We start from the raw sequence: 115,343 nt of genomic DNA on the forward strand, positions 1-115,343 counted from the left end.
ATCGGCGAGGAGATGTTCCTGGCCGAGAAGACCGTGAAGAACTACGTCTCCAGCTTGCTCTCCAAGCTCGGCTTGGAGCGACGAACCCAGGCCGCGATCCTGGCGACGAAGCTACTCGGGCCCGGCGCGTCCAGCGCCTGAAGCCCCGAACTGGCCCCGGGACCGGACTCCGGGCCCGCCGAGGCGGCGAGCTGCGTACCGGGGGCGTGAGCGAGGACGATGGAGGCGCCGACGAGGTAGGACGTCAGGCCAGGACGCAGCCGGTGACGCGGTCGGTGGCGATCCGGATGAAGTGGTCGCGACCGTCGCCGACCCAGGAGCGCAGTGGGAGCTCGGCGATACGCCGACGCTCAGCGGGGTCGGTCACCTCGGCGACGCGTCCCACGACGGTGACGCTCCAGCCGGTCCGGGCGGCCTCGTCGATGCGATCGGCGTGGAACGCGAGGACGGCTCCTTCGGCGACACGAGCGAGTGCGGAGCCGGTCGCCACCCGGATCACCACCGCGTCGCCGTCCAGCCGAAAGTTGACCGGAAGAACGTCGGGCAGTGCCCGGTGGGTGAACACGACCTGCCCGACCGACACACCGGCCAGCAACGTGAGACTCTCGCCGCGGTCGAGCACGACGAGGCTTCGGGGCGGGGAAGGCGTCGAAGACTCTGCCACTCCCCCAGCGTGCAGAGCGCAGCGCGCTTCCCCCAGAGTCGAAGGTCCCGCGCCGCGGGTCTCGGGCCGCGGCGCGGGACGTCGGGGGCGCCCGCTGTCAGAAGCGGGTGAAGACCAGCCGCGCCGGGACGTCGCCCGCGAGCACCTCGTCGAAGGCCGCGTTGACGTCGTCCAGCGCGCGGGCCTGCGTGATCACCCGGGTCCGGCCCAAGGCGTGCAGCCCGAACACCTCGGCCAGGTCCTGCCGCGTGCCGACGATCGATCCGATCACCTGCTTGCCGTGCAGAACGGTGTCGAAGATAGGCAGCTGGATCGCGCCGTCCTTGGGCAGCCCGACCAGCACGAGCCGGCCGCCCGGCCGCAGGGAGGCCAGCGCGGCCTCGGCGGCTGCGGAGCTGGCGGCCAGCACGATCGCCACATCCGCGCCGCCGAGTTCCTGGATCGCCGCGACCGGATCGGTCGTGGCGGCGTTGACCGTGTAGGTGGCGCCGAGGTCCTTGGCCAGCTGCAGCTTGTCCTCCCGGACGTCGACGCCGACAACGGTGCCGCCGACGATCGACGCGTACTGCACGGCCAGGTGCCCCAACCCGCCGACGCCGACGACGCTGACCAACTCGGTCGGCTGGATTCCGGCGACCTTGACCGCCTTGTACGTGGTGACACCGGCGCAGGTCAGCGGGGCGGCGTCGATCGGGTCGACTCCCTCCGGCACCAGCACGGCGTAGGAGGCGTCGGCGATCGCGTACTCGGCGTAACTGCCGTCGATCGAGTAGCCGGTGTTCTGCTGCGCAGCGCAGAGCGTCTCGCGGCCCGAGATGCAGTACCGGCAGTGCCCGCAGGCGTGGCCGAGCCAGGGCAGCGCGACCCTGTCCCCGAGCGCGACCGAGTTCACTCCCGGGCCGACGCCGGTGACCACTCCGACGCCTTCGTGTCCGGGGACGAACGGCGCGGTCGGTGTGACCGGCCAGTCGCCGCGAGCAGCGTGGATGTCGGTGTGGCACAGCCCGGACGCTTCGATCCGGACCAGGATCTGACCGGGGCCGGGCTCGCGAACCGGCAGGTCACGGATCTCCAGCGGGGCACCGAGGGCGGGCACAACGGCGGCGCGCATAGCGGCCTCCTTCTCATCAGGGGGATGGCGCGGGGTTCAGCCCAGCGCTCGGGCGTAGTCGTCCGCGACCGGGTCACGGCGCGGCGGACGGCCGTCGGGAAGAGTTCGGTGGCAGCGCACGGCGATGTCCACAGCCGTCAGACCGTGCTCGTCCACCAGGAGTGGATTGAGGTCGAGTTCGGCGATCTGCGGAGCGATCGCCGTCAGCCGGGCCAGTCGGTCGAGGACGTCGGCGACCGCTGCGCGGTCCAGGGGCGGGCTCCCGCGGTGCCCGCGCAACAGCGGCGCGCACCGGAGTTCGTCCAGCATCGCGAGGGCCGAACCGGCGTCCAGCGGGCAGGTGGACAACACCTTGTCCGCGAGGACTTCCTCGTGGACACCGCCCGCGCCGACCAGGACGACCGGCACGCCGCCCTCCGGCGCGACGAGGCCCGCGGTCAGCTCGAGATGTCCGGTGGCCATCGTCTGCACGAGGAAGGCGTCGGAGCCGGTGTTCCGGCTGATCGTGGCGGCGGCCGCGGCGACGTCCGCCGGCGTGCGTAGCCCGATCGCCACTCCGCCCCGATCGGTCTTGTGAACGAGGCCGGGCGCGGCCGACTTGAGGACGACCGCGGTTCCGAACTCGCCGGCGGCACGGACGGCGTCGTCGGCTCCGATGACCGGCACGGTGCGGCAGGCAGGGATTCCGACCAGGTCGAGCAGCCGGAACGCGGCCTCCGCGTCCAGCCATCCGTCGTCCGATCGTGGCGCGGTGGCCACCAGCTCCGCGACTGCGGCCTCGTCGAAGCCGGGGACCTCAGCGGGTAGGTGGGGCCAGGAACGCCACTCCGCGAGGCTTCCGGCCCGGGCGACGGCGCGGGCCGCGGATTCGCCGAACGGGTACCAGGGCACCGTCCCGCCGCGGGGCGGCTCCGCGCCGAGCAGGACACCCGCCGTCGGGACGTCGGGGTAAGCGCCGGCCGCCCACTGGACGGCGTCGACGACAGCGGTGACGGGCTGCGCGCGGGTCACCGCGTGCAGCACCACGACGGCGTCCACTTCACCGGAGGCCAGCAGCGTGGCCAGCGCGGAGAGATAGGCCGTCGGGGACGCCTCGGCGCCGAGGTCGACCGGATTGGACACAGCGGCGGCACCCGGAACCTCGCGCCGTAGCGCGGCGACGGTCGCTTCGCTCAGCTCCGGCACCCGAGCACCGGCCGCTGCCGCGGCGTCCGCAGCCAGGGCACCGGGGCCGCCTGCGTTGCCGACGACCCCGATTCGTGTTCCAGCGGGTACCGGTTGGGTGGCCAGCAGAGCGGCGACGTCGAGCAACTCCTCGGTGGTCTCCACCGCGAGCACACCGGCGTCGCGGAACAGAGCGGTGGTGGTTGCATCCGGGGTGGCGGCCGCGGCGGTGTGGGAAGCCCCGGCTCGGGCGCCGGCGGCGGAGCGCCCGCTGCGGAGCGCGACGATCGGTTTGTGCTCCGCGATGCGGGCCGCGATCCGTCGGAACCGGCGCGGGTTGCCGATCGACTCCAGGTACAGCGCGATCACCCGCACGCCCGGCGCGTGCTCCCAGTAGAGCAGCGCGTCGTTGCCGCTGACGTCGGCCTTGTTGCCGAGTGAGAGGAACTCCGACACCACGAGACCGCGGCGAGCTGCCGCGTCCAGGACGGCGATGCCCAGCGCTCCGGACTGGGAGGCCAGCCCGATCCCGACGCCGTCCGGCGCCTCGGAGGTGGTGCCCGTCCGCAAGTCGGCGAAGGTGGCGTTCAGCCGGATACTCGGATCCAGGTTGAGTACACCGAGGCAGTTGGGGCCGACCAGCCGCATCCCGTAGCGATGGGCGACGGCGACGAGTTCCTGCTCGGCCGCCCGTCCACCGATCTCGGCGAAGCCGGAGGACAGCACGACGGCTGCGCGCACACCGGTCCGGCCGCACTCGGCCAGCGCGGCGGCGACCTGCCCGGCCGGGACCGCGATGACCGCGAGGTCGATCGGCTCCGGGACGTCCGCGACCGCGGGATAGGCCGGGACCTCTCCGATGGTGCTGCCCGGTGCCACCTTCTGGTTGACCGCTGCGAGCCGGCCGGTGAACCCACCGGCGAGAAGATTGGTCAGGACGGAGCGGCCGACTCCACCCGGCTGCCGTCCGGCGCCGACGACCACGACGGATCGGGGCGCGAGGATCGGGGTGAGGGAGGCAGCGTCCGCACGCCGCTCACGCTCGGCGACCGCGGCGGCCAGCACCGCAGTGCCGGTCAGATCTACGGTGACCTGGACCGTCGAGGCGTCCGGACGTCCGGTCGACACGGTGAAGCCAGCGTCGGCGAACACCGCCATCATCGCTCGGTTCTCGGTGAGGACATCGGCGGTGAAGCGGGTGATCCCGGCGCGCCTGGCCGCCGCGGCCAAGTGCTCGAGCAGCAGAGTGCCGATCCCGGCATGGTGGAGCCGGTCGGTCACCATCAGCGCGACCTCGGCTTCGGGCGGACCGTCCGCCCGACGGCTGTAGGAGTCCGGCGGCTCGGCGGACGCCACCCCGAGGATTTCGTCGTCGCGGACCGCGACGAGCGCCAGATGGCCGTCGTCCGGGTGCGCGAGGTGCTCGGCGTACTGCCTCGCTGCGGTGTCGCCCACCGTGAAGAACCGCATCCGACGGCTGGTGCCGGATGCGTCGACGTGCAGGCGCCGCAGACCGTCGGCGTCCTCCGGGACGACCGCCCGGACGAGCACCACGGTCCCGTCCGCGAGCAGCGCGTCGACCGGCGCCACGTCGAACTCCGGGTGGTGGTCGAGCCCCCAGTCGGTGCTGGTCACCGTGTACCTCCCGCAGTCGGTTGTCTGGCTCCAGTTCATCGCGGCGCGGACGGCGAGGCACGGGCCGGAGGCACTCGGCCGTCGGGCCTTTGGTCCCGGCTACGCCGGACACGTCGCGGGCCCGGCCGATCGGCCGGGCCCGCGTGGAGCGGGTGCGGTCACCCGTTCCGGGAACGGTGGCGGGCGACGAGGAGGTCGAGCTGGGCCACGACCGCGGGTACCAGCGAGGCGGCGAGGACGATGCCGAGCTGACCGCCGGTGAGCGGTTCGGTGCCGAGCAGGGTGTCCAAACCGGGCAGGTAGATCCCGGCGAGCATCAACGCGGCGCTGCTGGCCACGGCGGCGAACAGCAGCGGGTTGGTGCGGAGCGGGACCCGCCAGAACGGCCGGCTGTCCGAGCGGGTGGTCAGCGCGAGGCTGAGCTGCCCTCCGGCGAGGGTGAGGAAGAGCATCGTCTGCCACGGCGCCTCAGCGGCATGTGCCCAGGCCGCCACCGCAAGGGAAGCCGCGGTGATCGCGGTGGCGTACAGCAGCACCTGCGCGGACGTCCGGCGGGTGAGCACGCCCTCGGACGGGGAGTGCGGCGGCCGCCGGAGCAGGTCCGGTTCGGCCTCCTCCGCGCCGAGCGCGACGCCGGGTAGGCCGTGGGTCACCAGGTTGATCCACAGGATCTGCGCGGGCAGCAGCGGTAGCGCCATGCCGAAAAACGGCGCGATCAGCATCACCGCGATCTCGGCGACACCGCCGGAGAGCGCGTACCGGATGAACCGGCGGATGTTGTCGAAGACCCGCCGGCCTTCGGCCACCGCGGCGACGACCGTCGCGAGGCTGTCGTCGGTGAGGATCAGGTCGGCGGCTCCACGCGCCACGTCGGTGCCGCGCCGCCCCATCGCGACGCCGACGTCGGCGGCCCGCAACGCCGGGGCGTCGTTGACGCCGTCACCGGTCATCGCGACCACGTGGCCCTTCTCCCGCCACCGGCCGATCAGGTCGAGCTTGGTCGCCGGGTCGGCGCGGGCATAGACCAGCGGTCCGACGTCGGCGTCGTGCCCGACCCGGTCCGGCGCGTCGAGAACGCCGGTCTGCCGGGCGATCGCGTTCGCGGTGCCGACGTGGTCACCGGTGATCATCACGGTGGTGATGCCCGCTTCGTGCGCGATCCGGACGGCGTCCGGCGCCTCGGGACGGACCGGGTCGGCGAGCGCGACCAGCGCCAGCACGCGCCGGTCGGCGTCCGGCCCGCGCCGGTCGGCGTCCGGCCCGCGGCGGACCACCGCCAGCATCCGGCGGCCGTCACCCGCCCACTCGTCGGCGACCGTCCGCGCCTCGGTTTCCTGCGGGAGCAGGACAACTTCCGGGGCGCCCTTGGTGAGCGTGAACGTGCCGTGCGTGGTGCTCATGTCCCGTCGGTCGGCGTCGAACGGCACGACGCCGGTCCGCGGGTTCGCCGCCCGGACGGCCGCGACGTCCAGCCCCGCGCGCACGGCGCCGTCCACGAGGGCGACCTCGGTCATGTCGCCGCCCGGTTCGCCGGGGATCGCGTCCGAGCAGAGCACCGCCGCTTCCAGCAGCTCGCGCGGCTGATCCGGCAGCGGCGCACCGTCCAATGCGTGCTCGCCGTCACTCGGTGTCCAGACCGCGACCGCCGCCATCTCGCCGGACGTCAGCGTGCCGGTCTTGTCCGACGCCAGCACGGTGACCGACCCGAGCGTCTCGACCGCGGGAAGCGTCCGCACGATCGCGCCCTTCCGCGCCATCCGGCGCGCGGCGGCCGCGAGCGAGAGCGCCACCACCGCGGGCAGCGCCTCCGGAATCGCGGCGACCGCCAGGCTGATGCCGGTGATCACGACCAGCTCCCAGTCCTGGCCACGCAACAGGCCGAGCGCCGCGACCAGCAAGCAGGCGACGACCGCGACGACCGACAGGATGCGGCCGAGCCGGGCGAGCCGCCGCTGCAGCGGCGTCACCGGCGTCTCCGCCTGCTCGAGCAGCACCGAGATGCCGCCGATCGCGCTGCGGACGCCGGTCGCGACGACGACCGCGGCCGCGCTGCCGTGCACCACGAGCGTCCCGCCGTGCGCCATCGAGCTCCGATCGCCCACCGGCGTACCGACGCCGCCGGTCGGCTCGGCGCTGCGCGTGGAGGGCAGCGCCTCGCCGGTCAGCAGCGCCTCGTCCACCGTGAGGTCGTTCGCCTCGACCAGCCGGGCATCCGCGCCGACGATGTCACCCTCGGTGAGGATCAGCACGTCACCCGGCACCAGATCAGTGGCGGCCACCTCGAGGACGTGCGCGTCGCGCCGCACCCGGGCCGACGGTGCCGCCATCGCCCGCAGCGCGGCCACCGCACCGAGCGCGCGGCGCTCCTGAATCACTCCCACAGCCGTGTTCACGACGATGACCAGCAAGATCACCGCCATGTCCGCGAAATCCCCGGTCAGCGCGGTGAGCACGGCGGCGGCGAGCAGAACCAGAATCATCGTCTCGCGCAGCTGGGCCAGCACGGAGGCGAACAGCGAGCGGTCCTGCTCGGTCGCGATCACATTCGGACCGCTCTCGGCCAGCCGCCGCGCAGCCTCACCGGCGGTCAGGCCGGTCACCATGTCCACGCCGAGCGCCGCGGCCACGTCGGCGGCGCGGGCCGCCCAAGGGCTGTCGAGGGGCGTCGTACCGATCACTGTGCTGCGGCTGTCCACCGCGGATACCTCATTTCGGTCGCTGGCTCCTGTTCCGGCACGCTGTGGCCGGGGCGAGGCTTCCACCGGGAACGGTCCTAGCGGTCGGTGTCGATGACGTCGCCCGCGGCGCGGCGGGGCGTTGGTGGCGCGGCCTCATCCGTGGCCGGCACCCCGATGCGCAGCGCGGCCTGCGCGTTGCCGAGGTTGTCCAGCAGGCGGTGCAGCAGAGCCCGGGACGCGGGCACTTCGACGACGTCGGTCATCGGCGAAGCGGCCAGACCGGACGCGGTGGTCTCCAGCAGCACCGCGCTCATCGCCTCACCCGCGGCCAGCCAGTCGGCGGGCGTGTCGTCGGTCGTCCACAGCACCAGGTACCGGGCACCGCCGTCATGGCCGGGGCCGGGCAGCAGGCCCTCGGCGCCGGCCGGGAAGAACGACCGGAGCGGAACCTTTCGCGGCGTGGGCGCCACCGCGGTCGCCGGTGTGACGCCGTCGCGGGTATCCGCCGGGCGGTGCGTCCACTCGGCCAGCTCGGCCTGGTAAGCGGGGTCGTCCGCGTCGAGCTCACCGGCGCGCGCCGCGGTCACCTGGAAGCGCACGAGCGAGTCGGCGTGCAGCTCGGCCAGGTAGACACCGCGCGCCTCGGCGCCGGTACGCAACCGGTCGATGACGTCATCGGGCACCGCGGTCTCGGCGAACGGGCGACGGTCGGTGTGCCGACGCGAGATCGCGTCCCGGAGCCTGACGTCCGCCGGCTCGGTAACCCCGGCCAGCGTGATGCGCGCCAACAGGCCCCGGTCGCTCTCGTCAGGCAGCCGCTCGACGCTCGCTCGACGCCCTTCGGCCGCGAGCGCGACCAGCGCGTGATGGAGCGCTAGGCCGCAGCTGATCGTGAGCATCCGCCCCATCGGGTCGGTCACGGCCAGCTGCCGACTCCGGTCGGTGCGCAACTCGAGTGCGCTGTCCCGGACCTCCCAGCGCCACGGCTGGGTATTGAAGATCGACGGTGCCAGCAGCGCGGTCGCCGCGGCGTCGCGCAAGACCTCTTCGCTGGTGTACATGCTGTTCGACATAGCAGCCGGTCCCCTCGGCTCGTTGGTGTCTTGCACCTTCAGCGTCCGTTGGCGGCGGCCTGTCGGTCAGGGCCGGAAGTCCTGAACCGTCCCGCCGGGAGACCCAATCGGTTAGCTCTCGCGCTCCGGCAGCACCACCTCGTGCACCGGGCGACGCGGAGTGGGACCGTGCGCCAGTCCGTAACCGACCCGCAGGACCATCTGGGGTATGCCGCTGCCGCAGAGCGCGCTCAGCCGGGCACGGACGGGATCCACCTCGATCGGCTGCGAGTACAGCGACGAGGTCAGCCCTGCGGCGGTGGCACGGAGGAGGACGTGCTGCAAGGCCTGCCCGGCGCGGAGTTCGTCGTAGCTTCCGGCGCCGCTACTCGTCAGGACGGCCAGGCACGGATCGCTCTCGTAGCGGCGGGGTGCGGTGCCGCCGAAGTCGCGTCGCCGCAACCGCTCGTCCGGATGCGGTCGTCCCGCGAGGCGATCCTCCCGGATGCCGTCCGCGCCGCCCTCCGGCCCGCGGGTCCAGGCGTGGCGCTCGGCCGCGTACCCGACGCGACGCTCGAGCTCCTCGTCCGCTGCACGGACCAGCTCGATCACCTCACCGGCGGCCCGCGGGTCCAGCACGGTGAGCCGCGCCGCCTCGTCCTCGGCCGCTCGGGCCAGCGCGGTGAGCGTGCTGGCCGGCACCGCCGTATCGAGGTAAGGACGCCGGTTGGTATGCCGTCGCGGGATCGCAGCCGCGAGTTCCCGCTCCGCCGGAGTCGCCGGTTGCTCAACCGCCGGGCGCACCCGCACCAGCAGGTGCTCCTCGTCCGGTTCGGGGAACGACTCCGCCTCGGCGCGCCAGCCGAGCAGCGCGTAGCCCAGACGGACGTTGTACGCGGCCGCGCCGAGCGCGATCCGCAGACCCCAGCCGGACGGGTCGGTGGCCGGCAACGTCCGGTCGGGGTCGACGAAGATCTCCACCGCGTCGCGGTGCCGGCGGAACCGCCACGGCTGGGTGTTGTGCAGCGAGGGCGCTCGCGTGCCGAGCGCGACCAAGTCGGAGAAGCGCTCGGCGTCCAGCAGCGTCACCCCGGAGCCGGTCATGACGACGTCCTCGTGGCGAGCAGCTCCGGGTCGTGCGGGTCGGGCAGCAGCTCCACCCGCGCCGGATGTCCTTCGGCGCACAGCGCAACCAGCGCGTGATCCAACGCCGCGCCACAACTCACGATCAGCATCCGGCCCTCCGGATCGACGGCGGCCAACCGGCGCCGCGCATCGACCCGCAGGTCCAGCGAGCGCGCGTGCACGGTCCACCGCCAGGGCTGGGTATTGAGCACCGAGGGCGCACGCAACGCCGCAGCGGCCGCCTCGTTGAGAACCGCGCTCAGCGGCCGGGTCATCGGACCGCGCGCGGCGAGTGTCTCCCTCATGGCGCTACTCCCTTCGGAGGGTCGGATCGCTCATCTCCAGAGTGCGGCTCGGCAGGCATCTCCGGTCAGGGTCGCTGGGCCGTGACCGGGGGACGTTGGTCCCGCCGGTCGACGGTTCGCCCGACCCGATGAAGCGCGGCGGCGATCGCGTCGGCGGGAGTTCGATCCGTGTGGACTACCGACGCCTCCGGCCACGGCGCGAACTCCGCGGCCAACCGGGCGGCGATCTCCGGGGTCGCATCGGACGGATCGCCGGAGCGGTGCGCGATCCGCTCGGCGGCGACCGCGGCCGGGGCTACGCAGTGCAGCTCGACGAGCGTCGCGCCGGCCCGGGACGCGACGACTCGCGCGGCGTCCCGCTGGACGGCGCCGGCCCAGCTCGCGTCGAGCACCACCGACTCGCCGCGCCGCAGCGCGTCGACCGCTCGGTGGAGCAGCGCGTCGTACGCGGAGGAGGTCCGGCCGGGCTCGTAGAGTCCGGTCCGCCACGGCGCCCGGCCGTCGGCCTCCGGCGCCAGGCCCGCCGCCTCCTTGCGCATGCGGTCGGACCGCAGCAGGACCGCGCCGAGCGCGTCCGCGAGCCCGCCGGCCACCGTGGACTTGCCGACGCCCGGCAGCCCGCCGACCAGGATCAGCCGGGCCTCGGCGGCCCGCAGGTGCGTGAGCCCGATGCCGAGCAGCCGGGTGACGTCCGCGGCCCGGCCGGTGTCCCCCTGCTGCCAGCGCAGGCTCGCGACCTTCGCGCGCATCACCGCCCGGTAGGCCACGTAGTGGTGCTCCAGCGAGGTCACCCGGGGCCCGCCGGTGAACTCGGCGAACCAGCCCAGGAACCGGGCCGCGGCAGCCGGGGCGCCCAGCCGCTCCAGGTCCATCGCGAGGCAGGCCGCGTCGTCGACGCCGTCCACGGCCCGCAGCGCGTCGTCGAACTCCAGGCAGTCCAGGGCGCGGGGCCCGTCGTCCAGGCAGAAGACGTCGTCGGCGAGCAGGTCGCCGTGGCCGTCCCGGACCCGGCCGGACGCCACCCGGTCGGCCAGCAGATCACCGCGCCCGTCGACGTAGCGCAGCGCCCGGTCGGCGATCTCGTCGAGCACCACCGGATCGGCGATCGTGCCTCGGAACGGCTCCAGCCCGGCCAGGTTGTCCGTCCAGCGCGTCCGGAGCGCGGCGGGCGAGCCTTGGGCGTCGATGACCGCCGAGCGTCGCGCGGTGGCGTGGTGGGCGGCGAGCATCCGGGCCAGCGCACGCAGCGGTCCGTCCCCGTCCTCCCCGGCCGCGAGCAGCGCCGAGAGGCGCCGGTCGGTCGGCATACGGCGCATCACCACCAGCCAGTCGCACGGCCGACCGTCCGGCCCGTGCACCTCCGCGACACCGAGGTAGACGTCGCGCGCGAACTGGCGGTTGAGTTCGACTTCCCGGTGACAGGCGTGCCTCCGCGACTCGGGCGTGCGGAAGTCGACGAACCCGAGGTCGAGCGGCTTCTTCAGCTTGTAGGCACGGTCGCCGGTGAAGAAGACGACGCCGGAGTGCGTCTCGGCGACGGCGGCCGGTTGCTGCGGTATCTCAGCCATGTTCACAGTCAACGGGCCACGAAGGCCGGCGGGGGACGGGCGGAGGCCACCCGATGCTGGGACCTTCGTCCCGGTCAGCCGCGCGCCCGAACGCGACCGACCCAGCGGTACAGCTCGTCGGCGCCCCAGACGATCGGTGGGAACGTGCAGAGCAGCGCGAGTGTCCAGCCGTCCAGCGGGGCCGTGCCGAACACGGATTGCAGCGGCGGCAGGTACACCAGCGCGGCGGTGAACACCACCTCGAACACGATCCCGATCAGCAGCAGCCGGTTGGTGAACAGTCCGGCCGTGAACAGCGAGACCCGCTCGGTCCGGGATGCGAACGCGGTCCCGATCTGGCAGGCGACGATCGCCGCGAACGTCGCGGTGGTGGCCTCCAGGTACGCGGAGTGCAGCGGGGAACCGGCTCCGGTCTCCGCCCCCGGCGTCCAGCCGGCGCGCCACAGCACCGAGAAGAACGCGAGGAGGGCCAGAGCCGCGGACACCGGGCCGAGAACCGCCCAGGCACGGATCAGCATGCGCCGGGTGACGACGCCTTCCTTGCGGCGCCGCGGTGGGCGGTCCATCAGGCCCGGCTCGGCCGGTTCGCGGCCCAGCGCGAGCGCGGGCAGCGTCTCGGTGCCCAGGTCGATCGCGAGGATCTGCAGCACGGTCAGCGGCAGCGGAATCGCTCCCCCGGACAGCGCGAACAGCAGGAAGGGAACGATCTCCGGCACCGCGTGGGCGAAGATGTAGAGGATGAACTTCCGGACGTTGTCGTATACCCGGCGTCCGGCCTCCACCGCCCGGACGATCGTCGCGAAGTCGTCGTCGGTGAGCACCATGGTGGCGGCTTCCCTAGCGACGTCGGTGCCCGAGGCACCCATCGCGATGCCGATGTCGGCACGGCGTAGGGCCGGGGCGTCGTTGACGCCGTCACCGGTCATCGCGACCACCTCGCCGCGCCGGGACAGCGCATCGGCGATCCGGAGCTTCTCCTCCGGGGTGGCGCGCGCGAACACGACCTCCCCGTCGGCCTGCAACAGGTCGGCCAGCTCCTCGTCGCTCATCGCGGCGAGCACGTCTCCGGTGACCACCGCAGAATCGTCGTCCCCGATCCCGACGGAGCGAGCGATCGCCGCACCGGTCAGCGGGTTATCGCCGGTCACCACGTGGACGCGGATGCCCGCACCGTGGCAGGTCTCGACGGCGGGCGCCACCGACGGGCGGGCCGGGTCGAGCAGGCCAACCAGGCCGCAGAGGATCAGGTCACGCTCGACCGCGTCGCGATCGGCCGGCACCGTCGCGCCCAGCGGACGGCGCGCCACCGCGAGTACCCGCAGCCCGCGCCCGGCCAGCTGCGCGACGACGCTCTCCGCGGTGGCCCGCTCGGCCGCGGTGAGCCGGCAGAGCGGCAGCACCGACTCCGGCGCCCCCTTGCAGGAGACCTCCCGGCGCTCGGTGCCGCGGTCGATGGTCGACATACGTCGCAGCCGCGGATCGAAGCGGTGGACGGCGATCCGCAGCGCCCCGCGCGCGGGAACGTGCGTGCGCGCGAACCGCAGCAGTGCCAGCTCGGTCGGGTCGCCGGTGCTGTGGTCGCCGTCGAGGGTGGCCTCCGTACACCGGCCCAGCACCTCGGCCAGGGCGGCGACGTGCCCATCGCCGGGTGGGATCTCCGACGCCGTGCGGATGTCCACGTGGGGTGTCCACAGCTGGTGTACCTGCATCCGGTTCGCGGTCAGCGTCCCGGTCTTGTCCGTGCAGATCACCGTCGTCGAGCCGAGCGTCTCCACCGCGGAGAGCCGTTTCACCACGGCGCCCGCCCGCGCGAGGGAGCGGACCCCGACCGCCAGGGCCAGCGTGATCGTCGGCAGCAGCCCTTCGGGCACGTTCGCCACCAGTAGGCCGACCGCGAACACCAGCGCCGCGGAGAGCGACAGACCGGCGAGCAGCCCGAGTGGCAGGAACGCGACGCCCACGCCGATCGCGACGGCTGCGATCAACCATGCGACCTTGCGGACTTGCTGTTCGAGTGGGCTGTCCTTGCGCTCGACGCCTTGGGAGAGCGTCGCGATCCGGCCGATCTCGGTGGCGGATCCGGTCGCGAACACCACGGCCCGGCCGCCGCCGCCCGTGCACTGGGTGCCGCGGAACACCGCGTCCGGCACGTGCAGGAGTTGCGCGTCAGGATCGGACTCCCCAGCGGTACGAACCACCGGCACCGACTCGCCGGTCAACGCGCTCATGTCGACCTCTACCGCACCGTCCAGCAGCCGGGCGTCGGCGGGGATCGTAGCCCCTTCGTCGACCAGGATGACGTCGCCGGGCACGATCTCCACCGCGTCGACCTCGACCCGGTGACCGTCCCGCAAGACGTGAGCCTGCGGCGGCAGGAACGCCGCGAGCGCCTCCACCGACCGTTCCGCCTGCTGCTCCTGCCAGAACGCCAGTGCCGCGTTGAGCAGGACGACGGCGACGATGGCGACCGCGAGCGGCGGAGTACCGGAGAGCCAAGCCAGCACCGCCGCGCCCCACAGCAGCAGCGCCAGCGGGTGGATCAGCTGCCGGACCAATGCGCTGGCCCATCCAGCGCCGCGCTTCTCCGGCAGCGCGTTGGGACCGTACTGGGCGCGGCGCCGCACCGCTTCCTCGACGCTCAAACCACTCGGCCGTGCTCGCAGATCGCGCAGCAGGGCCTGCATGCCTTCGCGCGGATCCCGGACGGGGGCCGACACACCAGGTGCGGCGATCGCCGGAGTGGTGTGGTCCTCGCTGATCTTCACGGTGGATCTCCTCACCTGTCCTCTCCACCGTCAGCCACCGGCGCAGGTATCCGCGAGGGACGAAGGTCCTCAAGCGCCTGGTTCGGCTACCGCGTCGACGGGTCCGTCGAACACCGCGCCCAGGCGCCCGTCCACCGTCACCAGTTGCCCGTCGCGAAGGGTGGTGGTGGCGGTACGCGTCCCGACGATGCCGGGAATGCGCAGCTCCCGGCTGACGACCGCGGCATGGCAGGTCAGGCCGCCACCGTCGGTGACCAGGGCGGCGGCCTTCCGCAGGATCGCCATCCAGTCCGGCGACGTCATCGCGGCGACCAGGATCTCGCCGGCCGCGAACCGGTCGGCGTCGACGGGCGACCGGAGGATCCGCACCACACCGGAGATCCGGCCGGGTGCCGATGCCAGTCCGGAGAGCAGCCGCCGGCCGTGCGGGCCGTCGCTCGGCGCAGCGGTGGCCGCGACGGGCTCGTGCAGCGTGGTGAGGGGCCGGGTCTGGACGAGGTAGGTGCATCCGTTCTCGATCGCCCACTCCATGTCCTGAGCCGATCCGTAGTGCTGTTCGACGCGGATCGCCAGCCGGGCCAGGTCGACGGCCTCGGCGTCGCTGAGCACGCGGCGGGCCGCCTCCGCCGGAGTCAGTTCGACCCGCTGGTCGGCGCCGTCGGGTCCGGTGACGATCTCGTGACTCTGGTAGCCGATCGTCGCCTGCAACAGCGTCGGACCGGTCTTGCGCACGACGTAGGTGTCCGGAATCACCTGGCCGCTGACGACGACCTCGCCGAGCCCGAGGGCGCCCTCGATCACCACGTGCGCGGTGTCGTTCGAGGCCGGGTCCGCGGAGAACATCACGCCGGAGCGCTCGGAGCGGACCATGCGCTGCACGACCACCGCGATCGCCGGCTCCTCGGTCAGACCCTGCGCCGCCCGGTAGGCGATGACCCGCGGGCGGTAGAGGGAGGCCCAGCACTCCCGCAGCTTGCTGAGCAGTTGCTCGTCGCCGCGGACGTTGGTGTAGGTCTCGTTCATCCCGGCGAACGAGATACCGGCCGGGTCCTCGGCGGTCATCGACGAGCGGACCGCGACCGAGACGTCGTCGCCGAGACGGTGGTACGCGGCGAGGATCGCCTGGTTCATCCCCGCCGGCAGCGGCGCCGCCGCGATCTTCTGACCCAGCTCGTCGGCGAGCGCGGCGAGCGCGGACGGGTCCTCGGTCCGCGTCGCGACGACCCGCGCGGCGAGCTCCTCGCGGAGTCCCGCCGCGTCCATCGCCTGCAGGTAGGCCGTGGCGCTGAGGACGAAGCCGGGCGGGACCGGTAGCCCGGCGCGGGTCAGCTCACCGAGGTTCGCGCCCTTTCCGCCGGCGATCGCGGTATCCGCTGCCGACAGGTCGTCGAACCACAGCACGGTGGCGCTGGTGTCGAGCATGGTGTCCACCTCTTCCGTTCTCCGGGCTCCTCCCCACCGTCCGCCCGACGGCGGTCCCGAGGTCAGAGGCGCTGGACGGCGCCGCCCGGGACCAAGGTCCCGGACGGTTCCGGGCGGCCCTCCGAGCACGCGGGACCAACGCCTCTGACCCCCCGAACGCCCCGGAGAGAGCCTGGGGGTGTCGCAAAGAACCCCCCTTCGACCTCATGGACGAGGTGACGTCAGATGGCCACCACCCACGGCCCGGAACGGACCCGCAAGGCCCCCCGCCTCCACATGCCGACGGCATTCCACGGAGTCAACGGCACGGCCGAACCGGCCGCACCGCTCGGCACCGCCACCCGCATCGCGCTGGCCGCCACCCGGATCGTCGTCGGTTGGACGTTCCTCTGGGCGTTCCTCGACAAGGTCTTCGGCCTCGGGTACGCCACCCCGGACGGCAAGGGCTGGATCGACGGCGGCTCGCCCACGAAGGGCTTCCTGTCCGGCGCCGAAGGCCCCTTCGAGGGCATCTACCACGACCTGGCCGGCACTCCGTTCGCCAACTGGGCGTTCATGCTCGGCCTGCTCGGCATCGGTGTCGCGATGATCCTCGGCATCGGCATGCGCATCGCNGCGCGTCCGGAGCGCGGCGGGCGAGCCTTGGGCGTCGATGACCGCCGAGCGTCGCGCGGTGGCGTGGTGGGCGGCGAGCATCCGGGCCAGCGCACGCAGCGGTCCGTCCCCGTCCTCCCCGGCCGCGAGCAGCGCCGAGAGGCGCCGGTCGGTCGGCATACGGCGCATCACCACCAGCCAGTCGCACGGCCGACCGTCCGGCCCGTGCACCTCCGCGACACCGAGGTAGACGTCGCGCGCGAACTGGCGGTTGAGTTCGACTTCCCGGTGACAGGCGTGCCTCCGCGACTCGGGCGTGCGGAAGTCGACGAACCCGAGGTCGAGCGGCTTCTTCAGCTTGTAGGCACGGTCGCCGGTGAAGAAGACGACGCCGGAGTGCGTCTCGGCGACGGCGGCCGGTTGCTGCGGTATCTCAGCCATGTTCACAGTCAACGGGCCACGAAGGCCGGCGGGGGACGGGCGGAGGCCACCCGATGCTGGGACCTTCGTCCCGGTCAGCCGCGCGCCCGAACGCGACCGACCCAGCGGTACAGCTCGTCGGCGCCCCAGACGATCGGTGGGAACGTGCAGAGCAGCGCGAGTGTCCAGCCGTCCAGCGGGGCCGTGCCGAACACGGATTGCAGCGGCGGCAGGTACACCAGCGCGGCGGTGAACACCACCTCGAACACGATCCCGATCAGCAGCAGCCGGTTGGTGAACAGTCCGGCCGTGAACAGCGAGACCCGCTCGGTCCGGGATGCGAACGCGGTCCCGATCTGGCAGGCGACGATCGCCGCGAACGTCGCGGTGGTGGCCTCCAGGTACGCGGAGTGCAGCGGGGAACCGGCTCCGGTCTCCGCCCCCGGCGTCCAGCCGGCGCGCCACAGCACCGAGAAGAACGCGAGGAGGGCCAGAGCCGCGGACACCGGGCCGAGAACCGCCCAGGCACGGATCAGCATGCGCCGGGTGACGACGCCTTCCTTGCGGCGCCGCGGTGGGCGGTCCATCAGGCCCGGCTCGGCCGGTTCGCGGCCCAGCGCGAGCGCGGGCAGCGTCTCGGTGCCCAGGTCGATCGCGAGGATCTGCAGCACGGTCAGCGGCAGCGGAATCGCTCCCCCGGACAGCGCGAACAGCAGGAAGGGAACGATCTCCGGCACCGCGTGGGCGAAGATGTAGAGGATGAACTTCCGGACGTTGTCGTATACCCGGCGTCCGGCCTCCACCGCCCGGACGATCGTCGCGAAGTCGTCGTCGGTGAGCACCATGGTGGCGGCTTCCCTAGCGACGTCGGTGCCCGAGGCACCCATCGCGATGCCGATGTCGGCACGGCGTAGGGCCGGGGCGTCGTTGACGCCGTCACCGGTCATCGCGACCACCTCGCCGCGCCGGGACAGCGCATCGGCGATCCGGAGCTTCTCCTCCGGGGTGGCGCGCGCGAACACGACCTCCCCGTCGGCCTGCAACAGGTCGGCCAGCTCCTCGTCGCTCATCGCGGCGAGCACGTCTCCGGTGACCACCGCAGAATCGTCGTCCCCGATCCCGACGGAGCGAGCGATCGCCGCACCGGTCAGCGGGTTATCGCCGGTCACCACGTGGACGCGGATGCCCGCACCGTGGCAGGTCTCGACGGCGGGCGCCACCGACGGGCGGGCCGGGTCGAGCAGGCCAACCAGGCCGCAGAGGATCAGGTCACGCTCGACCGCGTCGCGATCGGCCGGCACCGTCGCGCCCAGCGGACGGCGCGCCACCGCGAGTACCCGCAGCCCGCGCCCGGCCAGCTGCGCGACGACGCTCTCCGCGGTGGCCCGCTCGGCCGCGGTGAGCCGGCAGAGCGGCAGCACCGACTCCGGCGCCCCCTTGCAGGAGACCTCCCGGCGCTCGGTGCCGCGGTCGATGGTCGACATACGTCGCAGCCGCGGATCGAAGCGGTGGACGGCGATCCGCAGCGCCCCGCGCGCGGGAACGTGCGTGCGCGCGAACCGCAGCAGTGCCAGCTCGGTCGGGTCGCCGGTGCTGTGGTCGCCGTCGAGGGTGGCCTCCGTACACCGGCCCAGCACCTCGGCCAGGGCGGCGACGTGCCCATCGCCGGGTGGGATCTCCGACGCCGTGCGGATGTCCACGTGGGGTGTCCACAGCTGGTGTACCTGCATCCGGTTCGCGGTCAGCGTCCCGGTCTTGTCCGTGCAGATCACCGTCGTCGAGCCGAGCGTCTCCACCGCGGAGAGCCGTTTCACCACGGCGCCCGCCCGCGCGAGGGAGCGGACCCCGACCGCCAGGGCCAGCGTGATCGTCGGCAGCAGCCCTTCGGGCACGTTCGCCACCAGTAGGCCGACCGCGAACACCAGCGCCGCGGAGAGCGACAGACCGGCGAGCAGCCCGAGTGGCAGGAACGCGACGCCCACGCCGATCGCGACGGCTGCGATCAACCATGCGACCTTGCGGACTTGCTGTTCGAGTGGGCTGTCCTTGCGCTCGACGCCTTGGGAGAGCGTCGCGATCCGGCCGATCTCGGTGGCGGATCCGGTCGCGAACACCACGGCCCGGCCGCCGCCGCCCGTGCACTGGGTGCCGCGGAACACCGCGTCCGGCACGTGCAGGAGTTGCGCGTCAGGATCGGACTCCCCAGCGGTACGAACCACCGGCACCGACTCGCCGGTCAACGCGCTCATGTCGACCTCTACCGCACCGTCCAGCAGCCGGGCGTCGGCGGGGATCGTAGCCCCTTCGTCGACCAGGATGACGTCGCCGGGCACGATCTCCACCGCGTCGACCTCGACCCGGTGACCGTCCCGCAAGACGTGAGCCTGCGGCGGCAGGAACGCCGCGAGCGCCTCCACCGACCGTTCCGCCTGCTGCTCCTGCCAGAACGCCAGTGCCGCGTTGAGCAGGACGACGGCGACGATGGCGACCGCGAGCGGCGGAGTACCGGAGAGCCAAGCCAGCACCGCCGCGCCCCACAGCAGCAGCGCCAGCGGGTGGATCAGCTGCCGGACCAATGCGCTGGCCCATCCAGCGCCGCGCTTCTCCGGCAGCGCGTTGGGACCGTACTGGGCGCGGCGCCGCACCGCTTCCTCGACGCTCAAACCACTCGGCCGTGCTCGCAGATCGCGCAGCAGGGCCTGCATGCCTTCGCGCGGATCCCGGACGGGGGCCGACACACCAGGTGCGGCGATCGCCGGAGTGGTGTGGTCCTCGCTGATCTTCACGGTGGATCTCCTCACCTGTCCTCTCCACCGTCAGCCACCGGCGCAGGTATCCGCGAGGGACGAAGGTCCTCAAGCGCCTGGTTCGGCTACCGCGTCGACGGGTCCGTCGAACACCGCGCCCAGGCGCCCGTCCACCGTCACCAGTTGCCCGTCGCGAAGGGTGGTGGTGGCGGTACGCGTCCCGACGATGCCGGGAATGCGCAGCTCCCGGCTGACGACCGCGGCATGGCAGGTCAGGCCGCCACCGTCGGTGACCAGGGCGGCGGCCTTCCGCAGGATCGCCATCCAGTCCGGCGACGTCATCGCGGCGACCAGGATCTCGCCGGCCGCGAACCGGTCGGCGTCGACGGGCGACCGGAGGATCCGCACCACACCGGAGATCCGGCCGGGTGCCGATGCCAGTCCGGAGAGCAGCCGCCGGCCGTGCGGGCCGTCGCTCGGCGCAGCGGTGGCCGCGACGGGCTCGTGCAGCGTGGTGAGGGGCCGGGTCTGGACGAGGTAGGTGCATCCGTTCTCGATCGCCCACTCCATGTCCTGAGCCGATCCGTAGTGCTGTTCGACGCGGATCGCCAGCCGGGCCAGGTCGACGGCCTCGGCGTCGCTGAGCACGCGGCGGGCCGCCTCCGCCGGAGTCAGTTCGACCCGCTGGTCGGCGCCGTCGGGTCCGGTGACGATCTCGTGACTCTGGTAGCCGATCGTCGCCTGCAACAGCGTCGGACCGGTCTTGCGCACGACGTAGGTGTCCGGAATCACCTGGCCGCTGACGACGACCTCGCCGAGCCCGAGGGCGCCCTCGATCACCACGTGCGCGGTGTCGTTCGAGGCCGGGTCCGCGGAGAACATCACGCCGGAGCGCTCGGAGCGGACCATGCGCTGCACGACCACCGCGATCGCCGGCTCCTCGGTCAGACCCTGCGCCGCCCGGTAGGCGATGACCCGCGGGCGGTAGAGGGAGGCCCAGCACTCCCGCAGCTTGCTGAGCAGTTGCTCGTCGCCGCGGACGTTGGTGTAGGTCTCGTTCATCCCGGCGAACGAGATACCGGCCGGGTCCTCGGCGGTCATCGACGAGCGGACCGCGACCGAGACGTCGTCGCCGAGACGGTGGTACGCGGCGAGGATCGCCTGGTTCATCCCCGCCGGCAGCGGCGCCGCCGCGATCTTCTGACCCAGCTCGTCGGCGAGCGCGGCGAGCGCGGACGGGTCCTCGGTCCGCGTCGCGACGACCCGCGCGGCGAGCTCCTCGCGGAGTCCCGCCGCGTCCATCGCCTGCAGGTAGGCCGTGGCGCTGAGGACGAAGCCGGGCGGGACCGGTAGCCCGGCGCGGGTCAGCTCACCGAGGTTCGCGCCCTTTCCGCCGGCGATCGCGGTATCCGCTGCCGACAGGTCGTCGAACCACAGCACGGTGGCGCTGGTGTCGAGCATGGTGTCCACCTCTTCCGTTCTCCGGGCTCCTCCCCACCGTCCGCCCGACGGCGGTCCCGAGGTCAGAGGCGCTGGACGGCGCCGCCCGGGACCAAGGTCCCGGACGGTTCCGGGCGGCCCTCCGAGCACGCGGGACCAACGCCTCTGACCCCCCGAACGCCCCGGAGAGAGCCTGGGGGTGTCGCAAAGAACCCCCCTTCGACCTCATGGACGAGGTGACGTCAGATGGCCACCACCCACGGCCCGGAACGGACCCGCAAGGCCCCCCGCCTCCACATGCCGACGGCATTCCACGGAGTCAACGGCACGGCCGAACCGGCCGCACCGCTCGGCACCGCCACCCGCATCGCGCTGGCCGCCACCCGGATCGTCGTCGGTTGGACGTTCCTCTGGGCGTTCCTCGACAAGGTCTTCGGCCTCGGGTACGCCACCCCGGACGGCAAGGGCTGGATCGACGGCGGCTCGCCCACGAAGGGCTTCCTGTCCGGCGCCGAAGGCCCCTTCGAGGGCATCTACCACGACCTGGCCGGCACTCCGTTCGCCAACTGGGCGTTCATGCTCGGCCTGCTCGGCATCGGTGTCGCGATGATCCTCGGCATCGGCATGCGCATCGCCGGCGTCAGCGGCGCCCTGCTCTACGTTCTCATGTGGACCGTCGCCCTGCCCCCGGCGAACAACCCGATCACCGACGACCACATCCTCGGCGCGCTCATCGTCACCGTCCTGGCCCTGATCGGCGCCGGGAACTACTTCGGCCTCGGCAACTGGTGGCGGCAGACCGCCCTGGTCAAGAGGCTTCCCTGGCTCACCTGAACCCTGCATCCCATCCGCCCCGCGGCCCGGCCCTGAAGGGCCGGGCCGTTCGTCGTGAGGAGACCACAATGCGTGCACTGCGGCTCGTCGGCTGGCAGCGTGACTCCGAGTTCGCGGACGTCGAGGTCCCCGAGCCGGGCCCCGGCCAAGTCCTCGTCCGGATGGGTGGCGCCGGTGTCTGCCATTCCGATCTGCACCTCTTGCACGAGTTTCCGCCAGGTCTACTGGGCTGGCCGGTGCCGTTCACGCTCGGCCACGAGAACGCCGGATGGGTACAGGCGATCGGCGCCGGCGTGACCGGTCTGGACGAGGGCTTGCCGGTCGCGGTCTACGGCCCGTGGGGCTGCGGCACCTGCCGGACCTGCGCGACCGGGGCCGAGAACTACTGCTCGACGCTGCCGGGGAACTCGCCCGTGGCCGGCCTCGGCGTGGACGGTGGGATGGCGGAGTACATGCTGGTCCCGTCGTCGCGCTTCCTCGTCCCGCTCCCGGAGGGCCTCAGCCCGCAGAGCGCGGCTCCGCTCACCGACGCCGCGCTGACCCCGTACCACGCGATCGCGAAGGCCCGGTCGGTGCTGACGCCCGGCGCAGCCGCGGTCGTGATCGGGATCGGCGGTCTCGGGCACCTCGCCGTGCAGATCCTGCGCGCCACCACCGACGTCGAGGTCATCGCCGTCGACACGAAGCCGGAGGCGCTCGCACTGGCCAAGGCGTGCGGTGCCGATCATCTGGTGCACGCGAGCGCCTGCGCCGAGGACGCGATCCGCAACTTCACCCGCGGCGCCGGCGCGGCCGCGGTGATCGATCTGGTCGGATCCGGCGCGACGCTGGAGATCGCGGCGAAGTCGGTCGCGAAGAACGGCCAGATCCTCATCGTCGGCCTCGGCGGTGGAACGCTGCCCGTCTCCCTGCTCGGGCTGCCCTACGGCGTCTCGGTGACCCCGACGTACTGGGGCACCCGTCCGGAGCTGCACGAGGTGCTGCGGCTCGCCGCCCGCGGCGATCTGCGGGCGACCGTCCGGACCTGGCCGTTGAGCCGGGCGACCGACGCGTACGCCGCGGTCGCGGCCGGAACCGTACCGGGCCGCGCGGTGGTGGTCCCGGGATGACCCGGGTCTTTGGTCGGTCCGGAGGGGACTTCTCGGCCCTACTGGCGGACCGGGCCCAACGGCCAGGGTGAAGGTAACGAGTCATTCGAAGGGAGCCGACGATGAACGACCGTTCGCACCGCACGGCGGACGCCCCGGGCGACACCCGGGCCGCGGTCGACCAGCTGGCCGAGGCGACGCTGGCGGCGCTCCGCGCACCGTCCGTCCTCAACACCCAACCCTGGCGCTGGCGCCTCTTCGGTGACACCGCGGAGCTCCTGGTCGACCGTGACCGCCAGCTGCCCGCCCTCGACCCGGACGGACGGCTGCTCCTCCTCAGCTGCGGGATCGCACTGAACCACGCGCTGACCGCGCTGCGGGCGGGTGGCTACGCCGGCGTCGTCGAGCGCCTGCCGGATGATCGGCGGCCGGATCTCGTCGCGCGGCTGCACCGCGGTTCGCGCTGCGCGCCCGACCAGCGGAACTACAACGCGATCTACAGACGACACACGGACCGTCGGCCGTTCGCCGATGTTCTGCCACCGATGGCCGATCTGGACGCTCTGCGCGCCGCCGCAGTGCGGCACGGCGTGCACCTGCGCGTCCTGACCGCGACCGAGCTGCCGTCGTTCGCGGACATCGCCACCGTCGCCGACGTCGTCGAGCACGCCGACCGGTCGCTCGCCGCCGACCTGAAGAGGTGGACCACTCGGACGCCCGAGGACCAGGACGGTTTGCCCGCCCGAACCACGACCCCGCCCACCGAGCGACCGGTGCCGGCGCGGACGTTCAACCGGGCCCAACCGCCCCGGCTAGCCACCGGACCGGGCACCGACCGGGGCACCGCGTACACGGTGCTGCTCACCGACCAGGACGAACCCCGAGCCTGGCTGGCCGCCGGCGAAGCGCTCTCCGACGTCTGGTTGACGCTCACCGCCCGTGGACTGGCGGCCTCGCCGATCAGCGAGGTCGTCGAGGTGGCGTCCGCCCGGCGGGCCCTGCGCAACCTCCTCGGCGAGGACGCGTACCCCGCGATCGGGCTGCGGATCGGCGTGCCCGTGGATCCGGCCGACGCACCGCCGTCCCCCGCCCGGCGCTCGGGCACCGATGTCCTGGGCCTACCCGGGCAGTCCTGACCCTCTCGTCCCCGTAAGGAGCGTCCGATGACCACGTTCGTCTACGACTTCACCGACGGCAACAAGGAGATGAAGGCGCTCCTGGGCGGCAAGGGCGCGAACCTGGCAGAGATGACGAATCTTGGCCTTCCGGTTCCGCCTGGCTTCACCGTCACCACCGAGGCCTGCCAGGAGTACCTCCGGACCGGCCGGGAGCCGGACGAGCTCGCCGAGCAGATCACCGCCCATCTGGAGCGCTTGGAGAAGCAGATGGGGCGCTGGCTCGGCGACCCGGACAACCCGCTGCTGGTGTCGGTGCGGTCCGGTGGGGCGTTCTCGATGCCGGGCATGATGGAGACGATTCTCGACGTCGGCCTCACCGACGTCAGCGTGCACGGCCTCGCCGCGCAGCGCGGGGAGAGCGTGCACTCGGCGTGGGATTCCTACCGGCGTCTGATCGAGATGTTCGGCCGCACGGTCTGCGGCGTCCCGGCGGCCGAGTTCGACCAGGTGAAGCGACACTCCGACGACCCGAAGGAGATGGTCGCCGCCTACCAGAAGATCTTCCGCGAGCACACCGGCCGGGAGTTCCCGCAGGATCCCCGCGAGCAGCTCGACCTGGCGGTGCGGGCCGTGTTCGCGTCCTGGAATTCCGAACGTGCGGTGCTCTACCGCCGCCAGGAGCGCATCCCGGCCGACCTCGGCACCGCGGTCAACGTGATGGCGATGGTCTTCGGCAACCTCGGCCCGGATTCCGGTACCGGCGTCGCGTTCACCCGCGACCCGGCCACCGGCGAGCCCGGCGTCTACGGCGACTACCTGCAGAACGCCCAGGGCGAGGACGTCGTCGCCGGTATCCGCAACACGGTGCCGCTACAGGACCTGGAGCGGCTGGACAAGAAGAGCTACGACGAGCTGCTCGGCCACATGGCCCGGCTGGAGGAGCACTACCGCGACCTCTGCGACATCGAGTTCACGATCGAACACGGCCGGCTCTGGATGCTCCAGACCCGCGTCGGGAAGCGCACCGCGGCCGCCGCGTTCGTGATCGCGTCCCAGCTGGTCGACGACGGCCTCATCGACGCCGATGAGGCGCTCGCCCGGGTCACCGGCGCGCAGCTGGCACAGCTGATGTTCCCGGCGTTCGAGGTCGGCGCGGAGACCCGCCCGCTCGCCCACGGCGTCGGGGCCTCCCCCGGCGCGGCCGTGGGGCCTATCGTCTTCGACTCCGCGCGTGCCACCGCACTCGCCGCCGAAGGCCAGGACGTCATCCTGGTCCGGCGGGAGACCAATCCGGACGACCTGCCCGGGATGATCGCGGCGCAGGGCATCCTCACCAGCCGCGGTGGTAAGACGTCGCACGCGGCGGTGGTCGCGCGCGGGATGGGCAAGACGTGCGTCTGCGGGGCGGAAGCCCTCCAGGTGGACGCCGACCGGCGAGAACTCACCGTCGACGGTCAGGTCCTGCGCGAGGGCGAGGAAATCTCGATCGACGGGACCACCGGCCGGGTCTACCTGGGCGCGATGCCGGTCGCGCCGTCGCCGGTGGTGCGGTACTTCGAGGGCGAACTCGCCCCGAACGCCGACCGGCTGATCGCGGCCGTGCACCGGCTGCTCACGCACGCCGACGCCCGCCGACGGCTGGGCGTGCACACCAACGCCGATACCGGTGCGGACGCCGCCCGCGCCCGGCGGTTCGGCGCGGAGGGCGTGGGTCTCTGCCGCACCGAGCACATGTTCCTCGGCGACCGCCGTCCCCTCGTGGAGCGTCTGATCCTGGCGGCGGACGACCACGAGCGCGACCGCGCGCTCGCCGAGTTGCTGCCCCTGCAGCAAGCGGACTTCGAGGACCTGTTCCGAGCGATGGATGGCGCGCCCGTCACGATCCGCCTGCTCGACCCGCCGCTGCACGAGTTCCTGCCGTCGCTGGAGGAGCTGGCGGTGAAGGTCGGGGTCGCGCAGGCGCTGGGGAAGGACCCCGGCGCGGACCTCGCCCTGCTCACGGCCGTCCGGCGGATGCACGAGGAGAATCCGATGCTCGGCCTGCGCGGCGTCCGCCTCGGTCTCGTGGTGCCCGGGCTGTTCGCGATGCAGATCCGGGCCATCGTGCAGGCCGCAGTCGCGCACCGCGACGCCGGCGGCGACCCGCGTCCGGAGATCATGGTGCCGCTCGTCGGTGCGGTGCAGGAACTGGAGACCGTCCGGGCAGAGGCGGAGCAGATCATCGCCGAGATCGGCGACGGCCTGCCGGTGCGCATCGGCACGATGATCGAGGTGCCGCGCGCCGCACTCACCGCCGGCGAGATCGCTCAGGCCGCGGACTTCTTCTCGTTCGGGACGAACGACCTCACCCAGATGGGCTGGGGCTTCTCCCGGGACGACGTCGAAGGCGCATTCTTCTCCCGGTATCTGGAGCTGGGCATCTTCGGCACGTCGCCGTTCGAGTCGATCGACCGCGCTGGAATCGGCCGAATGATTCGGATCGCGGTCGACGAGGGTCGGGCCGCCCGCCCAGAGCTGCACATCGGCGTCTGCGGCGAGCACGGCGGCGACCCGGACTCGGTGCAGTTCTTCGCCGAGGCCGGCCTCGACTACGTCTCCTGCTCCCCGTACCGGGTGCCGATCGCTCGCCTCGAAGCCGGGCGGGCGGCGATCAGCGGGACGACGTCCGACAGCCGCTGAGACCGGGGCGCCGACCGGCGTCCGATCTCGATCGCGAGAGCGGTCCTGCCCCTGGGCGGTGGGCGGGACCGCTCTCGCACGTGCGTCCGGTGTCGGGAGGGTGCTAGCGGTTCAGCTGCGGGAGGAGGCCGCCGGGTGGTCGGCGCCGGAGGCGGTGCTGCGCAGGCTCCAGACGATCGACACGGCGATCGCCACCACGATCACGCCCAACGTGACGGGGATCGGCAGCTTGCCCACCGGGGTCTCGGACAGGATCAGCTTGACGCCGGCGAAGGCGAGCAGGACGGCCAGGCCGTAGTGCAGATGCACGAAGCGGCGCAGCAGACCAGCAAGGCAGAAGTACAGGCTACGCAGCCCGAGGATCGCGAAGGCGTTGGCGGCCCAGACGATGAGCGTGCTGGTGGTGATCGCCAGGATCGCCGCGACCGAGTCGATCGCGAAGATCAAGTCGGTGGCCTCCACCGCGATCAGCACGACGAACAACAGCGTCGCGACCCGTTCGCCGTTGACCCGGGCGAAGAACTTGTCGCCGTGGTACTTCGCGTCGGTCGGGACGACCCGACGGACCAGACGCACGACCGGATTGCGGTCGGGCGGGGTCTGCTCGCCGTGCCGGAACGCCATCGTGTAACCGGTGTAAATCAGAAAGAGACCGAACACGTACGCGGTCCAGAAGAACGTCTCCAGCAGTTCGGCGCCGACGAAGATGAACACCAGCCGGAAGATCAGCGCGCCGATCACCCCCCAGAACAGCACCTTGTGCTGTACCGACGCGGGCACCGCGAAATAACTGAAGATCAACGCGAAGACGAAGACGTTGTCGATCGACAGCGCTTTCTCGATCAGATAGCCGGCGAAGTAGGTGCCCGCCACCTCGCCGCCCTGCCACGCCCACACGATCACGCCGAACAGCAACCCGGCGGCGATCCAGACACTCGACCAGACCGCAGCCTCGCGGAAACCGATGACGTGATTGTCTCGGTGCAGGAACAGGTCCACCGCGAGCATCGCGGCGACGGCCAGCATCAAACCGGCCCAGGCCCACCAGGGGACAGACATCGGCGAGAGACCCTTTCGTCCGAGCCGGCCCCGGGGCAGAGGCCGGCGTGCTGGACGAAGGTCTCCCCGGCCACCGCGCCGGTGGCTGCGCCGCCGGAACCCGGATAGGCCAGGTCCGTACTGACGACGGCACGTGGTCGTCGGGTACTCCCCTTCGAACTACGATCAACTATTCACGAAGCATGCTTCGTGTGTCAAGGGTCCGCCGAGCGGAAATGCGATGCTGGCTTCGTAGGTCGCAGCAGAGGCCGAGGGAGGGGCGGCGTGAAGGAGTGGACGTTCTTGACCAACCACGCCCACGTGTTGCTGGCCATCGCCCGGGAGCCGACCGCGCGACTGCGTGACGTCGCCGACGCGGTCGGTATCACCGAACGCGCCGCCCAGGCCATCGTCGCCGACCTCGAGAGCGCCGGCTACCTCCAACGACAGCGCGTCGGGCGACGCAACCACTACACCGTCAACCCGGCAGGCCGGTTCCGTCACCCCGCCGAGGCCGACCACCGCATCGGCGACCTACTCGACCTGTTCACCGACTCCCGGGCCACCTGAGCCACGCGAAATCCCTGGTTGTGCCCGATCTTCCGGCACTCAAACCTGCTGACAAGCCGTTTCCATTGGGCGGCCCTGACACAGCGGGCCCGTCCTGCTACAAAGGGTGCACTTCGTGATGAGGCGCCTACCCAGTCACGACCAGAGAAGGTGACGTCGTGCCCTCACCGCCAGCTGACCCGGACGGTCCTGGACTACCGGCTCGCCGACCCCCTGACCCACGAGCCGCCGAGGACGTTTCGCTGACCTTCCCGGATCTGCCGCACCTCGAACTCGACCAACTCCTCGGCCAACTGGTTGAACGCGCCACCGAGGTGATGGGTGCGCAAGGCCGATTGCGTGGACTGCTCCGCGCCAACCAGGCCATCGTCGGGGACCTCGCGCTGCCCACCGTGCTCCGGCACGTCGCCGAGGCGGCCCGAGACCTCCTCGACGCCCGCTACGCCGCGCTGGGCGTGCTATCACCCTCCGGTGGCCTCGCCGAGTTCATCCACGTCGGCATGGCGCCGGACACCGTGGCGCGAATCGGCCACCTGCCGGAGGGTAAGGGCCTGCTCGGTGCGTTGATCGACGATCCGCAGCCGATCCGGCTCGACCGGATCGACACCGCCCCCCGTTCCTCCGGGTTCCCTCCCGGGCACCCGCCAATGGAGAGCTTTCTCGGCGTCCCGATCCGCATCCGCGACGAGGTTTTCGGCAACCTTTACCTGACCGACAGCCTCCGCGGCCACTTCAGCAACGAGGACGAAGAGCTGGCTCGGGCACTGGCCGCCACCGCCGCAGTCGCCATCGACAACGCCCGCCACTTCGAGTCCACCCGGCGGCGGGGCGAGTGGCTGGACGCCACCGCCGCGGTCAGCCAGCGGCTCCTCACCGCGAACACCCGGGACGCGCTGTGGACGATCGTCGAACATGCCCGGCGACTGGCCGACGCGGACGTCGTCGCGCTCTTCCTGCCGGACCCCGATGGGTCGTCGATGCTGCGGGTGGAGGTGGCCGTCGGCACACCGGACGAGGACTCCGCAGCGCGCCTGGTCGGACGCCAGGCTCCTACCGACTCCTCGCTCTGCGGTCACGTCTTCACCACCGGGCAGCCGCTCCGGCTGCGAGATCCGGCCGACCGCCCCGAACTCCCCCAGTCCGCGATCGCCGACGATATCCTCGCCGGTCCGATGCTGGTCGTGCCGCTCGCCGGTTCGACGGAGCCCAACGGCGTGCTGGCGGTCGTTCGCCGCCCGAATCGTGCCACGTTCTCCGGAGAAGATCTCGACATGGCCGCCGGGTTCGCGGCCCAGGCGTCGGTCGGGCTCGAGCTCGCGCAGGCGCGCGCCGAGCAGGAACGCGTCGGCATGCTGGAGGAGCGGCAACGGATCGCGGAGGACCTGCACGACCATGTCATCCAACGGCTGTTCGCGGCGGGGCTCACGCTGCACGGCCTGGCCGCGCGGCTCAACGCACCCGCGGTCTCCCGCGAACTGCTGGGGGTCGTCGACACACTGGACGACACGATCAGTCAGATCCGGACCAGCATCTTCGCGCTCCAGCAGACCGGCTCGGCGGGCGGCGGCGGGTTCCGCGCCGAGGTCCTCGAGGTCGTCGGTGACGCCGCACGCGTCCTGGGATTCTCTCCGGATCTTCGGTTCTCCGGGCCGATCGATGCGCTCCTCGGGTCGGGTGCGTCGCAGAAGTCCTCCGGCGCGGAGATCAGCGTCGCCGAGGACCTGATCGCAGTGCTCCGCGAAGCGTTGAGCAACGTCGCCCGGCACGCGCGGGCCACCCGTGTGGACGTGGACCTCGCCGCCGGCGACGCTATCGGCGGAGCCTCCGAGATCAGGCTCGAAGTGCGGGACAACGGGGTGGGGATGGGCCCGACCGCCCGGCGCAGTGGCCTGGCCAACCTGCGGGCGCGCGCCGAACGGCACCGAGGCACGTTCGTCGTCACCCCGGCCGCCCCCACCGGCACCTGCCTGCGGTGGTCGGTGCCGCTCGACTAGCGGTGCCGGCCGACGGGCGAGCCGCGTCCGGTGGCCGGACGCGGCTCGGGCGCGGTCAGATACGTGCCAACTCGTCGTCTCCGGCCGCCGGGGCGGGCGCCGGGGGCGGCGGCGACGGGCGATCCCCCGGATCGGTGCCACCCAGATCGAGGCGGAACGGCGGGTACTCGTCCCGCATCAGCGCGGCGTAGGCCGCCACCCGCAGCGTCCAGCGCTGCATGCCGAGGATGAAGTCGAACACCGCGGTCGGGTAGCGGCGGGTGACCGCCAGCGTCACGCCGGCCACCAGGGCGAGGATGCCGACCAGACCCAGGTTGTACGCGAGCCGGTCGTCGCCGTTCACCGCCCACCAACTCGTCCCGCCGAACAGCGCGATCACCAGGTAGTGCGGCAACGCCAGCAGCCACCACTTCACCAGGACCAACGGCCGGGACAGTTGCTCGGGGTAGGGAATCGACAGCGTCGCCGGGTAGTCCGGCGCGGCACCGAGGGTGAACGGCGGATACCGGTCGGTGCCCAGCGTCAGGGCGTAGTACGCGACGCGCCAGTGCCAGCGGAGTACGCCGACGTTGAACGCGAAGACCCCGTGCGGATACCGCCCGGTCAGGAGGATGCTGATCCCGGCCACCACGGTGAGCGCACCGAAGGCGAGCCAGAGGAAGGCCAGCACGATCAGGTGCGGGATCACCAAGATCCACTTCACCAGCCAGAGCCAGCGATTCAGCGGCTCCTCCAGCCGGGCGTCGACGCGCACCGGGTACGTCGGCGCAGCCGTTCGCGACCGCCCGAGTCCGGTCGGCGCGCCGGAGGCCGCCACCGGGCTCGACCCTGGTGCTGGGCCGGAGCCCGACGCCGGACCGGGGTCGTGGGTCAGGCCCACCACCGCGCCGGCGAGCAGCAGGGCGGCCACGAGCCCGGTGACCGCAGCCGCGCCCAGGAATCCGGCGCCGACCGGACCGAGCGCGTCGGTGCGGACACCAGCGCGAGCAGCGACGTCGATGCCGGGCGTCGCGTCCGCGTTCATCACCACGAGCGTCCAGTCACCACGCCGCACGTCCCAGGTCATCGTCTGCCGCCCGGCGCCGTCCGCGGACGCCACCCAGAACGGTTGCTCGGCCGGGGTTCCGGCGGGCGCGCCGGCGCCGTCGTGGCGCTGGTAGAGCGGCTGACCACCGGATAGATCGGACACCACGTCGTAGGACGCCGTGCCGAGGTACGCGGTCACGTCCGACGTGCGGGCGATCCCGACGAACACGTTCTTGCCCGTCAAGTCGTCGACGCTGATCCGCACCGTGCCGAGCTGGTCGACCACCCGGTCCCAGCGGCCCCCGTGCACGTCGGCGAAGACCTCGATCCGCTCGGAGGAAACCGCGTAGGTCGGTGTCGCCAGACGCTCGGACTGCAGGGTGTAGTAGCCGGCGTCGTCGCGCTGCGTGCCGTGCGCCCACAGCAACGGGGCACCGATCGCGAGGAGCCCGAGCGTCGCGGCGACCGCGACGATCCCGAGCACCAGAAGTACGGTTTGTCGGGGACGCATGGTTACCCTCCTGACAGTGCGGGGAGGATGGCGAGGAGGTGCGACCCTTCCCCACCGTCCAGCGTCGTCTTACCGGGCGCCGCGCCCCAGGCCGGAAAGACCCTCGGGCCCGGGACCAAGGCCCTGTCCGTCGTTCGGCGCCCGGACGCGGTCGCGGACCACCAGCACCGGGCACGCGATCCGCCCCGCCAACGCGCGCGGCACCGACCCGAGCAGCTGCCCGGGCAGGCTGTCCCGTCCCACCGCACCGATCACCAGCAACGCGGCGCCGGCGGACAGGGCGTCCAGCGCATGGATCGGCCCGTCCTCGACCACCCGCCCGGCGACCTCCACGTCCGGGTAGCGCGGCACGCCCCCGGCGATCGCCGCGTCGAGGAGGGCCCGGGCATCACTCGGCGGATCCCACCGCCCAGCCCTGGCGCCGGGCGCGTGCACCACCATCAGGCGACCACTGCGCGCCCTCGCGGCGGCAAACGCCGCGTCGAGGACCGCGCGGTCGTGAACCGAACCGTCGATCCCGGCCAGGACGTCGCCGGTCCAGTGCGGCGGCCCACCGGTCGGGCTACCGGCCACCACCGCCACGTCGCACGGCGCGTAGCGGAGGACCGACGCCGGGACCGATCCCAGATGAGTGCCGGCCTGACCACCACGGCCGCTCCGTCCGACGACGAGCAGTTCGGCGTCGGCGGCCTCGCGGAGCAGCGCGGTGGCCGGGGAGTCCTGCCGGACCGCGCCGGTCACTAGCTGTGGGAACTCGCGCTGCGCGCACCGAGCCAGCGCCTGGTCGAGTACCGGATGTCCGGGCGAAGGCATGCCGGGCGGCGCGGATTCCGCGACGACCACGTGCAACAGAACGCCGCGTGCTCGCGCCTCCCGCGCGGCCCAGTCGAGCGCGCGGGTGGCGCCCGGTGAACCGTCGACTCCCACGACGACACGGCGCCCGCTCTCGTCCGGCTTCTGCTGCGCACCGTCACCGATCACGGCGGACCTCCTCAGTCGTTCCCCCGTGATCGTCCCGTCCGGCGCCGACCGGCGGCAGAGGCCGAAGTCCCGCTTCGGTCCGGTCGTCGTCCGACTCGGGACGGCCGACCTGCCGATCGGGTACCGATGGCCCTGCCCTGCGGCGGAGCGCGGCGGGACGCTGAGCACGAGAGGCGCTTTCGGTTCGTCGCGGAATCGCCCCGGCCCGAGGGAGGTTCGGTCATGAGGCGTCGCCCCACCACCTCGCGGTGTCGTCGACTCGCCCGGCGGCTCGGTCTCACGCGGAACCCGCTCTGTCGGCGGGCCGACCGTCTCGAAGGCGCTCTGCTGCTCGCGACGCCGGTTGTCGTTCTGCTGGCGCTCGGCTCGGGCGTGCTGTTCGGCGTCGGAGGCTATCAGGACGACGTCGCCTGGGCCGAGGAGGCACGCCGCGGCCGGACGCTGGTGCCGGTGGTGCTGCAAGCCGACACCCCCACGGCGACCGACGCCCGGACCCCACTCGGACCGGGCGTCCGAGCAATGTGGACGCTCCCGGACGGACGCCACCGCACCGGTCGGGTTTACCCGCTCACCGCAGCGAAGGCCGGTCAGACCGTCGAGGTCTGGATGGATTCGTCCGGCTGGCCGCTCGCGCCGCAACACAGCCGGACGGACTTCGTGGTCGGCGGTGTCGTCGACGGCGCGGTGGCAGCACTTGTCCTCGGCTCGGTCGCGGGGGCCGTGCTGCTCAGCATCCGTGAGCACCTGGACCGGGTACGGATCGACTCCTGGAACGCCGAGTGGTCCGTCGTCGAACCGCAGTGGAGCAACCGCCGCTGACCGGCCGTCCGCGCACGCCCGCGGCCGGTTCACCTCGCGGTGAGCCGGCCGCGGCCGTTCGGTCCCGACGCCGCGCGACGTCACGCGTAGACGTAGCGAGTGTCGTCGTTGAGGTAACCGAGCTCGTCCACCACTCGGACAACACCGTCCACGCGTCGGGCCAGCGCGGCGGCGAGCACGGCTTCGCTCCGGCGCTCCAGGTGCCCGCGCAGCGTCACCACTCCCTCGGTGACGTCGACGGTGATCGCCGCCGGCGGCAGGAGGAGCGCGCGCTCCACCACGTCGGTCACGATCTCGTCGCGGATCTGGTGATCCGGGCGGGTGAAGACCTTAACCAGATCTGCCCGGCTGACGATCCCGACCAGCGCGCCGACGACGTCCACGACCGGTAGCCGCTTGACGCCGCCACTTTCGAGCACGGTCGCCGCCTCGACGATCGAGGCGTCCGGTCCGATCGTCGTGGCCGGCGACGTCATCAGGTCGTTGGCCGTGGTGCCGTGGGCCTTCTCCCGGTCGACCCGGTGGCGGCGGAGGAACCGCGGCCACTCGTCGCCGTCCTCCTGATAGGTGATCTTGTGCAGCAGGTCGGTGGCGGTCACCACGCCGGCCACGTGTCCGGCCTCGTCAAGGACGGGGACGCCGCTGATCCGGTGGCGGTCCAGCTGCTCCGCGACGTCCTTGGCCGGCGTGCCGACCCGGACGGTGACGACGTCGGTGGTCATCACGTCGCGAACCGTACGGTGCCTCATCGTCTGCTCCGTTCCCGCCGCGCTCCGCGGCGTCTCCAGGCGGGTGGCTCGCGCCGCGTCGATCGACGCGGGAAGCCCTCGCCTCGATCGTTCCGTCGGTGAGGGACGCGGAGCAGAGGCCGAAGTCCCGTCCTGAGGGACCAGTGGTTGTCCCGGCCCGCTGGGCAACACCCGAACTCACGTAACTTCGATGGTCAGACGGGGAAGGAACAGCGGGCTCGACTGGGGCTGGCCGTTGAACGTGAACGCGTCGCTGCCGTAGGTGAACGCGGCGTCGGCGCTCCCGGTGGTGTTCTCGTTCTTGACCAGCCAGGTCTCGAAGCCTCCGACCAGATCAGTGGGAGGGTTGTTGCGGAGCACGCCAGGCGTGTCGACGCCGTCACCGTTCCAGTCCCCGACGATCTTGTATTCGGGGATCGATCGATTCACCGTGCCGTAGCTGAACGAGAGCTGGGCCGTGCCGCCCTGCGCCCGGGCGTTGGTCAGCAGCCATTGGTTGCCACGGACGACGCCCGCGGTGTCCACACCATCGCCGTCCCAGTCTCCGACCACCACCACGTCGGTCCGGGACAGGCCGTAGACGAAGCTGACCTCTGGTGAGGACGGCGTCATGTCCTGTCGGATCGTCCAGACGAGATGGTCGCCCACCATGAGGACGTAGCCGACCTCGTAGGCGTCGTCGGCGGGATCGAGGTTCCCGGCGATCGGGACACCGCGCAGGAAGTCCGTCGCTCCCGGGACGCCGAAGTCGAACGTGACGTGTGCGGGGCCGCTGCTGTTGGTGTTGCGCAGGAACCAGGTGAACCTGCCCTCAGGAGGGCTCGCGACCGCCCGTGCGATGCCGACGGTTTCGTCTCCGTCGCCGTCCCAGTCGCCAACGATCGGGACGTCCCAGTCGCTCCCGGCGCGGCCGAAGCTGAACGTCAGGTTCGCGCGTCCGCTGGTGGGTGTCGTCCGGATGTGCCAGGACCCGTCCTGGTAGATCACCGGCCCGCTGACGCCGTCCGGCGTCGCCGCGATGACGGGTGAGGACAGGGCGACCAGTGGCAATACCATCAGCACGGTGGCGAGTAGCGCCGCGATGCGCCCGCGCCGTGACGAGGTACGCATGAGTCCTCCTCGGGCTCGATGGGAGTCTCTTCTCCAGGTTCGCGGCCGAAGGGTTTCCGCAATAGAGGAGAAAGACCCGCGAATTCAGGCGGATCAGTCACGCTGCTCCGGGCGCCCCGCTCCGCCGCAGGGCGTCCCAGTCGCGGCGCACCGCGTCGAGGAGGACGTCCGCGTCCGGGACCGCGTCGGTGTCGGTCTGCACCGCGACGACCAAACGACCCGCGTAGGAGAGCGCGAGCACCGACACCGGCACGTTGCCGGCCAGCGATCCGATCGGCACCAGCTCCCGGACCGGCGCGCCGAGCAGACCCATCGGAGCCGATGGGCCGATCAGATCGCTCTCCACGAGGTTCACCACGTGCTGGCGGACGCTGAACCACCGCGCCACCCCGACGCGGGAGAGCGCCGCGAAGAACGTGGTGGCCCCCTCCGACGGCTGTGCGGCCTTGGCCGCGGAGGTCCGTACGCTCACCTGCCGGAGCCGCTCCGCCGCAGCGTGTGCGCCGACCGGGAGATCGACGAGGAACGCGCCGGTCTGGTTACCCGCGTCGGTCGGTGCCCCGGCGGAACGCAGCGACACCGCGACCGACGCGCGGACGACGAGCCGGTCGACGGGTTCCCCCCGCTCCCCCAGCAGCGCCCGCAGACCGCCGGCGGCGAGCCCGAGGATCAGGTCGTTGACGGTTCCGCCGTGTGCATGCGCGACGCGCTTGGCGTCCGCGAGGTCGAGGCGGACGACGCCGACGTGCCGACGCGGCCCGACCGGGCGGTTCAGCGAGGCCGGACGCGGACCGGTCGACCGGGTGGTCAGCGTGCGTACGACACCGCGGACCCCGGCCAGAGTGCCCGGACGGAGTGCGGTGACGACCCGCCGCCCGCCTCCGAGCGTCGTCCCAGCGTGGTCGCGCGCGAGGGCCCACCACGACGGGTGCGCCCCGATCCGCGGATGCTCCGCGTCCGGCGATCGGGGCTGATCGGTATCCGGGCACAGGGGACGGTCGAGCAGTGCGAGTACCAGTCCGATCCCGGCGAGGCCGTCGGCGACGACGTGGTGCAGCACGACGACCAGCCCGACCCGCCCGTCGGGCAGCCCGGTCACGAACCACATCCGCCAGAGCGGCCGCGAGCGATCGAACGGTTCGACCATCAGCCGCGCCGCGAGATCCAGCAGCGCCTGCTCGTCTCCGGGCGCCGGCAGCGCCGCCTCGCGGACGTGTAACCGGATGTCGAACCCGTCGCGGTCGATCCAGAGCGGCGGTCCCGCGAGGACGCCGGGACTGTGCAGCACCTGCCGCAGCCGCGGCGCCGCCGCGAGGCCGTGCTCGATCGTCCGCCGGATCGCGCCCATCCGGAGGTGCCCGTCGGCGTCGACCAGCGTGTCACCGTCCAGCGTCGCCACCGCGGTCATGTGCATCGGCACACCGGGCACCTCTGCCGCGAGGTTGATCACGTCCGCCGCCCGGAGCCGCGCGAATCGGCTGTCGCGCATCGTCGATCACCCGCCTCTCCTCCAGCTCAGCACGATGCCGGGCGGCCCCGTAGATCCGAAGGACAGGGACCTTCGGCCCGGACGGACAGGACTCAAGTGACCTGCGGAGACACCTGCGACGGATGGAGCCTGAGGGTGTCGATCCGTGATCAAAGGAGATCGCAATGACAACCACATCGGTTCGAGGCCAACGTTCATCCGGTCCACGGGCGGCCGCACCGCGCGCCCGGGCGCTCGGGCCGATGTCGGCGACCGCACTGGTCGTCGGCAGCATCGTCGGCACGGGCGTCTTCACGATGCCGGCGGTGATGGCCGGCGCCGGGACCAGTTCCTTACTCGTGCTGGCCGTGATCTCCGCCGGAGCCTTATTACTCGGCGTGCTCTTCGGCCAGCTGACCAAGCGGGTGCCGAACAGCGACGGCGGGGTCTACGCGTACGCCCGCCACGAGTTCGGCGACTTCGCCGGCTACCTGACCGCCTGGTGCTACTGGATCACTGCCTGGGCCGGGAACGCCGCGATCGTCTCCTCCTGGGTGCTTTACGTGGAATCGTTGTTCGGCATCGAGAACCCGAGCGCCTGGACCAACCTCGGCATCGCGCTCGTCGGTCTGTGGATCCCGGCCGTGGTCAACCTGATCGGCGTCAAGCAGACGGCCTGGGTGCAGAACGTCACGGTTGTCTTGAAGTTCGTGCCGCTCATCCTGGTCGGAGTCGTCGGCTGGTTCTTCGTCGAAGCCGCCAACTTCGGACCGTTCAACGCCTCCGGCGGCAGCCTCTACGACGGCATCAGTATCGCCGCCGGTGTCGCGCTGTTCTCGTTCATCGGCGTGGAGTGCGCCGCGATCGCCGCCGGCCGGGTCAAGAACCCGGAGCGCAACGTGGGCCGCGCCTCGGTGCTCGGCACCGCCGCCAGCGCGCTGCTGTACCTGCTCGTCACCGCCGCCGTCATGGGCCTGGTCTCGCACAGTGCGCTGGTCGACAACGGTGCTCCGTTCGTCGACGCGTTCCAGACGATGTTCGGCGACGCCGCCTGGGTCGGCAAGGTGGTCGCCGCCACCGCGGTGATCTCGGGGCTCGGCGCGCTCAACGGCTGGACGCTGGTCACCGCCGAGATGCCCTGGGCCGCCGCGAAGGACGACCTGTTCCCACCCCAGTTCGCCAAGACCAACCACGACGGCGCGCCCTGGTTCGGCATCGTCGTCTCGACCGTGCTCGCCTCGGCGCTGATGGGCTTCGCCTACAGCGGCAACACCGGCCTGACCGTGTTCACCTACCTGGTCAGCCTGTCGGTGGTCACGGTCGCGATCCCGTACTTCTTCGCCGCCTGCGCGCAACTGGCCTACCTGGTCTCGCGTCGCCGCAAGGTCGCCGGCTGGGCTCTGGCCCGGGACCTGACGATCGTCGTCGCGAGCGCGCTGTTCTCGCTCTGGGTCGCCGCTGCGGCCGGTTACGCAGCCGTCTACCAGACGATGATCGCGCTGCTGATCGGCATCCCGATCTACGCGTTCCTCAAGGCCCGCCGCGAGCGCCTCGGCACCATCCCGCAACCCCGCGACGCGGGCGCACCGCTCGAGCCACCCGCCGTCGAGCTGATCGACGATCCCCCGGCGAACGTCCCGGACACCCCGGCCGCGCTCACCGACGACACCTCCGGAGCGACACGATGACCCGCACCCGCTTGGGCGTCCACTCCGAGGTCGGCCGGCTGCGCCAGGCGATCCTGCACCGCCCTGCGCTGGAGCTCGACCGGCTGACCCCGGACAACTGCGACGATCTGCTCTTCGACGACGTGCTGTGGCCGGCCAAGGCCCGCACCGAGCACGACGCATTCGTCCAGGTACTGCGTGACCACGGCGTCACCGTCCATCTGTTCGGCGAGCTGCTCGCCGAGACGCTGCACTCGGCCGAAGCCAAGGCGTTCGTCCTGGAGCGGGTCTGCACCGTGCAGCGCCTCGGGACGGCGCTGGCCGCGTCGGTCCGCGCGCTCGCCGAAGACATGGCACCGGCGACGCTCGCCGAGTTGCTCATCGGCGGCATCACCCGGGCCGACCTCTCGCCGCTGCACGCCGGTGGGCTGCGCTGGCAGACACTCGGGCTGGACGACTTCGTGATCCCGCCCTTACCCAACACGTTGTTCCAGCGGGACAACTCCGCCTGGATCTACGGCGGCGTGACGATCAACCCGATGGCGATGGCTGCGCGTCGGCGGGAGTCCATCCACAGCCGCGCTGTCTACCGGTACCATCCGCTGTTCCGCGAGGCGACGTTCCCGATCTACTACGGTGACGACGACGTCGATCACCAGCCGGCCACCCTGGAGGGCGGTGACATCCACGTCCTCGGCCGCGGCGCGGTCCTGATCGGAATGGGCGAGCGGACCACACCGCAGGGAGTCGAGATCCTGGCCCGGTCGCTGTTCCGCGCCGGGCAGGCCTCCCGGGTGATCGCCGTGGAGCTGCCGAAGTCGCACGCGCTGATGCACCTCGACACCGTGCTGACGATGGTCGACACCGACACGTTCCTCCGCTACCCCGGTCTGGCACCGGAGACGTTGCGGCACTGGTCGATCACCCCGGCGTCCGCCGACGAGATCGTCGAGCAGAACAACGGCGGGCTCGCGGTCGAGCAGCGCGACGACCTGTTCGGCACCATCGCCGACGCGCTCGGCATCGACCGTCCCCGAGTCCTCTGCGTCGACGCGGACGGCCGCGCAGCCGCCCGGGAGCAGTGGGACGACGCCGACAACGTCCTCGCGCTCGAACCCGGCGTCGTCGTCGGCTACGAGCGCAACACCGTCACCAACACGATGCTCGCCGAGAACGGGATCAAGGTCCTGCCGATCCCCAGCGGCGAGCTCGGCCGCGGACGCGGCGGCGCCCGCTGCATGTCCTGCCCCATCGAGCGAGAGGGAATCTGAGATGACCATCGCCGTCCGCGCGCCCGGCTGCCTGATCAAAGAGCTCGACCTGACCAAGGAGGAGTTCCTCGACCTGGTCCGGCTCGCCGCGGAGCTCAAGCGAGAGAAACGACTCGGCACCGAGGGTCGCCGCCTGACCGGGCGCAACATCGCGCTGATCTTCGAGAAGGCATCCACCCGGACTCGGTGCGCGTTCGAGGTCGCCGCCTACGACCAGGGCGCCCACGTCACCTACATCGGCACCGACGGCTCCCACCTCGGACACAAGGAGTCCGTCCGGGACACCGCCCGGGTCCTCGGCCGACTCTACGACGGCATCGAGTACCGCGGCTTCGACCAGTCGGTCGTCGAGGATCTCGCCGAGTTCGCCGGCGTGCCGGTCTGGAACGGCCTGACCGATCAGTGGCACCCGACGCAGATGCTCGCCGACGTTCTCACGATGCTCGAGCACCGCCCAGGGCGGATCGAGGAGATCAGCTGCTGCTACCTCGGCGACGGCCGCAACAACGTCGCCCGATCGCTGCTGGTGACCGGTGCCCTGCTCGGGATGGACGTCCGGATCGCAGCCCCGGCCACGCTCCAGCCACCCGCGGACGTGGTCGCTGCCGCGCGGGCGGCCGCCGCCGGCTCCGGCGCCCGGATCCTGGTGACCGACGACGTCGACGCCGCGGTCCGCGGCGCGGACTTCCTCTACACCGACGTCTGGGTGAGCATGGGTGAGCCGGACGAGGTCTGGGACGCCCGGGTCCCGCAGCTCCTCCCCTACCGGATCACCACCGACCTGCTGGCCGCCACCGGCACGCCGACGACGAAGGTGCTGCACTGCCTCCCGGCGCTGCACGACGCCGAGACGTCGGTCGGTCGCCGGTTGCGAGACCGGTACGGCCTGGTCGGCGCCGAGATCGCCGACGACGTGTTCGCCTCCGACCGCACGATCGTCCTCGACCAGGCGGAGAACCGCATGCACACGATCAAGGCAGTCCTCGTCACCGCGCTGGAGCGTTGAGATGCGTATCGTCGTGGCGCTGGGCGGCAACGCTCTGCTGGAGCGCGGTGAGAAGCCGGACGCCGCAGTCCAGCGCCGACACGTCCGACGGGCCGCCGCCGCACTCGTTCCGCTCGCCGCCGAGCACGAGCTCGTGGTCTGCCACGGCAACGGCCCGCAGGTCGGGTTGCTCGCCCTGGAGAGCGCGGCGGACCCGGCGCTGTCCCGGCCCTACCCGCTGGACGTCCTCGACGCCCAGACCCAGGGCATGATCGGGTACTGGCTGGTCCAGGAGCTGCGCAACGCGGGTCTGCGCCGATCTGCGATCGCGGTGCTGACCCAGACGGTGGTGGACGCCGGGGATCCGGCGTTCGCCACGCCGACCAAGTTCGTCGGCCAGCTCTACGACCGAGCCGAGGCCGAGCGGCTGGCCGCCGAACGAGACTGGCGGATCGCCCCGGACGGTGCGGGCTGGCGCCGCGTGGTTCCGTCGCCTCGGCCACGGCGGATCGTCGAGCGGGACACCGTCGCGGCGTTGCTGGACACCGGTTCGCTGGTCGTCTGCGGAGGCGGCGGGGGCATCCCCGTCGTCGAGGCCGCCGACGGCCGGCTCACCGGCGTCGAGGCGGTCGTGGACAAGGACCTCACCGCCGCGCTGCTCGCGATCGAGCTGCACGCGGACCGACTGATCATCCTCACCGACGTCACCGCAGTGATGCGCGACTTCGGCACCCCCCGGCAGAGTCCGATCGGGGCCCTCGGGGTGGACGAGCTCGCCGGGCTCGGGCTGCCGGCCGGGTCGATGGGGCCGAAACTCGACGCCTGCGGAATCTTCACGGCCGCGACCGGGAACCCGTCGGCGATCGGTGCCGTGGACGACGCCGCGGCGATCCTGCACGGCGAGGCCGGAACGTGGATCCGTCCGGCCCCCGCCCCGGCGGGCGCCGGGCGCTGACACCGAGGAGCCGGTGACACGTCGGTGTCACCGGCTCATGCGCGTCCGCGCTTCGGGTCAGCTCTTCGGTTCGTCCCGGACGATGACGACCGGGCAGCTCGCGTGGTGCACACAGTACTGGCCGACCGAACCGAGCAACGCCTCGGCGAACCCGGTATGTCCCCGGTTGCCGACCACGAGCAGTTGCGCGTCGTCCGCGGCGGCGAGAAGCACCCGCGAGGCCGCGCCTTCGACGACGTGCTCGCGGATCGTCACCGGCCGATCGTCGCCCAGTACCTCACCGAGCGTGTTATGCAGCACTGACCGTGCCGCGCCTTCCACGTCGAAGTCGCCGGGCGGCGGCATGTACCCGAAGACCAGAACCGGGTGCCAGGCGATGACCGCGTCGACGCTGCTCCCGGTGAGTTGCGCCTGTCGGACCGCCCAGCGCAGGGCGCTCTTCGAGGCGTCCGACCCATCGATTCCCACCACGATCCGGCCGGTGTCAGTCATGGTCACCTCATTCCATGTCGGACGATCTGGCTGTGCCCGCCCCGCTGTCCGAGCGCTACCCACGGCCGACGCCGCTCAGACGGCGTTCGGCGATCCGGCAACCGGCGGAGGGGGCGATGGGCCGCCGGGCGGGCTGACTGGGCAGGGCGGGCCCACCCGACAGCGTGCGGTCCGCGGGATCGACCCCCCGCGCAGTCGGTGGGGGTCAGTGGGCCGCGGTGGTTGCACGCACCAGGACGACCGGGCAAGCGGCGTGCCGGATCACGGTCTCACCGACCGAGCCGAGGAGGAGGTCACGGAAGCCTCCGCTTCCCCTCGCGCCCACGACCAACAGCTCGGCTCCGTCCGCAGCGTCCAGCAAGGCTCGGGCGGGACGGTGGTGCGCGATCACGGGCCGCACCTGCACGTCCGGGAACTTCTCGGACCAGCCGGCCAGCGCTTCGCTGAGCACGCGTTGCTGCTCCAGGACGTGATGCGCGGGTAGTGGCGCGTACGCCTCGACGATCGCCGGATCGTCGGTCGGCCAGTACCACGACCGCACCGCGGTCAACGGCACCGACCGCATCGACGCCTCGGTGAACGCGTACTCGATCGCGGCCTGGCACGTCTCGCTGCCATCGACCCCGAGCACGACCCCTGGCCCATCGGCGGCCGGCGGCGTCCCACGCTCCGGCACCACCGCGACCGGGCACTCCGCGTACGTCGCGACCTGGGTCGCGACCGAGCCCAGCAACAGCGCCGGGAAACCACCCAGACCCCGCCGACCGACGACCAGCAACGCGGACTCACTCGCCCGCTCCAGCAGAACAGTCGCCGGCCCACCGTCCACGATCTCGGTCGTCACCGCCGCGGACGGTGCGATCTCCGCCGCGTGCCGGGCCGCGTCCGCCAGCACGTCGCGACCGGCCGACCGACCGTCCTGGCCCTCCGGCGGACCCCACGCCGGCCACATCGCGTACGCGTACGCCGGCCACGTGTTCACGTACACCAGATTCAGTGCACGCCCGCGCCGACTCGCCTGCGCCGCCGCCCACGCGACCGCATGCAGGCTGGCCGCCGAACCGTCCACACCCACCGTCACCGGAGCTCCCGCTGCGTACGTCATGGCGTCGCTCCCCTCAATTCTCTCGTCTTCACTTCCGAGGCTAGGACGTCGGATGACCAGCGGTAATGGGCGAAGGTCCCGACTTGCGGGGCCTCCGCCCCTGGTCCGTTCCCGGGTTCGGGCGACAGGCTGGAGCTGAACTGAGGAGGCCGTCATGCGACTCGTCGAGAACAAGTCAGCGCCCGGCGCGGACGCCGACGTCGCACTGCTCCCGGTAGAGCGACCGACCCGGTGCGGCTCGCGGACGATCGGCGCCTACATCCGGACGAACGGCGAGATCCGCTACGTGCCCGCAGTGGACGTCGAACGGCTGACCCTCGGCGTGGTGGCCGTCGCCGGCGCCGCAGCCGTCCTCGGGAGCGCACTGCACCGGCGACCCGCCGTGGGGCCAGTGACGATGGGACCCGGCGGCTGGGTGAGCGTTCGCGGCGCACGCGGTGCGCTGCCTCGACTGCGTGGTCGCGCGTCCGCGCACCGGCCGTGGTGGGCCCGGATCCTCCGCGCCCACCGCCTCGTAATGCAGCCGTAAAGTGACCTGTGATCACGCGTGAGCCGGGCGGCGCTGCACGCCGCCCGGGGCGAGCGCGGCGAGCAGATCGAGCGCCGTCACCAGACCGAGCGCACGGCCGTCCGCGGAGACGACGGGGGCGGCTCCCTGCCGGTCGGCGAGCAGCTGCCGGATCGCGGCCCGGACCGACGTCGTCGCGGCGATTCTGCTGATCCGGACACCCTCGACCGCGTCGCCCGCGGTGGGCTCGCCGTGCACCGGCGGGCGTACCGGCCAGACCGCCGACACATCGCGCAGGCCGAGCAGGCCGACGGCGTGCGCCGCGGCGTCGACGACGAGCGCGACCTCGCCGCGATCACGGATCCGGCTCCAGGCCACCGTGATCGGCTCGTCGGCCGCTACGACGACGCAGGGCCGCATGACGGTAGTAACCGGCGCGTCGGCCGAATGCCGCGGTGTCGACGCCTCGATCGGATCCTCGTCGGGCCAGAACGTCGCCGAGTCCCACGTAGGGTCGTAACTCATCTCGACTCCCCCTCCGCTACGGCAGCCAGCGCGGTCGCTACCGCCTGGCCGTCCACGGTCTCGTGTTCGATCAGGTCGGCGACGAGGTGGTCGAGCGCCGGACGGTGGGCCCGCAGCAGCGCCGTCGCGCGGGCCTCGGCCTCGCGCAGCAGCCTTGTCACCTCGTCGTCGATCTTCTGCTGAGTGGCTTCGGCGTACGGACGGGTCCAGGGCTCGTCGGCCGCGGACTCCGGTCGGGCACCGGGTGCACAACTGATCGGACCGAGCACCGGCGACAGGCCGAGCTCGCTCACCATCCGCCTGGCCAGTGCGGTGGCAACGGCCAGGTCGTCGGCCGCCCCGCTGGAGGCCTCGTCGAACACCAGCAGCTCCGCGGCCCGTCCGCCCGATCGGACGGCGAGCTGGTCGAGCAGGTAGCCCTCCCGGTAGAGGTGACGCTCGACCTCCGGGAGTTGCTGAGTGACGCCCAGCGAGGCACCGGCAGGCAGGATCGTCACCTTGGTGACCGGATCGGTGCGCCGGCAGAGCGCGGCGACCAGCGCGTGCCCGGATTCGTGCACGGCCACCCAGCGTTGCTCCTCCGGAAGCAGGGCGGTCGAACCGTCGCGGCGACCCAGCAGTACCCGGTCCCGTGCGTCGTCCAGATCGACGGTCGTCACCGTGGTGCGCCCGGCCCGGACTGCCGCGATCGCGGCCTCGTTCAAAAGGTTGGCCAGGTCGGCTCCGGAGAAGCCGGGCGTCGCCCGGGCGACCCGGTCGAGCGCGACATCGGGCGCGATCTTCTTGCCGCGGGCGTGCACCCGAAGAATGGCCTCGCGATCCCGCTGGTTCGGCAGCGGAACCAGCACCTGGCGGTCGAACCGCCCCGGGCGGAGCAGCGCCGCGTCGAGCGCCTCGGGCTGGTTGGTAGCGGCGAGCACTACGACGTCGGTCGTCTTCTCGAACCCGTCCATCGCGGCCAGCAACTGGTTGAGCGTCTGTTCGCGCTCGTCGTTGCCGAACAGCGACGAGCGGCCGCCGCGGCGGCTACCCATCGCGTCGATCTCGTCGATGAAGACGATCGACGGTGCGTTCTTCTTCGCCTCGGCGAACAGGTCCCGGACGCGGGACGCGCCGACACCGACGTACATCTCGACGAACTCGGAGCCGGTGATCGACAGGAACGGCACCTGCGCCTCGCCGGCCACCGCACGCGCCAGGAGGGTCTTACCGGTGCCCGGCGGCCCGACCATCAGCACACCGCGCGGGCCGGTCGCGCCGAGCGCCGCGAACCGCGCGGGCGCGCGGAGATAGTCGACGACCTCGGTGATCTCCTGTTTGACGCCCTGATAGCCGGCGACGTCCGCAAAACGCGTGGTCGGACGCCGGGACAGGATCACAGTGGCCTTCGCGCGGCCGAACTCTGCCGCCCGCCCCGTCGGACCACCCGCGGCGGAACGCCGCCTGAGCCAGACGATCACCCCGATGATCACGGCCGGCAGCAGGAGCAGCGGCAGCGGTCCCCAACCGCTCGACGTGACCGCATCCACCTCGACGTTCTTCGCGAGCAGCTGGGCGTCGAGGTCGGCGACGCCCAGCGCAGTGGGCAGCTGGGTCCGGAACAGGTCCCCATTCGTGTACCGCCCGGTGACGCCACCGTCCTCGCTGATCGTCACCGCGGCGACCTTCCCAGAGCGCACCTGCCCGGCGAACTCGCTGTAGGCCACGGTCGTGGTCTGGTCAGCCCTCGCCGACATCCAGAGCAGCAGACCGGCCAGGGCGAGGACCGCCAGCAACGGGCCCCAGGACTTCCACCAGGGCTTGGAGTCGGGCGCAGCCGGGTCGCCCCGCGGCGGTGGTGCAGGCCAGCGCATGGCGGTCCTCCCCGGTTGGGGTCGAGATCAGAACCGGGCGGCGACGTACTCTGCGAGATCGACGAGCCGGGCGGAGTAACCCCACTCGTTGTCGTACCAGCCGAAGACCTTCACGAGGTTGCCGTCGGCCAGCGTCAGCGGCGCGTCGAAGATGCACGACGCCGGGTCCCCGATGATGTCGCGGGAGACGATCGGCGCGGTGCTGTAGCGCAGGTAGCCGTTGAGCCGACCGGCCGCGGCCTCCGCGAAGGCCTGGTTGACCTCGTCGGCCGTGGCGTTGCGACGCAGCTCGACGGTGAGGTCGGTGAGCGAACCGTCTTCGACCGGAACCCGGACGGCGACGCCGCCGAGCTTCCCGGCAAGCTCCGGGATGACCAGGCCGACCGCCTTCGCCGCACCGGTGCTGGTCGGAATCATGCTCGTCGCCGCCGACCGGGCCCGTCGAAGATCCTTGTGCGGGGCGTCCAGCAGCGACTGGTCGCCGGTGTAGGCGTGGATCGTGGTCATCAGGCCTCGCTCGACGCCGAACGCGTCGTTCAGCACCTTCGCCATCGGGGCGACGCAGTTCGTCGTGCAGGACGCGTTCGAGATGACGTCGTGGCGGGCGGGATCGTAGGTCTCCTCGTTGACGCCGAGCACCAGGGTCGCGTCGACGTTCTTTCCGGGGGCGCTGATCAGCACCTTGCGGGGTCCGGACTTGAGGTGGACCGCTGCATCCTCCCGGGTACGGAACCGCCCGGTGGACTCGATGACGAGGTCGACACCGTGCGCTCCCCAGTCGAGCGCGGCCGGGTCCCGTTCGGCGGTGACCGCGAACCGGTCGTCGCCGACCGTGATCGCACTGCCGTCATCCGTCGTCACCGCTTCGGTGTCGAGCCGGCCGAACGTGGAGTCGTAGGTGAGCAGATGCGCGAGGGTCGCCGTAGCGGTGAGGTCGTTGACCGCGACGACGTTCAGGCCCCGGGAGCGGGCGATGCGGTAGAAGCTGCGACCGACTCGACCGAAGCCGTTGATACCGATGCGGACGGACATCGTTCCTCCTCGAACGGGGTCGGGAGCCGGCATTTGCCGCCCCACTTACCTTTCTAGAGCTCACGGCTGGTGGGCGTGAGGGCCGCCGTCCCCGACCCTTCGGGACCTTCGACCCCCGCCCGCTGTCGACGCGCCCTCACGGGTACGGCCCGCCCGATCGGGAGGGCCGCACCCGTGGGATCAGCAGGACGGGCGCGGACGACGCCCGCCCGATCGCAGAACCCCGAGGACGTCGATGGCCAGGCACACGAACAGCGCAATCCCCCAGCTGTTCCACGTGCCCCAGGCGAGCACCGCCGGCGTACCGAGGATGAGCCACACGATCAACCAGATGACGGTCACGGCTGTCACCTCCTTTCACGGTCAGGTCACAACCAGGCCCCGGTCGGCGAAGGCGCGGCGGGCGGTGGCCAGCTGCTCCTCGGTCGGCTCCGGCGTTCCTTCGAGCCGGTAGGGCAGGCCGAGCGCCTCGTACTTCGGCACCCCGAAGCGGTGGTACGCCACCACGTCGACGCGCTCGACGTTGGGGAGCGTCGCGACGAAGCCCGCCAGGCCCTCGACGTCGTCCTGCGCGTCGGTCAGTCCGGGCACGAGCACGAACCGGATCCAGGTGGGCCGGGCCAGCCGGGCCAGCCGCTCCGCGAAGGCGAGCGTCGGCACGAGCTCGCGCCCGGTGACCCGGCGGTAGGTCGCCGGGTTCCAGGACTTGATGTCCAGCAACACCAGCCCGACGTCGGCGAGCATCTCATCGGTGGCATGACAACCGAGAAAGCCGGACGTGTCCAGCGCGGTATGGATGCCCTCGGCCGCGCAGGCTGCGAGCACCTCCGCGGTGAATTGCGCCTGGAGCAGGGGTTCCCCGCCGGAGATCGTGACGCCGCCGCCGGTGACGTCGAACAGCCGCCGGTAGCGGCGCACCTTCTCCATCACGTCCTCCACCGAGGTGAGGACACCGTTACGCCGATACCAGGTGTCCGGGTTCTCGCAGTACTGGCAGCGCAGCGGACAACCCGCGGTGAACAGCACCAGCCGGGTACCCGGGCCGTCGACGCCGATCGAGAGGTCCCACGAGTGGACCGAGCCGCTGATCATGTCAGACCGCCTGGTGGAAGGTTCGGTTGACCACGTCGCGCTGCTGTTCCCGGGTGAGCCGGACGAAGTTCACCGCGTAGCCGGAGACCCGGATCGTGAGGTTCGGGTACTTCTCCGGGTGGTCCATCGCGTCGAGCAGCGTCTCCCGGTTGAGCACGTTGACGTTGAGGTGGAAGCCGCCGGCGTCGACGTAGCCGTCCAGGACGCCGACGAGGTTCGCCACCCGCTCCTCCGCTGTCCGTCCGAGACCAGCCGGCACGGTGGAGGCGGTCAGCGAGATCCCGTCGCGCGCGTCGTCGTACGCGATCTTGGCGACGCTGAGCGCGGCCGCCATCAGGCCGTGGCCGTCGCGGCCGTTCATCGGGTTGGCGCCCGGCGCGAACGGCTCGCCCGCCCGCCTGCCGTCCGGGGTGTTACCGGTGTGCTTGCCGTAGACGACGTTCGAGGTGATCGTCAGCACCGATTGCGTGTGCAGGGCGTTCCGGTAGGTCGGCTGCCGGCGCAGCTTCTGCATGAACGTGTGCACGAGCTCGGTGGCGATCGTGTCCGCGCGGTCGTCGTCGTTGCCGTAGGTCGGGTAATCACCCTCGGTCACGTAGTCGACGATCAGACCGGACTCGTCGCGGATCGGACGGACGGTCCCGTACCGGATCGCCGACAGCGAGTCGACCGCCACCGACAGCCCGGCGATGCCGCACGCCATCGTGCGCTTGACCGGGTAGTCGTGCAGCGCCATCTCGAGCCGCTCGTAGGCGTACTTGTCGTGCATGTAGTGGATGACGTTGAGCGCGTCGACGTACGTCTCGGCCAGCCAGTCGAGCATCCGGTCGAACCGGGCCGCCACGTCGTCGTAGTCCAGGACGTCGTCGACCGTCGGTGCTGTGGCCGGGCCGATCTGCTCGCCCGACACCTCGTCCCGCCCGCCGTTGAGCGCGTAGAGCAGTGCCTTCGCGACGTTCACCCGCGCGCCGAAGAACTGCATGCTCTTACCGACCTGGGTCGCCGAGACGCAGCACGCGATCGCGGTGTCGTCGCCGTAGCGTGTCCGCAGCAGTTCGTCGCTCTCGTACTGGATCGCGCTGGTGTCGATCGAGGTCTGGGCGCAGAACCGCTTGAACCCCTCGGGCAGATCCGGCGACCAGAGCACGGTGAGGTTCGGTTCGGGCGCCGGCCCCAGGTTGTAGAGCGTCTGCAGGAACCGGAACGACGTCCGGGTGACCAGCGGGCGCCCGTCGCGGGCGATGCCGCCGATCGCCTCGGTGACCCAGGTGGGGTCGCCCGAGAACAGCGCATCGTACTCCGGGGTCCGCAGGAAGCGGATCATCCGCAGCTTGATCACGAGGTCGTCGACCAGTTCCTGGGCCTCCGGCTCGGTCAGTCGGCCTTCGGCGAGGTCACGCTGCAGGTAGACGTCGAGGAACGTCGACGTCCGGCCCAGCGACATCGCGGCACCGTTCTGCTCCTTGGTCGCGGCCAGGTAGGCCAGGTAGAGCCATTGGATCGCCTCTCGGCCGGTCTCCGCCGGGCGGGTGACGTCGTGGCCGTAGGTCGCAGCCATCGCGATCAGCTCGTGCAGCGCACGGACCTGCTCGGCGAGTTCCTCGCGGTCGCGCACCACGTCCGCGCTCGACAACATCGCGTCGAGGCGCGCCCGCTCCACCTCTTTCGCGGCGATCAGCGCGTCGACACCGTAGAGCGCCACCCGGCGGTAGTCGCCGATGATGCGTCCGCGACCGTAGGCGTCCGGCAGCCCGGTGACGATTCCGGCCTTCCGCGCGGCACGGATCCGCGGGGTGTAGGCGTCGAAGACGCCGTCGTTGTGCGTTTTACGATACTTGGTGAAGATCTCTCGAACACGCGGATCCGGCGTGTAGCCGTAGGCTGCGAGGCCGTTCTCGACCAGCCGCAGGCCTCCGTTCGGCATGATCGCCCGCTTGAGCGGCGCGTCGGTCTGCAAGCCGACGATGAGCTCGTCGGCTTCGTCGAGGTATCCCGGCCGGTGACTCGTGATCGTCGACGGCGTAGCAGCATCCACGTCGAGGACCCCGCGCTGCCTCTCCACGGCCATCAGGTCGGAGACGCGGCTCAGCAGTCGAGCGGTGCGCTCGGTGGGGCCGGCCAGGAAATCGCCGTCCCCCTCGTAGGGGGTGACGTTGTCGAGGATGAATTGATGGACGTCGATGCCGTGACGCCACCGATGCCCGGAGAAGCCGCGCCAGGCGTCGAGCCGCTCGGGAGCCGCGGTGGTAGTCATTGGTCCTCCTCGTATCGCACATGCGGGCCTCACCTCGTTCCTATGCGGCACAGCGGCTCCCGGGCAGAGTCCCCGTCCCCGATCGACCGGGACCTTCGCCCCGGAACGAGCCGAAACTCCGTGCCCGACACCGGGACTTCAGGCTCTGCCGCGGGCGAACCGGCCGCGCCAGGCTCGAAGTGCAGGCGCCGGACGCCGACCGCGGCGACGGCGCACACCCGAGAGCGCCCGCGGCGCGGGAACGGAGCGAACCGTGTCACACCACCGAACCCTCCGGGACGTCATGACGACGCCAGTCGCCACCGTTGGTCCGGACACCCCAGCGAAGAAGATCGCTCAGGTCCTGGACGCGCGGCACATTCACGCCCTGCCCGTCCTCGACGAGCAGCGCAACGTCGTCGGTGTCGTCTCCGAAGCGGACCTGCTGCACAAGATCACGTACGCGGACCTCACCGACGCCGACACCGACGGTTGGACCAGGTTGTTCAGCCGTCGTTCCGGGGCGAAGGCCAAGTCGCGGGCGTCGGTCGCGCGTGAGCTGATGACTGTTCCTGCGGTCACGGCACTGCCCGACACGACGGTCGTGGAGGCGGCACAACGGATGGAGCGGTACGGCGTCAAATGCCTGCCGGTCGTCGACGGCGTCGGCGAGTTGCTCGGCATCGTGACCCGCAAGGACATCGTCGGGGTGCTGCTCCGTCCGGACCAGCAGATCCACCACGAGATCCTCCACGACGTCCTCGGCCGGGCGCTCCACCTGGACGCGGCGGACCTGGCCGTCGAGGTGACCGACGGCGTCGTGACCTTGCGCGGTCAACTCGACCGCCTCACTCAAACGACCGTTGCCGTCGGTCTCGCGAAGCGTGTCGACGGAGTGGTCGGAGTGAAGAACGAGCTCACTTACCTCACCGATGACACCGTGTACGCGGGTCTGTGACGAGCGACAACGACGGAGCACCGGTGCGGCCCGGGCCGTACCCGTGCTCCGTCGTCGTCGATTCCGCATCTCTTTCGTGCAGGGAACGAACGGAACCGGCCCTACTTCTTCTTCGGCTGCGCGATCGCCACGGCACGGAAGGCCGGCGGGGCTTCGCTGACCTGCGCGGTTATCTCCAGGATCCCGTTGGTATAGGTCGCGGTGACCGTGTCCTCCTTCGTGCCCTCTGGCAGGTCGATTCGCCGTGCGAACGCCCCGTACCGGAACTCCGACCGGGTACCTTCCGACTTCTCCTCACGGCGCTCGGCCTTGATCGTCAGCGCACCGTTCGCGACCGTGATTTGGACGTCCTCGTCCGGGTTCACTCCGGGCAGTTCGGCCCGGAGGACGTAACGGTCCTTCTCACGACGCTCCTCAAGCCGGATGCCACCACGTGCGTGGCCCAATGCTGGCCAGACACCCAGCGGTGGAATGCCTTCCTCGACCCAGTCGAACAAGTCGACCAGCGTCGGCGGGTGCGGACGCTTCGCCACTGTCGTCACCTCGACGGCCCTCCTTCCTTCGGCGCGGGACGGTTCGTTCGACCATCCCATCTCCATCGCATCTCGCATCGAGGACCTCCAGTAGGGGCGAACGGCCGGCGGAGGCAGGACCTTCGCCGGGCAGAACCCACGTCCGCCTCGTCGGACACATCCGTTTCTCGGCCTGGCGATCAGCGCCTGACCTCCGTCCGGTCCGCTCGGGACTTCCTCCTCTGCTCCCAACGCCGCCCGGAGCGAAGCATGGAAGTGAGCGGAGAACCGCGGCTGTGCCGTGGCCACCGCGACAACCGTGGCACCTCGAAGGGAGCGCGCGATGACACACCGCACCGTGAAGGACGTCATGACGACCGACGTCCGGAGCGTCTACCTCGGGTCGCCGGCCAAACTGATCGCCGAGCAGCTGGACTGCGCCGGGATCAGCGCGGTGCCGGTGCTCAACGACGAGGCCGCTGTGGTCGGCGTCGTGTCCGAGACCGACCTGCTGCACAAGATCACCTACCAGGACGAGGGCGACGACTGGCCGCGTCTCCTGCGGCGACACCGCACGGACCGCGCCAAGGCCGCGGGGCTGGTCGCGCGGGACCTGATGACCGCTCCAGCGATCACGATCACGCCGGACGCCACAGTCGTCGAGGCGGCCCAGCTGATGGAGCGCCGCGGTGTCAAGCGGATGCCGGTCGTGAACGACATCGGCAAGCTCGTCGGCATCGTCAGCCGCGGCGACCTGATCCGGCTGTTCGTCCGCACCGACGCAGCGATCCGTGACGAGGTGCAGGCCGACGTCCTCGACCGCGTGCTGCTCTCCCCCGCCGGGGTGACCGCCGAGGTCACCGACGGGGTCGTGACGCTCGGCGGAACGCTCCCGCGCAGGAGCGACACCGAAATCGCCGTCGAGTTCACCCGCCGGATCGACGGGGTGCTCGACGTGGTGAGTGCCCTCGCCTACGTCGACGACGACACCAGCTACCGCGCGATGCGCCAGCAGGTCAGTTACCCGTCCGGCCCGTTCCTCTGAGGACGGCCCATCAAATCGAGGAGGTCGTAATGAGGTCCCTGGTGGTCGTCGAGTCGATGTTCGGCAACACCCGCGCCGTCGCTGACGCCGTCGCCGATGGGTTGGCCGCGGCCGGGCCGGTCACCGTGGTGACGGTCGGGGACGCCCCGTCCGCTCCCGAGGAGGACGTGGCCCTGCTGGTTGTCGGCGCGCCGACCCACGCGTTCTCCCTCAGCCGCCCGAACACCCGCCGCGCCGCCGAAGAACAAGGCGCGGAGCACAGCACCACCGGGCTCCGGGAATGGCTCGCGACCCTACCGCCGGCCGGCAGTCCCGACCGGTCGGCGGCCACGTTCTCCACTCGGATCCCGAAGAAGTTCGTTCCCGGCTCCGCGGCCAAAGCAGCCGCCCGGCGGCTGAGCCGTCTGCGGTACCGGCTCGCGGCCCCACCAGAGGACTACTTCGTCCTGGACACCGCCGGGCCGTTACGCGCGGGAGAGATCGCCCGTGCCCGGGCGTGGGGACAGCGGCTCGCCGAGGCCGTGAACTGCCGAGCCGAAGCCTCGCGCGGTCGCACAGCGGAAGGAGATGCGTGAACGGCCCCGCGTACGGTGGGTGGATCCGCTCCCCGGTGACCGGTCTCCGGCGAGATCGCCGCGCTGGACGCCGCTGCGGACTGATCCCGCACGTCGAGTGGGAGGCGCTCACCTCAGGGCAGGCGCCTCCCGGTCGGTCTGCTGTTCAGAAGTGGCGTCCGGGTATCGTGCCGGACTCGAACCGCAGCGCCGCTCGTCGCCGTCGTCCGCCGCGTCGGCCCGTCCTTATGAACCCAGCCGACGCGTGTCCGCGCGCTGGGCCGCCGATCCAGTCTCCTTGCCGGGCGCGTCCCGGGAAAGAACCGCCGCCCCGCGCCGTCCTCCCGAAGGCCCCGAGTGCCTCCAGTCGAGTCGGCCCGGCGGACGGTCGTCGTGAGTACAGTGCGGTGCGCGGACGCCGACGGCGGGAGGGCCAGGATGAGGCCGAGTGACCGGCGGCCGGCGGCGATACCCCTGGAATCCCGACCTCCCGGCTACCCGGCGGAGTACGAGCGTCATGCGGACCTGGCCGACGGGCGTTCCGTGCGAATCCGGCCGATCGTGCCGAAGGATGCGATCGCGCTCGGCGAGGCCATCCGGACGGCCGACGCCGACACGCTCTACCGCCGGTTCCTCGGCGCCGCGCCCCATCTGTCCGAGAAGTTGCTCCAGCACCTGACCACCGTCGACTACCGAACCCGATTCGCCCTGATCGCGCTCGACGCCGACGAGGGTCGAGGGGTGGGTATCTGCCGGTACGAGCCGGTGGAACCGGGCGTCGCCGAGTTCGCCGTGGCGGTCGATCGGGGCTGGCGGCGGGTCGGGCTCGCCACCGCGCTGACCGAGTACCTCGTCCGCGCCGCCGCCGAGCGAGGTGTGCACCGGGTGCAGTCAGTCAGCCTCGCGGACAACACCCCGGTCACGAGGTTGGAGTCGCTCGCGGGTCCGGCCGGTCGGCAGGTGATCCGGATCGGCCTGACGGAGTTCAGGCTGACGCTGGACCGGCTGTGTAGCGACGCTGCCGAGAATGGCCGGGACACGTCGGAGGTGGACGCAACAGCGATGGACGCCGAGCCCGCGGACCGCGCCGCGCCGGACGGCCGCCGCCGGCCCACCGGCAAGCGCAAGGCCCCGACCCACTGAAACCCGGTCTGGCCTTCGGACCGGGACAGCCTCCGAACTCGGGATCATCGACTGCCCTGCAAGTACCCGGACGTCAGTGTCCGACCCGCCGGTGCCCGGTCGCGACATTCCGGACGTGACTCGTTCCCGGCCCCAGGCCGTACGACGTGGCCCCGAACAACCGCATCAGGCGCGGTCATCGACGCGGCTGCGTAACGCGTCCACGACCTCCGAAACGCCGTCCACCTGCCGGGCCAGCGCGACCGCCAACTCCGCCTGAGTACGACGCTCCACGTGTCCGCGCAGCGTCACGACGCAGGGAGCTTCGCCGGGAGCCGGCGGACCGGCCGGATCCGGGAAGACCTCCCTCGGCGGGTCTTCGGCTGGTTCGTGCTGACGGTCGGCACGTTCGTCCTCGTTCAGCAGCTCCCAGCCGGTCCACGGGGCTCCGCGTGGCTGCGGATCGTCATCGCCGGAGCCGTAGCCGCCGCATCGGTGGTGATCCTGGCCGCCTGGCGGCACCCTCGGGCCAAGATGGTGTCATGAGTAGCCAGTCTGTCCCTCCGGTCGGCGTCGAGCCCGGCGGCGGATCCGAACTCCGGTCGCGCACCGGTGAGTTCGTCCTCGGCGGGAAGGGCCTACCGCTGCTGAGCCCGACCCGGATCTACACCTGCGGCATCACGCCTTATGACGTCACGCACCTCGGGCACGCGGCCACCTTCGTCTGGGCCGATGTGCTGTCCGCGGTGGTGACGCTCGCCGGCGCGAAGCCCGTGGCGGCCCGGAACGTCACCGACGTCGACGACGTGCTCACGGTCGCCGCCGCGACACGCGGCCGCGACTACGACGAGTTCGCCCTCGTCCAGGAGTTCCTGTTCGACCGGGATATGACGGCCCTGCGGGTGACTCCGCCCGCCCACGCGCCGCGCGCGCGGCACCACGTGCCCGACGTCCAGCGGATGGCGGTCGCATTGCTGGCCAACGGCCGGGCCTACGAACGGGCCGGACACGTGTTCTTCCGCGGCTCCGACGTGCCAGCCCGGTGTGGCATCGACACTGCGACGGCTCGGACCCTCGTGGCGGAGCAGGGCGACGATCCGGACGACCCACTGCGGAACGACCCGTTCGACGTGCCGGTCTGGCGGCCGTCGCGGGAGGAGGAGCCCGGCTGGCCGAGCCCGTGGGGCCGAGGCAGGCCGGGCTGGCACGCGGAGTGCGCGGCGATGGCGCTGGCGGTGCACGGCCCCGTGGTCGACGTGGTGGTCGGAGGTGCCGACCTCGTCTTCCCGCACCACGCCTACCAGGCCGCCATGGCCGAGGCCGCGACCGGCGCCGGACCGTTCGCTCGAGGGTCGCTCCACGTCGGCAGCGTCCACCGGGACGGGCAAAAGATGGCCAAGTCCACCGGCAACCTCACGCTGGTGGCTGATCTCCTGGCCGACCACTCAGCCGCCGCGGTCCGCCTTCTCCTGCTCGACCGGCGGTACGACGCCGACTGGGAGTACCACGAATCCGGGCTGGCCACGGCCGGACACCGCCTCGAGCGGCTCTACGCGGCGGCCGGCCGCCCGTCCCGATCCGCCTCGGCTCGCGCGAAGGTGGGCACGGCGCTCCTCACAGACCTGGACGTGCCGGCCGCGCTCGACGTCGCCGAAGAGTCGGGCGGCGAGGCCGCCCGATGGCTGCTCGCCACGCTCATGCTGGGCTGAGACACCGTTACCGGGTACCAGGGGCCCTACCCGTTCCGCGCCACGGTGACGAGGCTGGCCGCAGGACGAGCTGACGATCCGCTACGACGCATCCGCGGCCGCGGGCGGTCCTCGTGTTGAGCGGCCCGCTGGACGCCCAGCACTGCCGCCTCCTGCGAGAGGCCCTCGACATGGCGCGGCCGATCCGGCCCGGTGAACCCGTGGACATCGACCTCTCCGCGGTGAGCCGACTCGGCGTCGCGGCCAAGGTGTGTTTGGCCGCGGCCGTCCGCGACGGTCAGCGGACCCGACGGCCGCTCATCCTGCGGAACGTCCCGCCGCAGGCCGGTCCTGAGCTACAGCTCCCGCATCCCGAACGGCCCTTACTCGCCTCTGACCGGTGTGCGTCGCCGGCCCCGAAACGCCTCGGGAACAGTGATGAACCTTCCTTCGCCCAGCGCGTCCGCCGGTCAGGCGATTGTTCCCCCGGTCCTGAGGCACGTGCCCCGGCCTCGGCCCATGCTGCCGCGGTGAGCAGGACCGGATCAACGTCCCTGTCGCCGCAGCCCCAACCGTTGGGAGCATGACGGGAACAACCTACGAGGAGGGCACCCCATGTCCAGTTCGGAGCATCGGGACACCGTGGTCGTCGGAACGGACGGATCGCCGCACGCGGATATCGCGCTCCAGTGGGCGCTGCGATACGCCGAAGCCCGTCAGCTCGCCGTTCGGATGGTCACGGCAACCGAGTGGCCGGCCGCTGCGAACTCGGCTACCCGGTACGCGATCAACGACACGATCACCGCGGCTCACGACGGCGCCCGTCGCATGCTGGACGCAGCGGTCGCGCGTAGCCGTACGAGTCATCCCAGCCTGGAGATCACCGGCGAAGTGTCGTCCGAAGCCGCGGTACCGGCGCTCCTGGCCGCCTCCGAGAACAGTCACCTACTCGTCGTCGGTCGGCGAGGACTGAACCCCGTCATGACCGCGTTGCTCGGATCGGTCTCGACCTCACTGGTCAACCACGCGCACTGCCCGGTGGCGGTCATCCACGAGGATCGGCAGACGGGCGACGACCGCCCGGTCGTCGCGGGCCTCGACGGATCGAAACGCGACCTGGCGACGCTGCGAGTGGCCTTCGACGAGGCCGCCCGGCGGGGCGCGCCGCTGGTGGCAGCGCACGCCTGGAGTGACGTCCCGCTGGCCGAGCTCGTTATTCTGGGCTCCCGCGCCGTCCATTCGTACGAGGAGCTGCGGGCCGAAGCCTCGACCTTGGTCACGGACCAGCTGGCGGCCTGGCGCGCGCGATACCCGGACGTCACGGTCCAAACCTCGATCCACAACGACCAGCCCGCGGCGACGCTCATCGAACTAGGTCAGGGCGCCGGACTGCTCGTTGTCGGGTCCCACGGCCGCGGTGGGTTCGCCGGAATGGTGCTTGGCTCGGTCGCACGTCGGGTCGTTCACCACGCGAACTGTCCCGTGATCGTGGTCCGCGGGGAGCCTCGACCGGACACGGACGAACGCTGAGTCTCCCTTCGCCGACCCGTGCTACGAAACACCGCATCATTCACATCGGCGTGCTCACCGGCGGCTCGCGGTCGTCGGGGTGCCGTTCGACCGGGTGCTGGCCACCCGATTCGGTCTGCACGCGATCGAGGCGGCGCAGGAGCGGGACTGGGGTGGCGCTGCGTGGCACCGACATCGTCCGCGTCCCGATCGAGGACGCGACCCGAGAGCTGAAGACAGTGCCCTGAGCCGCTACGCAGAACCAGAAGTCATCTTCGGCTGATGGTCGGGGTCCGGGTCTCGAGCAACTCCGCGCGCCTGGCGGCGCTCCCAAGCCAACTGCTGCGCGGCGGACGTTCGGCCGCGCAGCAGTCCACACGGGCTTCAGTTCGGCCCGGATGCCCAGGGATCAATGAGTAATAGGCGTGCCGCGGTGCGCGATGCCCCTCGGAAGGCGCGGACGGTGCGCGGCCGGACGGACAGCCGGCTGCCGGTGGCGGATCCAGGAGACGGTTTCGCCTACCCCAACGCTGAGCAGCAGCAGGACCGTGAGTCCGACAACCACTCCGAGGTAGATCGTGATCGGCACCAAGACGCTGGAATCGAACATGACATCTCACCGTCCTCCATGGATCTTCGTTCGCATCTCCAGGCTATGGCGGCTGGTTACCGGCGAGTAGGGTCCAAAGACCTGCTGTGCGCCGGCCAGCGAAGGGCAGCCGGGCCTTCCGGCCCTGAGTACGCGCTCCGTCTTTCGGCTTGGCAGTCCGCCTCGGCAGCGTCGGCTATACGGAACGAGCCTGGCAGGACGACGCCGTCTTCGAGATCGCCTAGAACGTCCTGACGCATGGAGCCGCCCCGGCGGGTCGGAGGGACATCCGACCCGCCGGAGCGGCGGTCTAGAGATATTCAGTCGAGCGTGACCAAGCCGAAGTGCCCGTCCCGCTGAACGTGCAGCACGGCACCCCGCCCAGTAGCCAGATCGGCGAAGAACACGTACGGCTGACCGGCGTACAGCAGACGCTCGGCGGCTGCCTCGACGGTCAGCTGCGGCGCGTCCTCGACCTCGATCGAGACCGCGGTCGCCGGCGGGGTGACGAGCGGACGGTGTCGCACCCGCGCGAGCCGGTACCCGCTCGGCCCACCCCGGAACACCACCGAGTCCTCCGCCGCCTCGACGTCGTGGAACAGGTGGAACTCGCGGTCGAGGGCCTCGAGATCGGCGATCGCCTCGTCCACTGTGCATGCCGTCGGGGCGTAGGTGCCGTGCGGGTGGATCTCCCGCTCGTCATCGGCCTCCCCGAGGAACGCCGGACGCCGGCCGTGCCCGTGCCGGGTGTGGTGGCGATCCAGCCGCTCGATCGCCGTACGCAGCGAGTGCTGCAGCGCATCAAGCCCCACCCGTGCCGACTCCGCAGTCGTCTGCACACGCACCAACCGCCCGTTGACGTTCACCAGCGCCGTGGAGACCACCGGCCGGGGCAATGCCGGATCCGCGAACCGCACCAGCCGCACCGACGCCCGCAAGATCGGGAACGGGCAGTGCCGGACCGCAGCGCGAACCTTGCGTCGGGCGTAGTCCGGAACGTCGGGCGCGAAATACCCTTCGGTGGTGACCTCCACCGCCAGGTCCGCTGGTGGGATCTCCTGCGGTGCCGCGGGGTGACGGTCGAACGGGGCCATCTTCTGGACGCTCATCGCTGACCTCCTTATGGCCCCAGTCTCATCCGCCCCACTGCCTCCCGACAGGGACGAAAGTCCCGGTCGGATATGACGTCTGCCCAGGACGCCGGAGGTTGGCGTGCTGGTGCGCGGCGGGCTCGACGATCTCACGCGGGAGTCGCTCCGGGCGGTGTCTCGTCCACCTCGACGACCTCGTCGTGCGACCGCCGGTGCGCCCCCGGCACGCCGAGGTCGGCGGCGGCTACGCCGACCCGCAGCACTACGTAAGGATGGCCCTGCCAGTACAGCAGCCGCCGCACCGTCAACCGGGTACTCGCCACCTCGACCAGGTCGGTCATCGGCGAGGTGGCGAGCCCCAGTTCGGCGGCGCTCAGAAGCACTGCCGAGAGCGCCTGTCCGGCCCGCAACCACGCCCGCCGACCGTCCTGATCACCCCACAGGATCAGGTACCGGGCGCCGCTGTCATCACCCGGCCCGGCGGCCAGCTGTCCCTCCGCGTCCTCCGCGAACGGCCGCAACGGCACCGGACGCGGGGTCCCCGGCACCGTCACGTCGACCGGAAGGCCATCGGACGCACCCGGCGGCCGGTGAGTCCACTGCTCCAGCTCCGCCCGCTCCGCGGGACCGGCCAGTTCGAAGGTCGCGGCGAACGCGGCAGCGGCGGCCAACACCGGCACTTGATCGGTCTCGACGACGTGCACCTGCACACCGTGGACGGACGCCGCCCGTGCCAGCGCGTCGAGTTGGTCCTCGGTCACCAGGTCCGGGCCGAACGGCCGCCGATCGGTGTGCCGCCGCAGCGTCGTCTGGTATCGCCGGTAGTCCTCCGCGACAGCCGGTCGGGACTCGGCCGGGTAAATCGTCGCCAGCAAGTCCGGGTCGCTGGCGTCCGGCAGCAGCTCGACCTGAGCGAGGTATCCCTCGACGCGCAATGCGATGACCGCGTACTCCAGCGCCGCGCCGCAACTCGTGGTCAGCATCCGGCCCTCCGGATCGAGGGCAGCAAGCCGGCGTTGCGGATCGGCCCGCAGGTCCAGTGACCCCTCGTCGACGACCCAGCGCCAGGGCTGGGTGTTGAGCACCGAGGGCGCCCGTAGCGCGGCGGTAGCTGCTTCGTCGAGGGCCGCACTGAGCGGTCGCTCGGGCCGAGGCGGCGGAGCGGGCGAGGGAGTCATGGCGTCTCCTCAGCGGTCAGCGGCGGGCCGACGTCGGCGCCGCCCAGGTACGAGCCGGTCAGACATTGCAGCGGGATGCACAGCGTCCGTAGTCGAAGGCCACCGGCCGACCAGCGCGGGGCCCGCTGCGCGAGCCCCGCGAGCTGATCGACGTCGGTGATTTCGTACGCCTCGCCCAAGCCGAGCACCGTCCAACCCGCTGCGGTCTCCGGGTCGATTTCGTCGGCCTGGATACCGATCACTCGGCCGTGCGCCCCTCTGGCCAACGAACTTCCAGGTGCGGCACGGAAGACCACAGCCTCTCCGTCCAGTACGTACCCCACGGGCAGTGCGGCCGGCATCGCCGCGGCGGTGAACAACACACGTCCCACCCGGTGGCCGGCGAGCAGACGGAGGCAAGCGTCCCGGTCGATCACGGTACGCGCGAGGTCGGCTGACGTGTCCATGGGTTCAGACTTCTTCAGCCGCCCCCGCACGGCAGGTGCCGTAGGTCCCGAGTCCGGTGGTCCTCCGTCCGTGACTGCTCGATCAGCGCACGGCGATCACCGGACAGGTATCACCTCGGGACCTTCGGCTCTGACCAACGCAGCGCGGCGGACGGAGGCTGGAACCGAGCAACCGACCATCCCGGAAGGAACCGTGCCATGAACGCGCATGTCGGAGACGAGATCATGCTCCGTCCGCCCGGTGCAGCGCATCCGATACGCGACGGCGAGATCATCGAGGTCGCCGGCCCGGACGGCGAACCGCCCTATCGGGTGCAGTGGGACGACGGGCGGGAGTCGCTGCTGTTCCCCGGCCCCGACGCGGAACTGCGTCACCTCCATCACTGTGGCTGACGCAGCCGGCCCCGCCAACGGGGTGATAGGTCCGGTCGGCGGCGCCACGACCACGCCGCCCAAGTCAACGACCCGCTCCAGCGCCTGGGCGAGGTCGTCGACCCCGACGTAGACGGTCGCGTACGGTGGCGCGACTCCGGAGCCCGCATGAGGCAACCGGGAAGACCATCGGGCCCGGCGTCGACCGGCCGGTACACCGATTCGCAGTCGATGACCGACCAGCCGAACAGCTTCTCAACCTTCCCGAGGGGGTCCGGCCGCGTCCTCACTTCACCGGGGCGCGTCCACGGGCGAGCGCCGGCGTCCGCATCTGTCGCAGCGAGACGCCGATGCCGTAGGTGACGAAGTCACCCACGGGCTGCAGCTCGATCACCCGGCTGACGCGCTGCGCATCGGGCGGCAGGAGCGAGCTCAGCCGCTCCGGCACTGGTAGTGCGCCGAGCGGCCCAGCCGGATGGACGATCGCGTCGGCTTGGAAGCTCACCGTCGCAGGCGGAATCGGGAAGAGCAGCGCAAGCAGGCCGCCGCGGCGGATCGGCACCGTCACCGCCACCCGTCCGTGCAACGGAATGTGCTTGGCCTTCCAACTGTCCGCACCGACCACCGTGTACAGCCGGCCGTCCTCTACCGTGTAGACGACACCGCTCGACCGCGGCCGCCCGCTCGGCGTCACGTGACTCAGGACCGCAAACGACGCCCGGTTCACCGCATGCCAGACACTCTCGGTCGTTGGCATGGTGGTAACGCTCATCACCGCGTCCGCGGAACCCATCGCTGTCGCCATGACACACCTCCTGGCGTTCGGACCGGCCGGCGGTTCCGGCCGCTCGCCCGCCACCTCAGGCATAGCGCCTCACCCATGCGACGGGCCAGAGTCGACCGGCACGTCCCGGCGGGACCTTCGCACCCGAGCGTCGGCGACGTCAGAAACACGTCCGGATCGGAGACCGCAGCAGCATGCTGATCGCGTCTCGGCTCGCCACTCGTCCACCGCCGACATCGGGTGCGATGAGCCCGAGCGTCGCGACGGGCGAGCCGTTCGCTGTGCCGGCTGGTCGTGCGGACACAAGGCGCCCGAACCGGCGACCCGAGTGGTCACCGCACTAACGACGCACCAGGTAACGCAGGTGGAGCACCCGGTCTCCCCTGATCACCACATGCGGATCCTCGAGGAGGCATTGGCTGTCCAGCGACCCGAAGTATCGCTTCCCGGAACCGAAGACCACCGGTACGACGTCCATCGCGACCTCGTCCACCAGACCGAGAGCCATGGCCTGACCGGCGACGTCGCCAGCCGACACCGCAACCGTGCGGTCACCGGCCAGATCCTTGGCCTTCGCGATCGCTGCCGCCACGTCGTCGATGAAGTGGTAGTGCGATGCCTCCGGGTGCCACCCCTCCGGTCGCGGCCGGCGTGACACGACGACCACGTGCTCGCCCGCCGGAGGCGTGGCCTCCCAACCATTCGTGATGTCGAACAGATGGCGGCCGATCACCGTCGTGCCGATGTCGTCCCACATCGGCTGGGTGTACTCCGCCGACACCCGCGAGACCTTGCTACCGAAGCCTTGTTTGCTCCGCAGCGGCGTGTCGCCGTTGTAATACCAGTCGAACAGCGGGCCGATGTCGTCGGAGGCGTCTGCGATGTAGCCGTCGACCGACACCACCGCGTGCGTCAGAACTGAGCCCATCGGAATTCCTTCCTTCCACTCGTGGGGCCAGGCCCTTAGCTGCACAGCGGCCCGGCAACGGGACGCCTCATCCTGTCGAGGTCGACAAGCTGTCGTCTTCGCTGTCCCTACGTATCCACAACTACGTCCCCGGACGTATGACTAAATCTCGTGGAGACCTCAGTAGCGTCGATCCGACGATGCGCGTCGCGATAGGCGAACGAGTTCGGGGCCGCGCACTGCTCGTTGGGCGGAGCGCCGTTTGTGGAGCTAGTCAGACCTCGGGGCGGAATCGGGAGCGCGCTCGATCATCGGCACCCCCTCGAGCAGTTGCCGCAGCTCGGCCAGGCGGGCGTCGTCCCACACGACGTCGGGGTCCGGTTCGAGGAACGTCATCGCGATGCTCGCGGCACCGAGACCCGCCAAGGACCAGTCGGCAGCGGTGCTCGCCCCGGTCGGGTTCCCGGTGCTCCGCCGGTTGACCAGATCGGGGTGCGAGAGCTCCATCAACGCGAGACCGCGAACCTGGCCGCTGGCCAGCGTCGCGATCACCGTGTAGTCACCGCCGGACTCCGGCCGCAGGCGGAATCCCAGCAACTCGGCCAGGCTCTGCCAGCCCTGCGCGATCCGGTCGACGAAGCCCTGTTCCGAGCGGCCCAGCGCGGCGTGGATCTCGTCCCGCAGCGCCCCCAGCGGAAGGCTGAGGAACGTCGCCTGCAGTGCCAGGTACGTACGCCACTCCGGGGACTCGCGGATCGCCTGCTGGTCGCTGGCGGCGCCCAGCCGGATCAGTTCGCTCACCAGGTCGCGCCGGCCCTCCGGCGACGAGAGGTCGCCCGAACGGTCAGCGACGACCGAGGCGATCAGCGCTCGGCTGGTCTCGGCGCTCACCGCGGCCGCTGGTGCGGCCCCGCTGGCCAGTGCCCGCAGCAGGTCGCCGAAGAACAGGTCCTTGTAGGGCCATCGGCGGTACGCCGCGGTCCGGGACACACCGGCTTCGCGGATCACGTCTTCGAAGCTGATGTGGTCGAGGCCAACGGTCAGCCCGCTGCGATGCACCATCGCGAGGGCCGCGTCGAGGACCCTACGTGCGGTCTCCTCGTCGCTCAGCCGACGGCGGCGGCGGGTCGGCCCAGTGGCTAGGGGGTGCAGTTCTTCCTCAGACATGAAACACAATATTCCAAGTTTCGAGTTCGCTATCCTGAGACTCGGACGCTACTACCGTGCGCCGCTCCTCGTCGGGCGCAGGTTCCTCCCCCACCGCTGCACGGCACCGAAAGAGAGCTGGTCCGCGATGTCTCTGCCTCCCCCGATAGCCGTGGACGGGCTGGTCAAGCGCTTCGGGCGCTTCGCAGCCGTTGACGGGCTGGACCTGCGTGTCGCGCCGGGCGCTGTACATGGCTTCCTCGGCCCCAATGGGGCGGGCAAGTCGACCACGATTCGGCTGCTCCTCGGCCTGTACCGGCCGGACGCGGGCCGGGTCCGGGTCTTCGACCTCGACCCGGCCACACAAGCAGCCGAGGTGACGCGTCGGCTGTCCTATGTGCCCGGCGAGGTCAACTTGTGGCCGAATCTGACCGGCCAGGAAGTGCTCGACGCCCTCGCCGGGTTACGGGGACGCCGCGACGCCGCCACCGAACGTCGGCTGATCGACGACTTCGCGCTCGACACCCGCAAGCACGTCCACGCCTACTCCAAGGGCAACCGGCAGAAGGTCGTGCTGGTCGCCGCGTTCGCGGCCCCGACCGAACTACTCATCCTCGACGAACCGACCTCGGGCCTCGATCCCTTGATGGAGGAGGTCTTCCAGCGGTGCGCCCGGGAGGCAGCGAACGCCGGTCGCGCGGTCCTGCTCTCCAGCCACATCCTCGCCGAGGTCGAAGCGGTCTGCGAGTCGGTGACGATCATCAAGGACGGGCGCCTCGTCGAGTCCGGGCGGCTGACGGACATGCGGCACCTGGCGGCCTCGGTGATCTCGGCCCGGCCCACGAACGGTCAGCTGACCGCGCTCGCCGCCGAACTCGCCGCGTCCGGGGTCGACACGGCGCCGGCGGCCGACGGCACGCTACGGCTCAGCGTGCCGCGGCAACACGTGCCCGACGTCCTGGGGGCGCTCGCCCGAGCCCGCGCCGAGGACATCACCTGCGCCCCGGCGAGCCTCGAAGACCTGTTCCTGCGCCACTACCGAGCGGCCGCGCGATGACCTACCTCCGCTTGCTGGTCCGTCGACACCGGCTGCTGCTCAGCGCCTGGCCGCTGCTGCTGGTCGTGCTGACCGGCGCGACGGTGACGGCCTATCAGGACACCTACGCGACCGACGCCCAGCGGCAGGCCGCCGCCGAGCTGGCCCGGGAGAACGCGGCCAGCACGCTGATGTACGGGGAGCTGCCGGAGCCAGGGACGGTCGCCCAGATGTTCGCCTGGGAGGTCGGGGCGATCACGACGATCCTGGCCGCGATCGCCGCCGTCCTGGTCGCCGTCGCGGCCACCCGGGCGACGGAGGACGACGGGACGCTGGAGCTGGTCCGCTCGACCGGAACCGATCCGCGGACGCCGCTGCGGGCCGCGCTCGTCGTGCTCGTCGGGGTGGCGTCCGTCCTGGCCGTCGGATCGGCTACCGCGGTGGCCCTCGTCGGCGCCCTGGGCGGGGTCGACGCGGTCACTTCGTCGGGCGCTGCCGCGTTCGGGGCGGTACTCGGCGCCACGTTCCTGCTAGTCGGTACTGGAGCGGTGGTCCTGGCTCAAGTCGCGCCGGCAGCCGGCGGCGCCCGGGCGCTGGGCCTGGCCGCGGTTGGGCTCGCGTTCGCCGTGCGCGCGATCGCCGACAGCCAGGACCTCAGGTGGCTGAACTGGTTCTCCCCGCTGGGCCTGCGCGCGACCGTCCGGCCGTTCACCGATAACCGGTGGTGGGTGCTGCTCGTGGCGCTACTCGCCTCGGCCGCGTTGGCCCGGCTCGGCACGGCCCTCGCCGCCCGCCGTGAATACGGCGCCGGCCTCGTCCCCGCACCTCCGCTCAGAACCAGCCGCCTGCACGTCCGCAGCAGCCTCGGCCTGGCCGCTCGGCTCGACCGCCGCTCGATTCTGATCTGGACGGTCGGCGTGGCCAGCCTCGGGACCCTGTTCTCCGCGATGGGCTCCGGGGTCGTCGAGCAGAGCCGAGACCAGGAGCTCGATGGCTTCCTCGGCTCCCAACTGGGTACCGCCGACCCCGTCGCCGGCTACTTCGCCTACTCCGGCACGGTCGTCGGCTTGGTCGTCTGCGCCTACTCGGTGCTCTCGGTGTCTCGCTACGACCGTGACGAGACCGCGGGCCGCACCGCTCTGATACTCACGGCCGGTGTGCGCCGGTGGGTGCCGCTCGCCGCGCAGCTGGGCGCCACCGCACTCGGCGCCGCGATCGTGCTCACGGCGACCGGCCTGCTCGGCGCGCTGATCGCGCCGAGCGTCTTCACTGGCTCGTCGGTCGCGACCCGCGCGCTCGGGTACACGCTCGGCCAGTGGCCCGCCGCGATGGTGATGGCCGCGGTCGCGGCGCTGCTCGTCGGATGCCGACCGCGGCTCGTCTGGCTGGCCTGGGTGCCGCTCGCCGCCAGCGGCGTCCTCGCGCTGCTCGGGGAGTTGCTCGGCATTCCTCGTGCGGTCCGCGACGCCGGCATCTTCCAGCACGTCCCGGACATCGCCGGCCCGGATCCCTACTACGGCGGCCTCGCGCTGCTGCTCGCGGTGGCCCTGGTCGGTGTCGTGCTGGGCCTCGTCGGCGCCACGCGCCGGGACGTGGTCGCCGGCTGACCTGACCTCGGGCCCCCGGCAGCGGACCCAGAGCCGCGCACAGCGGCCCATGTCACGTTCAGGCGGACGCGGCCGCTGTGCCGTCGATCACCGCGAGTCGCGTCGACTGGACTTTTGGAGTTGAAAAGTTCTTCAATTGCTCAAGTCGTGGACCCCCGGGAGGCATGGTGCCGGTTCCGCTCTACCAGGCCAAGGCCGAGTTCTTCCGCATGCTGGGCCATCCCGTCCGCATCCGGGTGCTCGAGCTGCTCGGCCAGGGCCCTCGCCCCGTGCGAGACCTGCTGGCCGAGATCGACATCGAGCCCTCCAGCCTGTCCCAGCAGCTGGCCGTGCTCCGCCGTGCCGGCATCGTCGTTTCCTCGCGGGAAGGCGCCACCGTCACCTACTCGCTGGCCGGGCCGGACGTCGCCGACTTGATGCGGGCCGCCCGACGCATCCTCACCGAGATGATCACCGACCGGGTCGAGCTACTGGATGAGCTCCGCGGAGCAGAGATCGAGGCTCCGCCCGCTCCCTCCGGTGACGCGGCGAGCAATCGGTGACCACCTCGGCGGTGGTCGCGCTTCGGCAGGTCGGACGCGCCTGGCGCGGTGTCCTGCCCGAGCGTGCGGATCTGTCGACGATGCGGCGTCGACCCGGCCGGGACCTCGTGGCCGGGGTCACCGTCGCGGTCGTGGCGCTCCCCCTGGCGCTGGGTTTCGGTGTCGCCTCCGGTTTGGGAGCGGCAGCGGGTCTGGCCACCGCGATCGTGGCCGGCGCGGTCGCGGCGATCTTCGGTGGATCGAACCTGCAAGTTTCCGGGCCGACCGGCGCGATGACCGTCGTCCTCGTCCCGATCGTCGCCACCTACGGTGCGCCGGGCGTCCTCACCGTGGGAGTGCTGGCCGGGCTCCTGCTGATGGTGTTGGGGCTGCTCCGCGTCGGACGATACATGCGGTACGTGCCCGCCCCGGTCGTGGAGGGCTTCACCGTCGGGATCGCGGCGGTGATCTTCCTCCAGCAGGTACCCGTGGCACTCGGGACGGACGGCGGTAGCGGGACGAACGTCACCGCAGCGGCGGTGCACGCAGTGATGAGCTTCGCTGCTCATCCGCACTGGCCGGCGATCGGCCTGTCGGCCGGGGTGGCGCTCACCATGCTGATCGGTGCCCGGTGGCGTCCCAGCATTCCGTTCTCGCTGCTGGCCGTGGCGGCGGCGACCGTCCTCACTACTGCGGCGCAGTTGGACGTCGTACTGATCGGCGCGCTACCGGCGACCCTTCCGGCGCCCTCCCTGTCCTTCTTCCACCTGACCGCCGACTCCGGTCTGCTCGCCGCGGCGGTCGCGGTCGCCGCGCTGGCGGCCATCGAGAGCCTGCTCTCGGCCACCGTCGCGGACGGCATGACGGTCGGCTCCCGGCACAACCCTGACCGGGAACTCTTCGGCCAAGGGCTGGCCAACCTCGCCGCTCCCCTGTTCGGCGGCGTACCGGCCACCGCCGCGATCGCCCGAACCGCGGTCAACGTCCGATCCGGCGCCTCCTCCCGGCTGGCCGCCCTCACCCACGCGCTCGTCCTCGCCGGAGTCATGCTGGTGGCCGCCCCACTGGTTGCGCAGATCCCGCTGGCTGCGCTCGCCGGAGTACTGCTGGCCACCGCCGTCCGCATGATCGAAGTCGGATCCCTCACGGTCATGGCGAAGGCTTCCCGCTCCGACGCGGTCGTCATGGCACTCACCGGAACCGTCACGCTCGCGCTGGACGTGGTGAAGGCCGTCCTGCTCGGTCTGGTCGTGGCCGGCGCGCTCGCGCTGCGCAGCGTCGCCCGCGCCGCCACCGTCCGGGAAATGCCGCTCGACAGCACCGACCACCGGACCGAAGAGCTCGAGCTTCTCCGCCAGCACATCGTCGCCTACCGGCTCGAAGGTCCGCTCTTTTTCGCCGCCGCGCACCGGTTCCTGCTCGAACTCACCGAGACCGCGCACATCGCGGTCGTGATCCTCCGCCTGTCCCGCGTCACCGCGATCGACGCCACCGGCGCACTGGTCCTGCGCGACGCCGTCGACCGGCTGGAGCAGCGCGGCACCATCGTCCACCTCTCCGGCCTACGGCCTGAACACGAACGAGCGCTGAGCGCCGTCGGTCTCCTCGCCCGCCTCCGCACGGCCGGCCGCTGCCACTCCTCGACCCCCGAGGCCATCGCGGCCGCCCAGGCCGACATCGCAGCCGTCGTGGACCCGGTCACCCCGGCGAACGACAGTCCGCCGTCCCAGGACGGTGCCGGACGGGAACGAACCGATGCGTCCGGACGCTAGGCACCGCTGATCGACGGCGGGCCGTGATCGGGTGCCCTCGGCGTCGGTGCAGCTCGGCCGGCGCTGGCGCGGTACCCGAGCGCCGCGACGAATACAACGGCGACCACGGACAACGCGCGGCCACAGGCGCATCGGACGTCGGGGGCCGAAAGTCCCTGGTCCGCGGAGCGTTCATATCCGATGCTCAGCTGCGTGGACGAGCCAGCAGGGCCCACCACCGTCCTGGCCAGCCCTCGGAAGGGCCCGACCCATGGACCGTTGTTCGTTACGGAGGGCTACATGACAGAAGGCGAACAGCGCACCTCGTCCGACGACGACGCGGCACGGAGCCCGATCCGGTACCGCCCCAAACGATGGATGTACCGCGGCGGTCGGCCACATTGGCTCGCGCGGACGATGAACACCCTCTCCGCCTGGCTGTACGCCAGAGGGTGGCTGACCTCCGGCCGCGGAGCCGTCCTCGAAGTCCGGGGCCGACGCAGTGGCACCAAGGTTGCGGTACCCGTCGTCATCGCCGACTACGAGGGCTGCCGCTACCTCGTCTCGATGCTCGGAGCCAGAGCCAACTGGGTCCTGAACGTGCAAGCAGCCGACGGAACAGCAACGCTCGTCCACAACGGCGAACAAGTAGTCCACCTCGTCGAGGTCCCCATCGATGACCGGCCGCCGATCCTCCGCCGCTATCTGGAGGTCGCACCGGGAGCCCGACCGCACATCCCGGTGGCCCGCACCGCGCCACTCAGCGACTTTCGACGAGTCGCGGAACGGTACCCCGTATTCCGCATCGACGACCGACCTTAGGCACGTCCTCCGACCTCCCGGCCGCGCACAGTCCTAGAGTCCGAATCGGACGGTTTTCCGGACATTGCAGCCCGACTGCGTCGGCGGAACAGCCGTGGCCTGGACGTACCGTGCCTCACGGTGGGGAGCTGTCCTGTGGCAGCCGGCTGGAGAGGATGCCCAGGTGCCGCGGCAGTCAGCGGTGGCCCAAGGAGCGTGAACCGCCGGCTGGCCGAGACCGGGTGGGGCACCGCGACCAACCGGGTTGCTGTCCGCGCCCGCGCGGCGACGTCACGCCGCGGGCAGGTTCAGTTGAGTGACGTAATGCCAGACCTGCGGGGGACAGGGACCCCGGTAGCGGCGGAAAGCCGGGTACGGCACCACGTGGCGTCGTAGCTCCAGCCAACTGTCGTGATCGGCCGCGGCGTCCCACCCGGCGACCGGCAAAGGGATGTGGTCCCGGCGACCGGACTTGTCCTGGCTGGTGCTCTTCAGTACCTCCGCGTAGCCCGGCCACGTCCGCAACACCACCACCGGACGGTCCTTGGACTCGTAGCTGTCGACGAACCGAACCTCGGCCATCCAGATCTGCCCCGGCGCCGGTATTTGGCCGTAGCCCGCATCGGATGGTTCGTGACGCTCACCCGGCCAGCGCGTCCCGGGACGCAGCAACGCCCGTGCTGCCAGGGCACCCACACCGAGCGCAACGAGTGCGGCATACCCGGCGAGCAGCGCGACCCCGGCCCAGGCCCCCGACGACTGCGGCCCGGCGGCGACCGCCACGGCGACGCTCAGCCCGCCCCACACCGCGGCCCGGATCAGCGCGGACCTCGGCGAGTGCCGGTCGACGAGTCGCCAGCCGCCGATGAACAAGACAATTGTGAACAGCGCGACGCCGACCGCGACGCCGACCGTCCGGGTCACCGGCAAACCCCGAACATTTGCCCCCACGACGGCGGCGACCACCGCAGCCAGCAATACCGCGGCGCGGACTGCGACACCGCGCATCCCGAGCCCGCCGTGCCCCCGTGGGCCGTACCACCAGGCGAGCAGGTAGGCGACCACCGGACTGGCGGCCGCAATCGGCCATGCCTCGGGATACTCCTCGAGCTGCCGGGACCAGTCGGGCTCCCCCCGGACCGCAAGGATCAGCAGCATGGCCGGATACCCGAACACCGTGGCAGCCACCCACAGCGCCGGCAACGACAACACGAGCGGAAGACATCCGCGGGCGGGACGAGCCATAGTGGAGCACGCTAGCTGGCGACAAAAGCGCTATGCCCCCGGGGGGTACAGCCTCCATGGGAGGCGCCGTGAGGAATGGACACAGCGGCCGCGATCCGTCTCGCTCTTCGACCGCCTCCCCAGCGGCGCACTCGCCGGGGCCCGTCAGCTACGGCCGCCGGGCGTCTAGGTCGAGGTCGACGACCAGATCGCCGCGATCGGAGTCGCTGCGGCGACCATGTTCGTCGCAGCGTCGGCTGTAGCGTTGCGGCGGGACTCGGCGTGGAGCTGGACGGCGTCAAGGAGAGCTTGACCCGGCTACCCGCCCCGGGAGACTTCGACATCCGGTCCGGCCCGATCGGCAAGGGCACCGCGGCCGCGCTGCGCTTCGAGGTACGCGGCATGCGCAACGGACGGGCGGTCTGCGCCCTGGAACACATCACCCGCCTACGCCCGGACCTCCGCCCCGACTGGCCACAACCCACCAGCCAAGGCGGCTACCGAGTCGTCGTCACCGACGAGCCCAGCGCACGCGTTCCAGACTCCGCCGACATCTGATCGCGACGACCCAGCGGCACCCTTCGCGGCTACGAGCGAGTGTTCGGATGCGAACGCACCGGTCGTTGCCGCCGATCGAGCCCGTGCTCGATCCACACCAACCTGAAATGGCCGAAGGGGTCGGAGAAACCGCCCTGCCGGTGCGTCCCCCAGAGTCTGCGGTGGTTCTGCACCGGATCGTGGTAATCGGCGCCCGCAGCGGCGGCAGCGTTCAACAGCGCGTCCGGGTCGTCGACGAACACCTCGATCCGCGCTGTTGTCCCCTGCAGGGCACTGGGGGTGTCCCAGCGATTGTTCCCCGGTTCAGCCAGGAAGAACGGCGCGTCGGTGGGGGCTGGTGTCGATCAGTAGAGCCAACGGCCGAGCACTGCCGGCCAGAACTGCGTTTCATGACTGCCGTCACCGATGGCAGCGGGGTCAACGGCTTTGATCCGGTCGAGTAGATCGTCGATCTCTGCAAGGGCTTGATCTTCGGCCTCGGCGTCCTCGTCCCAGCGGTTGATGACCCTGGAGTGAGCGAACCAGCTTCCGACCAACTGCAGGGAGCACAGCCAGTGATTGACCGTGGAGTTCACGAAGCGTCCAGGACGGCTCGGTGGCCACTCCCGCACTTCTCCGGTCTCCGGCACGGCGCCGTAGTCCCACGTCACGCGGTAGTGGACGTCCTGGTCGTCGAAGTACGCCAGCCGGTACATCGTCGGTGCTGCGCGGAACGAGACTCCGTGTACGAGTTCGTCGAACATCGGCACGCCGCTGGAGATCAATGCCGCCTTCTGCGGCTCTGGAAGCCGCCACGTCGCCAACTCAGCCTTGGTTGCGCGTACGACCCTTCCGGCTCCGGCCCAGGCTTCGAACTCTCCGAACTGGGGAGGATGCGGAGGATCATTGGCGACCATCCGGCTGATGGTAGAGCGAGATTCACAGCTCGGGCTCGCGGAGCCGTCGCACATCATCCGATCACCGACAGCTAGCAGCGGTAGCCGATCGCATGTTGATCAGCGGCACGAGCAAGTGTTGAGGCGACCGGATCGGATCCGCCCAGCGCCGACACCTGCCTCCGAACGATGTGGCGCCGAGCTCGTGATAACGAGCCTGGCGCCACATCGTTCGAAGCGATCCCCTCGTAGCCCCCATGGGGACGGGAATCGGGCATCGGAGTAGCGGGAATCGGACTAGCCGTCTCGAGCGATGAGAAAGCGCCCGCATCATGGGAACGAGGACGTCGGGGATGCCGGCATCGCTGGCGCGGCCGACTCCGCCTCCTGGACGGCACCACAGCGGTGCGGCGCGGGCGGCCGAACTCGACGACCGGTACGCGGCCGCGGTCACGATCTCGGTGGCCGGGCCGGTCGTCGCGATCGCGATCGGGTTCGCGCTGGCCCTCTGGGTCGCGCGCGGCATCAGCCGCCCGCTGCGCGAGGTCGGGTCGGCGCTCGACCGGGTCTCCGAGGGCGACCTGACCACGACGATTCCCGACCCCGGCACCCGCGACGAGGTCGGGACGATGGCCCGCGGTCTGCGTCGCACCCTCGCCTCGATGCGCAGCAGCGTCGCCGAGGTACTCCGCCAGGCCGGACGGGTCACCGCCGCCTCGCAGGAGTTGTCCGCGGTCGCGACCCGGATCGAGTCCGGAGCGACGGACACCGCCGCCGGCTCGCAGAGCGCCTAGGCGGCGAACCAGGTGGCCTCCGGCGTCAACACGGTCGCCGCGGCCAGCGAGCAGATGAGCGCGGCGATCACCGCGGTGGAGTCGAACGCGAGCGCCGCGCAGGCCGCCGAAGCCGCGCGGGAACTCGCGCTGACGGCCGGCGCGCTGAGCGAGTCCGTGCGGGGCTTCCGGGTCTGATCCCGGATTCCGCGAGTCCCCGAGCCGACGTAAGTCCCCGAGCCGACGCGAGGCGCCGCGGGCCGGCACGGGCGCCGCGGGTCACCGTTGGCCGCGTGCAAGGGCGGTGCAAGGGTGACCGCCCACACTGGTCCGCACCCGGCGAGTACCGGGGCTCGCGGCGGAGGAGGGGGCGCCGCGGGCCCTCGTCGCGCCCCATCGGGTGGAGAGGAGTCGCCTGCGTCGAACGCCTACGAGACCTGGCCGAGCAACGACCGGGCGCGAGCGGACACGTTCGCCATGCCCAGGTTGTCCGCGGAGACCAGAACCTTGCGCAGCAGGGCCGCCGCGTCGTCGCGATCGCCCGGGCCGTCGCGGAGCAGATACGCCCGTGCGCGGTCGAGGCGGACGCGGGCGAGCTGGGGCGCCGCTGCCGACACCAGCCTGGTGGCGACACCGAGCTGGTCCAGTGCCTCGTCCGGTTCCCCGGCGACGAGCGAGAGTGCCCCGGCGAATCGCGCCGCGGGTCCGATCAGCACCGTCGGCCACCCGGCGAGGAGCACCTCGTCGAGGTGGCGGGTGAGCAGCGCGTACAGCCGAGCGCCGATCGCGGTCAGCTCCGGGCCGGCCGCCGGACCCTCGGCGAGGCGTGCGCACGCCTCCGCGAGGATGCCGAGCGTCGGCGTGGCCCAGCCGTGCGGTGGTAACGCGGCCAGGTCCTGGGTCTCGGCGACCATCGCCGCGAGCAGATCAGCGGCGCGGTCGTGGCGGTCGGTCTCGGCGTGGGCGAGCACCAGCGCGGCCTGCCAGATCGGGAAGAAGCCGTGCTGGTCCATCTGGTCGGCGAGCCCGAGCGCGAACAGCTCCTCCATCCGTCCCTGCTCGTAGCGCAGCCAGTACGCCTGCCCCATCCACGTCTGCCGGAGCGTGCTGACCGGCAGCGTCTGCGAACTCTCCAGCTCCTGCACGGTGCGCAGCGACTCCCCGAGGATGCGCGCCTCCGCCGCGTCGAACCGGCCACGCCACAGGTCCAGGAGCGTCTCCAACACGCCCAGCTGCCAGACGTTGAGCGGGCTGCGGTTGAACTGGACGTGCTGCCGGTACTCGTCCACCGCCGCGAGTGTGTCGCCGATCCGGCCCAGCCGCATCCGGTCGATCGCCAGCGCGACCAGGGCCTCGCTGCGGAAGTGCGCCGACTTCGCCCGGACGCTGGTCCCGTAGAGCCGCCCGGCCAGCGTGACCAGCTCACTCGGCGGCAGCGTGTCGTAGAGCCCCCAGCGGCACTCGGTGAGGATCTCGCACCGGATCGCCGGATCCCACGACGGCGAGACGTCGGCGAGCGCAGCCTTCGCCAGGTCGGCGCCGGTCCGGCCGTCCGGCGAGACCTCGTTCACGCCCATCGCGGTCTTGTGCGCGAGGTGCGCCCGTAACTGTCCGACCAGGGCCGCAACCTCGTCGTCGGCCGGTTGCGCTCCGGCGGTCAGCTCGTCGAGGCACGTGCGCAGGATCTGGGTGAGCTGGACGTCGACCCGGCCGGGATCCGACCACCGTCGCGCCATCTTGACCGCGGCCACGGCGCGCAACCGGGGGTGCCCCTCCGCGACCTCGTAGGCGGCCAGGTAGTCACGGCCCGCCTCGTCCATGTAGCCGGTGTCGTTGCGGGCGTCGCCGAGCGTCACCAGCAGCGCGGAGCGCGTCCGGGGTGCGCAGCGGCGCCGGAGACCCTCCTCGGCCCAGACCATCGCGGCCTTCGGCGCGTACGTGCGCTGTTCGGCCCGGGCCGCGGCCAGGCAGGCGATCGCGACCTGCTCGTCGGTGAGCTCGACCGCGGCCGCGCGGGCGTGATGAGCGATCCGGACCGAGAGCATCTGGTCCAGGACGCCGGCCGACCTGCTGCGGGCGTCGAGCACCTCGAACGCCCGGCGATGCAGCTGCCGGGCCAGCGCGGGCTGCTGCTCCAGCACGGTGAGCACCTCTTCGCGCCAGAGCGCGTGCCGGAACCGGACCGGCCCGTGGCCCTCGATCGCCCGGCTCTCCACCGCGGCCGCCTGCCTGCGGTCCGCCTCGGCCGGGGCCAGCCCGAGCATCTCGGCGACGAGTCCGGTGTCGATCTCTTCGTCGAGGCTGGTGATCGCGGCCGCGGCCAGCCAGTCCGCGAGTCGCCCGGCCCGGCGCTCCGCCGCGGGATCACCCGAGACCGTCGCGGCGACGCCGATCGCCGGCTCCACCACCGCCGGGTCGCGGGCGGCGGCCACGACCAGATCACCGAGGCGGATCGGCAGGCCGCCGGTCGCCCGGTAGGCGGCGAGCGTCTCGTCCTCGCTGGGCTCCCGGCCGAGCACCTCGGTCAGCCACTCCCGCACGCCGTCCGCGCTGAGGACCCCGAGGCGCAGCGCGGTTCCGGCACCCCGGTGGTCCCCGCCGCACCACTCCCGCCAGGCGCCGTCGTCCCGGCCGGAGAGGACGAAGCCCACCCCGACGTCGCCGAGCGAGGCACGGACGTCGTCGAGGAGCTCCAGCGCGCGTGGGCTGAGCAGGTCGGCGTTGTCGAACCCGACGATCAGGCCGCGCGAGCGGGCGGCCCGTCGGAGCAGTGCGCAGACCGCGGCCGTCAGCTGGCCGGGATGCCTCTCCGCGTCGGCCCGCGCCGACAGGCTGGTGGTCGAGAGGAAGGCCGCGAGAGTGCCGCGGTCGAGCGGACCGGGGCCGGTGGACGAGTCGCGGCGGATACGCGCCCAGAGCGCGCCCGCGAGCAGGCGCCACGGCTGGAGGTCACCGGACGCGTAGCAGGTCACGCTGACCGCGGCGACGCCTCGGCGGTCGGCGAGCCGGCCCAGCTCGGCGACCAGTCGGGTCTTGCCGACTCCACCCACGCCGGTGATGGTCAGCGCCGCGGGCCGACCCGACCCGACCGCGTCGAGGACGCCGTCCAGCGCGCTGCGCTCGGCGTCCCGCCCGACCAGGCGAGCGGGTGTGCCGGGCTCCCCCGGCCGGGGCTCGATGCGCAGCGGCCGGTGGACGTCGAAGCCGAACTCGTGCAGCGAGAGCAGATCGAACGCGCGGGTGGCCAGGTCGTCGTAGCCGTGGACCGCGCGCCGCTCGTCGATCAGCGTCTCCGCGGCCGGGCCGCCGGCCTCGCGCAGCGTCGCGAGGAACCGTGCCAGCCAGACGGAGTCGGCGTCCTCCGCCCCGCGGGCGACGGGGTGGTCCCCGAGCACGTCGTAGTCGCCGAGCCGGAGGCCGACCTCGGCCAGGTGTGCGACGAGATCCGCGCGCCGACGTTCCAGGGTGACGGCCATCCGCAGGCAGGGCTCGGGCAGCTCGTCACCGAGGAGCGCGAACGGGGCGTCGGTCCACTCCCGCACCGCCGCGCGGTAGGCGTCCAGCGCGTCGAGATCCCGGCCGTGCGCGACCAGCCGATCCCCCTCGGCGACGTGGTGCCCGAACCGCACTGCGTCCACCGTCGACGCCGCTCCGGCGCCGAGCGGGCCGACCAGCTCGTAGGTCCGACGGTCCCGGGAGTACGTGATGTCCAGGCCGCCGTCGGCCAGCCGCTTGCGGAGCCGGGCGACGACGGGGGAGAGGCCGTCGCCGCGCGGCACGTCGGCGTCCGCCCAGACGGCGTCGACCAGCTGATCACGGCGAACCGGCCCACCGGCGGCCACCAGCGTCGCCAGCACCGTGGCCTCCTGGCGCGCGATCTGCCGGGGCTCACCGTCCATCACCAGGTCGACGCGGCCGAACACCTGGATCCGCAGTTGGGTCACCCGCACCCCCGACCGTCGTCACTCGGCGGAAGTGTTTCACGACACCTCGTACGGTGTCTGGCCCATTACGACCGATGCGGGACGAATGTCAGCGCAGGGGCGCCAGTTCATTGCCGGGGATCTGGTCCGGCGCACCGGGCACCGGTTCGGCCGGGTCGTTGCCCAGGGCGACGATGCGGTTGTCGGCGTCGACGTGGACGATCCGCGCGGCGTAACTCTCCAGTTCGGCGGCGTCCAGCTGAACGAACGACAGGATGATCACCAGGTCGCCCGGTGACACCAGGCGGGCGGCCGCGCCGTTGATGCCGATCACGCCGGAGCCGGCCGGACCTTCGATGACGTAGGTGATCAGGCGCGCCCCGTTGTCGATGTCGACGACGTGGACCTGCTCCCCTTCGACCAGCCCCGCGGCGTCCATCAGCGTGCGGTCGATCGTGATCGAGCCGACGTAGTGCAGGTTCGCCTGGGTCACGGTGGCGCGATGGATCTTGCCACCGAGGAGCGTCCGCAGCATGGATTGGTCCTCCCGGTCGGGAACCGGCCGGGGCGCCCGGACCGGAGCTGAACAACAGCGGGCAGCACGCGGCTGGCCATCGCAGCACCGATGACCAGCCGAAAACGAGGTTAGCCTACCCTAAGAAATTGCGCCGCCGCAGCGGCCTTCGTCACGCTATCGGGCCCTCCGGGGCCGACCTAACCGGTCCAGAGTGTGACGTTTTCGCAGCGGTACCGCCGTTGGCCAGACCGTGTACGGCTGATTTAGGTAATGCTAACCTCAGTCCGCTTGCCGGCCGTGCACGACGCCGGCTGCGGTGCACGTCGGGGTCCCGTCACGACAAGGAGCGCAGATGACTCGCCCTGGCCCGTTCTCTCCCAGACCGCGTTGGTTACGCGCGCTCGCCGGCGTCGCCGCCGGTCTGCTGCTCGCCACCGGGCTGGCCGCCTGCTCGTCCGAGGACGACGAGCCCACCGGCTCCTCCTCCGCCTCGGCGTCGGCGAACTTCCCCGTGACGATCGAGCACAAGTTCGGCTCGACGACGATCGAGAAGAAGCCGACCCGGGTCGTCACCGTCGGCTGGAACGACCAGGACTACGTGCTCGCGCTGGGCGTCGTCCCGGTCGCCACCCGGGCGTGGTTCGACGACTACTCGACCTATCCGTGGGTCAAGGAGGCGGCGAGCGGCAAGACCCTGCCGACGTTCTCGGCGGAGATCAACTTCGAGGCGATCATCAAGCAGAAGCCGGATCTGATCCTGGCGATCTACGAGACGATCAACAAGGAGACCTACGACAAGCTCGCGGCGATCGCACCGACCGTGATCCAGTCCAAGGACTACGCGGACGAGCAGACGCCGTGGGACGTGCAGACGCTCACCACGGGTAAGGCGCTGGGCCTGGAGGACGAGGCGAAGGCCCGGGTGAAGGAAGTCCAGGACGCGATCGCCAAGGCGAAGCAGGAGCACCCGGAGTTCGTCGGCAAGACGCTCGTCGTGGACTACGGGCCGGAGAACGGTGCGCACTGGCTGATCGGCGCGAAGGACCCGCGACGCGCGCTCTTCGACGCGCTCGGGTTCTCGGCGCAGCAGGAGAAGGACGAGCTCAGCGAAGAGCGGCTGGACGTCCTCGACAAGGACATCCTGTTCGTCAACGGCGCGACCAAGGCCGACATGCTCAAGCGGCCGGTGTTCGCCCGGCTGAAGGTCGTCAGCGAGGACCGCACCCTCTACACCAGCTTCGACACGCACCTGGCCGGTGCGCTGTCCTACAGCGGTCCGGACGCGCTGCTGTACGCGCTCGACGTCCTGGTGCCGGAGCTGGCCAACGCCGCCGACGGCGACCCGAAGACGGCCGTGAAGGACCTCTCGAACGCCGCCTGACCCCACGCGTACGCCCGCTACCCCCCGGGGGGTGGCGGGCGTACGCGTCTCTGGCGGCCCGCTACCGCGGCGCCCCGGGTGGCGGCGGGTACTGCGCGGGCGGGTAGCCCGCGGCCGGGCCGGCCTGCCCGTCCGGCGGAAGGCCGCCGGACGGGTACGGGCCACCGGGCGGAACCGCGTAGCGGGGTACCGGCGCCCGCGCCGCGCCGGCCGTCACCGCCATCACACAGGCGACCAGCAGCAGGCCGACCCCCACCGTGGCGACGGTCTGGTTCTCGACGCGGTCGCGGATCCCGTAGATCGAGCCGTTACAGGTGTTCGTCGTGCTGCTGGGCGAGCACACGATCTCCACCGAGCTGCCGTTTCCGCTCTCGCCGAAGATCGCGTTGCCGCCCGCGACCACCAGGAACAAGAGACCGACCACGGTGAAGAGCCACTGCATGCTCCGGGCGAAACTCTGCATGCGGTGGGACAGTAGGCCATCGCTTTCGACCGTGTACGCGGCTCGGCCGGGTCCGTGAACCCGGCCGGGCCGACTCACCGCAGTCGACCGGCGATCAGCGGGCCGAGCGTCGCCAGGGTGCCGGGGTCGAGCAACTCCGAGTGCGCGCGCTCGAGGGGAACGGCATCCAGGGCTCCGCCGACGTACGGACGCCACGCCGGGGACGCCGCCCCGGAGAAGCCCTGCTCCGGCACGGTCGCGTCGACGAAGAACACGTCTCCGGCGTACGGGAGGAACTCGGCGGACGATGCCAGCCGGTCACTGGCCAGGTAGGTCTCGACGATCCGGGCGATCTGGGCGTCCTCCAGCGCCCCGATCACCCCGCCGTCCGAGGCCCGCACCAGCGCCACCGCGTCGTCCACGGTGAACTCCGCGGACGACGACGGCACCGCGTACCCCAGCTCGGCCAGCAGTGCGGCGACGTCACCCGAGGTCGGCCCGTCGAGCCGGGCGTCCAGCATGCCCAGGAAGCTGACCGTGCGGCCCCGGGCGGTGAGCTCGACCGCGATCCGGTGCGCCAGCGCACCGCCGAACGACCAGCCGAGCAGCCGGACCGGCCCGTCCGGCGCCCGCTCCTCGATCCGGTCGGCGTACTCGACCGCCGCGTCCGCCAGCGTCTCCGGCAGGTCCGCGCTGCGGCTCAGCTGCGGTGACTGCAGTGCGATCAGCGGCACGTCGTCCGGCAGGTATCGCGCCAGGCCGACGAACTGCCAGCCCAGCCCGCTGGCCGGGTGGACGCAGAACAGCGGCTGCCCGGTCCCTTCGCGGAGCGTCAGCACCGGCGCGAGGGCGTCCCCCGCGGGTCGGTCGCCGGAGATCCGCCGGGCCAGCGCCGCCGCGGTGGGCAGCGTGAACAGCTCGGCCACCGGAAGTTGGACGCCCAGCTCGGTCCGGAGCGACGTCGCCAGCCGGACCAGCAGCAGCGAGTGCCCGCCGCGGGCGAAGAAGTCGTCGTCCACCCCCATCGCGTCGACGCCGAGCACGTCGGCGAGCAGGCTGCAGAGCGCCTCCTCCAGGCGGGAGGTCGGCGCCCGGCCGGATTCCACCGCCGCCGCGCCGATCGCGGGCAGCGCGCCCCGGTCCACCTTCCCGTTCGGCGTGAGCGGCAGCGACTCCAGCGCGACGAGCGTGCCCGGAACCATGTAGGACGGCAGTCGCGCCGCCAGCAGTCCCGGCAACCCGGCCGGCACCTCGGTCGAGCCGTTCGCGCGCACCAGGTACCCGACCAGCCGGTCGTCCCGGGCGACCACCACCGCCCTGGCCACGTCCGGATGGGACGCCGCGACCGCCTCGATCTCCCCGAGCTCGATCCGGAAGCCCCGGACCTTGACCTGGTCGTCGGTGCGGCCGAGGTACTCGATCCGTCCGTCCGGCGTCCAGCGGGCCAGGTCACCGGTGCGGTACAGCCGCTGTCCGGACGGCCCGGCGACGAACCGGGACGCGGTCAGCCCCGGCCGATCGAGGTACCCGCGGGTGACCTGCGCCCCGCCCAGGTAGAGCTCGCCGACGACGCCCGCCGGCACCGGGTTGAGCGCCTCGTCCAGGATGCGCGCGGTGGTTCCCGGCAGCGGACGCCCGATCGATGGCCGGGCGGCCCAGCGCTCGTCGACGTCGTCGCTGGTCGCCCAGACGGTCACCTCGGTCGGGCCGTAGAGGTTCGTCGCCGATGCGGCCCGCCGGTGCAGCCCGGACGCGAGTGCCGGCGGCAGCGCTTCGCCGCCCACCAGCGCCCGGACCCCGCTCAGGTCCACGTCGGACGCGTCCAGCAGCGCCGCCCAGAGCGACGGCGTCGCCTGCAGGACAGTCACCCGCTCGTCCCGGACGACGTCCGCCAGCAGCAGCGGGTCCCGCACCTGGTCCGCGGAGGCGAGCACCACGGTGGCCCCGGCGCGCAGCGGTGCCAGCAGCTCCAGCACCGAGATGTCGAACGAGAGCGTGGTCACCGCGAGCAGCCGGTCGTCCCGGCTGAGCGGCACCGGCTGGCTCACCGCGGCGAGGAACGCGTCGAGGTCGCGGCGGGTCACCACGACGCCCTTCGGCCGCCCGGTGGAGCCGGACGTGTAGAGCACGTACGCGGCCGTCTCCGGCGCCACCCGCCGGTCGACCCACGGTCCCTCGGCGCGCGGCGGCTCCGCGACGACGTCCCAGACGGGGGTGCCGCCCCGGAACAGCGCCCGGGACGCCGGGTCGACCAGCACCACCGCCGGACGCGCGTCGTCCACCATGAACGCCAGCCGCTCGGCCGGAAACGCCGGGTCCAGCGGCAGGTAGGCCGCACCGGCTCGCAGCACGCCGATCACCGCGACCAGCAGGTCGGGCGTGCGGGGCAGCGAGATCCCGACCACGCTCTCCGGCCCGACGCCGAGCTCCGCGAGCCGCGCCGCGTACCGCGCGGAGGCGGCGTCCAGTTCGGCGTAGGTCAAGGCACCCAGCGCTTCGGCGTCGGGAGAGACCCCTACCTGGGCCGCGAACGCGTCGACCCAGGAGCGCCCGTCGAACGGCAGCGGGTCGCCGGTCCCCCACGACCGCAGCTCGGCCCGGTCGGACAGCGTGAGCATCCGCGCGGCGCCGACCGGTGTCTCCGGCCGGGCGCCGACGTCGGTCAGCAGGACGACGAGCCGGTCGAGCAGCTGCTGGGCGGTGTCGGCGGTGAACCGGCCGGCGTCGTACTCCAGCGTCACGTCGAGCGTGCCGCCGCCGTCCACGAACGTCAGGTTCAGGTCGACCTTCGGGTCCGCTACGAAGCCGGGCTCCTCCCCCAGCGGGAGTCCGAGCAGGGTGTCCGTCGACGCCGGACGGTGGAAGTAACCCAGCATCACCTGGAACAGCGGGTTCCGTCCGGGTACGCGCGGCGGGTTCACCGCCTCGACGACCTGCTGGAACGGCAGCGTCGCCGCGTCGAACGCGGCCAGGTCGACGTCCCGGACGCGGCGCACCAGCTCGGCGAAGGTCGGCGCACCGGACAGGTCGGTGCGCAGCACGACCGTGTTGACGAAGAACCCGACCAGGTCGGCGAGCGCCTCGTCACCGCGGCCCGACGTCGGACTGCCGATCGGGACGTCGACCCCGGCGCCGTGCCGGTGCAGCAGCGTGGCCACCGCCGCGTGCAGCACCATGAACAAACTGGCCTGCTCGGCGGCTGCCAGCGCCCGCAGCGGCTCCACCAGCGTGGGCGGCAGGGTGAGCGACGACAGCCCGGCCGGCTGCCCCGAGCCGCGCACGCCGGTCGCCGGCAGGGCGATCTCCGCCGGGAGGCCGTCCAGCTGACGCAGCCAGTACTCCCGCTCGGCCGCGGCCCGGGTGGCGAGGACGCCGTCCTGCCAGCGTGCGTAGTCGGCGTACTGCACCGGCAGCGGCGCGAAATCCGGCGCGGTGCCGGTGAGCCGGGCCCGGTAGGCGGTATCCAGATCGCGCAGCAGCGGCCCGTCGGACCACTCGTCCATCGCGATGTGGTGCAGCACCAGGGCCAGCACGGTGTCCTCGTCCGAGGGGAGCACGAAGACGCGCAGCGGCAGCTCCCGCGCCAGGTCGAACGGGCGCCCGATCAACGCGTCGAGCTCCTCGCCCGACCCGACCAGCACCTCGACGTGGGGATCGGTCACCAGCTGGGCCACCGGCGCGCCGTCGACGACCGGCAGCAGCGTGCGCAGGATCTCGTGCCGCGCCACCACGTCGTCCACGGCCGCGCGGAGCGCGTCGAGGTCGAGGCGGCCGTGCAGGCGCACCAGCAGCGGGTAGTTGTACGCGCTGGAGCCCGGGTCGAGCTGGTCGAGCAGCCAGAGCCGCTGCTGCGCCGACGAGAGCACCGGTGCCTCACCCGCCGGGCGCGGTTCCAGGACGGGGACCGCCGGCGCGGCCGGATCGGCGTCGGCCAGCGCCGCCGCCAGCCGCTCCGGCGTCCGGGTGTCGAACAGCGTCCGCAGCGAGACGGTGCCTCCGGAGCCCCCGAACTCCGTCCGCACCGCGCCGAGCAGCCGGATCGCGGTCAGCGAGTGGCCGCCCTGGTCGAAGAAGTCGTCCTCGGGACCGACCGACTCGACCTCCAACGCCTCGGCGAACAGCGCGCAGAGCCGCGCCTCGCGCTCGTCCCGGGGTGCCCGGGACACCGACGACGTCGCCGACGGCACCGGGAGCGCGGCGGTGTCGAGCTTGCCGTTGACGGTCATCGGCAACTCGTCCACGACCGCGAACGCGGACGGCACCATGTGCTGCGGCAGCCGGGCGGCGAGCGCGACGCGTACCGCCTCGCCCAGGTCGTTACGGTCGGCAGCCGCGACGGCGGACGCGGGTACGAGGTACGCGACCAGCCGCTTGGTCCCGCCGGTGCCGGGCAGCGCGACGACCGCGGCCTGCCGGACGCCCGGCAGCTCCTCGGCCGCCGTCCGGATCTCGGCCGGCTCGACCCGGTAGCCCCGTATCTTCACCTGGTCATCGGTACGACCCAGATAATCGAGATTGCCCACTGCATCTCCAGTGCGCTCCCGCACCAGATCACCGGTGCGGTACATCCGCCCGCCCGGCACCCACGGGTCGGCGACGAACCGCTCCGCGGTCAGCCCCGGCCGCCCCAGGTACCCCCGGGCCAGCCCGGCGCCGCTGATGTACAGCTCACCCGGGACACCGGCGGGTACCGGCCGCAGCCAGGCGTCGAGTACGTAGCCCCGGGTGTTCCAGATCGGACGGCCGACGGTGGCGGTCGGGCTGTCGGTGGTGCCGCCGCCCAGCGTGTTGATCGTGTACTCGGTCGGGCCGTACAGGTTGTAACCGAGGACGTCGTCGGCGTCGCGCAGCGCGGCCCACAGCGTCTCCGGTACCGCCTCACCACCGAGCAGCACCAGCGCCGGACGCCAGGTGCCCGGGCAGTCCCGCTCCAGCAACCCCAGGTCCAGCAGGTGCTGCCCGTAGGTCGGCGTCACGTTGACCACGTCGACGCGGTGGGCGTCGCAGTACGCGACCAGCGCGTGCGCGTCCCGGCGCAGCTGCTCGTCGCAGACGTGCACGTGGTGCCCCTCGACCAGCCAGAGCAGCTCCTCCCACGACATGTCGAACGAGAACGACACGGTGTGGGCGATGACCAGCTGGCGTCCGCCGGTCGCCGACACCACCGGCGCGAAGATCGCCTCGCGGTGGTTGAGCTGCATGTTCGTCAGCCCGCGGTACGGCGTGACGACGCCCTTCGGCCGCCCGGTGGAGCCCGACGTGTAGATCACGTACGCCGGGTGGTCCAGCCGTCCCGGCGTGCCGGGTGCGAACGCGCCCAGCTCCTCCGCGGTCAGGGCCGCACCGGAGAACTCGTCCGCGGACGGCCGGACGAGCGGCACCCCCGCGGACGCCAGGCGCGCGTCCGCAGCCAGCACCAGCGCGGGGCGCGCGTCCTCGATCATCGTGAACAGCCGCTCGTCCGGCAGGTCCAGCTCCAGCGGCAGGTACGCCGCGCCGGTCGCCAGGACCGCGAACAGCGCCACGACCATGTCCAGCGACCGGGGCAGCGCGAGCCCCACCACGACCTCCGGCCCCGCACCCCGCGAGAGCAGGAACCGGGCCAGCCGGTTGATCCGGGCGTCCAGCTCGGCGTAGGTCAGCGTGGTGTCTTCGAAGGTGAGTGCCGGAGCGTCCGGCGACACCCGGGCCCGCTCGGCGAACAGCTCCGCGATCGTCGCCTCGTCGAACTCGTGCGTCGTCGACGCCCAGCTCGCGGCTCGGGCCGCCCGCTCGGCCGGGAGAGCCAGCGGAAGCGCGGTCAGCGAGACCGACGGGTCGGCGACCAGCGCGTCGAGCACGGCGTCGAACCGCGCCAGCAGCGTCCGCGCACGAGCTTCGTCCACCACGTCCGGCCGGTACTCCAGCCGCATCCGCAGCCGCCGCCCCGGCGTCGCTACCCAGGTCAGCGGGTAGTGGGTGGCGTCGACGGCGCGTGCGGTCCGGAACCCGTGCTCGGTCTCCAGATCGGTGAACGTGTCGTCGTCGAGGAAGTTCTGCAGCACGTAGAGGCTGTCGAACAGCGTTCCCCCCGAGCTTCCGGAACGCTGCCCGACCGCGCGCTGGATGTCGCCGAGCCCCAGGTACTCGTGCGGCATCAACTCGACCCGGTCGAGCTGGACGCGGCGCAGGACGTCGCGCACCGACTCGGTCGCGCCCAGCCGGATGCGCTGCGGCACCGTGTTGAGGAACACGCCGACGACCTCGTCGACGCCGTCCAGCTCGGTGGGGCGCCCGGCGACCGTGGTGCCGAACACCGCGTCACCCGCGCCGGACGCACCGGAATCGGAGAGCCCGACCCCCGCCTCGTACGCCAGCACCAGGCCGAGGGCGGTGGTGAGCACCGCGTTGAGCGTCACACCGCAGGCGCGGGCCTGGGCGGTGAGCGCCTGCGTCTGCTCGGCGGTGAGGTCGAGCGCCAGGCTCTCCGCGAGCACCGGCGCCGTACCGACGGCCTCCGGGAACAGCACGGTGGGTTGGGCCCCGGCGAGCCCTTTCCGCCAGGCCTCCGCGGACGCCGACGCGTCCTGCCGCGCCAGCCAGCGCAGGTAGTCCGGGAACCCGGCGGGCACCGGGTCCGGCCGCCACGCGGCACCGGTCCGGTAGGCCGCGTAGGCCCCGAACAGATCCCGCAGGACCAGCTCCCGGGACCAGCCGTCCCAGAGCAGCAGGTGGTAGGTGAACAGCACCCGATCGGTGCCGTCCGGGCGTCGGACGACGGTCAGCCGGGACAGCGGTGGTGCGGCGAGGTCGAACGGCCGGGCCCGGTCCGCGGTGGTCACCGCGTCCACGTCCGACCCGTCCACCACCTCGACGGCGGCGTGCAGATCGGTACCGACGATCGCAAGCGGCCGCGGGAACCCGTCGGCCAGGAAGCCGAGCCGCATCGCCGGGTGCCGCTCGAGCACCGCCGCGTACGCCCGGGTCAGCGCGTCGGTGTCCACCCGGCCGTCGAAGTCGAACGCGTTCTGCGCGACGTAGACGTCCGAGTTCCCGGCGAAGCGAGCCTGGAAGAACAGACCTTCCTGCAGCGGCGAGAGCGCCCAGACGTCCTCGACCATGGCCGGGGTGGCCGCCCGGACCGCGTCCTCGATCGGGGTGGCCCGGGCGCCGCTCAGCTCGGTGAGGGCCGCGGTCCACCCCTCGGCGATCGTCCGTACGTCGTCGGGCGTCAACCCGTCCGTGGGATACGTGAACACCGCACGGAGGCTCGGCCCCGCCGGGGTGTCGTGGCAGGCCACGTTCACCTCGAGCAGGTACGGCGTCCCCAGGTCCGAATCGGACTCCATCCGCAGGGCGTCGGCCTCCGGCGCGGTGTCCCAGTCGCCGGTCCGGCCGGTCGGGAACCGGCCCAGGTAGTTGAAGAGCACCTGCGGCGTACCGAGCCGGGCCAGCGCCGGGGCCGTCCGCGGGTTCGCGTACCGCAGCAGGCCGTAGCCGAGGCCGACGTCCGGGGCGGCCCGCAGCGCGTCCCGCACCTGGTGCAGCAGCGCCGTCGGGTCGGCCGCCGGCTCCGGCAACCGCACCGGCGCGATCGCGGTGAACCAGCCGACGGTCCGGGACAGGTCAGCCCCGTCGATCGGCTCGCGGCCGTGCCGCTCCAGGTCGAGCACGAGCGGGTGGTAGCCCCGCCAGGACGCGACCGCGCGGTGCACCCCGGCGACCAGCGTCTCGGTCACATCGACGCCGGCGTCCGCCGGGACCTGGGTCAGCAGCGGCGCGGTCACCGCCGGCGGCAGCGTCACCACGTGGTCGCGGGTGGCGCCGACGGTCAGACCGGCCGTGGACGCCGCCGGGTCGAGCTCGCCACCGGGCGCGAGCACCCGCGTCCAGTGTTCGAACTCGGCCAGGCGCGCGGTCTGCCCGGCGTTCTCGGTCAGCGTCCGGGCGTAGGCGCGCAGCGATGTCCCGACCGGGTCCGGCGCGCCCCCGTTCCAGGCGGCCTCCAGGTCCTCGAGCAGAATCCGCCAGGACACGCCGTCGACGACCAGGTGGTGCGCGACGAGCAGCAGGCGCCCCTGGGCGTCCGGACCGCGGTCGAACAGCACCACCTCGAGCACCCGTCCCGCCTCTGGGTCGAGCCGGTCGGCGGCGGCGTCCGACTCGTCGCCGATCAGCTCCCGGAGCCGCTCGGAGTCCATGCCCACGGCGTCCACCACGGTCACCGATGCCGCCGCGGACGGACGCACCTCCAGCGACCACAGCATCGGCACCGGGCGGTGCAGCTGCAGCCGCAGCGCGTCGTGATGCGCGACCAGCGCGTCGACCAGCGCGGTGACCCGCGCCCGGTCCAGGCCGGGTGGGGTGAGCAGCAGCTCCGACTGGTTGTGCCGGTCGATCCGCCCGCCCAGCTCGGCCAGGCGGCTCACGATCGGCAGCAGCGCGACCTCACCGACGCCGTCGGAGGGCGGCGCGGCGACGGGTTGCTGCGGAGCCGGGGCCACCGCGCCCGCGAGCGCAGCCGGTGTGCGGTGCACGAACACGTCGCGCGGGGTGACCGCGAGACCGCGTCGCTTCGCGCGGTTCGCGAGCTGGATCGCGATGATGCTGTCCCCGCCGAGGGCGAAGAAGTCCTCGTCCGCCTCGACGGCGTCGAGGCCCAGCACCGCCGCGAACTCCTCCCGCAGCGCCGTCAGCGGCTGCGGGTCCGTGCCCGCTTCGGTCTCGGATATCGACGCGTGCTCGCGCGCCACCGCCGGACGGTTCCCACCGCCGGGCACGACCTCCGGGGCCGCCCGCTGTGCACGCACGGCCTCGGGGGCCGGCCCAGCGGGACCAGTCGCTCGGGCGCGCTGGGCACGCACGGCCTCCGGGGCCGGCAGGGCGGCTCGGTCGAGTTTGCCGTTGACGGTCAGCGGCAGGGACTCCAGCGGCACGATCGCCGACGGCACCATGTAGCCCGGCAGCGTGCCCTCCAGCGACGCGCGCACCGCGTCGACGTCGAGCTCCACGCGGGGCACCACGTACGCGACCAGCCGGTCGCGCCCCTGGTCGTCGCGGCGCACCAGCGCGGCGGCGTTGACGATCTCCTCCCGGGCGAGCAGCGCGCTCTCGATCTCCCCCAGCTCCACCCGGTACCCGCGGATCTGCACCTGGTGGTCCGACCTTCCGAGGTAGACCAAGTCTCCGTCCGGGGTCCATCGCGCGGTGTCACCGCTGCGGTAGAGCCGGCCCGGCCCGAACGGGTTCGCGACGAACCGGCTCGCGGTCAGCCCCGGCCGGTCCAGGTAACCACGGGCGAGCTGGTCACCGGCGACGTAGATCTCGCCGACCACGCCCGGCGGCACCGGCCGCAGCGCCCGGTCGAGCACGTGGACCCGCAGGCTGGGCAGGGCGTCCCCGATCACCGATCCAGCCGCGGTGTCCGCGGGCGACAGGGCCCGGAACGTCACGTGGACGGTCGTCTCGGTGATGCCGAACATGTTGACCAGCCGGGGTCCCGCAGTTCCGGTAGCCGCAGTCTCGGCGCTCCGCTCGTACCAAGGCGCCAACCGACCCAGGTCGAGCGCCTCGCCGCCGAAGATCACGTACCGCAGCGCGAGCGTGCCCCGGGCGTCCCGGTCCGCCTCGATCAGCGGGTAGAACGCGGACGGCGTCTGGTTGAGCACGGTGACGCCCTCGTCCGCCAGTAGCGCCCGGAAGTACCCCGGGTCACGCGCGACGTCCGGGTCGACGACGACCAAGCGGCCGCCGTAGCGCAGCGCTCCCCAGAGCTCCCAGACCGAGAAGTCGAACGCGTGCGAGTGGAACATCGTCCACACGTCGTCCGGGCCGAACGTGAACAGTTCGTCCGCGGCGGCGAAAAGCGTCAGGACGTTGCGGTGGGTGACCGCGACGCCCTTCGGCGTGCCGGTGGAGCCGGACGTGTAGATCACGTAGGCGGTGTGGTCCGCGCGCAGCGGTTCCCGCCGGTCGGCGTCGGTGACCGGCCCGTCGGGGTACTCCCGCAGCGCGATGCTTAGGGCCGGATCGTCGAGAACCAGCGGCCGCGTCGCGGTCCCCAGGCCGTGGAGCGTGGCCAGCTCGGCGATCAGGGCGGCCGGCGCGGCGTCGGCGACGATGTGCCGAAGGCGGCTCGCCGGGGCGGTGAGGTCGACCGGCAGGTACGCGGCGCCCGCCTTGAGCACCGCCAGCACCGCGACGACGAGGTCGGCGGAGCGGCGCAGGGCGATCGCGACCCGGTCCTCCGGGCCGACGCCGCGCGCGATCAAGAGCCGCGCGAGCCGGTTCGAGCGGGTGTCCAGCTCCCCGTAGGTCAGCGCGCTGCCCCGGTACGTCACCGCGACGGCGTCGGCCGTGGTCGGCGCGGCGGCGAACGCGTCGGCGAGCGTCGTGACCGGACCGCTGACGGTCAGCAGCCCACCCAGCGCCGGCCCGTCGCCGCCCGGCCGCGTCCCGGCGGGGCGCGCCTCCTCGGGACGCGCCTCGCCGGGGAGGCGCAGCTCGAGCCCGGCGACCGGGGTGCCCAGATCCGTGACGATCTGGTCGAGGACCTGTTCGACCCGGGCCAGCGTCCGCTCCGCGTCGGCGGAGGAGACCAGGCCGACGTCGTACTTCAGCTCCAGCGTCAGACCGTCGCCGGGGAACGCGACCAGCGCCACCGGGTAGTGCGGCGAGTCGGTGCCGGTGAAGCCGGCGACGGTCAGCTCCTCCGGGCGGTCGGAGCCGCGGACCGCCGGGAAGTTCTCGACCACGACCATCGTGTCGAAGAACTCCCGGACGCCGACCGCGCGGGCCAGCTCCGCCAGCCCGACCTGCTGCACGTCGAGGACGTCGGTCTGCTGTTCGTGCAGCCTGGTGAGGACCGCACCGAGGGGCTCGGCCGGCGTCCAACGCATCGGTACCGGGATCGTGTTGATCAGCAACCCGACGATGCTCTCGACGCCCGGCAGCTCGCCACCGCGGCCGGAGACCGTGGAGCCGAACACCACCTCGTCGCGGTCGAGCAGTCCGCCGAGCACCAGGCCCCACGCCCCGTGCAGCACCGTGCTCAGCGTGACGCCGTGTGCGCGAGCGGCGGCGGTGAGCGCGGCGGCGCGCGACGGGTCGAGCGTCCGGAACACGCTGTCGTGGCGGTCCGGGACGGCTCCGACCGCGACCGGCACCAGCGTCGTCGGCTCGACCCCGGTGAGCGCCCGTACCCAGATCTCCCGCGCGGCGTCCCGGTCACTGCCCACCCGGCCGACGACGTGCGCCACGTGATCGGCGAACGTCACCGGCGGCTCCCCCAGTGCGTAACCGGCACCGGACCGGCCGCGCCGGTAGGACTCCACGACATCGCTGAACACCAGCGGGTACGACCAGCCGTCGGCCAGGATGTGGTGCATCGTCTCGACGAGCCGGTGCTCGTTCTCCGAGAGCGACACCAGCGCGTACCGCACCAGCGGCGGCTCGGCCAGGTCGAACGGCTGGGCGAGCTGGTCGGCGCAGATCCGGGCCAGATCCTCTTCGCCTCCGGTGAACTCCCTCCAGGGCAGCTCGACCGCCTCGGCGATCACCTGGACGACCCGGCCATCGCTGAGCGGGCGGTAGCTCGCCCGCAGCGCCTGGTGCCGGTCCACGGTGGCCTCGACCGCCCGGCGCAGCGCGGACGCGTCGACCGGACCGGTCAGCCGGGCGACCTGCTGGACGACGTACGAGTCCTTCCCCGGCTCCGCGATCGACGACTGGAAGTACATCCCCTCCTGCAGCGGCAGCAGCGGCAGGACGTCCTGAAGTCCGGCGGGGTGCGCCTCGAGCGCGTCCACATCGGCCTGGGTCAGCGGAACCAGCGGGAAGTCCGACGGGGTGGCGCCGGTCAGGTCGGCGCAGGCGACCAGCGCACGCAGCGCCTCGGCCCACCGCTCGGCGAGCGCACCGATCTCCTCTGCGGTGAGGACGCCGGTCGGGTAGGCCAGCGTCGCGCTGAACGTCGGCCCGTCCGGCCCGTCCTGGACGAGCGCGTTGACCTCCAGCGTCATCGCCGGGTTGGTCGGGTCGACGCCCTCGCGGAGCGCCTCGACGGCCGCCCAGTCCGTGTCCGGATCGGCGCCGAAGCGGCCGAGGTAGTTGAACAGGATCTGCGGCGGGTCGCCCACGGTGTCGTCGTCGCGCAGGTACCGCAGGATGCCGTAGCTCAGACCCTTCGACGGGATCCCGCGTAGCTGCTCCTTGACCGCCTTCACCGCGCCCACCAGCGCAGGGCCCCCGTCGACGACGTCGTCCCAGCGCAGCGCACCGGGGTCGAGCCGAACCGGGTGGATCGCGGTGAACCAGCCGACGGTCGCCGAGAGGTCGGGCAGCGACTCGAACAGTTCGCTCTCGCGGCCGTGCCCCTCCAGGCTGAGCAGGGTCGGTCCGCTCTCCTGGCCACGATCGCGCCGCCACTCGGCGAGCGCCAGCGCGAAGCCGGCGAGCAGCACGTCGTTGACCCGGCCGCGGATCGCGGCGGGTACCCGGCCGAGCAGGTCCGCGGTGACGTCCGGCGGCAGCGCGAGGCTCACCGAGGCGACGGTGCCGCCGGTGTCGACCGCCGGGTCGACCGGGCGGCTGCCGAGCGTCGGATCACCGGTGGCGAGTACGTCCCGCCAGTACGCGCGGTCGGCCTCGACGTCGGCGGCGCGGACCAGCTCGGACCAGGTGCGGAAGCTGGTCGGGACCGCGGGCAGCGCGGGGGTGCCGCCCGCGGCCAGCTGCGCCCAGGCAGCGGCGAGGTCGGCGGTGAGGATGCGCCAGGAGACGCCGTCGATCACCAGGTGGTGCACGACGAGCAGCAGCCGTCGCCCGGCCTCGTCCCAGACCGCCCGCAGCATGAGGCCGGCGTCCGGGTCGAGCAGGGCCGCGGTGGCGTCCGGGTCCAGCGCGCTGCTCCCGGCGTCCGGGCCGAGCAGCGCCGCGGCGGCGTCCGGGTCCAGCGCGCTGCTCCCGGCGTCCGGGTCGAGCAGCGCCGCGGCGGCGTCCGGGTCCAGCGCGCTGCTCCCGGCGTCCGGGTCGAGCAGCGCCGCGGCGGCCTGCGGGTCGAGCGCGCTGCTCTCGGCGAGCAGCGCCGACGCGTCGACCGCGCCACGCGGCGGCACGGTAAGCACCCACCCGCCGTCGCGGTCGAGGCGGGCTCGCAGCAGGTCGTGGCGATCGACGAGCGCCTGGAGGAGCTGGTCGAGCTGGTCGCGGCGTAGCCCGGCCGGGGTGCGCAGCACCATCGACTGGTAGAAGCCGGTCAGCGGCGTCTCGGCCTGCTCGGTCTCGGCGAGCATCGGCGTCAGCGCGACCGTGCCCACACCGCTGTCGACGACGTCCGGCCGGGCCACCGGCGCCGACGCGGGCAGCGCCGCCGCGAGCGCCTGCACGGTCCGGCGGCGGAAGATGTCGCGCGGAGTGAGCGACAGCCCGGCAACACGGGCCTTCCCGCTCACCGCGATCGACGAGATGCTGTCGCCGCCGAGCGCGAAGAAGTCGTCGTCGATCCCGACCTCGGGCAGGCCGAGGACGTCCGCGTAGATGTCGCAGAGCACGGTCTCGGCCGCGTCCCGGGGCGCGCGGTTCCGACCGCCGCCGGGCGGCGTCGGCGCCGGCAGCGCCTTGACGTCGAGCTTCCCGTTGACGGTCAGCGGCAGCTCGTCGACGACTCCGAACCGGGTGGGGACCAGGTAGTCCGGCAGCCGTTCGGAGAGCGTGGCCCGGATCCGCGCCGGAAGATCGGTCGCCTCCCCGGCCGGGACGACGTACGCGGCGAGTAGCTTCGTGTTCGTCGCCGGGTCGGTCCACGCGATCGCCGCGGCCTGCCGCACCTCCGGCAGCGCGGAGAGCGCGGCCTCGACCTCGCCCAGCTCGATCCGGTACCCCCGGATCTTCACCTGGTCGTCGCTGCGCCCCAAATAATCGAGGTTCCCAACTGGGTCTCCAGCCCGCTGCCGCACGAGGTCACCGGTGCGGTACATGCGCCCACCGGGGACGTGCGGGTCGGCGACGAAACGACTCGCGGTCAACCCGGACGCGTTGAGGTATCCCCGGGCCAGGCCGGCGCCGGCGATGTAGAGCTCACCCACGACGCCCGGGCGCACCGGCCGGAGCCAGCCGTCCAGGACGTAGCCGCGGGTGTTCCAGATCGGGGTGCCGACGGTCGGGGTCGCCGAGTCGGCGGTGCCGCCACCGAGCGTGTTGATCGTGTACTCGGTCGGGCCGTACAGGTTGTACCCGGTCGGACCGTCCGGCGTGGACAGCTTCTCCCACACCGCGTCGCTGACCGCTTCGCCGCCGAGCAGCACCAGGCAGGGCGGGTACCCGGCCGGATCCAGTAGGCCGCTGTCGAACAGGTGATGGGCGTAGGTCGGTGTCACGTTGAGGACGTCGATCCGGTTCGCCCGGCAGTAGGCCACCAGCGCGACGGCGTCCCGGCGCAGCTCCTCGTCGCAGACGTGCACCTCGTGGCCCTCGACCAGCCAGAGCAGTTCCTCCCACGACATGTCGAAGGAGAACGAGACCGTGTGGGCGATCCGCAGGCGGCGGCCACCGGCCCGGGCCACGGTCGGGTCGAAGATCTCGGCCCGGTGGTTGAGCTGCATGTTCGTCAGCCCGCGGTACGGCGTGACGACGCCCTTCGGCTTGCCGGTGGAGCCGGACGTGTAGATCACGTACGCGGGGTGCTCCAGCGTCAGCTCTCCCCGCTCCACCGGAGTGCTGGGCATCGCGTCCAGTTCGGCGCGGGTGGCCTCGTCGTCGAGCGCCAGGACGTCGCCGCCGAGCGTCCGCTGGGCGTCGATCAGCCCGGGGTGCGCGCTGGTGGTCAGCAGGAGCACCGGCCGGGCGTCCTCGACCATCCCGGCCAGGCGCTCCACCGGGTGGTCCAGCTCCAGCGGCAGGTACGCCGCACCGGACCGGAGCACCGCGAACAACGCCACGACCATCTCGACGCTCCGCGGCAGAGCGAGTGCGACGATCCGCTCCGGTGCGGCGCCGTGCGCGCGCAGCAAATGGGCGAGCCGGCTGATTCGCGCGTCCAGCTCGGCGTAGGTGAGCGTGCCCTCCTTGGCCACCAGGGCGATCTGATCCGGGACCTCGGCGGCCCGCTCGGCGAGCAGCTCCGCGATCGTCGCGTCCGGGATCTCGTGCTCGCACGCCGCCCAGTCGGCCGCGAGCGTGGCCCGGTCGGCGTCGAGCAGCAGGTCGAGGTTCGCGGCGGAGCGGTCCAGGCCCGCCGCGCCGTCCGCCAGCGTCGTGAGCAGCCGGGTGAACCGGTCCATCAGCGCGCGGGCCTCGGCCTCGCTCACCAGGTCCGGCCGGTACTCGAGCTTGAGCTTGAGGCGTTCGCCCGGGGTGAGGACCCAGGTCAGCGGGTAGTGCGTCGTGTCGTGGTAGTCGACGGCGGTGATGCCCTGGGCGGCGTCCAGGTCGCTGAACGTCTCGTCGCCGAGGAAGTTCTGCAGCACGTAGAGCGTGTCGAACAGCGTCTCGGCACCGGCGACCCGCTGGATGTCCCCCAGACCCAGGTAGTCGTGCGGGGTCAGCTCGACCCGGTCGTCCTGGATCTGACGGGCGAGCGCGGCGACCGTGGTCTCGGGGCGGGCGGTGACCCGCACCGGCACCGTGTTGAGGAACAGGCCGACGACGTCCTCGACGCCGGGCAGGTCGGCCGGGCGTCCGGCGACCGTGGTGCCGAACACCGCGTCGGCGGTTCCGGTTTGGCTCCCCAGCAGAAGGCCCATCGCGGCGGTGAGCAGCGAGTTCAGCGTCACCCCCGCGGCGCGCGCCTGGTCGGTCAGCCGGGCGGAGACGTCCGGCGCCAGTGCGTCGAGAATCCGGTCGGAGAGCACCGGCTCGCGCCCGATCGCGGCCGGGACCAGCAGCGTCGGCTCCAGCCCGGACAGCGCGTCCGCCCACGCGCGGCGGGACACGTCGACGTCCTGCCGGGCGATCCAGCGCAGGTAGTCCGGGAACTCGGTGCGCTCGTCGGGGAGGGCACCCTGGGTGCCGCGCGAGTCGTAGAGCGCGAACAGGTCGCGGAGCACCAGCTCGCGGGACCAGCCGTCCCACAGCAGGAAGTGCGACGTGAGCAGCAGCCGGTCCCGGCCGTCCGGGCCCCGCACCACCGTGAGGCGCACCAGCGGTGGCCGGGTGAGGTCGAACGGACGGTCGCGGTCCTCGGCGAGCACCACCTCGAGCGCCTGGTCGTCGGCGACCTCGATCCGGGTGACCGTCGCGTCGGCCTCGGCGGCGATGTACTGGACCGGCGTGGGCACACCGGTGGCGGTGAACCCGGCCCGGAGCGTCGGGTGGCGCCGCAGCAGCGCCCGGAACGCGAGCGTGAGCGCGTCGACGTCGAGGCGACGGTCGAGGTGTAAGACGTTCTGCGCGACGTAGGTCCCGGTGATGGCCTCGTAGGACGCCTGGAAGTAGACACCCTGCTGGAGCGGTGAGAGGCCCCAGATCTCGGCGACCGGCACCGGCGCGGCCGCGACGACCGCGTCGATCTCGTCCTGCGTCAGCGTGACCGTGGTGAGTCGCTCCGGGATCAGCCGCCCCGCCTCCGCCGCGGACCCGGCCTCCGTCGTGAATCCGGCCTCAGCCGCGGACCCGGCCACCGTCGACGCGTGCCGCGCCGCCTCGGCGAACTCGGTGACGGCCGCCTGCCACTCGGCGGCGAGCCGCGCGCCGACCGTCTCGTCCAGCGCGTCGGCCGGGTGCCGCAGCGTCAGCTCGACCGCCGGACCGTCCGGTGCAAGGCCTGCGGCCACGTCGCACTCGACGGCGTACCAGGCGCCGAGGAACGGGTCGCCCGACGGCGGCACCACCCGGCGCTCCCACGGCGGCGCGGCCGGCTGCGTCCGCGTGGATGCCGCGAACCCGCTCAGCCGGAGCAGCACCTGCGGTGCGGACGCCGCGGCGAGTGCCCGACCGGCCCGTGGGTGCAGGTAGCGCAGCCCGCCGAAGCCCACGCCGGAGTCGGGCAGCGCGGCGAGCGCGTCCGCGGTGTCGGCCAGCAGTGCGTCCGGCTGGTCGGCCGCCGGTCCGAACCGGGCCGGGACGGTCAGCCCGAGCTGCCCGACCGTGCGCGACAGGTCGAGGCCGGGATCGACGGGAACCCGGTCGCGGGCCGTGCGCTCGACGTCGACCAGCAGGTCGGTTCCGCCGGGCAGCGCACCCTCGGCCCGCAGCCGGTCGACGGCGCGACGCAGCGAGGCCAGGGTGTACTGCTCGGCGGTGGCCTCCCCGGACCCCGCGAGCCACTCGGCGACCGCACCGCCGACGCGCGCGCGGTGGCTGACCGGCGCGCCTGCGCCGAGGGCCCCCGGAACCAGATCGGCACCCGGGACCAGGTCCGCACCCGGCCGCAGTACGCCCTTCCAGGTATCGAACTCCGCGATCCGGCTGCCGGCCTCCTCGACGACGAGCCGCGCGTACCGCCGCAGCGACGTCGGTACCGGGCCGAGCCGGGGGCGGCGTCCGTCCGCGATCGCGGCGCACGCGTCCGCCAGGTCGGCGTGGACGATCGGCCAGGACGCGTCGTCGAGCAGCAACGGGTGCGCGACGAAGAGCAGCCGGCCGTCCAGGTCGGCACCGGCGTCGAACCAGACGACGGCGAGCGGGGCGTCCTCGCTGACGGCGACCGGCTCCGCCGCGGCGGCAGCGTCCGGGTCGGTGTCCTCGTCCACCGGAACCCGCCGGAGGACGTCCGGCTGCGGTCCCGGCGGTGGCACCTCGAGCGTGAGGAACACCCCGGACTGCCGCTCCGGACGTAACCGCAGACCGTCGTGGTGGTCGAGCACCACCTGCAGCGCGCGCTCCAGCACCGGCAGCGACAGTCCGGCCGGTGCGGTGACCAGGCTGGTCAGCCGGTAGTCGCCGAGGTCGTCGAGCTCCGACCACCGTTCGAGCGTCGGCAGCAGCGGTACCGCGCCGATCGCCTCGGGATCGGTGGTTACGGTGTCTCCGAGCTGGGCGTCGAGCGCCTCGGCGGTACGGGCGCGGAAGACGTCCTGGGTGGACAGCGGCATCCCGTCCTTTCCGAGGCGGTGCACGAGGCGGATCGCGGTGATGCTGTCGCCACCGAGCGCGAAGAAGTCGTCGCGCGCACCGACCCGGGACCGCCCCAGCACGGCGGCGACGTGCGCGGCGATCCGCTCGGCCCGCGGGCTCGCCGGAGCGTCTGGCGACGGGTCCGCTGCCGGGTCGGGCAGGGCAGACCGGTCCCGCTTGCCGTTGGGCAGCAGCGGGATCTCCTCCAGCAGCGTGACCGTGCCGGGGATCAGGTGGCCGGGCAACTCCGTGCGCAGCGCGGCGAGCACCGCCTCCGGCCTCAGCGCGGTCCCGGCGGGCACGACGTAGGCGTGCAGGGAGCGCGCGCCACCGTCGGCGCCGCGGACCGTGGCGACCGCGTCCGCCACCCCGGGCACCCGCCGCAGCACGGACTCCACCTCCGGAAGCTCCACCCGGTGCCCGTTGACCTTGACCTGGTCGTCGACGCGGCCGAGGAACTCGATCCGTCCGTCGGGCGTCCAGCGGCCGCGGTCGCCGGTGCGGTACAGCCGTGCGCCCGGGGCGCCGAACGGATCGGCGACGAACCGGGCCGCGGTCTGCGGGCCCTGTCCCAGGTACCCGAGCGCCAGCTGCACGCCGCCGACGTAGATCTCGCCTGCGGTGCCCGGCGGAACGAGTCCGAGGGCGGCGTCCAGGACGTAGACCGTGGTTCCGGGCACCGGCGCGCCGAGCGTCACCGGCTCGCCCGGCCGGACGACCCCGGCCAGCACGTCGCCGGCCACCTCGGACGACCCGTAGGAGTTGACGATCTCCGCGGCGGGACTGGCCGCGGCGAGCGCGCGGACGGTGTCGCCGGTCAGTGGCTCGCCGGACACGATCCAGCGGCGGACGCCCCGGAGGCGCTCCGGCGCGGTCTCGGCGAGCGCCGCGGCCAGGCTCGGCACCGCGAGCAGCTGCGCGGCGCCGGACTCCTCGACCAGGCGGGTGAGCGCCGCACCGTCGGCGCTGGTCACCGCGTCGGCGAGCACCATCGTGGCGCCGGCGACGAGGCCGCCGAGCAGTTCGGTGGTGCCGTCGACGAAGCTCAGCGAGCTGCGCGCGACCCGGACGTCGTCCCCGGCCGGGGTCCAGGAGCGGGGAGACCAGGAGCGCCGGGCCCAGGCCAGCCGGTTGGCGAGGCCGGCATGGGTGCCGACGACCGCCTTCGGCCGCCCGGTGGAGCCGGACGTGAAGATCACCGTGGCCGGGTCCAGCGGAGCGACCGCGATCGGGCCTGCGGGCTCGGCACGACAGTCCGCGATCCGCACCGTCGGCGCCGGGAAATCGTCGTCCCCGTCGGTCAACACGTACGCAGGGCGGGCCACGTCGAGCATGAGCCGGACCCGCGCCGCCGGGTACGCCGGGTCGATCGGGAGGTAGGCCGCGCCCGCGCGGAGCACGCCGAGCACCGCAACCGGCAGCTCGGCGGTCCGCTGCGCGGACACCGCCACCACGTCGCCGCGGTGGACGCCCGCGGCCGCCAGGGTCGCCGCGACCGACGCGCTGCGACGATCCAGCTCGGCGTAGCGCAGCCGGGTGTCCCCGGCCACCACCGCGACGCGCTCCGGGTGGGCGTGGACCGCGGCGTCGAACATCGCGACCACGGTGTCCACCGGGCCGGTGTCCGCGCCGACGCCCGCGCCGAGAAGCCGGCCGCGCTCGGCGTCGTCGACCAGGGCGAGCCGGGAGACGCGCTGGTCCGGGGCGTCGATCAGCGCGCCCAGCACCGCGGCGTACCGCTGCAGCAGCGCCTGGGCGCCGGCGTCGTCGAGGAGCCGCTCGTCGTGGGTGATCGCCAGCTGCACGGTGTCGCCCGGACGCGCCATCAGCGTCACCGGGTAGTGCGGCGCCTCGACGACGTCCAGACCGGTGACGCGCAGCGCTGCACCCTCCGGCGACCCGGGGAACGGGTAGTTCTCGATCACCAGCAGCGTGTCGAACAGCTCGGGCAGCCCGACCCGTCGCTGGACGGCGGCGAGCGCGGCGTGTTCGTGCTCGACCAGGCCGCGCTGGGCGTCGGCGTAGCGGCGGACGACGTCGGCGAGCGTGTCGTCGGGCTCCCAGCGGACGCGCGCAGGCACCGTGTTGATCAGCAGGCCGACCATCGTGTCCAGCCCGGGCAGGTCGCCGGAGCGCCCGGAGACCGTCGATCCGAACAGGACGTCCGAGCGGTCGGTGGCCCGGCCCAGGAGCACACCCCACGCCGCGGCGAGCACGTTGCTGACGGTCAGGCCCTGGGCGCGGGCCCAGGCCTGCAGCCGGTCGCCCGGCAGCTCCAGCCGGACCCGTCCGAAACCTTCGCCCGGTCGGGCCGGCGCCGGGAGCACATCGGCCAGGCGGGTCGGCTCGTCGATGCCCGTCAGCGCGTCTGCCACCGCGGAGACGTCGGCCTCGGCGTCGGTCAGCGTCCGGAGGAACTCCCGGTACGGCGTGGCGGGGGGCAGCGACGCGTCCTCGTGCAGCGCGACCAGGTCGCCGAGGACGAGCGGCACCGACCAGCCGTCGGCGAGCACGTGGTGGACGGTCTGCACCAGCACGTGCCGCTCGGCTCCCAGCCGCACCAGCGCGTACCGCATCGCGGGCGGCCGGGCCAGGTCGAACGGCTCGGAGCGCTCGACCGCGGCGATCTGCGCGATCCGGTCCGCGACCGCGTCCGCGTCGGCGTCGGCGAGGTCGTGTGCGCGCCACGGCACCGGCGCGCGATCGGCGACGACGGCCCGCACGGTGCCGTCGCCCACCGGCCGGAACGCCGCACCGAGGTTCGGGTACCGGTCGAAGAGCTGCTCGGCGGCCCGCCGGAGCCGGTCGGCATCGAGCGGGCCGGTCAGCTCGATGATCTGCTGGACGACGTAAGGGTCGGCGTCCGGCGTGAACGTGGCGTGGAAGTACAGGCCCTCCTGCAGCGGTGCGAGCGGCAGCACGTCGCGCAGCCCGGGCGCCTCGGCGGCGAGCGCGTCGACGTCGTCCTGGGAGAGGGGCACGAGCGGAAAGTCCGACGGGGTGAAACCGGCGACCGTGTCGCTCTCGGCGATCGCGGTGAGCACGTCGGCCCAGTAGCCGCCGAGGGTCTCCACGTCCTCCGCGTCGAGGACGCCGTCGGGCCAGGTCAGCCGTGCCTCGAGGACCGGGCCGCGCGGGCCCTCCACCGCGATCGCGTTGATCTCCAGCACCCGGGGCAGCGGCATCCGCGGGTCGCGGCGCTCCAGCACGGTGTGGTCGGCGGACGTCAGCGACCAGGGGTCGGGGGCGTCGGCGGCGAACCGGCCGAGGTAGTTGAAGAGGACCTGCGGTGCCACCGCGAGGTCGGGCCGGGGCCGGTCACCGAGGTAGCGCAGCGCGCCGTAGCTCAGGCCGCGGTGCGGTACCGCGCGCAGCTGCTCCTTGACCGCCTTGACGCACGCGCCGAGGTCCGCGGTGTCGACCCTGAGGGCCACCGGGTACAGGGTCGTGAACCAGCCGACGGTGCGGGAGAGGTCGAGCGGCCTGCCGGGGAGCAGGTCCTCCTCGCGTCCGTGGCCCTCCAGCTCCAGGAGGACTGGGCCGTCCTGCCCCCGCCAGCGTCCGATCGCGAGGGTCAGGGCAGCGACCAGCGCGTCGTTGACGCCGCCGTGGATCGCGGCCGGGACCGGGCCGAGCAGCCGCGCGCTGACGTCCGGCGGGAGCGAGACCAGCAGCTCCTGCTCGGTCGCGACCGTGTCCCGGGTGGGGTCGAGCGGACGCCGCCCCAGGAGCGGGTCGGGGGTGGCGGCCACCTCCCGCCAGTACTGCTCGGCGTCGGCGAACGCACCCTCGCGAGTGCGGTCGCGGAGTGTGGCGGCCCACTCCTTGACCGACGTCGTCGGCGAAGGCAACGTGCCACCCTCGGCGGCGGTACGCAGGTCCTCGGCGAGCACGCGCAGCGAGACGCCGTCCACGATCACGTGGTGCGCGACGACGACCAGGCGTCCTTCGCCCGCGCCCGGCGTCACCCAGGCGAAGCGGACCATCCGGCCCGCGGCCGGGTCGAGCCCGGCGACCGCACCGTCGACCGCTGCGGAGACGGCTCGGTCGTCGATCGGTCCCTCCACGACCGTGACGACGTCGGACGCGGACGGCGTGCCGACCGGCAGCACCTCCAGCGTCCACCGGTCGTGCCCGTCGGTGCCCGGCACGGCCACGACGCGGGTGCGCAACGCGTCGTGGGCCGCGAGCACCGCGTCGAGGGTCGTGCGGAGATCCTCGGCGGTCAGCCCGGCCGGGGTGCGCACCACTATGCCCTGGAAGAACCCGTCCATCGCCGGGCCGGCGTCCTGCAGCCACTCGGTGATCGGGGTGGCCGGTATCGGCCCCACCCGCTCGGCGGTGGTCTCCCCCGGCGCCTCGACCGCGGTCACCACGGTGGCGAGCGCGGCGGGCGTCGGCCGCGCGAACAGGTCCCGCGGCCGGACCCGCAGACCGGCCTTCCGCGCCTGGCGCACGACCGCGATCGCGACGATGCTGTCGCCGCCGAGCGCGAAGAAGTCGTCGTCGGCACCGACCCGCTCGACCCCGAGGACGGAGGCGAACACGTCGCAGAGCACCTGCTCGGTGGAGGTGCGGGGCGCACGGGACCGCGCCGATGGTTCCGCGGGGAACTCGTACGACGCCAGCGCGGACCGATCGACCTTGCCGTTCGTCGTCGTCGGCAACTCCGGGAGCACCGCGAACGCGCTCGGCACCATGTACTCCGGCAGCCGGTCGCTGCACCAGGCACGCAGTGCGTCCGGTGTCAGCGACGGCGGGCCGGCGGCGAACCCCAGCAGGTGGTCCGACGGCATCGTCGCGACGATCACCGCGGCGTGCCGGACGTCCGGGTGACCGACGAGCGCGGCCTCGACCTCCTCCAGCTCCAGCCGCATCCCGCGGATCTTGACCTGGTTGTCGGCACGGCCGACGAACTCCAGGGTCCCGTCGCTGTTCCACCGAGCCAGGTCGCCGGTGCGGTAGAGGCGGGAACCTGGCTGCCCGAAGGGGTTCGCGACAAACCTCGCGGCCGACAGCCCGGGCGCGTTGATGTAGCCCCGGCCGAGCAGGAACCCGGCCGCGTAGAGCTCACCGGTCTCCCCGACCCCGACCGGCTGGAGGGCGTCGTCCAGGACGTAGAGCTGGGTGTACGGGTTGGGCCGTCCGATCGAGGTGGCGATCCGTTCGGCGGAGTCCCGGTAGATCACGTGGGAGACGCCGATCGTCGCCTCGGCCGGCCCGTAGCCGTGGTAGAGGGTCGTGGTCAGCTGCGACCGGAAGCGCTCGAACAACTCGGGCGTCAGCACCTCACCGCCGCACCAGACGTGCCGCAGCCCCGTCAATGCGTCGGTGCCGCGCGCCATCTCCAGCAGGGTGTCCAGCATGGACGAGACGAGGTACACGAACGTGACCCGCTCGCCCGCGATCAGGTCGAGCAGGTACTGCGGATCCCGCTCGCCGCCGGCCTCGGCGACCACCACGTACCCACCGGAGACCAGCGGCAGGAGGATCTCGTTGACCGAGATGTCGAACGCCAGCGGCGCCTTGAACAGCGACGCGTCCCCCGCCCCGAAGTGCAGGATCTCCTCGACCTGCCAGCGCAGGCGCTCGGCGATCGCCTCGTGCCGGATCATCGCGCCCTTCGGCGCGCCGGTCGAGCCGGACGTGAAGATGACGTACGCGAGCTGGGCGCCGTGGACCGGGACCGCGAACGGCTCCCCCGACTGCCCGCGGTACCCCCAGTCGCCGAGATCGACCGGGAACGCGCGCACCTCGGACTCCGGAGCCGCCCCCACCACGAACCGCACCCGGGCGTCGGTGAGCACCTGCTTGCGACGCTGCTCCGGCCAGCCCGGGTCCACCGGGACGAACGCCCCACCGGCCAGCAGGATCGCCAGCACCGCGACGACCATCTCGCCCGAGCGGGGCAGGCTGACGCCGACGACCTCCTCCGGACGCAGCCCGGCCTGCCGCAGCTCGCGCGCCAGCTGGAACGCCCGCTCGCTGAGTTCGCGGTAGGTGAGCCGGACGCCGTCCGGCGCGACGAGCGCGAGCGCGTCCGGGGTCGCGGCGAGCTGGGCGACGAACCGCGCCGGAACCGCGCTGGTGGACGACGGGGTCGCGGGCGAGGCGGCGTTGTTCCACGACGCCAGCATTTCTAACCTCTCGGCACGCACCTCGTCACTCAGGGTGACCGGGACGGCCGCTGCGGAGGAGGGCTGCATGGTGTCCTGCCAATCGGTCGGAGCTGTGGCCCCGGCCGCGGACCGCAGAGCGGCCAGCGGCGGGGGTCAGGGGTGGATCTCGGACTTACTGCACCGGCGCGGGGGTCCGTCCTTCCCACGCCTGCCAGAGCTGCGCGTACCGGCCGCCGGCCGCGACGAGTTCGGCGTGCGAGCCGTGCTCGACAGTCCGGCCGTGCTCCAGCACGACGATGCGGTCCGCCGACGCGGCCTGGGTGAGCCGGTGCGCGACGACGAGCGTCGTGCGGTCGGCGGTCGCGGCCACCGCCGACTCCTCCAGCGCCCGGGCCCCGGCACTACCGGCCTCCGCGGTGGCCTCGTCGAGGATCGCGATCGCCGGGTCGAGCAGGACCAGCCGGGCGAGCGCGAGCTGCTGCGCCTGGGCCGCCGTCAGCTCGTGGCCACCCTCGCCGACCGCGGTGTCCAGGCCGTCCTCCAGGGTCTCGACCCAGGTCAGCGCGCCGACGGTCCGCAGTGCCGCGACCGCGTCGTCGCGAGTGGCGTCCGGCGCGGCCAGCCGGAGGTCCTCCAGCAGCGTGCCGGCGAACACGTGGGTCTCCTGGCTGATGATCGCCACGTGCCGCCGCAGCTGATCCGGCGGCAGCTCGGTGACCGGGACGCCACCGACGAGCGCGGCTCCCCGCTCCGGACGCAATGCCCCGGACGCGATCAACGCGAGCGTCGACTTGCCGGCTCCGGTCGACCCGACCAGCGCGACCCGCTCGCCGGGCTCGACCCGGAAGCCGACGCTGAACAGCACCTGGTGGGTGCCGTCATAGGTGAAGTCGATGTCCGAGAGCTCCAGCGACGCGTCGGCCGGCACCCGGGCGGCGGACGGCTCGGGTTCGGACGGCATGGTGATGACGCCGACCAGCCGCGCGAGGCTCGCGCCGCCGGCCTGGATCCGGTCGAAGCTGAACAGCAGCATGCCGATCGGGTTGAACAGCCGGTGGAACAGCACCGCCGCCGCCGAGGTCTGGCCGACCGTGACCGCGCCGTTCTCCACCAGCCAGAATCCGATGACGAGGATCGCAGCCAGCCCGAAGAACTCGGCCCGGTTGACCCGGCCGACGAACCGGGTGAAGAGTGTGAAGACCGAGATCGACACGTCCCGGGCCCGCTCCGACGCCGTCGTGATCTCGCCGAGGTGGCGCTGCTCCAGCCGGTAGGCGTGCACGGTCGGCAGCCCCTGCGCGCTGTCGACGAGCAGCTGGCCGCGCTCGGCGATCGCTTCTCGTTCGGCCTTGTATCCGGGTGCGGATCGGGGCAGGTACCAGCGCAGGGCGATCACGTAGAGCGGCACCGCGACCGCGCCGGCCAGCCCGAGCCGCCAGTCGATCCCGGCCATCGCCGCCAGGCTCAACACGCCGAGCAGCAGCGACGAGACCATGATCGGCACGGTCTCGGAGACCGCCTGCCCGATCGTCGCGACGTCGGCACCGACCCGGGACAGCAGGTCACCCTTGCCGGCCCGCTCCAGCACCGGCGTCGGCAGCGTGAGCGCCCGGCCGACGACCTTCTCCCGCAGGTCGGCGAGGATCCGGCCGCACAGCCGCGCGATCAGCAGCGTCGACAGTCCGGTCGCGGCACCGCCGAGCAGCGCGGCCACCACCACGATGATCGTCACCCGGACGATGACCGACGTGTCCGCGCCCGCGCGCACCTGGTCGACCAGGTACCCCAGCACGTACACCGGCACGACCGACGACGCCGCGGCGACCAGGCCGATGATCAGCGTTCCGAGTCCGTCCAGCCGCCGGGTGCGCAGCTCGCTCCACAACCAGGCGCCGGTCTTACCGGCACTGGCGACCGGAAGGATGTCCCGACTCTCACTCATCCCCGTGTTCAACTCAGTACCGTTTTCCGGTTCGCCGCCGTTCGAACCCGCACTCATCGCAACACCGTTTTCCGGTAAGTCTCGTGGTCGGCGCCGAGTTCGGCGTGGGTGCCCTCCGCGACGATCCGGCCGTTCTCCAGGACGACGACGCGGTCGGTGATCGCCATCAGCGCCGGGCTGCTGGCGACCAGGACCGTCGTGTGCCGCGCCGCAGCGTCCTCGTGACGCAGGGCGCGGACGCCCTGGGCGATGACGTGCTCGGTGACCGAGTCCATCGCGGTGGTCGGGTCGTGCAGCACGAGGACCTGCGACCGCACCAGCAGCGCCCGGGCCAGCGCGACCCGCTGCCGCTGACCACCGGACAGGTTCGCGCCCCGCTCGACGATGACGTGGTCCAGCCCCTCCGGGTGCGCCGAGATCACCTCGTCGGCGGCGGAGCCGCGCAGGACGGCGTCGAAGAGCTCCCGCTCGTGGTCGTCGGCTCGGGCCAGCACGTTGTGTTCGATCGTGCCGCCGAACAGGTCGGACTTGTGCGGCTGGACCAGCAGCGCGGCGCGGGCGACGTCGAGGTCGAGCTCGTGCAGCGGACTGCCGCCGAGGAGCACCGAGCCCTCGTACTCCTCCGGCGCGACCCGGCCGGAGAGGAGCTTCACCAGCGCCTCGCCCTCGGTCGGCTGGGTGGCGACGATGCCGACCACCTCACCCGGTTCGAGCGTGAGATCCAACCCGTCCAGCGGCCCGAACCGCAGCCCGGTCAGTTCGACCCGGACCGCGTCCGCTGCGAGCGGCCGGTCGGCCGGCGGCAGGAGCGGCTCGGCGTCCACCACCATCGCGACCCGCTCGGCGGACGCGCGGGCCTCCGCCACCCAGCTCGGAACGATCGCGAGCAGGCTGAACGGCTCGGTCAGGAACTGGGCGAGCCCGATCACCGTGATCAGCTCGCCGACCGAGATCCGGCCGGTGAGCGCGAAGTACCCGGCGAGCACCGCGACACCGCACGCGAGCAGCGTGGAGAGCGTCGTGGACGCGGCCAGGTAGCCGCCCTGGGTACGGGCGGCCCGTAGCTGCGCGGTCAGCGAGAGCCGGCTGACCCGGTGGTACCGCTCGGACGCCGCCCGCTCGGCACCGAGGCCTCGCAGCGGACGCACCCCGCTGACCAGGTCGGTGGCGAGCGACGTCGCCTTGCCGGCCAGCTCCTGCTGACTGGCGACCCGCTTGGTGATCAGCGGCGAGGTCAGCTGCAGGCCGACGAGTACGACCGGTGTCCCGACCAGCACGAGCAGCCCGAGCGGGACGTCGATGACGAACAGTGCCACCGCGCCGACCACCGTCGCGACGATCGCCCCGGCGATCCGCGGGATGTAGTCCAGCAGGTAAGAGGTGTTGTCCGCGTCCGAGGTGGAGACCGTGAGCAGCTCACCGGCCGGGAGCTCGGTACGGATGCCGCGCGGGTTGAGGATCTTGCCCGACACCTCCAGCCGCAGCTGGTGCGCCTCCTCGGCGATCGCCAGCATCAGCTGCCGGGCACCGAACCGGTAGACCAGCGTCAGCACCGTGAACAGGCCGGCGAGCACCGCCACCCAGACACCGAGGCTGCCCCGGTCGCCGGTGGCCACCGCACGGTCGACGATCACGCCGATGAGGATCGGCACCAGCGTCTCGCAGACCTGGTGCGCACAGATCAGCAGCGACCCGAGCGTCAACCGGCGCCCGTTGCGGGTCACCGCACGGAGCAGCACCCGGCGCCCCGGTGTCCCTGCCTTCGACCGACCCGGCTTCGCAGCATCGGTCGGTGGTTCAGCCGAACCCATTACTTCCCCTTCGTCCACCCCGGCGTGAAACGGACCGCGTCTAGGAGGCGCGGGACATGCTCTCCCGCAGGCTGCGCGGCCGCAGATCGGTCCAGTTGGCCTCGACGTAGGCCAGGCAGTCGGCCCGGCTCGCGCCGCCGTCCGCGCCGAACACGACCCGCCATCCGGCCGGCACCGCGGCGAACGTCGGCCAGAGCGAGTGCTGGTCCTCGTCGTTCACCAGCACGCTGAACCGGCCGTTCTCGTCGTCGAAGGGATTACTCGACATGATGATGCATCTCCTCCCGGTAGGAAAACGTCGCCACGGTGGTCACTGCGTGCGAGCTGCGCGCGCGAGCATCCACGCGAAGTACGCCCCGCCGATGGTCACGGTGACCACGCCGACGGGGAGTTGGGTCGGCGCGAACGCGTGCTGCGCCAGCCAGTCGCTGACGATCAGCAGCAGCGCGCCCATCGCCGCGGAGGGCGCCAGCGCGATCCCGGCCGACCCGGTGAGCCGCTGGGCGAGCTGCGGTGCGGAGAGCGCGACGAACGCGATCGGTCCGGCGGCCGCGGTCGCCACCGCGATCAACGCGACGCCGAGCACGAGGTACGCGAGGCGGGCCCGCTCCACCCGGACGCCGAGCCCGGTCGCTATCTCGTCGCCCATCTCCAGGAGCAGGAGCCGCTGTCCGCCGAGCGCGAGCGCGGCCGTGAGCACCGCCAGCAGGCCCAGTACCGGCGGCACCTGCGTCCAGTCCAGGCCGTTGAGGCTGCCCTGGCCCCAGATCGAGGCCGCGTAGGCGGCCTGCAGGTCGACCTTGATGATGAACCAGTGATTGATCGACGTCAGGATCGCGCTCACCGCGATGCCGACGATGATCAGCCGGAACCCCTGGACGCCGCGGCGGTAGGCGAGCAGGTACACGGTGAACGTGGTGGCCAGGCAGCCGACCAGCGCGCCGGCCGCCACCTGGAAGTACCCGTTGCCGATGAAGACCGTGACGACGAGGACGCCGGTGAACGCGCCGGTGGTGAGGCCGATGATGTCCGGGCTGCCGAGGGGATTGCGGGTCAGCGCCTGGAAGATCGCGCCGGAGAGCCCGAGCGCGGCGCCGATCGTGAGCGCGAGCAGCACCCGCGGCAACCGCAGGTCGAGCACGACCAGCTCGGCGATCGTGGAGCCGCGGCCCACCAGCGCGGCGAGCACCTCCCCCGGCGAGAGGACGACGTCCCCGGTGCCCAGCGACAGCACGGCGGTGGCGAACGACAGAACGACGAGGATGACGGAGACGACCACCGTCCGCACCCGGTAGCGCAGCGAGAACGCCCGCCCAGGTCGGAGGGCGACGAACGGCAGCGTGCCGGTTCGGCCAGTCGCGGTGCGCTCGGTCACGGTCCGCTCACCACCTTGCGGGTGCGGATCCACCAGATGAGCACGGGCGCCCCGATGAACGCGGTGACGATCCCGACCCGCAGCTCCCCTGGGCGGACCACCAGGCGGCCGACGATGTCGGCGGTGAGGATCACGATCGGCCCGACGAGGGCTGTGAAAGCGAGGATCCAGCGCTGGTCGGTGCCGACGATCCAGCGCGCCAGGTGCGGCACGACCAGGCCGAGGAACCAGATCGGTCCGACCGCCGCGGTCCCGCCGCCGGCCAGCAGCATGATCGTCAGGAGCGCGACGATCCGGGTCCGGGTGATGTTGACGCCCAGCGCTTTGGCCATGTCGTCACCGAGTGCGACCGCGTTCAGCGACCGCGCCACCGCGACCGCGAGCAGCGTGCCGATGAGGATGAACGGGGCCACCGCGGCGGCGACGTCCAGTGACCGGCCGGCCAGCGACCCGACGTCCCAGAACCGGAGGTAGTCGAACGCCCGCGGGCGGATCAGCCGAACCCCGGCCGACGCACCCTCCAGCACCGCCATCAGCGCCACGCCGGCCAGCGTCAGCTGGACCGGCGTCGCCGCGCCCCGGCCGGCCGACCCGAGCAGATAGACGCCGACCAGCGCGAACGCCACTCCGGCGAACGCGAACCAGATGTAGGACCAGAAGCTGGTGAAGCCCAGGAAGCCGATCGCGATGACCACGAACAGGGCGGCCCCGGAGTTGATACCGAGGATCTGGGTGTCGGCGAGCGGGTTGCGGGTCACCGCCTGGATCACCGCACCGCAGACCGCGAACGCCACCCCGACGAGAATGCCGAGGACAGTCCGCGGCACTCGCAGGTCCCGGACGATCGACTGGTCGTCGGTGCTCGTGTAGTTGAACAGCGCGTCCCAGACCGTCGCCGGGCTGACGTTGCGGGTACCCAGCAGCAGGCTCAGCGCGCAGACCACTACGAGGAGTGACAGCGCGCCGAGCAGCACGCCGCCGCGGCGAAGGTTCGCCGCGGCGGTCGCACTGGGTGCCTGAGGAGGCGATTCGACCAGCGTGGTCACAGGCGCCATGAGGGTGCCCCCGGAGTGAGCATCGCAGCGAGCCCTAGCGAGCGAGGAGCGGAGCGAAGGGGGCGCTCGGGGTACACGGTCAGGCGGCCATCAGGACCGAGGCGGCACGGCGGTGCAGCACCGAGTCGAGCACCTCGCCCACCCGGACGGCGGTGTTCGACAGCAGCGCGGACGAGATGCCGTGCGTGTGCTCGGTGCCGCCCTGCAGGTAGATACCGCAGCGCAGGCGGGGATCGGTCAGCGCCCGGTAGTCGCGCCCCACCTGCGGCCGACCGTACGCGTCGCGCAGGCAGAGGTCGCCGAGCTCACCGAGGACCGCGTACGGGTCGGCCTCGTCGTAACCGGTCGCGAACACCGCGACGTCCGCGTCGAGCACCGTGCGCTCGCCGCTGACCAGCGACTGCAGGGTGACCGCCAGCGAGCCGGCGTTCTCCTCGACCGCCGCCGTCCGGGTCAGGTTGAGCATGCGCAGCCGCTCGCGGCCGAGCACCTTCTCGCGGTACGTGCGGCGGTACAACTCCTGGATCAGGTCGATGTCCACGACGGAGTAGTTCGTGTTCCCGTGGTAGGCCATCATGGCTTGCTTGACCTCGGCCGGGGCGTCGAAGTACTCGTCGACCGCGTCCGGGTCGAAGATCCGGTTGGCGAACGAACTGTCGTCGGCCGGTGAGTAGCCGTAGCGCGAGATCACCGCGCAGACCTCCGCCGACGGGAACTGCTCGTGCAGGAACGCGACGGCTTCGGCCGCGCTCTGCCCGGCGCCGACGACGACGAGTCGGCGTGGCTCGGTGCCCCGGATCGAGTCGACGTTGCGCAGCAGGTCGCTGGAGTGCCATACCCGCGCCGACTGCTGTACACCGGCGGGCATCCGCGGCCGCAGACCGGTGCCGACCACCAGGTTGCGGGCCCGGTGGGTGACGATCGCGCCGGCGCTCCGCGCGACGACGTCCACCGCGGTAATGACGCCGTTCTCGACTGGGTCTTCAGCCACCGGCAGCACCGAGATGACCTCGGTGTCGTAGCTGACCTGGTCGGCGACCTGGCTCGCGGCCCAGGTGAAGTAGTCGTGGAACTCGACCCGCAGCGGGAACAGCGTCTTGTGGTTGATGAAGTCGACCAGGCGGTCCCGGTCGTGCAGGTACCGGAGGAAGCTGAATTCGCTGGTGGGGTTCCGCAGCGTCACCAGGTCTTTGAGGAACGACACCTGCATGGTGGCGTCCTCCAGCAGCATGCCGCGGTGCCAACCGAACTCCGGCTGCCGCTCGAGAAATCTGGCCGCGACCGTCCCTTCCGGACCTTGCTCCGCGCCGCGTGGGCGGGAGTTGTGCTCGGCTACCGCGATCGCCATCGCCAGGTTGGACGGGCCGAAGCCGATACCGACGAGATCGAGTCCACGCTCAGACATGTCCGTTCCCCTCGCACGGCGGGACCACAGGTGACTCCCGCAACTTAGGGCAGCCTAACTTAAGTTGCGCGGTGAGCCTACCCCTGGGTTAGTTAGGCGAGCCTTGCTTAAGATAGCCCAACCCGGGCCGCCGTTTCGACGTTGTAACCAGGAGGACGTATGCGGGTCGTCATGTTCGGCTATCAGACCTGGGGGCATCGGACGCTCCGGGCCTTGCTGGACTCCGACCACGACGTCGTGACGGTCGTGACCCACCCTCCGGGCGGCGGAGTCTACGAGCGAGTGTGGTCCGATTCGGTCGCTGACCTGGCGAAATCCGCCGACGTCCCGGTCCTGCTCCGCGACCGTCCGGACGACGACGAGCTGCACGAGGCACTGAAAGCGGCGGCGCCCGACGTCATCGTGGCGAACAACTGGCGCACCTGGATCCCGCCCCGCATCTTCGAACTCCCCCGTCTCGGGACGCTCAACATCCACGATGCACTGCTCCCGGCCTACGCCGGCTTCTCGCCGCTGATCTGGGCACTGATCAACGGTGAGCGAGAGGTCGGCGTCACCGCCCACCTGATGGACGCCACCCTGGACGCCGGGCCGATCGTGGCCCAGCGGGCGATCCCGGTGGGGCCGAAGGACACCGCAACCGACCTGTTCTACGCCACCCTCGACCTCATCGAGCCGATCCTGCAAGACGCGCTCGCCGCGCTGGAGAGTGGACGGACCGACTTCCCACCACAGGACCGGTCGAAGGCCAGCTTCTTCCACAAGCGATCCGAAGAGGACATCCGGATCGACTGGACCTGGTCGGCCGAGGAGCTCGAGCGCCTGGTCCGGGCTCAGTCCGCGCCCTACCCGGCCGCGTTCTGCTACCACGGGCAGGAGCGGCTGGAGATCCTCGCGGCGGACGTGTCGGACGCGGTCTACGGCGGTACGCCGGGGCGGATCTTCTACCGGGAGGGCGGTGGGATCGCGATCGTCGCGGGCGCCGACGCGCGTCGGGGCCGCAACCGCGCGCTGCTGATCCGGAAGGTCCGGACGTCCGAGGGCAAGGAGCTCGACGCGCTGGAGTACTTCACCCGGATGGGCGGCTACCTGACCAGCCGCCCGGCCTGACCTACGACAGCGCGCCCAGGACGATCCGCTCGGACATCAGCAGGTACTCGCGCAGCAGGCCGGCGGCGCGCTCGGCGTCGCCCGCCTCGTACACCGCGGTGATCTCCGCGTTGCGCGGGACGAACGGCCGGTGCAGGGCCGCGGTGTCGGACGCGGCCACGAAGGCCAGGCGCAGCTCCGCGGTCAGCTGCTTCATCCAGGCGTTCAGCCGCGGGCTACCGGCCAGCGCGATGATCTGCTCGTGGAACCGCATGTTCGCGGTGCCCACCGCCCGCCAGTCGCCGGCCGCCGCGTAGCGCGCGGCGTCGTCCACCGCCGCGCGCATGCCCTCGACGCGCGGCGGATCGGTCGGCGCTTCCCGCAGGGCGGTGCACTCCAGCAGGATCCGGACGCGGTAGATGTCCGCGATCTGCGCCGGGGAGAGCGTCGCGACGAAGACGCCGCGGTGCGGGACACGGACGAGCAGGCCCTCTTCGATCAGCGTGCTGAACGCCTCGCGGAGCGTGTTGCGGGAGACGCCGAGCGGCCCGGTCCACGCCGCCTCGGACAGTCGGCTGCCCGGCGCGAGCTGCCCCGCGGTGACCCGTTCCCGCAGATCAGCCACCGCGCGGGCGGCCGAGCCCAGTACCGGCTCCGTTGCAGTCGTCATGGGGTGAGTGAACCAGGAGCTCTCAGACCTGGTACCGGCTGTCCGGCACGTCGGTGACGAACATGTGGCCCGGGGCATGCGTGATCGCGTACGGCACCGCCGACGCGACGACCGCGGCCTGCGGCGTCACCCCGCAGGCCCAGAACACCGGCAGCTCGCCGGGGCGCACCTCGACCGGGTCGCCGTAGTCGGGGCGGTCCAGCGCCGGGATGCCCAGCGCCGCCGGGTCCCCGACGTGCACCGGCGCACCGTGCACCGCCGGGTAGCGCGCGCTGATCCGCACCGCGTCGGCGACCCGGTCGGCCGGGATCGGCCGCATCGACACCACCAGCTCCCCGTGCAGCCGCCCGGCCGGGCGGCAGTTCCGGTTGGTCCGGTACATCGGCACGTTGCAGCCTGCGGTGACGTGCCGGACGTCGATACCGGCGGCGAGCAGCCCGGTCTCGAACGTGAAGCTGCAGCCGATCAGGAACGCGACGAGGTCGTCCCGCCAGGCCGCGGTGGCGTCGGGCACCTCGTCGACCAGCGCGCCGTCCCGCCAGATCCGGTAGAGCGGCAGGTCGGTGCGCAGGTCGGCGCCGGGGGCGAGCACGGTGGACGGCACGCCCGGGTCGGAGACGTCCAGCACCGGGCACGGCTGCGGGTTGCGCTGCCCGTAGAGCAGCATGTCCCAGGCCCAGTCGCGGGGCAGCGCGATCAGGTTGGCCTGCGTGACGCCGGGCGCGAGGCCCGCGGTCGGGCAGACCAGCCCGGCGCGGAACTCCTTCCGCACGTCGGCCGAGCCGCCTGGAGCTGCCGAGCCGCCAGGGCCCGCCGGGCCGGCCGGGGTCATCGTCGGTCGCCCGCGGTCACGAACGGCGCGATCTCGACGCCTGCGCCCACCAGCGCGCCACGCACCGCCTCCGCCATCGCCACCGCCCCGGGCGAGTCCCCGTGGACGCAGAGCGAGTCGGCGCGCACCTCGACCACCGTGCCGTCGACCGCGACGATCTCCCCGCGCTCCACAAGGCGCAGCATCCGATCGGCGACCTCGACCGGGTCCTCCAGCAGCGCGCCGGGCTCCCCGCGTGGGACGAGCGTTCCGGCCGGGGTGTACCCGCGGTCCACGAACGCCTCGGCGACCGTGCGCAGCCCCGCCTTCTCGGCCAACCGGAGGAACGCCGACCCCGGCAGGCCGAGCACCGGCAGACCCGGGTCGTAGCGGGCGACCGCCTCCACGACCGCCGCCGCCTGACCCTCGTGGTGGACGATCGCGTTGTAGAGCGCCCCGTGCGGCTTCACGTACCGGACGCGGCTGCCGGCAACTCGGGCCAACCCCTCCAGTGCCCCGAGCTGGTACAGCACGTCCGCGACGAGATCCGCCGGGGCGTAGTCGATGAAGCGGCGGCCGAACCCCGGCAGGTCCCGGTAGCCGACCTGGGCGCCGATCACCACACCGGCGGCGACCGCCCGCTCGCACGTGGACAGCAGCGCGCGGGGGTCACCGGCGTGGAACCCACAGGCGACGTTCGCGCTGGTGACCACCGCGAGCATCGCAGCGTCGTCACCGAGGCGCCAGGCGCCGAAGCTCTCTCCCAGATCGCTGTTGAGATCGATGCGAGCCATCTCCCGACCCTAGAAATTGTTCAACAATCTGGCAAGTGCAGCAGGTCCTCCAGCACCGCATCGGGGCTCGGCAGCGCCGCGATCTCCGCCTGCACAGCGCGGGCGGCCGCAGACAACGACGGGTCGTCGAGGAGCCGCCTCGCCGCCCCCTCGACGGCGTCCGGGGTCAGCTCCGACGGTGGGACGACCAGCGCCAACCCTGCGCGCTCCGCGGCGGCGCCGTTGACGAACTGGTCGGCGCCCTGCGGCAGGATCAGGTGCGGCAGACCGTGGCAGAGCGCCGCGACGATCGTCCCCGCGCCGCCCTGGGTGACCAGCCCCGCGCAGCGCGGCAGCAGCAGCGCGTGCGGCGCGAAGTCCGCAACCAGGACGTGCGGCGGCTGCGCGCCGAGCCGACCGGGATCGGTCCCCGGCCCCACCGTCACCAGCACGTTGACCGGAAGGCGTCGCAGGCCGGCCAGCGCGGTCGCGAACACCTCGGTCGCCCCGTGGAACAGCGTGCCGAGCGTCAGGTGCAGCGTCCGGTCGTAGGGCAGGGC

Annotated in this window: 81 protein-coding genes and 3 pseudogenes (1 of these 84 running past the window's edge); 33 read left to right on the forward strand and 51 right to left on the reverse strand. The window is 72.2% G+C overall.

Annotation, left to right across the window (positions count from 1 at the left end; genetic code table 11):
* Positions 1 to 141, forward strand: a 141-nt coding sequence (locus ABEB28_RS32960; protein ID WP_345732352.1) for a response regulator transcription factor, incomplete at its 5' end; no start/stop codon positions are given.
* Positions 142 to 244: 103 nt separating this feature from the next.
* Here the strand turns inward: ABEB28_RS32960 and ABEB28_RS32965 are convergent.
* From ABEB28_RS32965 to ABEB28_RS33025, 12 genes are all read right to left on the reverse strand, one after another.
* Entirely contained in the window at positions 245 to 664 is a 420-nt protein-coding gene (locus ABEB28_RS32965) for a pyridoxamine 5'-phosphate oxidase family protein (RefSeq protein WP_345732168.1), read from the reverse strand.
* A gap of 97 nt (positions 665 to 761) precedes the next feature.
* A complete protein-coding gene (gene adhP / locus ABEB28_RS32970; protein WP_345732169.1) occupies positions 762 to 1,775 on the reverse strand; it encodes an alcohol dehydrogenase AdhP in 1,014 nt (337 codons plus the stop codon).
* 36 nt (positions 1,776 to 1,811) lie between these two features.
* Positions 1,812 to 4,574, reverse strand: coding sequence for a bifunctional acetate--CoA ligase family protein/GNAT family N-acetyltransferase (locus tag ABEB28_RS32975; protein WP_345732170.1), 2,763 nt, complete (start codon positions 4,572 to 4,574; stop codon positions 1,812 to 1,814).
* 158 nt (positions 4,575 to 4,732) lie between these two features.
* Positions 4,733 to 7,270, reverse strand: coding sequence for a cation-translocating P-type ATPase (locus ABEB28_RS32980; RefSeq protein WP_345732171.1), 2,538 nt, complete (start codon positions 7,268 to 7,270; stop codon positions 4,733 to 4,735).
* A gap of 77 nt (positions 7,271 to 7,347) precedes the next feature.
* Complete coding sequence (locus ABEB28_RS32985; RefSeq protein WP_345732172.1) at positions 7,348 to 8,325, reverse strand: Acg family FMN-binding oxidoreductase; 978 nt, start codon at positions 8,323 to 8,325, stop codon at positions 7,348 to 7,350.
* Between the two features lie 111 nt (positions 8,326 to 8,436).
* Complete coding sequence (locus ABEB28_RS32990; protein ID WP_345732173.1) at positions 8,437 to 9,408, reverse strand: Acg family FMN-binding oxidoreductase; 972 nt, start codon at positions 9,406 to 9,408, stop codon at positions 8,437 to 8,439.
* Positions 9,405 to 9,734 carry a hypothetical protein gene (locus tag ABEB28_RS32995; protein ID WP_345732174.1) on the reverse strand — a complete coding sequence of 110 codons (330 nt, stop codon included), beginning with the start codon at positions 9,732 to 9,734 and terminating at the stop codon, positions 9,405 to 9,407. The genes ABEB28_RS32990 and ABEB28_RS32995 overlap by 4 nt, the downstream gene beginning before the upstream one ends.
* A gap of 65 nt (positions 9,735 to 9,799) precedes the next feature.
* Positions 9,800 to 11,302, reverse strand: coding sequence for a bifunctional aminoglycoside phosphotransferase/ATP-binding protein (locus ABEB28_RS33000; protein ID WP_345732175.1), 1,503 nt, complete (start codon positions 11,300 to 11,302; stop codon positions 9,800 to 9,802).
* Positions 11,303 to 11,376: 74 nt separating this feature from the next.
* Positions 11,377 to 13,986: a cation-translocating P-type ATPase gene (locus ABEB28_RS33005; RefSeq protein ID WP_345732353.1), complete on the reverse strand. Its 2,610-nt coding sequence runs from the start codon at positions 13,984 to 13,986 to the stop codon at positions 11,377 to 11,379.
* Positions 13,987 to 14,136: 150 nt separating this feature from the next.
* Positions 14,137 to 15,489: a PEP/pyruvate-binding domain-containing protein gene (locus ABEB28_RS33010; RefSeq protein ID WP_345732176.1), complete on the reverse strand. Its 1,353-nt coding sequence runs from the start codon at positions 15,487 to 15,489 to the stop codon at positions 14,137 to 14,139.
* A 1,109-nt stretch (positions 15,490 to 16,598) separates the two neighbouring features.
* Complete coding sequence (locus ABEB28_RS33020; RefSeq protein WP_345732353.1) at positions 16,599 to 19,208, reverse strand: cation-translocating P-type ATPase; 2,610 nt, start codon at positions 19,206 to 19,208, stop codon at positions 16,599 to 16,601.
* A 150-nt stretch (positions 19,209 to 19,358) separates the two neighbouring features.
* The gene (locus ABEB28_RS33025) at positions 19,359 to 20,711 is read right to left on the reverse strand and encodes a PEP/pyruvate-binding domain-containing protein (RefSeq protein WP_345732176.1); all 1,353 of its coding nucleotides are present in this window, start codon (positions 20,709 to 20,711) and stop codon (positions 19,359 to 19,361) included.
* Between the two features lie 225 nt (positions 20,712 to 20,936).
* On the opposite strand from ABEB28_RS33025, the gene ABEB28_RS33030 reads away from it, so the two are divergent.
* From ABEB28_RS33030 to ppdK, 4 genes are all read left to right on the forward strand, one after another.
* Positions 20,937 to 21,524, forward strand: a complete 588-nt coding sequence (locus ABEB28_RS33030; protein WP_345732177.1) for a hypothetical protein — start codon at positions 20,937 to 20,939, stop codon at positions 21,522 to 21,524.
* Positions 21,525 to 21,592: 68 nt separating this feature from the next.
* On the forward strand, positions 21,593 to 22,633 hold the full coding sequence (locus tag ABEB28_RS33035; RefSeq protein ID WP_345732178.1) for an NAD(P)-dependent alcohol dehydrogenase: 1,041 nt from the start codon (positions 21,593 to 21,595) through the stop codon (positions 22,631 to 22,633).
* A gap of 101 nt (positions 22,634 to 22,734) precedes the next feature.
* The gene (locus ABEB28_RS33040; protein WP_345732179.1) at positions 22,735 to 23,748 is read left to right on the forward strand and encodes an Acg family FMN-binding oxidoreductase; all 1,014 of its coding nucleotides are present in this window, start codon (positions 22,735 to 22,737) and stop codon (positions 23,746 to 23,748) included.
* 27 nt (positions 23,749 to 23,775) lie between these two features.
* Entirely contained in the window at positions 23,776 to 26,409 is a 2,634-nt protein-coding gene (ppdK, locus tag ABEB28_RS33045; RefSeq protein ID WP_345732180.1) for a pyruvate, phosphate dikinase, read from the forward strand.
* A gap of 111 nt (positions 26,410 to 26,520) precedes the next feature.
* Here ppdK and ABEB28_RS33050 read toward each other — a convergent pair whose 3' ends face one another.
* The gene (locus tag ABEB28_RS33050; RefSeq protein WP_345732181.1) at positions 26,521 to 27,468 is read right to left on the reverse strand and encodes a TerC family protein; all 948 of its coding nucleotides are present in this window, start codon (positions 27,466 to 27,468) and stop codon (positions 26,521 to 26,523) included.
* Positions 27,469 to 27,732: 264 nt separating this feature from the next.
* Here ABEB28_RS33050 and ABEB28_RS33055 point away from each other — a divergent pair, with 264 nt between their 5' ends.
* Positions 27,733 to 28,017, forward strand: coding sequence for a helix-turn-helix transcriptional regulator (locus tag ABEB28_RS33055; protein WP_345732182.1), 285 nt, complete (start codon positions 27,733 to 27,735; stop codon positions 28,015 to 28,017).
* A 158-nt stretch (positions 28,018 to 28,175) separates the two neighbouring features.
* The gene (locus tag ABEB28_RS33060) at positions 28,176 to 30,011 is read left to right on the forward strand and encodes a sensor histidine kinase (protein WP_345732183.1); all 1,836 of its coding nucleotides are present in this window, start codon (positions 28,176 to 28,178) and stop codon (positions 30,009 to 30,011) included.
* A gap of 55 nt (positions 30,012 to 30,066) precedes the next feature.
* On the opposite strand, the gene ABEB28_RS33065 is transcribed toward ABEB28_RS33060, so the two are convergent.
* Positions 30,067 to 31,548 (reverse strand): DUF4389 domain-containing protein, encoded by a 1,482-nt coding sequence (locus tag ABEB28_RS33065; protein WP_345732184.1) that lies wholly within the window; start codon positions 31,546 to 31,548, stop codon positions 30,067 to 30,069.
* Positions 31,549 to 31,617: 69 nt separating this feature from the next.
* Entirely contained in the window at positions 31,618 to 32,529 is a 912-nt protein-coding gene (locus ABEB28_RS33070) for a universal stress protein (protein WP_345732185.1), read from the reverse strand.
* Between the two features lie 222 nt (positions 32,530 to 32,751).
* Here ABEB28_RS33070 and ABEB28_RS33075 point away from each other — a divergent pair, with 222 nt between their 5' ends.
* Positions 32,752 to 33,348, forward strand: coding sequence for an Rv1733c family protein (locus ABEB28_RS33075; protein WP_345732186.1), 597 nt, complete (start codon positions 32,752 to 32,754; stop codon positions 33,346 to 33,348).
* An 80-nt stretch (positions 33,349 to 33,428) separates the two neighbouring features.
* On the opposite strand, the gene ABEB28_RS33080 is transcribed toward ABEB28_RS33075, so the two are convergent.
* From ABEB28_RS33080 to ABEB28_RS33090, 3 genes are all read right to left on the reverse strand, one after another.
* The gene (locus ABEB28_RS33080) at positions 33,429 to 34,097 is read right to left on the reverse strand and encodes a CBS domain-containing protein (RefSeq protein ID WP_345732187.1); all 669 of its coding nucleotides are present in this window, start codon (positions 34,095 to 34,097) and stop codon (positions 33,429 to 33,431) included.
* 177 nt (positions 34,098 to 34,274) lie between these two features.
* The gene (locus ABEB28_RS33085) at positions 34,275 to 35,207 is read right to left on the reverse strand and encodes a hypothetical protein (protein WP_345732188.1); all 933 of its coding nucleotides are present in this window, start codon (positions 35,205 to 35,207) and stop codon (positions 34,275 to 34,277) included.
* Between the two features lie 97 nt (positions 35,208 to 35,304).
* Positions 35,305 to 36,696, reverse strand: coding sequence for a wax ester/triacylglycerol synthase domain-containing protein (locus ABEB28_RS33090; RefSeq protein ID WP_345732189.1), 1,392 nt, complete (start codon positions 36,694 to 36,696; stop codon positions 35,305 to 35,307).
* A gap of 164 nt (positions 36,697 to 36,860) precedes the next feature.
* Between ABEB28_RS33090 and ABEB28_RS33095 the strand changes: the two genes are divergently transcribed.
* From ABEB28_RS33095 to ABEB28_RS33110, 4 genes are read left to right on the forward strand one after another with little or no spacing between them, the layout of a single operon-like run.
* The gene (locus ABEB28_RS33095) at positions 36,861 to 38,363 is read left to right on the forward strand and encodes an APC family permease (protein WP_345732190.1); all 1,503 of its coding nucleotides are present in this window, start codon (positions 36,861 to 36,863) and stop codon (positions 38,361 to 38,363) included.
* Positions 38,360 to 39,613: an arginine deiminase gene (locus ABEB28_RS33100; RefSeq protein WP_345732191.1), complete on the forward strand. Its 1,254-nt coding sequence runs from the start codon at positions 38,360 to 38,362 to the stop codon at positions 39,611 to 39,613. Before ABEB28_RS33095 ends, ABEB28_RS33100 begins: the two co-directional genes overlap by 4 nt.
* A gap of 1 nt (position 39,614) precedes the next feature.
* Complete coding sequence (gene argF, locus ABEB28_RS33105; protein ID WP_345732192.1) at positions 39,615 to 40,619, forward strand: ornithine carbamoyltransferase; 1,005 nt, start codon at positions 39,615 to 39,617, stop codon at positions 40,617 to 40,619.
* A 1-nt stretch (position 40,620) separates the two neighbouring features.
* Positions 40,621 to 41,553 (forward strand): carbamate kinase, encoded by a 933-nt coding sequence (locus ABEB28_RS33110; protein WP_345732193.1) that lies wholly within the window; start codon positions 40,621 to 40,623, stop codon positions 41,551 to 41,553.
* A 57-nt stretch (positions 41,554 to 41,610) separates the two neighbouring features.
* Here the strand turns inward: ABEB28_RS33110 and ABEB28_RS33115 are convergent, their stop codons facing one another.
* Together ABEB28_RS33115 and ABEB28_RS33120 are read right to left on the reverse strand one after the other, a co-directional pair.
* A complete protein-coding gene (locus tag ABEB28_RS33115; RefSeq protein WP_345732194.1) occupies positions 41,611 to 42,045 on the reverse strand; it encodes a universal stress protein in 435 nt (144 codons plus the stop codon).
* A gap of 205 nt (positions 42,046 to 42,250) precedes the next feature.
* On the reverse strand, positions 42,251 to 43,150 hold the full coding sequence (locus ABEB28_RS33120) for a universal stress protein (protein WP_345732195.1): 900 nt from the start codon (positions 43,148 to 43,150) through the stop codon (positions 42,251 to 42,253).
* 154 nt (positions 43,151 to 43,304) lie between these two features.
* Between ABEB28_RS33120 and ABEB28_RS33125 the strand changes: the two genes are divergently transcribed.
* Positions 43,305 to 43,679, forward strand: a complete 375-nt coding sequence (locus ABEB28_RS33125; protein WP_345732196.1) for a hypothetical protein — start codon at positions 43,305 to 43,307, stop codon at positions 43,677 to 43,679.
* 12 nt (positions 43,680 to 43,691) lie between these two features.
* On the opposite strand, the gene ABEB28_RS33130 is transcribed toward ABEB28_RS33125, so the two are convergent.
* The 6 genes from ABEB28_RS33130 to pflB all read right to left on the reverse strand — a co-directional run bounded on the left by ABEB28_RS33130 (position 43,692) and on the right by pflB (position 50,414).
* Entirely contained in the window at positions 43,692 to 44,183 is a 492-nt protein-coding gene (locus ABEB28_RS33130) for a CBS domain-containing protein (protein ID WP_345732197.1), read from the reverse strand.
* Positions 44,180 to 46,036 (reverse strand): ATP-dependent zinc metalloprotease FtsH, encoded by a 1,857-nt coding sequence (gene ftsH, locus ABEB28_RS33135; protein ID WP_345732198.1) that lies wholly within the window; start codon positions 46,034 to 46,036, stop codon positions 44,180 to 44,182. Before ftsH ends, ABEB28_RS33130 begins: the two co-directional genes overlap by 4 nt.
* A 27-nt stretch (positions 46,037 to 46,063) precedes the next feature.
* Complete coding sequence (gap, locus tag ABEB28_RS33140; protein ID WP_345732199.1) at positions 46,064 to 47,068, reverse strand: type I glyceraldehyde-3-phosphate dehydrogenase; 1,005 nt, start codon at positions 47,066 to 47,068, stop codon at positions 46,064 to 46,066.
* Positions 47,069 to 47,248: 180 nt separating this feature from the next.
* Positions 47,249 to 47,410, reverse strand: a complete 162-nt coding sequence (locus ABEB28_RS33145) for a hypothetical protein (RefSeq protein WP_345732200.1) — start codon at positions 47,408 to 47,410, stop codon at positions 47,249 to 47,251.
* Between the two features lie 21 nt (positions 47,411 to 47,431).
* Positions 47,432 to 48,160 carry a pyruvate formate-lyase-activating protein gene (pflA, locus tag ABEB28_RS33150; protein ID WP_345732201.1) on the reverse strand — a complete coding sequence of 243 codons (729 nt, stop codon included), beginning with the start codon at positions 48,158 to 48,160 and terminating at the stop codon, positions 47,432 to 47,434.
* 1 nt (position 48,161) lies between these two features.
* Complete coding sequence (gene pflB, locus ABEB28_RS33155) at positions 48,162 to 50,414, reverse strand: formate C-acetyltransferase (RefSeq protein ID WP_345732202.1); 2,253 nt, start codon at positions 50,412 to 50,414, stop codon at positions 48,162 to 48,164.
* A gap of 283 nt (positions 50,415 to 50,697) precedes the next feature.
* Between pflB and ABEB28_RS33160 the strand changes: the two genes are divergently transcribed.
* Positions 50,698 to 51,351 carry a CBS domain-containing protein gene (locus ABEB28_RS33160; RefSeq protein WP_345732203.1) on the forward strand — a complete coding sequence of 218 codons (654 nt, stop codon included), beginning with the start codon at positions 50,698 to 50,700 and terminating at the stop codon, positions 51,349 to 51,351.
* A gap of 101 nt (positions 51,352 to 51,452) precedes the next feature.
* On the opposite strand, the gene ABEB28_RS33165 is transcribed toward ABEB28_RS33160, so the two are convergent.
* Positions 51,453 to 51,893: an Hsp20/alpha crystallin family protein gene (locus tag ABEB28_RS33165; protein WP_345732204.1), complete on the reverse strand. Its 441-nt coding sequence runs from the start codon at positions 51,891 to 51,893 to the stop codon at positions 51,453 to 51,455.
* Between the two features lie 313 nt (positions 51,894 to 52,206).
* Here ABEB28_RS33165 and ABEB28_RS33170 point away from each other — a divergent pair, with 313 nt between their 5' ends.
* The 3 genes from ABEB28_RS33170 to ABEB28_RS33180 all read left to right on the forward strand — a co-directional run bounded on the left by ABEB28_RS33170 (position 52,207) and on the right by ABEB28_RS33180 (position 54,605).
* Positions 52,207 to 52,908: a CBS domain-containing protein gene (locus ABEB28_RS33170; protein WP_345732205.1), complete on the forward strand. Its 702-nt coding sequence runs from the start codon at positions 52,207 to 52,209 to the stop codon at positions 52,906 to 52,908.
* Positions 52,909 to 52,937: 29 nt separating this feature from the next.
* A complete protein-coding gene (locus ABEB28_RS33175) occupies positions 52,938 to 53,483 on the forward strand; it encodes a flavodoxin family protein (RefSeq protein WP_345732206.1) in 546 nt (181 codons plus the stop codon).
* 417 nt (positions 53,484 to 53,900) lie between these two features.
* Positions 53,901 to 54,605, forward strand: coding sequence for a GNAT family N-acetyltransferase (locus ABEB28_RS33180; RefSeq protein WP_345732207.1), 705 nt, complete (start codon positions 53,901 to 53,903; stop codon positions 54,603 to 54,605).
* A 165-nt stretch (positions 54,606 to 54,770) separates the two neighbouring features.
* On the opposite strand, the gene ABEB28_RS43240 is transcribed toward ABEB28_RS33180, so the two are convergent.
* Positions 54,771 to 54,878 carry a hypothetical protein gene (locus ABEB28_RS43240; RefSeq protein ID WP_376980449.1) on the reverse strand — a complete coding sequence of 36 codons (108 nt, stop codon included), beginning with the start codon at positions 54,876 to 54,878 and terminating at the stop codon, positions 54,771 to 54,773.
* Between ABEB28_RS43240 and ABEB28_RS33185 the strand changes: the two genes are divergently transcribed.
* The 5 genes and pseudogenes from ABEB28_RS33185 to ABEB28_RS33200 form a co-directional block, all read left to right on the forward strand.
* Positions 54,879 to 55,130 (forward strand): hypothetical protein, encoded by a 252-nt coding sequence (locus ABEB28_RS33185; protein WP_345732208.1) that lies wholly within the window; start codon positions 54,879 to 54,881, stop codon positions 55,128 to 55,130. It begins immediately after the preceding gene.
* Entirely contained in the window at positions 55,127 to 56,293 is a 1,167-nt protein-coding gene (locus tag ABEB28_RS33190) for a class I tRNA ligase family protein (protein ID WP_345732209.1), read from the forward strand. The genes ABEB28_RS33185 and ABEB28_RS33190 overlap by 4 nt, the downstream gene beginning before the upstream one ends.
* Positions 56,294 to 56,391: 98 nt before the next feature.
* Positions 56,392 to 56,859: pseudogene (locus ABEB28_RS43245) on the forward strand (STAS domain-containing protein); the annotation flags it as partial.
* A gap of 28 nt (positions 56,860 to 56,887) precedes the next feature.
* Entirely contained in the window at positions 56,888 to 57,802 is a 915-nt protein-coding gene (locus tag ABEB28_RS33195; RefSeq protein WP_345732210.1) for a universal stress protein, read from the forward strand.
* Positions 57,803 to 57,887: 85 nt separating this feature from the next.
* Positions 57,888 to 58,064: pseudogene (locus ABEB28_RS33200) on the forward strand (6-phosphofructokinase); the annotation flags it as partial.
* Positions 58,065 to 58,690: 626 nt separating this feature from the next.
* On the opposite strand, the gene ABEB28_RS33205 reads toward ABEB28_RS33200, so the two are convergent.
* The 3 genes from ABEB28_RS33205 to ABEB28_RS33215 form a co-directional block, all read right to left on the reverse strand.
* Positions 58,691 to 59,479 carry a sigma 54 modulation/S30EA ribosomal C-terminal domain-containing protein gene (locus ABEB28_RS33205; RefSeq protein WP_345732211.1) on the reverse strand — a complete coding sequence of 263 codons (789 nt, stop codon included), beginning with the start codon at positions 59,477 to 59,479 and terminating at the stop codon, positions 58,691 to 58,693.
* A gap of 131 nt (positions 59,480 to 59,610) precedes the next feature.
* Positions 59,611 to 60,639, reverse strand: a complete 1,029-nt coding sequence (locus ABEB28_RS33210) for an Acg family FMN-binding oxidoreductase (RefSeq protein WP_345732212.1) — start codon at positions 60,637 to 60,639, stop codon at positions 59,611 to 59,613.
* Entirely contained in the window at positions 60,636 to 61,085 is a 450-nt protein-coding gene (locus tag ABEB28_RS33215) for a pyridoxamine 5'-phosphate oxidase family protein (RefSeq protein WP_345732213.1), read from the reverse strand. The genes ABEB28_RS33210 and ABEB28_RS33215 overlap by 4 nt, the downstream gene beginning before the upstream one ends.
* Positions 61,086 to 61,283: 198 nt before the next feature.
* Here ABEB28_RS33215 and ABEB28_RS33220 point away from each other — a divergent pair, with 198 nt between their 5' ends.
* The gene (locus ABEB28_RS33220; protein WP_345732214.1) at positions 61,284 to 61,478 is read left to right on the forward strand and encodes a DUF1918 domain-containing protein; all 195 of its coding nucleotides are present in this window, start codon (positions 61,284 to 61,286) and stop codon (positions 61,476 to 61,478) included.
* Positions 61,479 to 61,743: 265 nt separating this feature from the next.
* On the opposite strand, the gene ABEB28_RS33225 is transcribed toward ABEB28_RS33220, so the two are convergent.
* The 3 genes from ABEB28_RS33225 to ABEB28_RS33235 form a co-directional block, all read right to left on the reverse strand.
* A complete protein-coding gene (locus ABEB28_RS33225) occupies positions 61,744 to 62,214 on the reverse strand; it encodes a pyridoxamine 5'-phosphate oxidase family protein (protein WP_345732215.1) in 471 nt (156 codons plus the stop codon).
* Between the two features lie 367 nt (positions 62,215 to 62,581).
* Complete coding sequence (locus tag ABEB28_RS33230; protein WP_345732216.1) at positions 62,582 to 63,169, reverse strand: dihydrofolate reductase family protein; 588 nt, start codon at positions 63,167 to 63,169, stop codon at positions 62,582 to 62,584.
* 249 nt (positions 63,170 to 63,418) lie between these two features.
* Positions 63,419 to 64,315 (reverse strand): TetR/AcrR family transcriptional regulator, encoded by an 897-nt coding sequence (locus tag ABEB28_RS33235; RefSeq protein WP_345732217.1) that lies wholly within the window; start codon positions 64,313 to 64,315, stop codon positions 63,419 to 63,421.
* Positions 64,316 to 64,442: 127 nt separating this feature from the next.
* On the opposite strand from ABEB28_RS33235, the gene ABEB28_RS33240 reads away from it, so the two are divergent.
* From ABEB28_RS33240 to ABEB28_RS33260, 5 genes are all read left to right on the forward strand, one after another.
* Positions 64,443 to 65,351 carry an ABC transporter ATP-binding protein gene (locus ABEB28_RS33240; RefSeq protein WP_345732218.1) on the forward strand — a complete coding sequence of 303 codons (909 nt, stop codon included), beginning with the start codon at positions 64,443 to 64,445 and terminating at the stop codon, positions 65,349 to 65,351.
* Positions 65,348 to 66,937, forward strand: a complete 1,590-nt coding sequence (locus tag ABEB28_RS33245) for a hypothetical protein (RefSeq protein WP_345732219.1) — start codon at positions 65,348 to 65,350, stop codon at positions 66,935 to 66,937. The genes ABEB28_RS33240 and ABEB28_RS33245 overlap by 4 nt, the downstream gene beginning before the upstream one ends.
* Before the next feature lie 167 nt (positions 66,938 to 67,104).
* Complete coding sequence (locus tag ABEB28_RS33250; RefSeq protein WP_345732354.1) at positions 67,105 to 67,479, forward strand: ArsR/SmtB family transcription factor; 375 nt, start codon at positions 67,105 to 67,107, stop codon at positions 67,477 to 67,479.
* A gap of 80 nt (positions 67,480 to 67,559) precedes the next feature.
* Positions 67,560 to 69,230 carry a SulP family inorganic anion transporter gene (locus ABEB28_RS33255; protein WP_345732355.1) on the forward strand — a complete coding sequence of 557 codons (1,671 nt, stop codon included), beginning with the start codon at positions 67,560 to 67,562 and terminating at the stop codon, positions 69,228 to 69,230.
* Between the two features lie 279 nt (positions 69,231 to 69,509).
* Entirely contained in the window at positions 69,510 to 70,031 is a 522-nt protein-coding gene (locus tag ABEB28_RS33260; protein WP_345732220.1) for a nitroreductase family deazaflavin-dependent oxidoreductase, read from the forward strand.
* A 270-nt stretch (positions 70,032 to 70,301) separates the two neighbouring features.
* Here the strand turns inward: ABEB28_RS33260 and ABEB28_RS33265 are convergent, their stop codons facing one another.
* Entirely contained in the window at positions 70,302 to 71,255 is a 954-nt protein-coding gene (locus tag ABEB28_RS33265) for a hypothetical protein (RefSeq protein WP_345732221.1), read from the reverse strand.
* 228 nt (positions 71,256 to 71,483) lie between these two features.
* On the opposite strand from ABEB28_RS33265, the pseudogene ABEB28_RS33270 reads away from it, so the two are divergent.
* Positions 71,484 to 71,762, forward strand: a pseudogene (locus ABEB28_RS33270) (diacylglycerol kinase); the annotation flags it as partial.
* Positions 71,763 to 71,821: 59 nt separating this feature from the next.
* Here ABEB28_RS33270 and ABEB28_RS33275 read toward each other — a convergent pair.
* Together ABEB28_RS33275 and ABEB28_RS33280 are read right to left on the reverse strand one after the other, a co-directional pair.
* Positions 71,822 to 72,034, reverse strand: a complete 213-nt coding sequence (locus tag ABEB28_RS33275) for a hypothetical protein (protein ID WP_345732222.1) — start codon at positions 72,032 to 72,034, stop codon at positions 71,822 to 71,824.
* 102 nt (positions 72,035 to 72,136) lie between these two features.
* Positions 72,137 to 72,688, reverse strand: a complete 552-nt coding sequence (locus ABEB28_RS33280) for an SUKH-4 family immunity protein (RefSeq protein WP_345732223.1) — start codon at positions 72,686 to 72,688, stop codon at positions 72,137 to 72,139.
* Positions 72,689 to 73,020: 332 nt separating this feature from the next.
* On the opposite strand from ABEB28_RS33280, the gene ABEB28_RS33285 reads away from it, so the two are divergent.
* Positions 73,021 to 73,461 carry a HAMP domain-containing protein gene (locus ABEB28_RS33285; RefSeq protein WP_345732224.1) on the forward strand — a complete coding sequence of 147 codons (441 nt, stop codon included), beginning with the start codon at positions 73,021 to 73,023 and terminating at the stop codon, positions 73,459 to 73,461.
* A 12-nt stretch (positions 73,462 to 73,473) separates the two neighbouring features.
* The gene (locus ABEB28_RS33290; protein WP_345732225.1) at positions 73,474 to 73,638 is read left to right on the forward strand and encodes a hypothetical protein; all 165 of its coding nucleotides are present in this window, start codon (positions 73,474 to 73,476) and stop codon (positions 73,636 to 73,638) included.
* Between the two features lie 230 nt (positions 73,639 to 73,868).
* Here ABEB28_RS33290 and ABEB28_RS33295 read toward each other — a convergent pair whose 3' ends face one another.
* Together ABEB28_RS33295 and panD are read right to left on the reverse strand one after the other, a co-directional pair.
* Entirely contained in the window at positions 73,869 to 77,384 is a 3,516-nt protein-coding gene (locus ABEB28_RS33295) for an AAA family ATPase (protein WP_345732226.1), read from the reverse strand.
* Positions 77,385 to 77,472: 88 nt separating this feature from the next.
* Positions 77,473 to 77,898: an aspartate 1-decarboxylase gene (gene panD / locus ABEB28_RS33300; protein ID WP_345732227.1), complete on the reverse strand. Its 426-nt coding sequence runs from the start codon at positions 77,896 to 77,898 to the stop codon at positions 77,473 to 77,475.
* A gap of 334 nt (positions 77,899 to 78,232) precedes the next feature.
* Between panD and ABEB28_RS33305 the strand changes: the two genes are divergently transcribed.
* The gene (locus tag ABEB28_RS33305) at positions 78,233 to 79,261 is read left to right on the forward strand and encodes an ABC transporter substrate-binding protein (protein WP_345732228.1); all 1,029 of its coding nucleotides are present in this window, start codon (positions 78,233 to 78,235) and stop codon (positions 79,259 to 79,261) included.
* A gap of 61 nt (positions 79,262 to 79,322) precedes the next feature.
* On the opposite strand, the gene ABEB28_RS33310 is transcribed toward ABEB28_RS33305, so the two are convergent.
* The 8 genes from ABEB28_RS33310 to ABEB28_RS33345 form a co-directional block, all read right to left on the reverse strand.
* On the reverse strand, positions 79,323 to 79,724 hold the full coding sequence (locus ABEB28_RS33310) for a hypothetical protein (RefSeq protein WP_345732229.1): 402 nt from the start codon (positions 79,722 to 79,724) through the stop codon (positions 79,323 to 79,325).
* A gap of 74 nt (positions 79,725 to 79,798) precedes the next feature.
* Positions 79,799 to 103,939: a non-ribosomal peptide synthase/polyketide synthase gene (locus ABEB28_RS33315; protein WP_345732230.1), complete on the reverse strand. Its 24,141-nt coding sequence runs from the start codon at positions 103,937 to 103,939 to the stop codon at positions 79,799 to 79,801.
* An 85-nt stretch (positions 103,940 to 104,024) separates the two neighbouring features.
* A complete protein-coding gene (locus ABEB28_RS33320) occupies positions 104,025 to 105,794 on the reverse strand; it encodes an ABC transporter ATP-binding protein (protein WP_345732231.1) in 1,770 nt (589 codons plus the stop codon).
* 53 nt (positions 105,795 to 105,847) lie between these two features.
* Positions 105,848 to 107,605 carry an ABC transporter ATP-binding protein gene (locus tag ABEB28_RS33325; RefSeq protein WP_345732232.1) on the reverse strand — a complete coding sequence of 586 codons (1,758 nt, stop codon included), beginning with the start codon at positions 107,603 to 107,605 and terminating at the stop codon, positions 105,848 to 105,850.
* A gap of 40 nt (positions 107,606 to 107,645) precedes the next feature.
* The gene (locus ABEB28_RS33330; protein WP_345732233.1) at positions 107,646 to 107,873 is read right to left on the reverse strand and encodes an MbtH family protein; all 228 of its coding nucleotides are present in this window, start codon (positions 107,871 to 107,873) and stop codon (positions 107,646 to 107,648) included.
* Positions 107,874 to 107,915: 42 nt separating this feature from the next.
* Positions 107,916 to 108,980 carry a FecCD family ABC transporter permease gene (locus tag ABEB28_RS33335; protein WP_376980453.1) on the reverse strand — a complete coding sequence of 355 codons (1,065 nt, stop codon included), beginning with the start codon at positions 108,978 to 108,980 and terminating at the stop codon, positions 107,916 to 107,918.
* Positions 108,977 to 110,035: an iron chelate uptake ABC transporter family permease subunit gene (locus ABEB28_RS33340; RefSeq protein ID WP_345732234.1), complete on the reverse strand. Its 1,059-nt coding sequence runs from the start codon at positions 110,033 to 110,035 to the stop codon at positions 108,977 to 108,979. The genes ABEB28_RS33335 and ABEB28_RS33340 overlap by 4 nt, the downstream gene beginning before the upstream one ends.
* Positions 110,036 to 110,114: 79 nt before the next feature.
* Positions 110,115 to 111,440 carry a lysine N(6)-hydroxylase/L-ornithine N(5)-oxygenase family protein gene (locus ABEB28_RS33345; protein WP_345732235.1) on the reverse strand — a complete coding sequence of 442 codons (1,326 nt, stop codon included), beginning with the start codon at positions 111,438 to 111,440 and terminating at the stop codon, positions 110,115 to 110,117.
* Positions 111,441 to 111,599: 159 nt separating this feature from the next.
* On the opposite strand from ABEB28_RS33345, the gene ABEB28_RS33350 reads away from it, so the two are divergent.
* Positions 111,600 to 112,550, forward strand: coding sequence for a methionyl-tRNA formyltransferase (locus tag ABEB28_RS33350; RefSeq protein ID WP_345732236.1), 951 nt, complete (start codon positions 111,600 to 111,602; stop codon positions 112,548 to 112,550).
* Position 112,551: 1 nt separating this feature from the next.
* Here ABEB28_RS33350 and ABEB28_RS33355 read toward each other — a convergent pair whose 3' ends face one another.
* The 4 genes in view from ABEB28_RS33355 to ABEB28_RS33370 are tightly spaced (at most 56 nt apart) and all read right to left on the reverse strand, a layout consistent with a single transcriptional unit that may run on beyond the window.
* Complete coding sequence (locus ABEB28_RS33355) at positions 112,552 to 113,199, reverse strand: GntR family transcriptional regulator (protein WP_345732237.1); 648 nt, start codon at positions 113,197 to 113,199, stop codon at positions 112,552 to 112,554.
* A gap of 22 nt (positions 113,200 to 113,221) precedes the next feature.
* Positions 113,222 to 113,971, reverse strand: a complete 750-nt coding sequence (locus ABEB28_RS33360) for a putative hydro-lyase (RefSeq protein ID WP_345732238.1) — start codon at positions 113,969 to 113,971, stop codon at positions 113,222 to 113,224.
* A gap of 56 nt (positions 113,972 to 114,027) precedes the next feature.
* Entirely contained in the window at positions 114,028 to 114,804 is a 777-nt protein-coding gene (locus ABEB28_RS33365; RefSeq protein ID WP_345732239.1) for a LamB/YcsF family protein, read from the reverse strand.
* Positions 114,805 to 114,824: 20 nt separating this feature from the next.
* Positions 114,825 to 115,343: the end of a glycosyltransferase gene (locus ABEB28_RS33370; protein WP_345732240.1), read on the reverse strand. The gene runs 642 nt beyond the window's last position; only the last 519 of its 1,161 coding nucleotides appear in the window; the start codon falls outside the window, past its right edge; the stop codon is at positions 114,825 to 114,827.

Source organism: Cryptosporangium minutisporangium, from assembly GCF_039536245.1.
In the GTDB taxonomy this organism is placed as follows: Bacteria; Actinomycetota; Actinomycetes; order Mycobacteriales; family Cryptosporangiaceae; genus Cryptosporangium; species Cryptosporangium minutisporangium.

Excerpts from the sequence above, each read along its gene's own strand:
- adhP (WP_345732169.1), bottom strand. The coding sequence starts at position 1,775 with ATGCGCGCCGCCGTTGTGCCCGCCCTCGGTGCCCCGCTGGAGATCCGT.
- ABEB28_RS32985 (WP_345732172.1), bottom strand. The coding sequence starts at position 8,325 with ATGTCGAACAGCATGTACACCAGCGAAGAGGTCTTGCGCGACGCCGCG.
- ABEB28_RS32990 (WP_345732173.1), bottom strand. The coding sequence starts at position 9,408 with ATGACCGGCTCCGGGGTGACGCTGCTGGACGCCGAGCGCTTCTCCGAC.
- ABEB28_RS32995 (WP_345732174.1), bottom strand. The coding sequence starts at position 9,734 with ATGAGGGAGACACTCGCCGCGCGCGGTCCGATGACCCGGCCGCTGAGC.
- ABEB28_RS33000 (WP_345732175.1), bottom strand. The coding sequence starts at position 11,302 with ATGGCTGAGATACCGCAGCAACCGGCCGCCGTCGCCGAGACGCACTCC.
- ABEB28_RS33005 (WP_345732353.1), bottom strand. The coding sequence starts at position 13,986 with ATGCAGGCCCTGCTGCGCGATCTGCGAGCACGGCCGAGTGGTTTGAGC.
- ABEB28_RS33010 (WP_345732176.1), bottom strand. The coding sequence starts at position 15,489 with ATGCTCGACACCAGCGCCACCGTGCTGTGGTTCGACGACCTGTCGGCA.
- ABEB28_RS33020 (WP_345732353.1), bottom strand. The coding sequence starts at position 19,208 with ATGCAGGCCCTGCTGCGCGATCTGCGAGCACGGCCGAGTGGTTTGAGC.
- ABEB28_RS33025 (WP_345732176.1), bottom strand. The coding sequence starts at position 20,711 with ATGCTCGACACCAGCGCCACCGTGCTGTGGTTCGACGACCTGTCGGCA.
- ABEB28_RS33030 (WP_345732177.1), top strand. The coding sequence starts at position 20,937 with ATGGCCACCACCCACGGCCCGGAACGGACCCGCAAGGCCCCCCGCCTC.
- ABEB28_RS33035 (WP_345732178.1), top strand. The coding sequence starts at position 21,593 with ATGCGTGCACTGCGGCTCGTCGGCTGGCAGCGTGACTCCGAGTTCGCG.
- ABEB28_RS33040 (WP_345732179.1), top strand. The coding sequence starts at position 22,735 with ATGAACGACCGTTCGCACCGCACGGCGGACGCCCCGGGCGACACCCGG.
- ppdK (WP_345732180.1), top strand. The coding sequence starts at position 23,776 with ATGACCACGTTCGTCTACGACTTCACCGACGGCAACAAGGAGATGAAG.
- ABEB28_RS33050 (WP_345732181.1), bottom strand. The coding sequence starts at position 27,468 with ATGTCTGTCCCCTGGTGGGCCTGGGCCGGTTTGATGCTGGCCGTCGCC.
- ABEB28_RS33065 (WP_345732184.1), bottom strand. The coding sequence starts at position 31,548 with ATGCGTCCCCGACAAACCGTACTTCTGGTGCTCGGGATCGTCGCGGTC.
- ABEB28_RS33075 (WP_345732186.1), top strand. The coding sequence starts at position 32,752 with ATGAGGCGTCGCCCCACCACCTCGCGGTGTCGTCGACTCGCCCGGCGG.
- ABEB28_RS33080 (WP_345732187.1), bottom strand. The coding sequence starts at position 34,097 with ATGAGGCACCGTACGGTTCGCGACGTGATGACCACCGACGTCGTCACC.
- ABEB28_RS33085 (WP_345732188.1), bottom strand. The coding sequence starts at position 35,207 with ATGCGTACCTCGTCACGGCGCGGGCGCATCGCGGCGCTACTCGCCACC.
- ABEB28_RS33090 (WP_345732189.1), bottom strand. The coding sequence starts at position 36,696 with ATGCGCGACAGCCGATTCGCGCGGCTCCGGGCGGCGGACGTGATCAAC.
- ABEB28_RS33095 (WP_345732190.1), top strand. The coding sequence starts at position 36,861 with ATGACAACCACATCGGTTCGAGGCCAACGTTCATCCGGTCCACGGGCG.
- ABEB28_RS33100 (WP_345732191.1), top strand. The coding sequence starts at position 38,360 with ATGACCCGCACCCGCTTGGGCGTCCACTCCGAGGTCGGCCGGCTGCGC.
- argF (WP_345732192.1), top strand. The coding sequence starts at position 39,615 with ATGACCATCGCCGTCCGCGCGCCCGGCTGCCTGATCAAAGAGCTCGAC.
- ABEB28_RS33110 (WP_345732193.1), top strand. The coding sequence starts at position 40,621 with ATGCGTATCGTCGTGGCGCTGGGCGGCAACGCTCTGCTGGAGCGCGGT.
- ABEB28_RS33115 (WP_345732194.1), bottom strand. The coding sequence starts at position 42,045 with ATGACTGACACCGGCCGGATCGTGGTGGGAATCGATGGGTCGGACGCC.
- ABEB28_RS33120 (WP_345732195.1), bottom strand. The coding sequence starts at position 43,150 with ATGACGTACGCAGCGGGAGCTCCGGTGACGGTGGGTGTGGACGGTTCG.
- ABEB28_RS33125 (WP_345732196.1), top strand. The coding sequence starts at position 43,305 with ATGCGACTCGTCGAGAACAAGTCAGCGCCCGGCGCGGACGCCGACGTC.
- ABEB28_RS33130 (WP_345732197.1), bottom strand. The coding sequence starts at position 44,183 with ATGAGTTACGACCCTACGTGGGACTCGGCGACGTTCTGGCCCGACGAG.
- ftsH (WP_345732198.1), bottom strand. The coding sequence starts at position 46,036 with ATGCGCTGGCCTGCACCACCGCCGCGGGGCGACCCGGCTGCGCCCGAC.
- gap (WP_345732199.1), bottom strand. The coding sequence starts at position 47,068 with ATGTCCGTCCGCATCGGTATCAACGGCTTCGGTCGAGTCGGTCGCAGC.
- pflA (WP_345732201.1), bottom strand. The coding sequence starts at position 48,160 with ATGATCAGCGGCTCGGTCCACTCGTGGGACCTCTCGATCGGCGTCGAC.
- pflB (WP_345732202.1), bottom strand. The coding sequence starts at position 50,414 with ATGACTACCACCGCGGCTCCCGAGCGGCTCGACGCCTGGCGCGGCTTC.
- ABEB28_RS33160 (WP_345732203.1), top strand. The coding sequence starts at position 50,698 with ATGACGACGCCAGTCGCCACCGTTGGTCCGGACACCCCAGCGAAGAAG.
- ABEB28_RS33170 (WP_345732205.1), top strand. The coding sequence starts at position 52,207 with ATGACACACCGCACCGTGAAGGACGTCATGACGACCGACGTCCGGAGC.
- ABEB28_RS33175 (WP_345732206.1), top strand. The coding sequence starts at position 52,938 with ATGAGGTCCCTGGTGGTCGTCGAGTCGATGTTCGGCAACACCCGCGCC.
- ABEB28_RS33180 (WP_345732207.1), top strand. The coding sequence starts at position 53,901 with ATGAGGCCGAGTGACCGGCGGCCGGCGGCGATACCCCTGGAATCCCGA.
- ABEB28_RS33190 (WP_345732209.1), top strand. The coding sequence starts at position 55,127 with ATGAGTAGCCAGTCTGTCCCTCCGGTCGGCGTCGAGCCCGGCGGCGGA.
- ABEB28_RS33195 (WP_345732210.1), top strand. The coding sequence starts at position 56,888 with ATGTCCAGTTCGGAGCATCGGGACACCGTGGTCGTCGGAACGGACGGA.
- ABEB28_RS33205 (WP_345732211.1), bottom strand. The coding sequence starts at position 59,479 with ATGAGCGTCCAGAAGATGGCCCCGTTCGACCGTCACCCCGCGGCACCG.
- ABEB28_RS33210 (WP_345732212.1), bottom strand. The coding sequence starts at position 60,639 with ATGACTCCCTCGCCCGCTCCGCCGCCTCGGCCCGAGCGACCGCTCAGT.
- ABEB28_RS33215 (WP_345732213.1), bottom strand. The coding sequence starts at position 61,085 with ATGGACACGTCAGCCGACCTCGCGCGTACCGTGATCGACCGGGACGCT.
- ABEB28_RS33220 (WP_345732214.1), top strand. The coding sequence starts at position 61,284 with ATGAACGCGCATGTCGGAGACGAGATCATGCTCCGTCCGCCCGGTGCA.
- ABEB28_RS33225 (WP_345732215.1), bottom strand. The coding sequence starts at position 62,214 with ATGCCAACGACCGAGAGTGTCTGGCATGCGGTGAACCGGGCGTCGTTT.
- ABEB28_RS33230 (WP_345732216.1), bottom strand. The coding sequence starts at position 63,169 with ATGGGCTCAGTTCTGACGCACGCGGTGGTGTCGGTCGACGGCTACATC.
- ABEB28_RS33235 (WP_345732217.1), bottom strand. The coding sequence starts at position 64,315 with ATGTCTGAGGAAGAACTGCACCCCCTAGCCACTGGGCCGACCCGCCGC.
- ABEB28_RS33240 (WP_345732218.1), top strand. The coding sequence starts at position 64,443 with ATGTCTCTGCCTCCCCCGATAGCCGTGGACGGGCTGGTCAAGCGCTTC.
- ABEB28_RS33245 (WP_345732219.1), top strand. The coding sequence starts at position 65,348 with ATGACCTACCTCCGCTTGCTGGTCCGTCGACACCGGCTGCTGCTCAGC.
- ABEB28_RS33255 (WP_345732355.1), top strand. The coding sequence starts at position 67,560 with ATGCGGCGTCGACCCGGCCGGGACCTCGTGGCCGGGGTCACCGTCGCG.
- ABEB28_RS33260 (WP_345732220.1), top strand. The coding sequence starts at position 69,510 with ATGACAGAAGGCGAACAGCGCACCTCGTCCGACGACGACGCGGCACGG.
- ABEB28_RS33265 (WP_345732221.1), bottom strand. The coding sequence starts at position 71,255 with ATGGCTCGTCCCGCCCGCGGATGTCTTCCGCTCGTGTTGTCGTTGCCG.
- ABEB28_RS33280 (WP_345732223.1), bottom strand. The coding sequence starts at position 72,688 with ATGGTCGCCAATGATCCTCCGCATCCTCCCCAGTTCGGAGAGTTCGAA.
- ABEB28_RS33285 (WP_345732224.1), top strand. The coding sequence starts at position 73,021 with ATGCCGGCATCGCTGGCGCGGCCGACTCCGCCTCCTGGACGGCACCAC.
- panD (WP_345732227.1), bottom strand. The coding sequence starts at position 77,898 with ATGCTGCGGACGCTCCTCGGTGGCAAGATCCATCGCGCCACCGTGACC.
- ABEB28_RS33305 (WP_345732228.1), top strand. The coding sequence starts at position 78,233 with ATGACTCGCCCTGGCCCGTTCTCTCCCAGACCGCGTTGGTTACGCGCG.
- ABEB28_RS33310 (WP_345732229.1), bottom strand. The coding sequence starts at position 79,724 with ATGCAGAGTTTCGCCCGGAGCATGCAGTGGCTCTTCACCGTGGTCGGT.
- ABEB28_RS33315 (WP_345732230.1), bottom strand. The coding sequence starts at position 103,939 with ATGCAGCCCTCCTCCGCAGCGGCCGTCCCGGTCACCCTGAGTGACGAG.
- ABEB28_RS33320 (WP_345732231.1), bottom strand. The coding sequence starts at position 105,794 with ATGAGTGAGAGTCGGGACATCCTTCCGGTCGCCAGTGCCGGTAAGACC.
- ABEB28_RS33325 (WP_345732232.1), bottom strand. The coding sequence starts at position 107,605 with ATGGGTTCGGCTGAACCACCGACCGATGCTGCGAAGCCGGGTCGGTCG.
- ABEB28_RS33330 (WP_345732233.1), bottom strand. The coding sequence starts at position 107,873 with ATGTCGAGTAATCCCTTCGACGACGAGAACGGCCGGTTCAGCGTGCTG.
- ABEB28_RS33340 (WP_345732234.1), bottom strand. The coding sequence starts at position 110,035 with ATGGCGCCTGTGACCACGCTGGTCGAATCGCCTCCTCAGGCACCCAGT.
- ABEB28_RS33345 (WP_345732235.1), bottom strand. The coding sequence starts at position 111,440 with ATGTCTGAGCGTGGACTCGATCTCGTCGGTATCGGCTTCGGCCCGTCC.
- ABEB28_RS33350 (WP_345732236.1), top strand. The coding sequence starts at position 111,600 with ATGCGGGTCGTCATGTTCGGCTATCAGACCTGGGGGCATCGGACGCTC.
- ABEB28_RS33355 (WP_345732237.1), bottom strand. The coding sequence starts at position 113,199 with ATGACGACTGCAACGGAGCCGGTACTGGGCTCGGCCGCCCGCGCGGTG.
- ABEB28_RS33365 (WP_345732239.1), bottom strand. The coding sequence starts at position 114,804 with ATGGCTCGCATCGATCTCAACAGCGATCTGGGAGAGAGCTTCGGCGCC.